General features: G+C 65.2%; 101 protein-coding genes, 1 pseudogene and 1 riboswitch (1 of these 103 only partly in view). Of the genes and pseudogenes, 61 read left to right on the top strand and 41 right to left on the bottom strand.

Translation table 11 applies throughout. From position 1 onward, the window contains the following. The first annotated feature begins 319 nt into the window (after positions 1-319). From rpmH to GOQ09_RS26020, 8 genes and pseudogenes are all read left to right on the top strand, one after another. Positions 320-454 (top strand): 50S ribosomal protein L34, encoded by a 135-nt coding sequence (rpmH, locus tag GOQ09_RS26050; RefSeq protein WP_007834827.1) that lies wholly within the window; start codon positions 320-322, stop codon positions 452-454. A gap of 86 nt (positions 455-540) precedes the next feature. Continuing rightward, positions 541-936, top strand: coding sequence for a ribonuclease P protein component (locus tag GOQ09_RS26045; protein WP_157616524.1), 396 nt, complete (start codon positions 541-543; stop codon positions 934-936). Beyond that, complete coding sequence (gene yidD / locus GOQ09_RS26040; protein ID WP_157616523.1) at positions 933-1220, top strand: membrane protein insertion efficiency factor YidD; 288 nt, start codon at positions 933-935, stop codon at positions 1218-1220. Before GOQ09_RS26045 ends, yidD begins: the two co-directional genes overlap by 4 nt. Further along, positions 1217-2902, top strand: coding sequence for a membrane protein insertase YidC (gene yidC / locus GOQ09_RS26035; protein ID WP_157616522.1), 1686 nt, complete (start codon positions 1217-1219; stop codon positions 2900-2902). The genes yidD and yidC overlap by 4 nt, the downstream gene beginning before the upstream one ends. A gap of 77 nt (positions 2903-2979) precedes the next feature. Continuing rightward, positions 2980-4398: a tRNA uridine-5-carboxymethylaminomethyl(34) synthesis GTPase MnmE gene (mnmE, locus tag GOQ09_RS26030; protein ID WP_157616521.1), complete on the top strand. Its 1419-nt coding sequence runs from the start codon at positions 2980-2982 to the stop codon at positions 4396-4398. A 90-nt stretch (positions 4399-4488) separates the two neighbouring features. Continuing rightward, positions 4489-4950 carry a Crp/Fnr family transcriptional regulator gene (locus GOQ09_RS26025; protein ID WP_126749319.1) on the top strand — a complete coding sequence of 154 codons (462 nt, stop codon included), beginning with the start codon at positions 4489-4491 and terminating at the stop codon, positions 4948-4950. A gap of 85 nt (positions 4951-5035) precedes the next feature. Further along, positions 5036-5083, top strand: a pseudogene (locus GOQ09_RS26645) (hypothetical protein); the annotation flags it as partial. 159 nt (positions 5084-5242) lie between these two features. Further along, entirely contained in the window at positions 5243-5989 is a 747-nt protein-coding gene (locus GOQ09_RS26020) for a hypothetical protein (RefSeq protein WP_242630941.1), read from the top strand. 42 nt (positions 5990-6031) lie between these two features. Here GOQ09_RS26020 and GOQ09_RS26015 read toward each other — a convergent pair whose 3' ends face one another. Continuing rightward, positions 6032-8017: a monovalent cation:proton antiporter family protein gene (locus GOQ09_RS26015; RefSeq protein WP_157616519.1), complete on the bottom strand. Its 1986-nt coding sequence runs from the start codon at positions 8015-8017 to the stop codon at positions 6032-6034. 87 nt (positions 8018-8104) lie between these two features. On the opposite strand from GOQ09_RS26015, the gene GOQ09_RS26010 reads away from it, so the two are divergent. The 4 genes from GOQ09_RS26010 to GOQ09_RS25995 are packed head-to-tail and all read left to right on the top strand — an operon-like array spanning position 8105 to position 11106. After that, positions 8105-9103 (top strand): KpsF/GutQ family sugar-phosphate isomerase, encoded by a 999-nt coding sequence (locus GOQ09_RS26010; protein WP_157616518.1) that lies wholly within the window; start codon positions 8105-8107, stop codon positions 9101-9103. Then, the gene (locus GOQ09_RS26005) at positions 9103-9651 is read left to right on the top strand and encodes a KdsC family phosphatase (RefSeq protein WP_157616517.1); all 549 of its coding nucleotides are present in this window, start codon (positions 9103-9105) and stop codon (positions 9649-9651) included. The genes GOQ09_RS26010 and GOQ09_RS26005 overlap by 1 nt, the downstream gene beginning before the upstream one ends. Continuing rightward, positions 9648-10292 carry an LPS export ABC transporter periplasmic protein LptC gene (gene lptC / locus GOQ09_RS26000; RefSeq protein ID WP_157616516.1) on the top strand — a complete coding sequence of 215 codons (645 nt, stop codon included), beginning with the start codon at positions 9648-9650 and terminating at the stop codon, positions 10290-10292. Before GOQ09_RS26005 ends, lptC begins: the two co-directional genes overlap by 4 nt. 31 nt (positions 10293-10323) lie before the next feature. Further along, a complete protein-coding gene (locus tag GOQ09_RS25995; RefSeq protein ID WP_157616515.1) occupies positions 10324-11106 on the top strand; it encodes an SDR family oxidoreductase in 783 nt (260 codons plus the stop codon). A gap of 101 nt (positions 11107-11207) precedes the next feature. Here the strand turns inward: GOQ09_RS25995 and GOQ09_RS26540 are convergent, their stop codons facing one another. Then, entirely contained in the window at positions 11208-11771 is a 564-nt protein-coding gene (locus tag GOQ09_RS26540) for an RNA recognition motif domain-containing protein (RefSeq protein ID WP_157616514.1), read from the bottom strand. 265 nt (positions 11772-12036) lie between these two features. Next, positions 12037-12220: riboswitch (yybP-ykoY riboswitch) on the top strand. Between the two features lie 9 nt (positions 12221-12229). Here GOQ09_RS26540 and GOQ09_RS25985 point away from each other — a divergent pair. The 4 genes from GOQ09_RS25985 (at position 12230) to GOQ09_RS25970 (ending at position 15315) form a co-directional block, all read left to right on the top strand. Further along, the gene (locus GOQ09_RS25985; protein ID WP_157616513.1) at positions 12230-12793 is read left to right on the top strand and encodes a TMEM165/GDT1 family protein; all 564 of its coding nucleotides are present in this window, start codon (positions 12230-12232) and stop codon (positions 12791-12793) included. 129 nt (positions 12794-12922) lie between these two features. Continuing rightward, complete coding sequence (gene metX, locus GOQ09_RS25980; RefSeq protein WP_157616512.1) at positions 12923-14101, top strand: homoserine O-succinyltransferase MetX; 1179 nt, start codon at positions 12923-12925, stop codon at positions 14099-14101. Beyond that, positions 14098-14685: a methionine biosynthesis protein MetW gene (gene metW, locus GOQ09_RS25975; protein ID WP_157616511.1), complete on the top strand. Its 588-nt coding sequence runs from the start codon at positions 14098-14100 to the stop codon at positions 14683-14685. The genes metX and metW overlap by 4 nt, the downstream gene beginning before the upstream one ends. Positions 14686-14724: 39 nt before the next feature. After that, a complete protein-coding gene (locus tag GOQ09_RS25970; RefSeq protein ID WP_157616510.1) occupies positions 14725-15315 on the top strand; it encodes an IMPACT family protein in 591 nt (196 codons plus the stop codon). Here GOQ09_RS25970 and GOQ09_RS25965 read toward each other — a convergent pair. Further along, a complete protein-coding gene (locus GOQ09_RS25965) occupies positions 15260-16198 on the bottom strand; it encodes an ion transporter (RefSeq protein WP_157616509.1) in 939 nt (312 codons plus the stop codon). The two genes, GOQ09_RS25970 and GOQ09_RS25965, sit on opposite strands and share 56 nt — an antisense overlap. A 136-nt stretch (positions 16199-16334) precedes the next feature. On the opposite strand from GOQ09_RS25965, the gene GOQ09_RS25960 reads away from it, so the two are divergent. Next, entirely contained in the window at positions 16335-16853 is a 519-nt protein-coding gene (locus GOQ09_RS25960) for a bactofilin family protein (RefSeq protein ID WP_157616508.1), read from the top strand. A 7-nt stretch (positions 16854-16860) separates the two neighbouring features. On the opposite strand, the gene GOQ09_RS25955 is transcribed toward GOQ09_RS25960, so the two are convergent. Continuing rightward, positions 16861-17658: a DUF72 domain-containing protein gene (locus GOQ09_RS25955; protein ID WP_157616507.1), complete on the bottom strand. Its 798-nt coding sequence runs from the start codon at positions 17656-17658 to the stop codon at positions 16861-16863. Positions 17659-17750: 92 nt separating this feature from the next. Here GOQ09_RS25955 and GOQ09_RS25950 point away from each other — a divergent pair, with 92 nt between their 5' ends. Together GOQ09_RS25950 and GOQ09_RS25945 are read left to right on the top strand one after the other, a co-directional pair. Further along, positions 17751-19262 (top strand): M20 family metallopeptidase, encoded by a 1512-nt coding sequence (locus tag GOQ09_RS25950; protein WP_157616506.1) that lies wholly within the window; start codon positions 17751-17753, stop codon positions 19260-19262. A 26-nt stretch (positions 19263-19288) separates the two neighbouring features. Further along, complete coding sequence (locus GOQ09_RS25945; RefSeq protein ID WP_242630940.1) at positions 19289-20107, top strand: alpha/beta hydrolase; 819 nt, start codon at positions 19289-19291, stop codon at positions 20105-20107. A gap of 7 nt (positions 20108-20114) precedes the next feature. Here GOQ09_RS25945 and GOQ09_RS25940 read toward each other — a convergent pair whose 3' ends face one another. From GOQ09_RS25940 to GOQ09_RS25920, 5 genes are all read right to left on the bottom strand, one after another. After that, positions 20115-21290 carry an MFS transporter gene (locus GOQ09_RS25940; protein WP_157616504.1) on the bottom strand — a complete coding sequence of 392 codons (1176 nt, stop codon included), beginning with the start codon at positions 21288-21290 and terminating at the stop codon, positions 20115-20117. A 118-nt stretch (positions 21291-21408) separates the two neighbouring features. After that, positions 21409-21870: a YidB family protein gene (locus tag GOQ09_RS25935; protein WP_157616503.1), complete on the bottom strand. Its 462-nt coding sequence runs from the start codon at positions 21868-21870 to the stop codon at positions 21409-21411. A 100-nt stretch (positions 21871-21970) separates the two neighbouring features. Beyond that, positions 21971-23335, bottom strand: a complete 1365-nt coding sequence (locus GOQ09_RS25930) for a M20/M25/M40 family metallo-hydrolase (protein WP_157616502.1) — start codon at positions 23333-23335, stop codon at positions 21971-21973. A gap of 78 nt (positions 23336-23413) precedes the next feature. Then, complete coding sequence (locus GOQ09_RS25925) at positions 23414-24148, bottom strand: 16S rRNA (uracil(1498)-N(3))-methyltransferase (RefSeq protein ID WP_157616501.1); 735 nt, start codon at positions 24146-24148, stop codon at positions 23414-23416. Further along, positions 24149-25243 (bottom strand): aminoglycoside phosphotransferase family protein, encoded by a 1095-nt coding sequence (locus GOQ09_RS25920; protein ID WP_157616500.1) that lies wholly within the window; start codon positions 25241-25243, stop codon positions 24149-24151. 235 nt (positions 25244-25478) lie between these two features. On the opposite strand from GOQ09_RS25920, the gene GOQ09_RS25915 reads away from it, so the two are divergent. Genes GOQ09_RS25915 through rsmA form a run of 3 tightly spaced genes read left to right on the top strand, consistent with a single transcriptional unit; the run spans position 25479 to position 30252 of the window. Further along, a complete protein-coding gene (locus GOQ09_RS25915) occupies positions 25479-28061 on the top strand; it encodes an LPS-assembly protein LptD (RefSeq protein WP_157616499.1) in 2583 nt (860 codons plus the stop codon). 17 nt (positions 28062-28078) lie between these two features. Next, positions 28079-29482 (top strand): peptidylprolyl isomerase, encoded by a 1404-nt coding sequence (locus GOQ09_RS25910; RefSeq protein WP_157616498.1) that lies wholly within the window; start codon positions 28079-28081, stop codon positions 29480-29482. Next, on the top strand, positions 29482-30252 hold the full coding sequence (rsmA, locus tag GOQ09_RS25905) for a 16S rRNA (adenine(1518)-N(6)/adenine(1519)-N(6))-dimethyltransferase RsmA (protein WP_157616497.1): 771 nt from the start codon (positions 29482-29484) through the stop codon (positions 30250-30252). The genes GOQ09_RS25910 and rsmA overlap by 1 nt, the downstream gene beginning before the upstream one ends. A 268-nt stretch (positions 30253-30520) precedes the next feature. Here the strand turns inward: rsmA and GOQ09_RS25900 are convergent, their stop codons facing one another. From GOQ09_RS25900 to GOQ09_RS25890, 3 genes are all read right to left on the bottom strand, one after another. Next, the gene (locus GOQ09_RS25900) at positions 30521-30946 is read right to left on the bottom strand and encodes a barstar family protein (RefSeq protein ID WP_086012221.1); all 426 of its coding nucleotides are present in this window, start codon (positions 30944-30946) and stop codon (positions 30521-30523) included. 50 nt (positions 30947-30996) lie between these two features. Beyond that, positions 30997-31410, bottom strand: a complete 414-nt coding sequence (locus GOQ09_RS25895; protein WP_157616496.1) for a ribonuclease domain-containing protein — start codon at positions 31408-31410, stop codon at positions 30997-30999. A gap of 184 nt (positions 31411-31594) precedes the next feature. Next, positions 31595-33937, bottom strand: a complete 2343-nt coding sequence (locus GOQ09_RS25890; protein WP_157616495.1) for an NADP-dependent malic enzyme — start codon at positions 33935-33937, stop codon at positions 31595-31597. Positions 33938-34104: 167 nt separating this feature from the next. On the opposite strand from GOQ09_RS25890, the gene GOQ09_RS25885 reads away from it, so the two are divergent. The 11 genes from GOQ09_RS25885 to GOQ09_RS25835 all read left to right on the top strand — a co-directional run bounded on the left by GOQ09_RS25885 (position 34105) and on the right by GOQ09_RS25835 (position 45034). After that, a complete protein-coding gene (locus GOQ09_RS25885) occupies positions 34105-35154 on the top strand; it encodes an SPFH domain-containing protein (RefSeq protein ID WP_157616494.1) in 1050 nt (349 codons plus the stop codon). Positions 35155-35163: 9 nt separating this feature from the next. Continuing rightward, positions 35164-36663 (top strand): DUF4178 domain-containing protein, encoded by a 1500-nt coding sequence (locus GOQ09_RS25880; RefSeq protein WP_157616493.1) that lies wholly within the window; start codon positions 35164-35166, stop codon positions 36661-36663. Positions 36664-36720: 57 nt separating this feature from the next. Beyond that, the gene (locus tag GOQ09_RS25875) at positions 36721-36939 is read left to right on the top strand and encodes a DUF350 domain-containing protein (protein WP_015868006.1); all 219 of its coding nucleotides are present in this window, start codon (positions 36721-36723) and stop codon (positions 36937-36939) included. A gap of 16 nt (positions 36940-36955) precedes the next feature. Beyond that, entirely contained in the window at positions 36956-38506 is a 1551-nt protein-coding gene (locus GOQ09_RS25870) for a polyamine aminopropyltransferase (protein WP_157616492.1), read from the top strand. Positions 38507-38513: 7 nt separating this feature from the next. After that, positions 38514-40133, top strand: coding sequence for an FAD-dependent oxidoreductase (locus tag GOQ09_RS25865; protein WP_157616491.1), 1620 nt, complete (start codon positions 38514-38516; stop codon positions 40131-40133). Then, entirely contained in the window at positions 40130-41263 is a 1134-nt protein-coding gene (locus GOQ09_RS25860; protein WP_157616490.1) for a saccharopine dehydrogenase family protein, read from the top strand. Before GOQ09_RS25865 ends, GOQ09_RS25860 begins: the two co-directional genes overlap by 4 nt. Then, positions 41244-41750: an SRPBCC family protein gene (locus tag GOQ09_RS25855; RefSeq protein WP_157616489.1), complete on the top strand. Its 507-nt coding sequence runs from the start codon at positions 41244-41246 to the stop codon at positions 41748-41750. The genes GOQ09_RS25860 and GOQ09_RS25855 overlap by 20 nt, the downstream gene beginning before the upstream one ends. Next, positions 41747-42124: a DoxX-like family protein gene (locus GOQ09_RS25850; protein ID WP_157616488.1), complete on the top strand. Its 378-nt coding sequence runs from the start codon at positions 41747-41749 to the stop codon at positions 42122-42124. Before GOQ09_RS25855 ends, GOQ09_RS25850 begins: the two co-directional genes overlap by 4 nt. After that, positions 42121-42597: a DUF2269 family protein gene (locus GOQ09_RS25845; RefSeq protein ID WP_157616487.1), complete on the top strand. Its 477-nt coding sequence runs from the start codon at positions 42121-42123 to the stop codon at positions 42595-42597. The genes GOQ09_RS25850 and GOQ09_RS25845 overlap by 4 nt, the downstream gene beginning before the upstream one ends. A 76-nt stretch (positions 42598-42673) precedes the next feature. Beyond that, positions 42674-44026, top strand: a complete 1353-nt coding sequence (locus tag GOQ09_RS25840; protein ID WP_157616486.1) for an esterase-like activity of phytase family protein — start codon at positions 42674-42676, stop codon at positions 44024-44026. A gap of 33 nt (positions 44027-44059) precedes the next feature. After that, positions 44060-45034: a LysR family transcriptional regulator gene (locus GOQ09_RS25835; protein ID WP_157616485.1), complete on the top strand. Its 975-nt coding sequence runs from the start codon at positions 44060-44062 to the stop codon at positions 45032-45034. On the opposite strand, the gene GOQ09_RS25830 is transcribed toward GOQ09_RS25835, so the two are convergent. Genes GOQ09_RS25830 through speD form a run of 3 tightly spaced genes read right to left on the bottom strand, consistent with a single transcriptional unit; the run spans position 44976 to position 47493 of the window. Beyond that, positions 44976-46370 carry an aminopeptidase P N-terminal domain-containing protein gene (locus GOQ09_RS25830; protein ID WP_157616484.1) on the bottom strand — a complete coding sequence of 465 codons (1395 nt, stop codon included), beginning with the start codon at positions 46368-46370 and terminating at the stop codon, positions 44976-44978. The genes GOQ09_RS25835 and GOQ09_RS25830 overlap by 59 nt on opposite strands. Next, complete coding sequence (locus tag GOQ09_RS25825) at positions 46367-47077, bottom strand: nucleotidyltransferase family protein (RefSeq protein WP_157616483.1); 711 nt, start codon at positions 47075-47077, stop codon at positions 46367-46369. The genes GOQ09_RS25830 and GOQ09_RS25825 overlap by 4 nt, the downstream gene beginning before the upstream one ends. A 26-nt stretch (positions 47078-47103) precedes the next feature. Next, the gene (gene speD, locus GOQ09_RS25820) at positions 47104-47493 is read right to left on the bottom strand and encodes an adenosylmethionine decarboxylase (RefSeq protein WP_157616482.1); all 390 of its coding nucleotides are present in this window, start codon (positions 47491-47493) and stop codon (positions 47104-47106) included. A 135-nt stretch (positions 47494-47628) separates the two neighbouring features. Here speD and GOQ09_RS25815 point away from each other — a divergent pair, with 135 nt between their 5' ends. The 3 genes from GOQ09_RS25815 to gap are packed head-to-tail and all read left to right on the top strand — an operon-like array spanning position 47629 to position 51313. Further along, the gene (locus GOQ09_RS25815; RefSeq protein WP_157616481.1) at positions 47629-49737 is read left to right on the top strand and encodes a transketolase family protein; all 2109 of its coding nucleotides are present in this window, start codon (positions 47629-47631) and stop codon (positions 49735-49737) included. Between the two features lie 36 nt (positions 49738-49773). Further along, complete coding sequence (locus GOQ09_RS25810) at positions 49774-50289, top strand: hypothetical protein (RefSeq protein ID WP_157616480.1); 516 nt, start codon at positions 49774-49776, stop codon at positions 50287-50289. A 22-nt stretch (positions 50290-50311) separates the two neighbouring features. After that, positions 50312-51313, top strand: a complete 1002-nt coding sequence (gene gap, locus GOQ09_RS25805; protein WP_157616479.1) for a type I glyceraldehyde-3-phosphate dehydrogenase — start codon at positions 50312-50314, stop codon at positions 51311-51313. Positions 51314-51360: 47 nt separating this feature from the next. Here the strand turns inward: gap and GOQ09_RS25800 are convergent, their stop codons facing one another. From GOQ09_RS25800 to GOQ09_RS25790, 3 genes are all read right to left on the bottom strand, one after another. Further along, the gene (locus GOQ09_RS25800; RefSeq protein WP_242630938.1) at positions 51361-51870 is read right to left on the bottom strand and encodes a hypothetical protein; all 510 of its coding nucleotides are present in this window, start codon (positions 51868-51870) and stop codon (positions 51361-51363) included. A gap of 128 nt (positions 51871-51998) precedes the next feature. After that, positions 51999-52595 (bottom strand): hypothetical protein, encoded by a 597-nt coding sequence (locus tag GOQ09_RS25795; protein ID WP_157616478.1) that lies wholly within the window; start codon positions 52593-52595, stop codon positions 51999-52001. Between the two features lie 84 nt (positions 52596-52679). Continuing rightward, a complete protein-coding gene (locus GOQ09_RS25790; RefSeq protein WP_157616477.1) occupies positions 52680-52988 on the bottom strand; it encodes a putative quinol monooxygenase in 309 nt (102 codons plus the stop codon). A 115-nt stretch (positions 52989-53103) separates the two neighbouring features. Here GOQ09_RS25790 and GOQ09_RS25785 point away from each other — a divergent pair, with 115 nt between their 5' ends. Then, positions 53104-54432: an Nramp family divalent metal transporter gene (locus GOQ09_RS25785; RefSeq protein WP_157616476.1), complete on the top strand. Its 1329-nt coding sequence runs from the start codon at positions 53104-53106 to the stop codon at positions 54430-54432. 32 nt (positions 54433-54464) lie between these two features. On the opposite strand, the gene GOQ09_RS25780 is transcribed toward GOQ09_RS25785, so the two are convergent. Both GOQ09_RS25780 and GOQ09_RS25775 read right to left on the bottom strand, forming a co-directional pair. Beyond that, positions 54465-54803, bottom strand: a complete 339-nt coding sequence (locus GOQ09_RS25780; protein ID WP_157616475.1) for a protealysin inhibitor emfourin — start codon at positions 54801-54803, stop codon at positions 54465-54467. Continuing rightward, on the bottom strand, positions 54800-55879 hold the full coding sequence (locus GOQ09_RS25775; protein WP_157616474.1) for a M4 family metallopeptidase: 1080 nt from the start codon (positions 55877-55879) through the stop codon (positions 54800-54802). The genes GOQ09_RS25780 and GOQ09_RS25775 overlap by 4 nt, the downstream gene beginning before the upstream one ends. A gap of 148 nt (positions 55880-56027) precedes the next feature. On the opposite strand from GOQ09_RS25775, the gene GOQ09_RS25770 reads away from it, so the two are divergent. Next, entirely contained in the window at positions 56028-56318 is a 291-nt protein-coding gene (locus tag GOQ09_RS25770; RefSeq protein WP_157616473.1) for a YciI family protein, read from the top strand. Between the two features lie 35 nt (positions 56319-56353). Here GOQ09_RS25770 and GOQ09_RS25765 read toward each other — a convergent pair whose 3' ends face one another. Together GOQ09_RS25765 and GOQ09_RS25760 are read right to left on the bottom strand one after the other, a co-directional pair. After that, positions 56354-57568 (bottom strand): pirin family protein, encoded by a 1215-nt coding sequence (locus GOQ09_RS25765; RefSeq protein ID WP_157616472.1) that lies wholly within the window; start codon positions 57566-57568, stop codon positions 56354-56356. Between the two features lie 25 nt (positions 57569-57593). Continuing rightward, entirely contained in the window at positions 57594-58010 is a 417-nt protein-coding gene (locus tag GOQ09_RS25760) for a VOC family protein (protein WP_157616471.1), read from the bottom strand. A 175-nt stretch (positions 58011-58185) separates the two neighbouring features. On the opposite strand from GOQ09_RS25760, the gene GOQ09_RS25755 reads away from it, so the two are divergent. Next, positions 58186-59790, top strand: a complete 1605-nt coding sequence (locus tag GOQ09_RS25755; protein WP_157616470.1) for a CYTH and CHAD domain-containing protein — start codon at positions 58186-58188, stop codon at positions 59788-59790. Here the strand turns inward: GOQ09_RS25755 and GOQ09_RS25750 are convergent. From GOQ09_RS25750 to GOQ09_RS25730, 5 genes are all read right to left on the bottom strand, one after another. Beyond that, complete coding sequence (locus GOQ09_RS25750) at positions 59787-60632, bottom strand: DUF6216 family protein (protein ID WP_157616469.1); 846 nt, start codon at positions 60630-60632, stop codon at positions 59787-59789. The genes GOQ09_RS25755 and GOQ09_RS25750 overlap by 4 nt on opposite strands. A 13-nt stretch (positions 60633-60645) precedes the next feature. Further along, a complete protein-coding gene (locus tag GOQ09_RS25745) occupies positions 60646-61122 on the bottom strand; it encodes an FKBP-type peptidyl-prolyl cis-trans isomerase (RefSeq protein WP_157616468.1) in 477 nt (158 codons plus the stop codon). A gap of 241 nt (positions 61123-61363) precedes the next feature. Beyond that, complete coding sequence (gene drt3b / locus GOQ09_RS25740) at positions 61364-63271, bottom strand: antiviral reverse transcriptase Drt3b (protein WP_157616467.1); 1908 nt, start codon at positions 63269-63271, stop codon at positions 61364-61366. Continuing rightward, positions 63264-64520, bottom strand: a complete 1257-nt coding sequence (gene drt3a / locus GOQ09_RS25735) for an antiviral reverse transcriptase Drt3a (protein WP_157616466.1) — start codon at positions 64518-64520, stop codon at positions 63264-63266. Before drt3a ends, drt3b begins: the two co-directional genes overlap by 8 nt. A 201-nt stretch (positions 64521-64721) precedes the next feature. Beyond that, positions 64722-65645: a LysR family transcriptional regulator gene (locus tag GOQ09_RS25730; protein WP_157616465.1), complete on the bottom strand. Its 924-nt coding sequence runs from the start codon at positions 65643-65645 to the stop codon at positions 64722-64724. 85 nt (positions 65646-65730) lie between these two features. On the opposite strand from GOQ09_RS25730, the gene GOQ09_RS25725 reads away from it, so the two are divergent. The 14 genes from GOQ09_RS25725 to GOQ09_RS25660 all read left to right on the top strand — a co-directional run bounded on the left by GOQ09_RS25725 (position 65731) and on the right by GOQ09_RS25660 (position 78965). Beyond that, a complete protein-coding gene (locus GOQ09_RS25725) occupies positions 65731-66123 on the top strand; it encodes a DoxX family protein (protein ID WP_157616464.1) in 393 nt (130 codons plus the stop codon). Positions 66124-66157: 34 nt separating this feature from the next. Then, positions 66158-67021, top strand: a complete 864-nt coding sequence (locus tag GOQ09_RS25720; RefSeq protein WP_157616463.1) for a pirin family protein — start codon at positions 66158-66160, stop codon at positions 67019-67021. Between the two features lie 113 nt (positions 67022-67134). After that, positions 67135-68340, top strand: a complete 1206-nt coding sequence (locus GOQ09_RS25715; RefSeq protein ID WP_157616462.1) for a M20 aminoacylase family protein — start codon at positions 67135-67137, stop codon at positions 68338-68340. Between the two features lie 39 nt (positions 68341-68379). Continuing rightward, positions 68380-69360: a tripartite tricarboxylate transporter substrate-binding protein gene (locus GOQ09_RS25710; protein WP_431769291.1), complete on the top strand. Its 981-nt coding sequence runs from the start codon at positions 68380-68382 to the stop codon at positions 69358-69360. 120 nt (positions 69361-69480) lie between these two features. Beyond that, positions 69481-69978, top strand: coding sequence for a helix-turn-helix domain-containing protein (locus tag GOQ09_RS25705; RefSeq protein ID WP_157616460.1), 498 nt, complete (start codon positions 69481-69483; stop codon positions 69976-69978). After that, a complete protein-coding gene (locus GOQ09_RS25700) occupies positions 69978-71321 on the top strand; it encodes a type II toxin-antitoxin system HipA family toxin (RefSeq protein ID WP_157616459.1) in 1344 nt (447 codons plus the stop codon). Before GOQ09_RS25705 ends, GOQ09_RS25700 begins: the two co-directional genes overlap by 1 nt. 135 nt (positions 71322-71456) lie before the next feature. Continuing rightward, the gene (locus GOQ09_RS25695) at positions 71457-72371 is read left to right on the top strand and encodes a dihydrodipicolinate synthase family protein (RefSeq protein WP_157616458.1); all 915 of its coding nucleotides are present in this window, start codon (positions 71457-71459) and stop codon (positions 72369-72371) included. Between the two features lie 39 nt (positions 72372-72410). Continuing rightward, positions 72411-73553, top strand: coding sequence for a branched-chain amino acid ABC transporter substrate-binding protein (locus tag GOQ09_RS25690; protein WP_157616457.1), 1143 nt, complete (start codon positions 72411-72413; stop codon positions 73551-73553). A gap of 13 nt (positions 73554-73566) precedes the next feature. Further along, positions 73567-74502, top strand: a complete 936-nt coding sequence (locus tag GOQ09_RS25685; RefSeq protein ID WP_157616456.1) for a 4-hydroxyproline epimerase — start codon at positions 73567-73569, stop codon at positions 74500-74502. A 113-nt stretch (positions 74503-74615) separates the two neighbouring features. After that, on the top strand, positions 74616-75725 hold the full coding sequence (locus GOQ09_RS25680) for an NAD(P)/FAD-dependent oxidoreductase (RefSeq protein ID WP_157616455.1): 1110 nt from the start codon (positions 74616-74618) through the stop codon (positions 75723-75725). Then, entirely contained in the window at positions 75722-75970 is a 249-nt protein-coding gene (locus GOQ09_RS25675) for a (2Fe-2S)-binding protein (protein ID WP_157616454.1), read from the top strand. The genes GOQ09_RS25680 and GOQ09_RS25675 overlap by 4 nt, the downstream gene beginning before the upstream one ends. Then, positions 75967-77262 carry an NAD(P)/FAD-dependent oxidoreductase gene (locus tag GOQ09_RS25670; RefSeq protein ID WP_157616453.1) on the top strand — a complete coding sequence of 432 codons (1296 nt, stop codon included), beginning with the start codon at positions 75967-75969 and terminating at the stop codon, positions 77260-77262. The genes GOQ09_RS25675 and GOQ09_RS25670 overlap by 4 nt, the downstream gene beginning before the upstream one ends. A gap of 29 nt (positions 77263-77291) precedes the next feature. Beyond that, positions 77292-77960 carry a GntR family transcriptional regulator gene (locus tag GOQ09_RS25665; RefSeq protein ID WP_157616452.1) on the top strand — a complete coding sequence of 223 codons (669 nt, stop codon included), beginning with the start codon at positions 77292-77294 and terminating at the stop codon, positions 77958-77960. Between the two features lie 72 nt (positions 77961-78032). Then, entirely contained in the window at positions 78033-78965 is a 933-nt protein-coding gene (locus GOQ09_RS25660; protein ID WP_157616451.1) for a fatty acid desaturase family protein, read from the top strand. Here GOQ09_RS25660 and GOQ09_RS25655 read toward each other — a convergent pair. The 7 genes from GOQ09_RS25655 to GOQ09_RS25630 form a co-directional block, all read right to left on the bottom strand. Then, a complete protein-coding gene (locus GOQ09_RS25655) occupies positions 78962-79849 on the bottom strand; it encodes an EamA family transporter (RefSeq protein WP_157616450.1) in 888 nt (295 codons plus the stop codon). The genes GOQ09_RS25660 and GOQ09_RS25655 overlap by 4 nt on opposite strands. 18 nt (positions 79850-79867) lie before the next feature. Further along, positions 79868-80188, bottom strand: coding sequence for a hypothetical protein (locus tag GOQ09_RS25650; RefSeq protein ID WP_157616449.1), 321 nt, complete (start codon positions 80186-80188; stop codon positions 79868-79870). Between the two features lie 104 nt (positions 80189-80292). Next, a complete protein-coding gene (locus GOQ09_RS26165) occupies positions 80293-80463 on the bottom strand; it encodes a hypothetical protein (RefSeq protein WP_165442121.1) in 171 nt (56 codons plus the stop codon). Between the two features lie 100 nt (positions 80464-80563). Beyond that, on the bottom strand, positions 80564-82006 hold the full coding sequence (gene dbpA, locus GOQ09_RS25645; protein ID WP_157616448.1) for an ATP-dependent RNA helicase DbpA: 1443 nt from the start codon (positions 82004-82006) through the stop codon (positions 80564-80566). 82 nt (positions 82007-82088) lie between these two features. Further along, on the bottom strand, positions 82089-82361 hold the full coding sequence (infA, locus tag GOQ09_RS25640) for a translation initiation factor IF-1 (RefSeq protein WP_015867950.1): 273 nt from the start codon (positions 82359-82361) through the stop codon (positions 82089-82091). Between the two features lie 58 nt (positions 82362-82419). Next, positions 82420-82686, bottom strand: coding sequence for a hypothetical protein (locus GOQ09_RS25635; protein ID WP_157616852.1), 267 nt, complete (start codon positions 82684-82686; stop codon positions 82420-82422). A gap of 377 nt (positions 82687-83063) precedes the next feature. Then, positions 83064-84119, bottom strand: a complete 1056-nt coding sequence (locus tag GOQ09_RS25630) for a sugar phosphate isomerase/epimerase family protein (RefSeq protein WP_157616447.1) — start codon at positions 84117-84119, stop codon at positions 83064-83066. Between the two features lie 128 nt (positions 84120-84247). On the opposite strand from GOQ09_RS25630, the gene GOQ09_RS25625 reads away from it, so the two are divergent. Next, entirely contained in the window at positions 84248-85141 is an 894-nt protein-coding gene (locus tag GOQ09_RS25625) for a gamma-glutamyl-gamma-aminobutyrate hydrolase family protein (RefSeq protein WP_157616446.1), read from the top strand. 27 nt (positions 85142-85168) lie between these two features. Here the strand turns inward: GOQ09_RS25625 and GOQ09_RS25620 are convergent, their stop codons facing one another. From GOQ09_RS25620 to GOQ09_RS25610, 3 genes are all read right to left on the bottom strand, one after another. Continuing rightward, complete coding sequence (locus tag GOQ09_RS25620) at positions 85169-85351, bottom strand: hypothetical protein (protein WP_157616445.1); 183 nt, start codon at positions 85349-85351, stop codon at positions 85169-85171. A gap of 110 nt (positions 85352-85461) precedes the next feature. Then, positions 85462-86340 (bottom strand): N-formylglutamate amidohydrolase, encoded by an 879-nt coding sequence (locus tag GOQ09_RS25615; RefSeq protein WP_157616444.1) that lies wholly within the window; start codon positions 86338-86340, stop codon positions 85462-85464. 104 nt (positions 86341-86444) lie between these two features. Further along, positions 86445-87410: a tripartite tricarboxylate transporter substrate binding protein BugE gene (locus GOQ09_RS25610; protein ID WP_157616443.1), complete on the bottom strand. Its 966-nt coding sequence runs from the start codon at positions 87408-87410 to the stop codon at positions 86445-86447. A 113-nt stretch (positions 87411-87523) separates the two neighbouring features. Between GOQ09_RS25610 and GOQ09_RS25605 the strand changes: the two genes are divergently transcribed. Then, positions 87524-88453, top strand: a complete 930-nt coding sequence (locus GOQ09_RS25605; RefSeq protein WP_157616442.1) for a LysR substrate-binding domain-containing protein — start codon at positions 87524-87526, stop codon at positions 88451-88453. 27 nt (positions 88454-88480) lie between these two features. On the opposite strand, the gene GOQ09_RS25600 is transcribed toward GOQ09_RS25605, so the two are convergent. After that, the gene (locus GOQ09_RS25600) at positions 88481-91423 is read right to left on the bottom strand and encodes a DNA topoisomerase III (protein ID WP_157616441.1); all 2943 of its coding nucleotides are present in this window, start codon (positions 91421-91423) and stop codon (positions 88481-88483) included. 183 nt (positions 91424-91606) lie between these two features. On the opposite strand from GOQ09_RS25600, the gene GOQ09_RS25595 reads away from it, so the two are divergent. From GOQ09_RS25595 to GOQ09_RS25585, 3 genes are read left to right on the top strand one after another with little or no spacing between them, the layout of a single operon-like run. Further along, complete coding sequence (locus GOQ09_RS25595) at positions 91607-92236, top strand: SET domain-containing protein (RefSeq protein WP_157616440.1); 630 nt, start codon at positions 91607-91609, stop codon at positions 92234-92236. Positions 92237-92238: 2 nt separating this feature from the next. Continuing rightward, positions 92239-93063 (top strand): biotin--[acetyl-CoA-carboxylase] ligase, encoded by an 825-nt coding sequence (locus GOQ09_RS25590; protein WP_157616439.1) that lies wholly within the window; start codon positions 92239-92241, stop codon positions 93061-93063. An 8-nt stretch (positions 93064-93071) separates the two neighbouring features. Further along, positions 93072-93275, top strand: coding sequence for a sporulation protein (locus tag GOQ09_RS25585; protein ID WP_157616438.1), 204 nt, complete (start codon positions 93072-93074; stop codon positions 93273-93275). A gap of 12 nt (positions 93276-93287) precedes the next feature. On the opposite strand, the gene GOQ09_RS25580 is transcribed toward GOQ09_RS25585, so the two are convergent. The 3 genes from GOQ09_RS25580 to GOQ09_RS25570 form a co-directional block, all read right to left on the bottom strand. Further along, the gene (locus tag GOQ09_RS25580) at positions 93288-94733 is read right to left on the bottom strand and encodes a sensor histidine kinase (RefSeq protein ID WP_157616437.1); all 1446 of its coding nucleotides are present in this window, start codon (positions 94731-94733) and stop codon (positions 93288-93290) included. A gap of 38 nt (positions 94734-94771) precedes the next feature. After that, on the bottom strand, positions 94772-95446 hold the full coding sequence (locus GOQ09_RS25575; RefSeq protein WP_157616436.1) for a response regulator: 675 nt from the start codon (positions 95444-95446) through the stop codon (positions 94772-94774). 67 nt (positions 95447-95513) lie between these two features. Continuing rightward, positions 95514-95999, bottom strand: a complete 486-nt coding sequence (locus GOQ09_RS25570; RefSeq protein ID WP_157616435.1) for a MarR family winged helix-turn-helix transcriptional regulator — start codon at positions 95997-95999, stop codon at positions 95514-95516. 145 nt (positions 96000-96144) lie between these two features. Between GOQ09_RS25570 and recA the strand changes: the two genes are divergently transcribed. The 3 genes from recA to GOQ09_RS25555 form a co-directional block, all read left to right on the top strand. Further along, on the top strand, positions 96145-97263 hold the full coding sequence (gene recA, locus GOQ09_RS25565; protein WP_157616434.1) for a recombinase RecA: 1119 nt from the start codon (positions 96145-96147) through the stop codon (positions 97261-97263). Positions 97264-97312: 49 nt separating this feature from the next. Further along, positions 97313-97783: a recombination regulator RecX gene (gene recX / locus GOQ09_RS25560; RefSeq protein WP_157616433.1), complete on the top strand. Its 471-nt coding sequence runs from the start codon at positions 97313-97315 to the stop codon at positions 97781-97783. Positions 97784-97905: 122 nt separating this feature from the next. Continuing rightward, positions 97906-98141: the start of a hypothetical protein gene (locus tag GOQ09_RS25555; protein ID WP_157616432.1), read on the top strand. It continues 496 nt past the right edge of the window; the window shows 236 of its 732 coding nt (coding positions 1-236); its start codon is at positions 97906-97908; its stop codon lies off the right edge, out of view.

Genomic DNA, 98141 nt, shown 5'->3' with positions numbered 1-98141 from the left:
GGGTGCTTGAAAAAGTGGTGCGTCCCTCGTCCATTTTTTGGTATATGTATTGTGGATATTCTCTGCTGCAAGGCGGCCCGCATTCTAACTTGTCAAAACCTTATCCACATCCCCCCGGGCACCATGCAAAGGCCCGCAAAGTTACTCGATGTTTGGTGTTGGGCCGAATGTTTGCGATAATTGCGGGTTTCCCTGAAAACCTCATTGCGTCTTTCGGGGGTCATCCGAAAAACGCTCCCAGCGCCCGCCTGCTCGATCTGGCCTTTCAAGGCTTCGTCGGACATCGTGGATATCGGGGGAATCAGCAGGAAATCTCATCATGAAACGCACTTACCAAGCTTCCAAAGTCCGCCGCGCCCGTACCCACGGCTTTCTGGTCCGCATGAAGACCCGTGGCGGCCGCGCCGTCATCAACGCACGCCGCGCCAAGGGCCGCAAGCGCCTGGCCGTCTGACGGCAGTTCCTCTGCCGTTGCCAGCCGCCGACCCGCCAGCGCCAGCTTTCCGAGCCAGTGTTTCTGGCGTGTCTGGCCCGGCTTCCATGCAGCGGCTCAAGACCCGCGCGCAATTCCAGGCCGTCCTCGCAGGTGCCACCGTGGCGCGCACTGCTCATTTCGCATTGCATCGCTGCGCACTCGATTCAACGTCGAGCGCGCAGCCTTTGTTCGCGTCCGACGATGTCTGGCTCGGCGCCATGGTGCCCAAGCGCTGGGCGCGCCGTGCCGTCACGCGCAACGCCATCAAGCGACAGATCTATACCGTGAGCGCCGCGCCCGACGTCGGCCTGCCTCGTGCGGCGCACGTGGTGCGGCTGCGCGCGGCGTTCGACCGCAAGGAATTCGTGAGCGCCAGCTCCGACAAGCTCAAGGCCGCCGTGCGTGCCGAGCTCCAGCAGTTGCTGGCGCGGGCCGCGCGCGCGCCAGCATCCTCGTCATGAAGCGCCTGCTGATCGGCCTCGTGAAGGGCTACCGCCTGTTGCTGAGCCCGTGGCTCGGGCAGTCGTGCCGCTTCGAGCCGACCTGCTCCGTCTATTCGATCGAGGCGCTGGAAGTCCACGGCGCTCTCAAGGGCAGCTATCTCACCCTGCACCGCATCGTGCGCTGCCAGCCCTGGTGCCAGGGCGGGCACGATCCGGTTCCACCGGCATCACAGTGTCGCACTGACAAGTCAGGCTCGCTGTTTTCGTCTCTCCTTTCCTCCGACAAGAAGTCTTCGTCATGAACGATATACGCCGCACGATCCTGTGGGTGATTTTTGGTTTCTCGCTGGTGCTGCTGTGGGACCAATGGCAGGTTTTCAACGGCAACAAGCCCACCTTCCTGCCGTCGACCAAGCCGGCTGCCGTGGCCAGCGCGCCTGCGGGCAGCACGCCGGCGGCCAGCAACGGCGTACCGAGCGCATCCACCGCCGGTGGCAGCGCGGCCGCCGTGCCCACGCAGGCCGCGCCCGCCGCGCCGCGTGAGCGCGTCAACGTGACCACCGACCTCTTCAAGGCGGTGATCGACAGCGAAGGCGCCACGGTCAACTACCTCGAGCTACTCAAGTTCGACGAAGCCGATCGCACCAAGCACGTGGTGCTGTTCGAGAACGATTCGCCCGCTACGCGCTACGTGGCACAAACCGGCCTGCTGAGCCAGACCGGAGAAGCCTTTCCCAATCACTTGACGCCGATGGCGCCGAAGGCCGGGCCGCGCGAAATGGCCGAAGGCCAGAACACGCTCGAAGTGAGCTTCGAAAGCGCCCCCGCGGGCGGCCTCAAGTACGTCAAGACCTATGTCTTCAAGCGCGGTGAATACACCATCGGCGTGCGCCACGAAGTTGTCAACGTGAGCGACCAGCCGCGCGATGCGCAGCTCTACATGCAGCTGCTGCGCCACGGCACGGTGGCGGCTGGCACGATGTTCGGCACCAACACCTTCACCGGTCCAGCCGCCTACACCAACGAGAAGAAGTTCCACAAGCTCGACTTCAAGGACATTGCCAAGGGCAAGGTCGAGCCGCCGCCGCCTGCCAACGACGGCTGGATTGCGATGGTGCAGCATTACTTCGTGTCGGCGTGGCTCCTCAAGGGCGACCCGGCGAGCGAACAGCTCCGGCGCGAATTCCGCGTGAAGGACCTGGGCGACAACCTCTTCACCGTGGCCATGGTGGCCACGCTGCCGAAGATCGCCCCGGGCCAGACCCAGGTGGTCAACAGCGCACTGTTCGCCGGGCCCGAAGAAGAAAAGAAGCTCGAAGCCATTGCACCGGGCCTCGACCTGGTCAAGGACTACGGCATCTTTGCGATCATTTCCAAGCCGCTTTACTGGCTGCTGAACCAGCTGCACGGCATTCTGGGCAACTGGGGCTGGTCCATCGTGGCGCTGGTGGTGCTGCTGAAGGCGGCCTTCTACTGGCTCAACGCCAAGGCCTACGCCAGCATGGCCAAGATGAAGGCCATCAACCCCAAGATCATGGAGATGCGCGAGCGGCTGAAGGACAAGCCGCAGGAAATGCAGCAGGAGATGATGCGCATCTACAAGACCGAGAAGGTCAATCCGATGGGCGGCTGCTTCCCGATCGTTATCCAGATCCCGGTGTTCATCGCGCTTTATTGGGTGCTGCTGTCGTCGGTCGAAATGCGCCACGCGCCATGGATCGGCTGGATCACCGACCTTTCGGCACCCGATCCCTGGTACATCCTGCCGATCGTGATGACGCTGACCTCGCTGTTCCAGACCTGGCTCAACCCGACGCCTCCGGACCCGATGCAGGCCAAGCTGATGTGGATCATGCCGCTCGCATTCAGCGTGATGTTCATCTTCTTCCCGGCCGGCCTGGTGCTGTACTGGATCACCAACAACGTGCTGTCGATTGCGCAGCAGTGGTTCATCAACAAGCGGCTGGGCGTGCTGGGCAAATAAGCCGCGGCAGCTTCCGCCCCTCCGCAAAAGGGCCGCATTCGCGGCCCTTTTGCTTTTGCTGAAAGAATCGCGCTTCCATGACATTCGCCCGCACCACCGATCCCATCGTCGCCCTTGCCACCGCCTCGGGGCGCGGGGCGGTGGGCATCGTGCGCGTTTCGGGCGCGCGGCTCGCGCCGCTGATCGACGCCCTCTGCGGCCGGCCGCTCAAGCCGCGCGAAGCCACCTACTTGCCCTTTCGCGACGCGGCCGGCGAGCCGGTCGACCATGGCCTGGCCATTCACTTTCCCTCGCCGCATTCGTTCACCGGCGAAGACGTGCTCGAGCTGCAGGCGCACGGCGGAACCGTTGTGCTCCAGCTGCTGCTGGCGCGCTGCCTCGAAGCCGCCGCCGCGCCCGATCCGGTCACCGGCCGTCCACGGCTGTCCGGCTTGCGCGTGGCCGAGCCGGGCGAGTTCAGCCAGCGCGCCTTTCTCAACGGCAAGATCGACCTGGCCCAGGCCGAGGCCATTGCAGACCTGATCGACGCCAGCACCGAAGCGGCTGCGCGCAGCGCCGGTCGCTCGCTCTCGGGCGCCTTCTCGCGCGAGATCCACACACTGCGTGACGCGCTGATCCATCTGCGCATGCTGGTCGAGGCGACGCTCGACTTTCCGGAAGAGGAAATCGACTTTCTTCAAAAGGCCGATGCGGCCGGCCAGCTGGCAACATTGCAGGCCCAATTGGCGGCGGTGCAGCAGCGCGCCAGACAGGGCGCGCTGCTGCGCGAGGGCATCAAGGTGGTGATCGCGGGTCAACCCAATGCAGGCAAAAGTTCGCTGCTCAACGCACTCGCCGGCGCCGAACTGGCCATCGTGAGCGCAGTGGCAGGCACAACGCGCGACGTGGTCTCGCAGACCATCCAGATCCACGGTGTGCCGCTGCATGTGGCCGACACCGCGGGCCTGCGCGAGAGCAGCGACGAGGTCGAGCAGATCGGCGTTGCGCGGGCGTGGGGCCAGATCGAGAGCGCCGACGCCGTGCTCTTCCTGCACGACCTGACGCGCTCTAGCCTTGCCGACTACGCCGCCGCCGACGCGGAAATTCTGCGCGGCCTGCGGCAGAAGCTGCCCGCGAGCGTGCCGGTGCTCGATGTGTGGAACAAGCAGGACGCCGCGCCGGCAGCCGCCGTACCCGCCTCGGCCCAAGGCATTGCCCTTTCCGCCAAGACCGGCCTCGGCATCGAAGCGCTACGCGAACAACTGCTCGCGATGGCGGGATGGCAGTCGGTGCCCGAGGGCGTTTACCTCGCTCGCGCGCGCCATGTGCAGGCGCTGGGCCGTGTCCAAACGCACCTGGAGTTGGCTGCAAGCCATTTGGCTGCGCAAGCCCAGTTGCTCGATCTGCTGGCCGAAGAGTTGCGTCTTGCGCAGAACGCACTGAACGAAATCACCGGCGAATTCGGCGCGGACGACCTGCTGGGGGTCATCTTTTCGCGCTTCTGCATCGGCAAATAGCGACAGCCGCAACGAAAAACGTAAAGAGTTGTAGCCGAAACCCGGGGCCTTCGCGGATACTTCGGGACAGATGCGGGGGTTGAGAAAAGCATGTCCATCCAGAACCTGAGCCGCGCCATCGCGGACAACAACAGCAACGACGCCTTTGCGTTGACGCTCAACGTACAGCAGTGGGAAACGCTGGCGGGCTACCTGCAGCCTATCGATACCGGCGTTGGCGACGTTCTCATCGAGCAAGGTACGCACGACCGCTCGGTGTATTTCCTCGAAGGCGGCGCCATCAGTGTGCATCGCGTCAGCAGCAAGGAACAGATGAAGCTGGCCGTGCTCATGCCCGGATCGGTCGTGGGCGAAGGCTCGTTCTTCTCGCGCGAGCCGCATTCGGCCAACGTGGTGGTGACCGGCGCGGGCCGCGTGTGGCGCCTCACGGCCATCCGCTTTGCGGAAATGTCGAACCGCCAACCCAACCTGGCCCTCGAAATCGCCATGGGGCTCGGCGCGGTGATTGCCAAGCGCATGGGGCATCGGTCCAAGCGCGTCGCGGTGACCTGAACATCCATCGGGTCGGTTCCGCAATTCAGGCCCAGACGGCTCTTCAAGCCAGTTTTTGAAATCGTTTTCCCAGAAGTCAGTCGTCATGGCCTTGATCTGTCCGGTGTGCAGCGCGGAGAACCGCGAGGGCGCGAATTTCTGCAGGAGTTGCGGCGGAAAGCTGGCGCCCGCAGCGCCGGCACCAATGGCGCCGCCTCCAGGCCCTGAGAGCCGGTCGGAGCGCGAATGGGCCGCCACGGCGCCCGCACAATTGCGCGCACCCACGATTCCCGGCGGGCTTTTCGATGGCAGCTTGCCGATCGCTTCTCAGACTGCCTACGCGCATGCCGGGTCGCTGGCCGATGAAAAAACCATCATCGTCGGCGCGGGCCGCTCCAAGCGGCCGCCGTCGCCGCCGCGCGAGCCTCGAGTCAAGAAAGCGTCGAGGCCGCGGACTCCGCGCCCTGCCGGCGCGGAGGTGCGCAACAAGCCGCCGCGTGTGCGCGGCATCCTGCTCTGGCTGGTGTTGCTGGCCGTCGGGCTGCTCATGATCATCGCCGGCTGGTACGGCTATGGAAAGGGCGCGCCGGCCGAAAAGGCCGAAGCGGCGTCGACTGCCGCGCCTGTTGCCGCGCCTGCCGTGGCGCCTCTTCCTGCGTCTTCGGCTCCCGAGGCGGCACCGCCGGTGCCCCCGTCCGCGGAGCCATCGGCTGCGGCAGACGCGGCACTCGCCGCTGCGGCCCCGGCCGCGCCCGCCGCTGCCACCCCGAAGCCGCCATCCGCCGCGGCCAAGTCCCGCAAGCCCGTGCCAGCGGCCCCGTCGCAGCCCGGTGTGCCCGAGGCGGCACCGGCAGTGGCCGCCGCGCCCGCGCCGCAGCCTGTGGCGGCGGCGCCCGCCGATCCGCAGTCCATTTGCGGCGACCGCAATTTCATCGCGAAGGCGCAGTGCATGGCTGCGCAGTGCCTCAAGGCCGAATTCAAGCCGCACGCGCAATGCGAGGCGGTGCGCCGTCAGCAGCGGATCGAAGAAGAAAAGCGCAATCCCACGCTGGTGAACTGAGCGGATCCCGAAGGCTGCGGCGGCTCCCGCCAGCGCATTTGCTCAGCCTTTTTGCAGCCGCTCGATGGCGACCGCCAACGCGGCAGGCTTGCCCGACAGCACCAGGGTGTCGCCGTCCGTCAGCACCGTGTCGTCGGTGGGCACCTGCGGCTGACCGTCATGCCGGCGCAGGCCGGCAACGCGCACACCCAGTGTTTCCAGCGCCATCCGCGCCAGCGTCTGGCCGACCGCGCGCGCACCCGGCGTGATCGTGAAGGTGTTGAGCCGCTCATGGTCGAGTTCGTCGGCGTTGTCGTCGTCGGCCCCGTGGAAGTAGCCGCGCAGCAGGTTGTAGCGTGCGTCGCGCTGGTCCTGCACCACGCGGATCACGCGCCGCATCGGCACGCCGACAAGCGCCAGCGCATGGCTCGCAAGCATCAGCGAACCCTCGATGGCCTCGGGCACCACCTCGGTCGCACCGGCCGCCTGCAGCTTTTCCAGGTCGTGGTCGTCCTGGGTGCGCACGATCACCGGCACCTGCGGGGCGTGGGCGCGGGTATTGGCCAGCACCTTCATGGCACCGGGTACATCGAGATAGGTGACGACCACGGCGCTGGCGCGGGCCAGGCCGGCCGCCATGAGCGCCTGCAGCCGGGCCGCATCGCCGAACACCACCGAATCGCCGGCTGCGGCGGCCTGCCGCACGCGGTCGGGGTCGAGGTCCAGCGCCATGTAGGGAATGCCTTCGCGCTCCAGGATGCGCGCCAGGTTCTGGCCGCAGCGCCCGTAGCCGCAGATGATCACGTGCTTGGCGGTGTTGATGGTCTTGCGCGCGATGGAGGTCATCTGCAGCGACTGCTGGAGCCAGTCGCTCGCCACCAGCTTGCGCACGATGGCGTTGGTGTACATCACGATGAAAGGCGTCGCCAGCATCGACAGCACCATCGACGCCAGCACCGGGTTGGCCAGCCACGGCGGCAGCAGGCTGCGCTCCTGCGCGAGCGTCAGCAGCACAAAGCCGAATTCACCCGCCTGCGCCAGGTAGAGGCCGGTGCGCAGCGACACGCCCGAGGTGGCGCCCAGCACCCGCGCCAGCACCGTCACCAGAACCAGCTTGAAGGCCAGCGGGATCAGCAGCAGCACGCCCACCAGCGCCCAGCGGTCTACCACGATGTGCCAGTCGAGCGACATGCCCACCGTGATGAAGAAGAGCCCCAGCAGCACGTCGTGGAACGGGCGGATGTCGGTTTCGACCTGGTGCTTGTACTCGGTTTCGGAAACCAGCATGCCGGCGATGAAGGCGCCCAGCGCCAAGCTCAGGCCGGCCAGTTCGGTGAGCCAGGCCAGGCCGAGCGTGATCAGCAGCACGTTCAGGATGAAAAGCTCCTCGCTGCGCCGCCGTGCCACGAGCGTGAGCCACCAGCGCATGATGCGCGGCCCGCCATAAAGCAGCACGCCGATCAGCAGGATGGCCTTCACCGTTGCGAAGCCGATCGCCTTGGCGAGCGTTTCGGGCGGCGCGCCGAGTGCGGGAATCAACACCAGCAGCGGCACCACCGCCAAGTCCTGGAACAGCAGCACGCCCATCACCCGCTTGCCGTGCTCGCTTTCGAGTTCGAGCCGCTCGGCCATCAGCTTGACCACGATGGCGGTGCTGCTCATGGTGAGCGCGCCCGAGAGGGCCAGCGCCGTCTGCCAACCGAGCCGCCAGGCCGGCGGGAGCTGCGAGGCGATCAAGAGCGCGCCGGCGGTGGCGAGGGTCATCGTCAGCAGCACCTGCAGCAGGCCGAGGCCGAACACGTGCTTGCGCATGGCGCGCAGCTTGGGCAGGCTGAACTCCAGCCCGATGACGAACATCAGGAACACCACGCCGAACTCGCCCAGGTGGCGGATGGCTTCGGAGTTCTGCGCCAATGCCAATGCATGCGGGCCGATCAGCACGCCGGCCGACAGATAGCCGAGCATCGGCGGCAGCTTCAGCGAGCGGCAGACCACGACGCCGATGACCGCGGCAAGCAAATACAACAGCGTGAGATCGAACGAAGACATGGCTGGATGCTAGAGCAATGTCCATGCCCCGCACGCACCGCTTTCACCCGATGACGGCAGATGCCGGCCGGCCCGTAAAATCCGGCGATGAGTTCAGCTCCCCTGCCCCCCGTGGTCGACGCCGACGCCATCCTCGCGCGGGCCCGTGCCACCTTCGACATCGAGTCCGATGCCGTACTCGGCCTCAAGTCGCGCGTGGGTCCGAGCTTCGTGGAGGCCGTGCGCAAGGTCCTCGAAGTGCGCGGCCGCGTGGTCGTGATGGGCATGGGCAAGAGCGGCCACGTCGGCCGCAAGATCGCCGCCACCCTGGCCTCCACCGGCACGCCGGCCATGTTCGTCCACCCGGCCGAGGCCAGCCACGGCGATCTCGGCATGATCAAGTCGGTCGACCTGGTGCTGGCCATTTCGAACAGCGGCGAGGTCGACGAGCTCACCGTGATCCTGCCCGTGGTCAAGCGCCAGGGCGTGCCCCTCATCGCCATGACCGGCCGCACCGATTCCACCCTGGCGCGGCATGCCGACATCGTGATCGATGCTGGCGTTGCCAAGGAAGCCTGCCCGCTCAACCTGGCCCCCACCGCAAGCACCACCGCCCAGATGGCGATGGGCGACGCGCTGGCGGTGGCGCTGCTCGACGCGCGCGGCTTTGGCTCCGAAGACTTCGCGCGCTCGCACCCCGGCGGTGCACTGGGCCGCAAGCTGCTCACCCATGTGAGCGACGTGATGCGCTCGGGCGACGACGTGCCGCGCGTGGCACCCACCGCAACGCTCAGCGAATTGATGCGCGAGATGAGCTCCAAGGGCTTGGGCGCCACGGCGGTGGTCGACGCCGACGGCCGGGCCATCGGCATCTTCACCGACGGCGACCTGCGCCGGCAGGTGGAGACCGGCGGCGACCTGCGCGGCCTGACCGCCGCCGATGTGATGCACCCCGGCCCCCGCACGCTGCGCGCCGAGGCGCTGGCGGTCGAGGCGGCCGAGCTGATGGAAGAACACCGCATCACCAGCGTGCTCATCGTCGACCCCGCGGGGCATTTGATCGGCGCGCTCAGCATCAACGACCTGATGCGCGCGAAGGTCATCTGATGCCGCTCGACTTCCAGGCCGAAACCTTGCTCGCCGCGCAGGATGTGCGGGTGGCCTTCTTCGACATCGACGGCGTGCTGACCGACGGCGGCGTCTACTTCACCGAGCACGGCGAAACCCTCAAGCGCTTCAGCATTCTCGACGGCTACGGGCTCAAGCTGCTTCGCTTGGCCGGCATCACGCCGGCGGTGATCACCGGGCGCGATTCCAAGCCGCTGCGCGTGCGGCTCGAGGCGCTCGGCATCCAGCATGTGCGCTATGGCACCGAAGACAAGCTGCCCGCGGCCGAAGCCATGCTCGAACAGCTGGGCTTCGGTTGGCACCAGGCCGCGGCCATCGGCGACGACTGGCCCGACCTGCCGGTGCTGGCGCGCGCCGGTTTTGCAGCGGCGCCGGCCAACGCGCACGTGGAAGTGCGCGACGCCGTCAACTACGTCACCCGCGCACGCGGCGGCGAAGGCGCGGCGCGCGAGTTCTGCGACGTGCTGCTGACGGCCTGCGGCCAGTACAGGCGCCTGCTCGACGCGGCACGAGGTCCCACGCAATGAGCCGCGCCTGGAACCTGCTGCGCAACGGCGTCGATCGCGCCACGATCTACCTGCCCATCATCCTGACGGCAGCCGTGGCGCTCGGCACCTACTGGCTGGTGCGCAACGCGCCCAAGCTGCTTGAGCCCACGGTCAAGGCGGCGCCCACCCACGAGCCCGACTATTTCATGCGCGGCTTCGTCATCAAGAACTACCTGCCCAACGGCGACTTGCGCAGCGAACTCCACGGCAAGGAAGGCCGGCACTACCCCGACACCGACACCACCGAAGTCGACGACGTGCGGGTGCGCTCCGTCTCGCCGCAGGGCTACACGACCCATGCCACGGCCAATCGGGGTCTGTCGAATTCCGACGGCAGCGAGATCCAGCTCTTCGGCAATGCCATCGTGATTCGCGATCCGGTCGTCGGCCCCAACGGCAAGGCCACGCCGCGCCTCGAGTTCCGCGGCGACTTCCTGCACGCGTTCCTCGACACCGAACGCGTGACCTCGAACAAGCCCGTCACGCTCATTCGCGGCACTGACCAGTTCACTGCCGACAACCTCGACTACGACAACCTGAGCGGGGTCGCCAACCTGACCGGGCGGGTGCGCGGCGTCCTGATTCCGTCGGGGGCCGCCTCCGGCGGCAAGCCGCGCTGAAGAAAAAATCACCCGGAAGCCGCCCGCACCCATGAGTACGTCCCCGCTGGTTTTCATCACCGGTGCATCGAGCGGCATCGGCCAGGCCCTGGCCGCCCGCTTCCACGAAGCCGGCTACCGGCTGGCCCTGGTGGCACGGCGCACGGCGGAAATCGAAACCTGGGCGAACGCCCGCAATCTCGATCCAGCCAGCTACCAGATCTATAGCGCGGATGTGGCGCAGACCGACAGCATCCTGGCCGCCGGCGCCGCCTGCATCGAGCGCCAGGGCTTGCCCGATGTGGTCATTGCCAACGCCGGCATCAGCGTGGGCATCGACACCACCGAGCGGGAAGACATCGACGTGATGGCGCGGACCTTTGCCACCAACAACGTTGGCCTGATGGCCACCTTTCATCCCTTTGTGGCGGCAATGAGGCAGCGCGGCAGCGGCCGACTGGTCGGCATTGCGAGCGTTGCGGCCATTCGCGGCTTGCCGGGGCATGGCGCCTATTGCGCCAGCAAGGCAGGCGTGGTCGCGTACTGCGAGAGCTTGCGCGGCGAGCTGCATAACAGCGGCGTCAAGGTCGTCACCCTCTGCCCCGGCTACATCGACACGCCGCTGACCCAGGGCAACCGCTACGGCATGCCCTTTCTCATGAGGGCCGAAGATTTTGCGGACCAGGCGCTGCGCGCCATCGAGGCCGGCACCAGCTACCGCGTGATTCCCTGGCAAATGGGCGTTATCGCCAAGCTCATGCGCATGCTGCCGAACGCCCTGCTCGACCGGGCCGTGCAAGGCAGGGCCCGCAAGAAGCGCAGCGGCGAAAGCTGAACCGCCCGGACTATTGCCGGGTGCGCGAGCGGATTCTTCGCGAGCACCAAAGGAAAAGGCTCCCTCGGGAGCCTTTTGTCTGTGTGCCTGGGGTGCAGGGCTTAGTAGCCGCTATTTCCGCCGCCGTAGCCGCCGCCACCACCACCGCCGGAGCGGCCACCGCCGCCGCCACGCGGACCGGCGCCGTAGGGGCTGCGGAAACCGCCATCGCCACCACCACCGCCGCCGCCACCACTGCGGCCACCGCCACCGCCGTAACCGCCGCCACCGCCGGAACGGCCACCACCGCCGCTGCGATCGCCGCCGCCACCACCGTAGCCGCCGCCACCACCGCCGCCGTAGCCGCCACCACCACCGCCGCCATAACCCCCACCGCCGCCGCCGTAGCCGCCGCCACCGCTGCGGGGAGGACGTGCTTCCATTGGGCGTGCTTCATTGACGACGACGCTGCGGCCGCCCAGGGGCTGGCCGTTCATGCCGTTGATTGCGGCTTGTGCTTCCGCGTCGCTGCCCATCTCGACGAAGCCGAAGCCCTTCGAGCGGCCCGTGTCGCGTTCCATCATGACCTTGGCGCTGGTCACCGAGCCGAATTGTCCGAAAGCCTGTTCGAGATCACCGTCGCGCACCGAGTAAGGCAGGTTGCCGACATACAGTTTGTTGCCCATCAAGGGACTCCTATAAACACATAGCAAGAAAAGCGATGGAGTCCCGAAAGCATCACTCAACCAAGAGCTGTCGAGTCGCGCGAAACTGACCGATCACCGAACTGCCGCCCCGGCAAAACGAAGAGGGAGGCTCGTGCATTATGGGTGAAATACACAAAATGCAAGCAGGAATTTGCCGCTTCCTGTAGGGCCTCCAAAAATTAAAAGAAGCTAGCGCCCGCTTACAAGAATGGCGCCGGGGAGGCCGAAAAGCCGCAGGTAGAATCCGCTCCGTCATTGGGGAGTAGCCGCCTTCCATCGCGAGAAGGGCCCGCGTCAACAGACTTGTCCTGCCCCACACGGGACATGGCGCGTGCAGTGATTCACCTGGCGAGACCTTTGACCGTGCAACTTCGGGAATATGGCCGAAGGTGTTGCACGGTCAATTGCGTCCTTCGGCCCAAGGAACCCCTGCTCTCATGGAAGCTTTTCTCGTTGCAACCGGCGTGGTCGCGCTCGCCGAAATGGGCGACAAGACCCAGTTGCTGGCCCTCCTGCTTGCCGCCCGCTTCAGAAAACCCTGGCCGATCGTGCTCGGGATCTTCGTCGCCACCGTGGTCAACCACGCTCTGGCCGGCGCCGTCGGCAACTGGATCACGCACTGGCTCGGCCCGGATGTGCTGCGCTGGATCCTGGGGGGCTCGTTCATCGCCATGGCCGCCTGGATGCTGATTCCGGACAAGCTCGACGCGGAAGACGCGCCCGCCGCCTCGCACTACGGCGTCTTCGGCACCACGCTCATCGCGTTCTTCCTGGCCGAGATGGGCGACAAGACCCAGATCGCCACCGTCATGCTCGCCGCACGGTTCACCGACGCCTACATCTGGGTGGTCACGGGCACCACGCTCGGCATGATGCTGGCCAATGCGCCCGTGGTCTGGCTGGGCGACAAGCTGGTGAAGCGGGTGCCGATCACGCTCGTGCATGGCATCTCGGCGGCGATCTTCCTCGTGCTTGGCATCGTGATGATCGTCGGCTGGTAATTCGGCGGAGCGATATACTGCCGGCTGCGCCGATTTGCTTCAGCTTGCGGGCGCTTTATAAATTCAGCTAAAGACAGTCCGTTGGCGAACAACCCGGCTCGTTTTTGGCGAGGCCGGGTTTTTTCATTGATGTCGTCAACTTCTTTGGTCGTCTCTGCGCAGTCGATGCAGTTCGCGGGCCCGCTGGCCTTGCGCAGCGGCGCCTCGCTCGGCAGCTACACGCTCGCCTACGAAACCTACGGCACCCTGAACGCCGACCGCAGCAATGCGGTGCTGGTGTGCCATGCGCTCAATGCCTCGCACCATGTCGCGGGCGTCTATGAAGGCCAGGCCAGGTCCGAAGGCTGGTGGGACAACATGGTCGGCCCAGGCAAGCCGGTCGACACCAACCGCTTCTTCGTGATCGGCGTGAACAACCTCGGCTCCTGCTTCGGCTCGACCGGCCCGATGCACACCAACCCCGCCACGGGGCGCATCTACGGCGCCGACTTTCCGGTGGTCACGGTCGAGGACTGGGTCGATGCCCAGGCCGCGCTGCTCGACGCGCTCGGCATCCGCACGCTCGCCGCCGTGATGGGCGGCAGCCTCGGCGGCATGCAGGCGCTGTCATGGACGCTGCAGTACCCCGACCGCGTGCGCCATGCCGTGGTGGTGGCCAGTGCGCCCAACCTCACGGCCGAGAACATTGCCTTCAACGAAGTCGCGCGCCGCGCCATCGTGACCGACCCCGACTTTCACGGCGGCCATTTTTACGAACACGGCGTGGTTCCCAAGCGGGGCCTGCGCATTGCGCGGATGATCGGCCACATCACCTACCTGAGCGACGACGTCATGAACGAGAAGTTCGGACGCATCCTGCGCAGCGCGGTCGAAGGCGATACGGCGGCGCTGGACTACCGCTATTCCACTCAGGAAATCGAGTTCCAGATCGAAAGCTACTTGCGCTACCAGGGCGACAAGTTCAGCGAGTACTTCGACGCCAACACCTACCTCCTGATCACGCGCGCGCTCGACTACTTCGATCCGGCACGCGCGCACGGCGGGAACCTCAGCGCTGCGCTTGCGAAGGCCACCGCCAAGTTTTTGCTCGTGAGCTTCAAGACCGACTGGCGCTTCTCGCCCGCGCGCAGCCGCGAACTGGTGAAGGCGCTGCTCGACAACCGCCGCAACGTGAGCTACGCCGAGATCGACGCGCCGCACGGGCACGACGCGTTCCTGCTCGACGATGTGCGCTACATGGGCGTGGTGCGGTCCTATTTCGAGCGCGTGGCTCTCGAGACCGAGGCCGAAGGGAGTACTGCCCAATGAGCGATCTCGAAACCCAACGCCTCATCGCCGACCTCGTGCCTGAGGGCGCGCGCGTGCTCGACCTCGGCTGCGGCGACGGCGCCCTGCTCGACCTGCTGCAGCGCGAGCGCGGCTGCACCGGCTACGGCGTGGAAATTGCCGACGGCAACGTGCTGCAGTGCATTCGCCGCGGCGTCGACGTGATCCAGCTGAACCTCGACGAAGGCCTGGCGGTGTTCGACGACGCCACCTTCGACGTGGTGCTTCAGATCGACACGCTGCAGCACCTGCGCAATGCCGAGGTCATGCTGCGAGAAACCGCGCGCGTGGGCCGCATCGGCATCGTCGCGTTTCCCAACTTTGCCCACTGGCCGAACCGCATCAGCATTGCGCGCGGCCGCATGCCGGTGACGCGCCGCCTGCCCTACCAGTGGTACGACACGCCCAACATCCGGGTCGGCACCTTCAAGGACTTTGAAGTGCTCGCGCAAAAGAACAGCCTGCGCGTGCTCGATGCCTTCGGCGTGCAGGGCGGCCGCAGCGTGCGCTGGCTGCCCAACGCGCGCGCGGGCACGGCGGTGTTCAAGTTCGAGCGGGAGCGCTGAGCGTTTTCGCGCCCCCACAAAAGCGGACACGGCGGCCCCATGAGCTTCACGCTCTCGCAACCGGCGCACAGCGACCTGCTGGTCAAGAAGAGCCGCTTCATCGGTTGCGTGCAGCCTGTGGCCGACCGCGCCGCTGCACTGGCCATCGTGGCAGCTCTGCGTAACGAACACCCCGCCGCCGCGCACGTCTGCTGGGCATTGATGGCCGGCGGCCAATCGGCGGCCAACGATGACGGGGAGCCGGGCGGCACGGCCGGCCGGCCGATGCTCGAGGTGCTGCGGCATCAGCAGCTCGAAGGCGTGCTCGCCACCGTGGTCCGCTACTTCGGCGGCATCAAGCTGGGCGCGGGCGGGCTCGTGCGGGCCTACACCGATGCGGTTGCGCAGGCTTGCGTTGGCGCAACGCTGGTGCCGCTGGTGCGCCAGCGGTTGCTGCAATGCACCGTGCCCTATGCGCTGGAAGGGCTCGTGCGGCGCGAGATTGCAGATGTGAGCGGCGCTTCGATCATGGAGGTGCGGCACGGCGACGCGGTGGAATTCGCATTCACGCTGCCCGAGCCCGACGCCGACGCCTTCATCGCCCGCCTCGACGATGCTGCGCAAGGGCGCGCCGTCTGGCCGCGGGCGTAAGCCGCCGCGCGGGCACCGCGGGCACCGCGGGGGCCGGGGGCGCCGTCATCGCCAGCACGCCGCGCGGCGCGAGCACCACGGGGGCCTCATCGTCGCCCGGGCCGCGGCGCGCCATCTCGGCGGTGACGATGCCGGTGGGCACCGCCAGCACGCCCCAGCCCACCAGCATCATCACGGATGCAATGGCGCGGCCGAGATCGGTCTTGGGCACCAGGTCGCCGAAGCCCACCGTGGCCATGGTCGAGATCGCCCAGTAGATCGCCACCGGAATACTGGTGAAGCCGTGCACCGGGCCTTCCACGACGTACATCAGCGTGCCCATCACCAGCACCACGAGCATCACGAAGCCGACGAACACCGTGATCTTCCGGCGGCTTGCGGCCACGGCGGACACCAGCGCGCGGTATTCCACGGAGTAGCGCGACAGCTTGAAGATGCGGAACACGCGCAAAAGCCGCAGCACGCGCACATCGATGAGGTAGGCGAGCTCGGGCGCGAAAGCCACCAGGTAGGTTGGCAGCAGCGCCAGGAGGTCGATCACGCCGTAGAAGCTCAGCGCGTAGCGCATCGGCTTGTTCACGCAGGCGAGCCGCGCGATGTATTCGAGCGTGAAGAGAATGGTGAAGCCCCATTCGAATGCATTGAACAGAGGCCGCCACTGGTCGCGGATCGACTGCACGCTGTCGAGAATTACAACGAGCACGCTGGTCACGATGACGGCGATCAATGCCAGATCGAAAAGCAGGCCGGCACGCGTGTCGGCCTCGAAGATCACGGTGAACAAGCGCCGCCGCCAGCCGCTCGCCGGCTTGTCGAAGCGCGCGTCGATGGTCGAGGAGATTGCCAGGGTCCGGGCAGCGGGGGCAGTGTTCGATGGAGTCATCTTGCGAACCAGGAGGTCACGGAAAGGGGCATTGTCCAGCCCGGCGGAGATTTATTCAGTTACGTTTCTTGCGCAATGAAGTGCGGCAGGCCATGGAGTGGTTCTTACGATAGCCCCTTTGTTGAGGAGCTCCCCTTTGGCTACACAGTCCCCATTTTTCGGCAAGCGTGATCGTGACACCGACTCGTTGACCTCCCGCCCCGCGCCGCTGGTGGGCTCGGGCACCAATCTCTCGGGTTCGCCCGTCAACCCTTCTTCCCTCACCGCACAGCAAGGCGGCCTGGCTCCGGCGGCCGCTCCCGCCGCCAAGGAAGGCGGCAGCAAGCTTACCGTCGGCCCCAACATCAAGCTCAAGGGCGTCGAGATCACCGATTGCGACACGCTCGTGGTCGAAGGCCTGGTTGAAGCGACCATGGACTCGCGCCTGATGCAGATCGCCGAACAGGGTGAATTCAAGGGCTCGGCCGAAATCGACATCGCCGAAATCCGTGGCGTTTTCGACGGCAGCCTCACGGTGCGCGAAAAGCTCGTGATCCATTCGACCGGCAAGGTCACCGGCAAGATCCGCTACGGCAAGATCGTGATCGAAGAAGGCGGCCAGCTCTCGGGCGAGATCAGCTTCGGCGCCAAGCAGTCGCTGCAAGCGGCCGCCTGATCCGCTCCTAGGCCGCCTCTTCGGGCGGCTTCCAACCCAGGCGCTCCAGCAAGGCACCGGCCGCGGCCGGTGCTTTTTCTTTGGCGCCGTTGATGAAGTAGACGAACACGTCCCGCTTCTTCGGCGCTTCGGCCCATTGCCGAGCGCGTTCGGCCCAGCCGTCGAGCGCTTTCGGCGCATAGCCGGTCTTGAGCTTGGCATCGGCCATCATGAGCCGCGCATAGGCAAAGTCGCCCTCGGGCTCCTCGAACGACGGAAACTTGTCGGCGTCGGTGAACACGGTCGACACCTTGTACTTCTTCGCGAGCGCCCGGTAGGCGGGGTTGATGAAGCTCTCATGCCGCACGTCCATCACGTGACGTAGTGCGCGGCTGCCTTCTTTCTTAGGCAGCAGCTCCAGAAAGGCCTCGAAGTCTTCGGCATCGAACTGTTTGGTGGGCATGAACTGCCACACGATCGGCCCGAGCTTCTCGCCTAGCTCGCTCACGCCGCTGTCGATGAAGCGCTGGATCGAGTCTCCCGCGGTGGCAAGCACCTTGCGGTTGGTCGAAAAGCGCGAGGCTTTCATGGAGAACATGAAGTCGTCGGGCACCTCGTCGTGCCACTTGCGGAAAGTCTCGGGCTTGAAGGTGCTGTAGTAGGTGCCGTTGATCTCGATGGCGCTGACCTTGCGGCTCGCATAGCGCAGCTCCTTTGCGTGCGCGAGCCCCTTGGGATAGAAGTTGTCGCGCCAGGGCTCGTAGGTCCAGCCGCCGATGCCCACCTTGATATTGGCCTGAGTCCGAGTCGATGTTGCCTTGCTCACATTGCGCTCCGGGTTGAGATCGCCGCACTCTACGCGGGGTCGCGGCGAGGCGCAAAATGCGATTTTTCGTCACCCCCGCGGAGAACCCACCGATGAACGCCCCCCTGCACCGCGAAATGCCCGCCGGAACGCTCGACGCCGAGCGCGCCCTCTCCGATGTCACCGCCCAATGGGACGGCGACATCGTCAGGCAACTCACCGACTACATCGCCATTCCCGCCAAGTCGCCGGGCTTCGACAAGGACTGGTCGGCCAACGGCTACCTGGAAACGGTGCTGCGCAACGCCGCCGCCTGGGTCGAGGCGCAGAAGGTCGAAGGCCTGAAGCTGGAAATAGTGCGGCTCGAAGGCCGTACGCCGGTGCTGTTCTTCGAAGTGCCGGCCACCGGCACCGACATGAGCGAGACCGTGCTGATGTACGGCCACCTCGACAAGCAACCCGAATTCACCGGCTGGCGCAACGACCTCGGCCCCTGGACGCCCAAGTACGAGAACGGCCTGCTCTATGGCCGCGGCGGCGCCGACGACGGCTATGCGGTCTACGCGAGCGTGGCGGCGCTTCAGGCGCTCAAGAACCAGGGCGCGGCCCATCCACGCATCGTCGGGATCATCGAGACCTGCGAGGAAAGCGGCTCCTACGACCTGCTGCCGTACGTCGATGCGCTGCGCCCGCGGCTGGGCAATGTGGAACTGGTGATCTGCCTCGACTCCGGCGCCGGCAACTACGACCAGCTGTGGCTCACCACGTCGCTGCGCGGCATGGCCAGCGGCACGCTCAAGGTGGAGGTGCTGACCGAGGGCATTCACTCCGGCGACGCGTCGGGCCTGGTGCCGTCGAGCTTCCGCATCATGCGGCAGGTGCTCGACCGGCTCGAAGACAGCGCTACCGGGCGCCTGCTGCCCGCGAGCTTCCATTGCGAAGTGCCGGCCGACCGCCTGGCGCAGGCCAAGGCCACCGCCGCGATCCTCGGCGAAGAGGTCTACAAGCGCTTTCCGTGGGCGCACTACGACTGCGGCGGCTCGACCATGTTCGCGCTGCCGACCACCACCGACCCGGTGGAGGCGCTGCTCAACCGCACCTGGAAGCCCACGCTGTCGGTCACCGGCGCCGAAGGCTTTCCGGCGCTGAAGGACGCGGGCAACGTGCTGCGCCCCTATACGGCGTTCAAGCTCTCGCTGCGCCTGCCGCCGCTGGTCGACGCGGCCGAGGCGGTGCAGAAGCTGAAGGCGCTGCTCGAGGACAACGCGCCCTACCAGGCGCGTGTCACGTTCGAAAGCGGCGGCGGCGCCACCGGCTGGAACGCGCCGACGATCACCCCCTGGTTCGAAGACGCGCTCAACAAGGCTTCGCAGGCGCACTTCGGTGCATCGTGCGGCTACATCGGCCAGGGCGGCACCATTCCGCTGATGAACATGCTGAGCGCAGGTTTTCCCAAGGCGCAGATGATGGTCTGCGGCGTGCTCGGCCCGAAGAGCAATGCGCATGGCCCCAACGAGTTCCTGCATGTGCCCTATGCCAAGAAGCTGACGGCCGCCGTGGCTGAAGTGATCGCGGCTTTGCCGGCTGCGCACCGCACCGCCGCCGCGGAGCCGGTTGCCGCTTGAGCGGACCTGCGGCGGGGCGCGTTTCATTGTCCGCGCCGGACGGCGAAACGCTGGCGCTGCGCCGTCTTCCCGCGGCCGGCGCGCCGCGTGCGGTTGTGGTCCTGGTGCACGGGCTCGGCGAGCACGCCGGGCGCTATGCCGGGCTTGCGGCGCGCCTGCATGAGTGGAACTTTGCCGTATGGGCGTACGACCATCACGGCCACGGCGAATCCTCGGGCGCTCGCGGCGGCTTGCCGAGCGAGCTGCGGCTGGTCGAAGATCTTGCGCTGGTCGTCGACGACGCTCGCCGCGAGAACGCCGGCTCGCCGCTGGTGCTGCTGGGCCACAGCCTGGGCGGGTTGGTCGCGGCCAGCCTGGTGTCGCGTGGCCTTCGGCCGGTCGATGGGCTCGTGCTGTCGTCGCCGGGGCTCGATCCCGGCCTGAACGCTTTACAGAAGGCGCTGCTCGCGGTGCTGCCGCGCATTGCGCCGAACCTGCGTGTCGGCAACGGGCTCGACGACAATTTTCTTTCGCACGACCCGGACGTCGTGCAGGCCTACCGCGCCGATCCGCTCACGCACGACCGCGTCGGCAGCCGGCTCGCGCGTTTTCTCGCGCACGAAGGCGCGGCCATCCAGCAGGCCGCCCCGCATTGGCCGGTGCCCACGCTGTTGATGTATGCGGGCGACGATCATCTCGTGAGGCCGGCCGCCAGCCGTGCCTTTGCCGCGGCGGCCGCGCCCGGTGGCATGGTCGAGGCGCATTGCTTCGAGGCCCTGTACCACGAGATATTCAACGAGCTGGATGCCGGGCCCGTGTTCGCCGCGCTGCAGCGGTGGCTTGACCGGCGCTTTCCGCCCCGCTGAGCGGCGTTCAGGCGTTCGCGGCGGCCTCGCGCCGGCGGGACTTCGCAAGCCACAGCAGCCCCGCGCCCGTGAGCACCACCGGCACCAGCGAACCGTAGTTCAACAGCTGCCAGCCCTGCGTCGTGACCAGCACGCCCGAGGCGAACGAGGTCAGTGCCACTGTCGCGAACACGCAGAAGTTGAGCGCGCCCTGCGCCCGGTCTCGTTCTTCCGCCGTGTAGGCCGTGAGCGAAAGCGTGGTGCTGCCGGTGAACAGGAAGTTCCAGCCCACGCCCAGCAGGCACAGCGCCACGAGAAAATGCTGAAGCTCCACACCCGAGAGCGCGACGGCAATGCAGCCGAAGTTGAGCGCAACCCCCACACCCATCACCGGCAGCGCGCCGAAGCGGCGGATCAGGTGGCCGGTGAAGAAGCCGGGTGCGAACATGCCGATCACGTGCCATTCGAGCACCAGTGCGGCATCGGAGAAAGGCAGGCTGCAGATCTGCATCGCAATCGGCGTGGCGGCCATCAGCAGGTTCATCACGCCAAAACCCAACGCACCCGCCGCGGCCGCCACGATGAACACCGGCTGGCGGATGAGCTGCGACAACGTCCTTCCACCCATCGCCTGCTGGCGTGTGAGCGGGGGCGGAAATTCAATGAAGCGCATGAACACCATCGACAGCAGGGCCACCGCCGCCAGCGCAATGTAGGCACCCGCAAACGGCACGGCGAACACTTCGCGCGTGGCCGTCGCGAGGTTGGGCCCCGCCACCGCGCCGATCAATCCGCCGGCCATCACGAGCGACACGGCCTTCTCGCGCCACGCCGGTGCCGCGAGTTCGGCGGCTGCAAAACGGTAGAGGCCGGCGTTGGCGTTGTAGTAGCCGGCCACCACGGTGGCAAAGCACAGCAGCCAGAAGTTCTTGGAAACCACCGCGAACGCGCACAGCAAGGCCGACCCGAGCCCGACCGCCAGGCCGATCTGGAACGACCCGCGCCGCCCGAAGCGCTGCTGCGTGCGCGCCACCAGCCCGGTAGTCAGCGCACCGCCCACCACGTAGCCCATGATCGGCAGCGTGGCCATCCAGCCGCGCGGCGCAATGCTCAGGCCCACCAAGCCGTTGATCGCAATGAACGTGACGTTGTTGGTCAGGAACAAGCCCTGGCAGATGGCAAGCAGCCAGAGGTTGCGGTTCATCGGAAGAAGGTGGAAGCAGGTTGCGGCATGAAGGCTGAGGTTCTACGTGATTCGCCCCGAATGCGCCAGCCAAAAAAAAGCGCCCTCGCGGGCGCCTTAATTCTTTGAGCAAATCGGCTTACAGCTGCTTGTTCTGCAGCAGGCTGCCGAGTGAACCCAGGAGGTCGTTCGGCGTGTCGAGGCCTTGCTCCGGCACCTTGCCTTGCGGCGTGAGCTGGTCGATGAGGGTGGGCAACATGGCCGCCAGCATGGGCAGCAGGGTTTGCGCATTGATGCCGAGCTTGGAAGCGATGTTGGCGATGGTGTCGCTGCCCAATGCGTCTTGCAGTTGGCCGCCGGAGACCGGCTGGTTTTCTCCCTTGCCGATCCAGGAGCCGATCACGTCGCCCATGCCGGCCTGTTCAAACTTGGAGACCAGGCCTCCCAGGCCGCCTTGGCCGCCGTTGTTGGCGAGCAGGCCGCCCAGCGCGCCGGCCAGGCCGCCGAGATCTCCCAAGCCGCCGATGCCGCCGCCTTGTGGGTGCTGCTGTTGGGCAGCGCCTCCCAGCACTTGGCCGAGTACCGAATCGAGCATTCCCATGACGTTTCCTTGGTGTGTGACAGAACTGCCGGCATTGTCGCCAGCGAGATGAGCTGCGAGCGCAAGGGGTTGCCCACTTTCGAACGCGCAGCGTGACAAATTACTTGGTGCGCGCCGCGCGCTTCGGCAGCAATGCGGGGCTGACCCCTTGCACACCGACCAGGCCGAGCACTGTCACCAGCGAATTCTGCGCGCCTTTCCATGCGTCTGTCACGTCGATCGATTCGCTCAAGGCATGAAAGCCGGTGGACTTGCCGCCGCCACCGATGATGATGGCCGGAATGCCGTACGACATCGGCACATTGGCGTCGGTGCTGCCGCCGCGCAGCAGCGTCTTGTGGCCGAAGGCGGTGTTCGAGCGGATGGCCGCCTCCACGATCACCGAGTCGGACGGCGTACGGCCGCCGGGCCGGTCGCCGATCAGCTTGTTGCTTGCGCTCAGCGTGGTCACGTTCCAGCGCTTGTTTTCCTCGGCCACGGCTTCGTCGATGGCCGCGAGGATCTTCTTCTCGGTTTCGAGCAGCGACGCCATGTCGTCCGAACGGATGTCGATCGCCATGCGCGCATCCGGCGCAATGGTGTTCACCGACGTGCCGCCGCCCACGGTGCCGACAGTGAAGGTGGTCTTCGGGAAGCTGGGCGTGCGCACTTCCGCGATCTTGGCAATGGCGCGGCCCATGCCGTGGATGGCGCTGGGCACCTGGCCGAAGGCAGCAAAGCTGTGGCCGCCCGGCCCCTTGAACGTGACTTCATATCGGTGGCTGGCGGTGCCGAGAATCAGCACGTTGCCGTCCGGCGAAGGCTCCAGCCCCACCATGCCGTCAATGTCGAGGTTGTCGCGGAAGATGGCCTTCATGCCGCGCAGGTTGCCGAGCTCTTCCTCGCCGACATTGGCAACGAAGAGCAGGTCGCCCACGGTCTGCACCTTGTTGTCGTTGAGCACCTTGAGCCACGACAGCAGCACCGAGAGGCCGCGCGTGTCGTCCGCGATGCCGGGCGCGTGCAGCTTGCCGTCGCGCTCCTTCACCTTCACGTCGGTGCCGGAGGGAAACACGGTGTCGAGATGGGCCGAAATGAGCAGCTTGGGGCCGTTGCCGGTGCCCTTGCGCAGGCCGATCACGTTGCCTTCGGCATCGATCTTCGCGTCGGTGAGGCCAAGCGCCTTCATGCGCGCGAGAAAAGCTTCGGCGCGCTTCTGTTCCTTGAACGGGGGCGCCTCGATCTCGGTCAGCATCTTCAGGTCTTCGATCGAGCGGTCGTGGTCGGCCTTGACTGCGTCGAGCAGCTTCTGGATCGAAGGCGCCGCCGTCAGTTGGGTAAAGACCTTGTCGACCTCGGGAGCGACTTGCGCGGGCGTGGGCGCCACGGCGGTGTTCTGAGCCTGCGCACCCTGGGCGGCGAAGAGCATGGCCAGCACAAGGGGAGCGAGGGGCGCAAATCGGAGCGCGCGTGGCGAGCGAAGCATGACGTGAAGATCCTTCTCTGGTTGTGACGAATGGGTGAAGCAAGCATTGTTCCGCAACTCGCAACCCCGCGGGCCGGCCTAGTTTCCAGCTAGCGATACCAGCGCGGCGAGTGCCGCGGTTTCGGCGCGCAGCACACGGGGTCCGAGCGTGACCGGCGCAAAGCCGCACGCGAGCGCTTCTTGCTCTTCAGCGGCGCTCAGGCCGCCTTCGGGACCGCTCAGCACCAGCACGCTTCGGTCGGCCGGAGCCGACGCGATGGCTTCGGCCAAGCGGCGCGTGCCTTCGGCCAGGCTCAGGACGAGGCGCAGCGACTCTTTGCCCGCCGCCGCATCGATCCATGTCGAGGGACTCGAGAAAGACCGCACCGGATGAATCACCGGCACGCGGTTGCGGCCGCATTGCTCGCACGCTGCAATGGCAATGGCCTCCCAGTGCGCCCTCTTCTTCTCGGCGCGTTCGCCTGAAAGGCGCAGCACGCCGTGGGCCGTTGCAAGGGGCTGAATGCTTGCAACACCCAGTTCGGTGGCTTTTTCGACCAGCCAGTCCATGCGCTCGTTGGCGGGCATGCCGACCGCGAGATGCACTGCGCGCGCAGCCTCGCGCTCCGCCGGCGTGTGGACGCCGACCGTGACGGAAACGTCGCTGCGCCCCATGCGCTCGACCGTGGCCGTGTATTCGCCGCCGGAACCGTCGAACAGCGTGAGTGCATCGCCGGGTTGCATCCGCAGCACTTGCACGTGGCGCGCGGCGCCGGGCGGCAGGGCCAGTGTGGCGCCGGCGGCCAGCGGCACCGGGCAGTGAAAACGGGGCATCTAGACCCTGCCGTAGGCAAAGCCGGTGATGGCCGAGCTGCCTTCGATTTCGTCGATCACGCGCAGCAGCGGAGTCAGCTCCATGTAGCGGCTGGCCGTGGAGCGGATGTAGGCGATGAAGCGCGGTGTGTCCGCCAGGTAGCGCGGCTTGCCGTCGCGCAGCGTCAGGCGGGCGAAGATGCCGGCGACCTTGAGGTGGCGCTGCAGGCCCATCCATTCGACGGAACGATAGAAAGCACCGAAATCCGGATCGACCGGCAGCTTGGCCTTGCGGGCGGCTTCCCAGTAGCGGATGGTGATGTCGAGCACGAATTCTTCTTCCCAGCTCAGGAAGGCGTCGCGCATCAGGCTCGCGATGTCGTAGGTGATCGGGCCGTAGACCGCGTCCTGGAAGTCGAGCACGCCAAGCGTGGGGGCCACATTGACCATCAGGTTGCGCGGCATGAAGTCGCGGTGGACGTAGACGCTGGGCGAGGCCAGGTTGCTCTCCACGATGAGCCTGAAGCTGCGATCCAGCCGCTCCTTGAGCTGGCCTTCGACCGCAATGCCGCGGTGGCGGCCGATGTACCACTCGGGGAAAAGCGCCAGCTCCCGCTCGAGCAACGCCCTGTCATACGGCGGCAGTACGCCCGGCTTGGACGCCAGTTGCCAACGGATCAGCGCGTCGATCGCCTGGTCGTAGAGCGGGCGGCTCGCGTCGGGCTTGGCCGGGTCGATCACGTCGAGCATCGTCTGGTGGCCAAGATCGTCGAGCAGCAGAAAGCCGTTGGGCCGGTCCCACTCGAGCACCCGCGGCGCCGTGACGCCGGCTTCGGCCATCAGGCGCGCGATGTGCACGAACGGTTCGCTGTTTTCCTTGTCGGGCGGCGCATCCATCACGATGCGGGTGCCGGCGGCCTCCGCAGTGTCGACGCGGAAGTAGCGCCGAAAGCTCGCATCGGCCGACGCGAGGCGAACGGTGCCGGGCAGCAGGCGGTGCGCGGCGGCAATGCCGGCCAGCCAGCCTTCGAACACCGCGGCGCGCTGCGGATCGGTCCAGAGAATGGGGTTGGCAGGGGGTGCGGGCTCGGTGGCCGGGGACGGGGGTGCTGTCATGGATAATCGATTCTACAAATCCGCCTGGCGCGGCAACTCCTGCGGTCCTCCCTGGTCGAACAGAGTTGCCGCCGGCCCCTGCAACCTGCCGGCCTGCCGCGCCGTCCTCCCGACGATTTCTTCGTTCCTGACCGATGCCTACGATCCAAAGCTCCCACGTTTGGCACCTTGTGCACTCGCAGCCCTCCCCGGGGAGACTGCGGTCCTTCTCCGGAACGATGCGGCGGGGCGCTTGATGAGCCGACGTGCTGCTGCCTTGCGGCGTTCCGGTCCGCCGCTGCCGTTGGCGTTGCTGTCGCTGGCGATGCTGCACGCGCACGGCGCCTCCGCACAGCCCGCGGGCGGCCTCGACGGCCCGCTGGTGCTCAAGCGCACGCCGCAACTGACCGAAACACTGCCCCCCGCCGAGCGGGGCCAGCTGCCGAGCCTGATCACAGGCGACCGCCTGTCGGGCCGCCAGGACCTGGAGACCGTGGTCGAAGGCAATGCCACGCTGCGGCGCGGCGAAGTCGCCATCACCGCCGACCGGCTCGAGTACTACCAGCCCGACGACCGCGCCAAGGCGCGCGGCAACGTGCGGGTGAACCAGGCCGGCAACGTGTACGAAGGCCCCGAGCTCGAGCTCAAGCTCGAGACCTTCGAAGGCTTCTTCAACAATGTGCGCTACAGCTTTCTCGCCACCGGCGGGCACGGCGAGGCGCAGCGCATCGATTTCGTCGACAGCAGCGTGTCGGTGGCCCGTAGCGCCACTTACACCACCTGCCGCCGCGAAGACTACCCGGGCTGGATGCCCGCCTGGCTGCTGACCGCGGCCACCATGACCACCGACACCGAGGAAAACGTCGGCGTGGCCACCAATGCGCGGCTGAGCTTCATGGGCATCAGCACGCCGCCGCTGCCGAGCGTGAGCTTTCCGTTGTCGAGCGAACGCAAGAGCGGCCTGCTGCCGCCCACGGTCGGCATCGACAACACCAACGGCATCGAGATTTCGCAGCCGTACTACTGGAACATCGCACCCAACCGGGATGCCACGTTCACGCCCACGCTGATGAGCAAGCGGGGGCTCAACCTGGGCTCGGAATTCCGCTATCTCGAGAAGGGTTACGACGGCAGCATTCGCCTCGACTTCATGGGCAGCGACCGCCTGGTGGGACAGCGCTACAACGAGCTGCGCGCCAGCCAGCTCCAGCAGCTCGCCAACGGAGAAATCCAGGCCAAGGACCTGACCGCAGCGCCCAACAGCAGCAAGCGCTGGGGCATCTGGGGCACCCATCACCAGGAGTTCAATGCCAAGGCGCTGGGACTGGATTCCCTGTCGGCCAACATCAACATCAACCGCGTCAGCGACGACGACTACTGGCGCGACTTCTCGCGCACGCCCACGCTGGCACAGCGCCAGCTGCCGAACGAAGCGGCACTCAACTGGGGCAAGGGCGACTGGAACGGCATTCTGCGCACCACGCGCTACCAGACGCTGCAATACACCGCGTCGCCGATCGTGCCGTCCTATGACCGCATGCCGCAGATCACCGCCAACTACCGAAAGTACGACTGGCACGGCTTCGACGTGGGGCTGAATCTCGACTACACCCGCTTCCGGGTCAACAGCATCCTGAGCGGCCAGCCCGGCTTCGACGTCAACCAGCAGTCGCAGCCCGACGGGGACCGCGCCTTTGCGCAGGCAACCATCAGCCGTCCGTTCATCACGCCGAGCTCCTTCGTCATTCCGAAGCTGCAACTGCACGCGACTTCGTACAGCTACTACCTGCCGCAAGCGGACGTTCCGAAGCTCACCGTCAACGGGATCACGTACGTCAACGGCGTGCCCTACAACCCGAATTCGCTGTACTTCTTCCCGACTTCGAGCAACCGGACGGTGCCGACCTTCAGCCTCGACAGCGGCCTGATCTTCGAGCGCGACGCAAGCTACTTCGGCCGCGCCTTCCGCCAGACGCTGGAACCGCGCGCGTACTACGTCTACACGCCGTACCGCAACCAGAGCATGCTGCCGAACTACGACTCGGCCGCCAACGACTTCAGCTTTGCGACCATCTATACCGAGAACGCGTTCTCTGGCAACGACCGCATCTCCGACACCAACACGCTCACGCTCGGCGTGACCTCCCGCCTGATCGACCCCGATACGGGCGTCGAGGCGGCGCGCTTCGGCATTGCGCAGCGGCTGCGCTTCAGCGACCAGAAGGTCACGCTGCCGGGCGGCGTGCCGGTCACCGACCGCGCGAGCGACCTGCTGGTGGGTGCCCAGATCAACTGGACGCCCAAGTGGAGCCTGGACACCGTCGTTCAGTACAACCCCGACACGCAAAGATCGACGCGCTCGGCCATCAGCGCGCGCTACAACCCCGAGCCGTACCACAACCTCAGCGCCGCCTTCCGTTACCAGGCGCCCAGCACCCCGACCGCCACCGACGGCAACAAGTCGATCGACGTGGGCTGGCAGTGGCCGCTCAACGACCTGTGGGGCGACAAGGGCAAGGACCTCGGCCCGGGCAAGGGCCAGGGCGGCGGCCGCTGGTATGCGGTGGGCCGGCTCAACTACAGCCTGCAGGACAAGAAACTCACGGACGGCGTGCTCGGCTTCGAGTACGACGGCTGCTGCTGGATCGGCCGCGTGGTGCTGCAGCGCGTGACCACCGGGCAGGTGACGGCCAACACCCGCATCATGTTCCAGCTCGAATTCGTCGGATTTTCCAGCATCGGATCGAGTCCCATGCAGGCACTGCGGCAAAACATCCAGCGCTACCAGCCCCTGCGAGAGCCCACCGAGGCGCCGAGCCGCTTCACCAATTACGACTGAGACGATTGAGCAACGCCATGAAACACATCCGTTCCATCCTTACCCTGAGCTGCCTTGCGGCGCTGGCCGCAACGTCGGGCGCGCAGGGCCTGCGTTCCGGCGGCGGCATCACGGACATCATGCGCGCGGGACCGCGCCTTGCGCCTCCGGTGCAGCGCAGTGCGCCTCCCGCTGCGGCGCCCGTGCAGCGCTCGGCCGAGTACATCGTCGCGCTGGTCAATTCCGAGCCCATCACCAACACCGAGGTGCAGACGCGCGTCACTCGCCTCGTCCGCGAAAATCCGGAGGCTGAGCGGGTGCCCCGCGCTGAACTCACGCGCCTCGTGCTCGAGCGCCTGATCTCCGAGCGCGCGCAGCTCCAGTTGGCGAAGGAAAACGGGATCAAGGTGGACGACGTGGCAATCGACCAGGCCGAACAGACGGTGGCACGCCAGAACGAACTGAGCCTCGAAGAACTGCGCCGCCGCGTCGCGGCCGAAGGCATCTCGGCGCGCCAGTTCCGCAACGACCTGCGCGACCAGTTGCTGCTCACGCGCCTGCGCGACCGCGAAGTCGAGTCGAAGATAAAGATCAGCGATGCCGAAGCCGACGAGTACCTGCGCGACCAGCGCAACTCGCCCACGAAGGACGCGGCCCTGCAGAACATCAACCTTGCTCAGCTGCTCGTCGCCGTGCCCGAGAACGCCACCGACGCGCAGGTCGCCACGCTGCAGCAGAAGGCCCAGGGTCTCGCGCAGCGCGCCCGCTCCGGCGAAGACTTCGCCAAGCTGGTGCAGGAAAACTCCGATTCGCCCGATCGCGCCAACGGCGGTGCCATCGGCATGCGCAGTGCCGACCGCTATCCGACGCTGTTCGTCGAAGCGACCCAGTCGACGCCGGTCAACGGTATTGCCGGTCCCATTCGCTCGGGTGCGGGCTTTCACGTGCTGAAGGTGCTGGCCAAGGCCCAGCTGGGTGCCATGGATGCAACCGTTACGCAAACCCAGGTGCGCCACATCCTGCTGCTCAACGATCCCAAGCGCACGACGGCGCAAGCGGTGGCGCAGCTGGCTGAATTCAAGCGCCGCGTGCAAGCGGGCTCGGCCGACTTTGCCGGCCTGGCGCGCGACAACTCGCAGGACGCCAGCGCCAAGGAAGGGGGCGATCTCGGCTGGTCGCGCCCGGGCCAATTCGTGCCCGAGTTCGAAGAAGCCATGGACCGGCTGGCACCGGGCCAGATCAGCGACCCCGTGGTGTCGCGCTTCGGCGTTCACCTGATCCAGGTGGTCGGCCGCCGCGAATCCAAGCTCACGCAGGCCGAGCAGCGCGAAGCCGCACGCGCGGTGCTGCGCGAGCAGCGGGTCGAGGAGGCCTTCACCACCTGGGTGCAGGAAGTGCGCGCGCGCGCCTACGTCGAATACCGCGAGACGCCCCAGTCCTGATGGCACATATCGCCAGGAAGCGGTTCGGGCAGCATTTCCTGTCCGACGGCGGCATCATCGATGCGATCGTGCACGAGATCGCGCCGCAGCCCGGCGATGCCATGGTCGAGATCGGTCCGGGGCTCGCGGCGCTCACGCAGCCGCTGGTCGAACGGCTCGGGCGCCTGACAGTGGTCGAGCTCGACCGCGACCTGGCCAAGCGCCTGCGGGACCATCCGCAGCTCGACGTCATCGAATCCGATGTTCTCAAGGTCGATTTCGCCGAACTGGCGGCCCGGTTCCCGACACCGCTGCGCGTGGTCGGCAACCTGCCCTACAACATCTCCACGCCCATCCTGTTCCATCTGCTGGGTTTCGCGCACCTGATTGCCGACCAGCATTTCATGCTGCAGAAGGAAGTGATCGACCGCATGGTCGCCAGGCCCGCCACTTCCGACTACAGCCGCCTGAGCGTGATGCTGCAGTGGCGCTACGAGATGGAAAACGTGCTGTTCGTGCCGCCGGAGAGTTTCGATCCGCCGCCGCGCGTCGACAGCGCCGTGGTGCGAATGATGCCGCTGGCGCAGCCGCCGGACGTCGATGCCGCCCGGCTCGGCGAGATCGTGCAGGTCGCCTTCAGCCAGCGCCGCAAGATCATGCGCCATACCCTGGGCAGGTGGCTCGAAGAGCATGGCTTTGCGGGCGAATTCGACGCCCAGCGCCGGGCCGAGGAAGTGCCCGTGGCCGAATACGTGGCCTTGGCCCAGGCCGTTCCTCCCGAGCCCAAATAAAAAAGCCCGTCGAGACGGGCTTTTTTATTGCGCCGGGGGCCGGGGCTTTAAGCCGCTGCCAGCCAGTAGCCCGCATTGAAGGGGCTGCTCATGCGCAATGCGAGCGGGGAAACGTCGACCAGTTTATCGGTCGGCATTTTTTCGCCTTCCGGCTCCGTGCCAGTTGCCGCGGCAGCTGTGCCGCCATTGATTTCGATGCCATCGAGTGCTGCGCCGTTCGGCTGAGCCTCGTTCGCCCGTTCTGCTTGGCTGGTGTGTGCAGAACGGGCTACAGAAAAGAATAGAAGCACCGGAACGGGACTTTCCGGTCTCCCCAGTAGTCGGAGGCGTCGCGGAAGATGTCGAGCAGCTGCTCGCGCGCTTCCTTGTCGAACTTGGCGTTGGCCGGAATCTGTTCGAGCACGATCACGAAGCCGGGCTGCGGGCCCGATTTATGCAACGGGTCGGTCATGCAGTCGTACAGCGCGTCGAAATTCTTGCCGAAGTGCGCCGGAAAGGTGAACTGCTGCGCGATGAGGTCGAGAACGTCCTGCTTGGTCTGGGCATTGCCCAGGTTGGCGTACAGGAAGTGCTGGCCCGCTGCATTGGCGGCTTCCTGCAGGTCGTTCACGCGGAACGCACGAATCGATTGCACGATGTTCGGGCGTACGGCACGAAGGGATAAGGTCATCTCCGCTGGTCTTTCCATAGTCATCATCATTTCTTCGGGGCGCTTCGGGGCGCCGCTCAAGTCGTTGTCATCGCTCATGGTGCAATCCGTCTGAAACTCGCGTAGTGGTCTGCCGTGTACCAGCAGGCCTCGGGTGTGGTGCGCTGTTCACCGCCGCAGACAATGCGCCGTGCACCGCGATCACGCGAGCCGGGTGTTGCCACCGTGTACTCGCGGTAGTGATCGCGCCGCGCGGGCGGCAAAAGACGCTCGCGATTGCCAAATACAGTGCCGTCCTTTTCGTATCGGAAGGGGCCGCCACTCAGGATGGCTTCGTAGGTTCGCTGGCCCTGAACCGGCAATTCGGACAGTGCAATCGATTCCTGAGCAGGCTTTCCGGTGCCGAACCACTCGCGGCGGGCCTCGGCCCCCGTCGCCAACGCCGCCAGCACAAAGCCGGTGAGCGCAAACTTAGTGACAGAGGACGTGATCGAGGCGTAAGCCGCCATGGGGCACCACAAGAAAAGAGCGGGCGGTTCCGAATTGGCAGGCAAACCTTGGGGTTAACCCGCAAATTCAAGCCCGCGAGTGTGCACCACGCTGGCGAAAATAGCAAGCGACTGCCCAAAGTTTGAGCAGTGCGAAGGGACGGAGAGTGGCTGTTTAAGTGGGCAGCCACTCTCGTCAGGTGGCTTATCGCTCCGCGTTTGCGTCAGCGACTGTCAAGGCTGTCATGTTCACGATGCGCCGAACAGTTGCGCTGGCCGTGAGAATATGCACAGGTTTGGCGGCACCGAGCAGCACCGGGCCGATGGCGATATTTCCGCCTGCCGCGGTCTTGAGCAGGTTGTAAGAAATATTGGCTGCATCGATGTTTGGGAAAACCAACAGATTGGCGTCGCCCGCGAGTGCGCTGTGCGGCATGACGACCGCGCGCTGCTTGCTGTCGAGCGCCACGTCGCCATGCATCTCGCCGTCCACTTCAAGCCAGGGCGCCTGCACGCGCAGCAGGTCGAGCGTCTTGCGCATCTTGACCGCGCTGGGCTCGTTGCTGGTGCCAAAGTTGGAATGCGACAACAGCGCGGCCTTGGGCTTGAGGCCGAAGCGCATCATTTCCTCGGCCGCCATGGTCGTGATTTCGGCCAGTTCCTCGGGCGAGGGGTCGTAGTTGACGTGGGTGTCTACCAGGAACACCTGACGGTCGGGCAGCAGCAGGCCATTCATGCAGGCGTACACCGGCACGTCCTGCGGAGTGCTTTCGCAGCCGCCTGGACGCTTGCCGATCACCTGGTCGATGTAGTGCAGGTGGATCAGCGTGGTCCCCCAGGTGCCGCAGATCATGCCGTCGACTTCGTCCTTGTGCAGCAACATGGCGCCGATCAGCGTCAGGCGGCGGCGCATCTCGATCTTGGCGGTTTGCACCGTCTGGCCCTTGCGCTCGGTCATGCGGTGGTAGGTCTGCCAGAAGTCGCGGTAGCGGTGGTCCTGCTCGACGTTGACGATGTCGTAGTCGAGCTCTTCCTTCAGGCGCAGCCCGAACTTCTCGATGCGCTGCGCAATGATGGCCGGACGGCCGATCAGTGTGGGGCGGGCAATGCCTTCGTCCACGACGATCTGCGCGGCGCGCAGGACGCGCTCTTCCTCGCCCTCGCAATACGCCACGCGCTTCTTCTGCGCCCGCTTGGCGGCGTCGAAGATGGGCTTCATGGTGGTGCCCGACGCATAGACGAAGCTCTGCAGGCGGTCGCGGTAGGCGTCCATGTCCTTGATAGGACGCGTGGCTACGCCGCTTTCCGCCGCAGCCTTGGCCACTGCCGGAGCGATCTTCATCATCAAGCGCGGATCAAACGGCTTCGGAATGAGGTATTCCGGGCCGAAAGACAGCTTTTCGCCGACATAGGCGGCAGCCACGCGCTCGCTCTGCTCGGCCTGGGCCAGGTCGGCAATGGCGTGCACCGCCGCAATTTCCATCTCGTCGGTGATGGTGGTGGCGCCCGAGTCGAGCGCGCCGCGGAAGATGTACGGGAAGCACAGGACGTTGTTGACCTGGTTCGGGTAGTCCGTGCGGCCCGTGGCCATGATCACGTCCGGGCGCACCGCGTGGGCGTCTTCGGGCGAGATTTCGGGGTTCGGGTTGGCCAGTGCAAAGATCACCGGGCGGGGCGCCATTTTGGCCACCATGGCCGGCTTGAGCACGCCGCCGGCCGACAGGCCCAGGAACACGTCGGCGCCTTCGACCACCTCGGCCAGCGTGCGTGCGGTGGTTTTCTGCATGTACTGGCGCTTGTCGTCGTCCATGAGCTCTTCGCGGCCCTCATAGACCACGCCGGCCAGGTCGGTCACGAACACGTTCTCGCGCTTCAGGCCCACCTTGAGCAGCAGGTTCAGGCAGGCCAGCGCCGCGGCGCCCGCACCGGAGGTGACCAGCTTGACCTGGGTGATGTCCTTGCCCGCCACTTTCAGGCCGTTGAGCATGGCCGCCGCCACCGTAATGGCCGTGCCGTGCTGGTCGTCGTGGAACACCGGAATCTTCATGCGCTTGCGCAGTTCGCGCTCGACGTAGAAGCAGTCGGGGGCCTTGATGTCTTCCAGGTTGATCGCGCCGAAGGTCGGCTCCAGCGCGGCGATCACCTCGACCAGCTTGGCCGGGTCCTTCTCGTCGATCTCGATGTCGAACACGTCGACGCCGGCGAACTTCTTGAAAAGCACGCCCTTGCCTTCCATCACCGGCTTGGCCGCCAGCGGGCCGATGTCGCCCAGGCCCAGCACAGCGGTGCCGTTGGTGATCACCGCCACCAGGTTGCCGCGGGCCGTGTACTTGAAGGCGTTGGCCGGGTCCTTGACGATTTCCTCGCAGGGCGCGGCCACGCCGGGCGAATAGGCCAGCGACAGGTCGCGCTGGTTCACCATCTGCTTGGTCGCGGCGATGGCAATCTTGCCCGGCACCGGAAGCTCGTGGTACTCGAGGGCTGCGCGACGCAACTCGGCGCGCTTGTCTTCGGGCGTAGGGGTCGATGAGTTCGTCGAATCGGACATGTGCCGTTGCTCCTGGTGGCGCTTCTTCTGGGGGCGCCGATTGTAGACCTCGGCCCATCGAGCCATATGCCACATGGCAAGCAACGAGGCATGCCGAAAGCAACACGGCCTGTCAAGGCGATGTGGCAATATGCGCAGTCTGTAAAAAAATTCGACGAGGAGCGGCCATGGCCCTGATGGATTTCATCAAGAAACAGTTCATCGACATCATCCAGTGGACCGAGACTGGCGATGGCACGCTGGCCTGGCGTTTCCCCATGGCCGAGATGGAAATCCAGAACGGCGCCTCCCTCACCGTTCGCGAGTCGCAGGTGGCCGTGTTCGTCAACGAAGGCCAGGTGGCCGACGTGTTCGGCCCCGGCATGTACAAGCTGACGACGCAGACGCTGCCCGTGCTCACGTACCTCAAGAACTGGGACAAGCTCTTCGAATCTCCCTTCAAGAGCGACGTGTACTTCTTCAGCACGCGCCAGCAGGTCGACCAGAAGTGGGGCACGCCGCAGCCCATCACCATCCGCGACAAGGACTTCGGTGCCGTGCGCCTGCGCGCCTTCGGCAACTACTCGTTCCGGATCGGCGACGCCAAGCTTTTTCACACCGAGATTTCCGGCACGCGCGACATCTACAGCGTGGCCGACCTCGACGGCCAGCTGCGTGGCCTGGTGCTGCAGAACATCAGCAACGCCATCGCTTCCAGCGGCGTGCCCTTTCTCGACCTTGCGGCCAACCAGATCCAGTTTGCGCAGGCGCTGGCCGCGCAGTTGGTGCCCGAGTTCGAAAAGATCGGGATCAAGCTCGAGAACATCACGGTCCAGAACGTCTCGCTCCCCGAAGAGCTGCAGAAGATCCTCGACCAGAAGATCGGCATGGGCATGGTCGGCAACGACATGGGCAAGTTCATGCAGTACCAGACCGCGCAAGCCATTCCCAAGTTTGCCGAAGGCGCGGCCAACGGCGGCGGCATTGCGGGCGATGCCATGGGTCTTGGCGCCGGCGTGGCGCTCGGACAGGTGCTGGCGCAAAACCTCGCGCAGGGCCTGAGCCCCAACGCAGCGGCGCAGGCCGCGGCGACGCAGCAGCAGCCGGCCGTGGCCGTGGTGAGCCCGAACGATGTCATGACCACGCTCGAGAAACTCGGCGAGCTCAAGACCAAGGGCATCCTCACGCAGGAAGAGTTCGACGCCAAGAAGGCGGAGCTGCTCAAGAAGCTGGTCTAAGCACCGGCAATGGCTGAGCAACCAGGCGCCCAGCGCGCCTACCGTGCGCCCTGCCCTGGCTGCGGCGCACCGGTCGAATTCCGTTCCGCGCAATCGACGCATGCGGTGTGCCCGTATTGCCAGAGCACCGTCGTGCGCCAGGGCGACACGCTCGCGCGCATCGGCAAGATGGCCGAGCTGTTCGACGACTTCAGCCCGCTGCAGCTGCTTGCCGCGGGCCGCATCCAGGACCAGCCGTTCACCATCGTCGGGCGGCTGCAATACAGCCATCCGGGCGGGCGCTGGACCGAATGGGTCGCCGCACTCGAAGACGGCCGCGCCGGCATCCTGAGCGAGGACAACGGCGCCTATGTCTTTGCGCTGCCGTTCGAACTGCAGCGCGCCGCGCCGCCGCCGACCGACCTGCGCGTGGGCGCCACCAGCGCGTTCAACGGCCAGAGCTACACCGTTTCGTCGAACGAACAGGTGGCGCTGCTTTCCGCGCAGGGCGAGCTGTCGCATCTGCCGGAACTGGGCCGCTCGTTCCCCATGGTCGAGCTGCGCAGCGGCAACGGGCTGGTGCTCAGCCTCGACTACAGCACGCAGCCTCCCGGCGCGTACCTGGGCCGCTCGGTGCAGCTTGAAGATCTGCAGCTCACCGGCCTGCGCGACGAATCCGCCAAGGAAGAAAAAGGCCGCGCCTTCAACTGCCCCAATTGCGGCGCGCCCATTACCGTCAACCTGGCCGACAGCAAGAGCATCACCTGCGGCTCTTGCAACAGCATCATCGACCTGTCGCAAGGCATCGGCGGCGAGCTGAAGCACGCGGAGCAGAACGAACCCGTTCGCCCGCTCATCGCCATCGGCAGCGTGGGCCAGCTGCAGGGCGCGCAGTGGCAGGTGGTTGGCTTCCAGCATCGCATGGGCACCGAGCCCGGCGACGACGAGCACTTCGGCTGGAGCGAATACCTGCTGTACAACAAGAAGCGCGGCTTCAGCTTCCTGGTCGACGCCGAAGACGGCTGGAGCATGGTCAAGCCGACCACCGGCGCGCCCGTCATGGCCGAGAACGGCAGCAGCGCCAGCTATCTTGGCAAGCGCTACAAGCAGCAATATGCCTACAACGCCGAGACGACCTATGTGGCGGGCGAGTTCTACTGGCAGGTCGAGCGCGGACAGAAAACCTTCAACCGCGACTTCGCCAGCGGCAATTCGCTGCTGTCGATGGAGCGCTCGGCCAACGAGCTGACCTGGTCTTCGGGCAGCAAGCTCGATAGCGGCGCGGTATCCGCCGCGTTCAAGCTCGACGACAAGAAGGACATGTTCGTGCGCGGCGACGCGCTGCCCGTCAGTGCCGCATCGGGCATGGGCTGCGGCACGATCATCCTCATCGTGATCATCGTCATCGTTGTGCTCATCGTCCTGAGCACCTGTTCGTCGCGCTGCGACCCGCGCGTGCAAAACTGTTCGAGCTCGCGCAGCACGGGCGGCTCGTACGGCGGCTACTCGAGCGGCGGCGGCCACAAATGACGGAGGAGTTTCGCGCGATGTCTTCTCTCACTACTGCTACTACGACTGGAGGTCCCCATGGGATTTGAATGGCTGAAACCGGGCGTGGTCCTCGGATCGCTCGTGTATGCGCTGCTTGGCGTGCTGATCTTCTGGCTCTGCTTCCTGATCATCGACAAGCTCACCCCCTACGACCTGTGGGGCGAGATCGTCGAGAAGCAGAACGTCGCGCTGGGGCTGGTGGTCGCGGCCATGAGCCTGGGCATCTGCGTCATCGTGGCGGCGGCCATCCATTAGCGCCTGCTTGGCTTCCGTGGACGCTCCTGCCAGTCCGGCGCGGCCGGCCAAGGGGCCGCAGCCTGTTGAAATCGCGCTGCTCGCCAGCGTGTTCGTGGTGGCCGCCTGCGGCCTGGTCTATGAACTGACCGCGGCTGCGCTGAGCTCCTACCTGCTCGGCGACTCGGTGCTGCAGTTCAGCACCATCATCGGCACCTACCTCTTTGCCATGGGCGTCGGCTCGTGGCTCTCGCGCTATTTCGAGCGCCAGCTGCCCGCGCATTTCCTTCGCATCGAGCTGCTCGTTGCGCTCATCGGCGGCGCGCTGCCGGCCATTCTGTTCCTGGCGAATGCGTACGCGCCCGGCGCGTTCCGCCTGCTGCTCTACGGCTTGGTGATGGTGGTGGGCACGCTGGTGGGGCTCGAGATACCGCTCGTGATGCGCATCCTCAAGCGCAACATCCAGCTCAAGAACCTCGTCTCGCAGGTACTCACCTTCGACTACCTCGGGGCGCTGGCGGTATCCGTCGCTTTTCCGCTCATCCTGGTGCCGCAGCTCGGCATGATCCGCACGGGGCTACTGTTCGGCTTCATGAATGCGGCCGTGGCCGTGTGGGCGCTGTGGCTGTTTCGCCATGAACTGCGCCGCATGGGTGCCCACGCGGTGGCCTGCTTTCTTGCGCTCGCGGCGCTGCTCGGCGCCTTTGTGTGGGCCGACCACATCACCACCCTGGCTGAAGACAAGTTCTATCAAGACCGCATCGTGTTCAGCGCCACTTCGCCTTACCAGCGCATCGTGGTCACGCGCGGGCAGCTTGGCCACCGCCTTTTCCTGAACGGCAACCTGCAGTTCGCAGAGCGCGACGAATACCGTTACCACGAGGCGCTCGTTCATCCCGCGATGGCCGCGCACGGCGCACCGAAGAAGGTAGCGGTGCTCGGCGGCGGCGACGGCATGGCGGTGCGCGAGATTCTCAAGTATCCCTCGGTCGAGTCGGTCACGCTGGTGGAGCTCGATCCGAATATGACGGAACTCTTCACCAGGCATGAAACGCTCGCGGCGCTCAACGGCCATGCGCTGTCTTCGCCGAAGGTGAAGGTCGTCAACACCGATGCCTTCCAGTGGCTGCAGCAGCCGGGAGACATGTTCGACGTCATCGTGGTGGACTTCCCCGATCCAACCAACTTCGCCATCGGCAAGCTCTACACCAACAGTTTCTATTCGCTGCTCGAAAAGCGTCTTTCCGCGAGCGGCTATGCGGTGATCCAGACCACCTCGCCGCTGGTGGCGCGCAAGAGCTACTGGACTGTGGCAACCACCATCGAATCGGTCGGCCTGAAGGCGACGCCCTACCACGCGCACGTGCCGAGCTTCGGCGAGTGGGGCTACATCATCGCCAGCCGCCGCCCGTACCGCATGCCGGATGCGCTGCCCTCGGGACTGCGTTTCCTGGCGCCTACGACTTTGCCGCTGATGTTCGATTTTCCGCTCGACATGGCGCGTGTGCCGGCCGAGGTCAACCGCCTGTCGAACCAGACTCTCGTCACCACTTACGAACAGGAGTGGGGCAAGGTCATGACACACTAACCCAGGCATGCAGCGGCGCGATTTTCTCGGTGCAGTGGGTGCAGTGGGTGCAGCGGGCGCCTTGGCCCTCGCGGGCTGCGAGGCGCCGCAGCCAACCATCGAAGGCGGCTTCACCGGCATCGACATGGCGCGAGGCCACGCCATGCGCGACGGCGCGCTCAAGAGCCAGGCCCCAGCAACCGTGAAGCGCACGCGCGCGGTCATCGCCGGAGGCGGCGTTGCAGGCCTTGCCGCGGCGCGGGCGTTGCGGCTTTCGGGCATTGAAGACTTCGCCCTGCTCGAACTTGAAGACACGGCCGGCGGCAACTCCCGCGCCGGCATGGTCAACGGCATTGCCTGCCCGCTGGGCGCACATTACCTGCCGGTGCCCGACGACAACGCACGCGAGGTGCAAGACCTGCTGGAAGAACTGGGCCTGCGCCGCCGCGTGGCAGGGCGCTGGGAATACGACGAGCGCAGCCTTTGCCACAGCCCGCAGGAGCGCTTGTTTTTTCGCGGCGAATGGCAAGACGGCCTCCTGCCCGTGCACGACGTCGGTGAGAGCACCCATGCGCAGTACCGCAAGTTCGCGCAAAGGATCGATGCGCTGCAGCACGCGGCGCATTTCGCCATTCCCACCCTCAAGGTGGCGGCAACCCCCGAGCTGCTCGCGCTCGACGCCCTTCCGTTCGAGCGTTGGCTCGACAGCGAAGGCTTCAGCGATCCGCAACTGCGCTGGTATCTCGACTACTGCTGCCGCGACGACTATGGCGCCGGCATCGCCCATGTTTCGGCCTGGGCCGGCATCCATTACTTTGCCAGCCGGCACGGGTTTCATGCGCCGGGTTCATCGGGCACCGGTGGCGATTCGAACCCCGAACGCGACGGCGTTCTCACCTGGCCCGAGGGCAACGGCTGGCTCACGAAGCGGCTCGCCGAGCCCCTTGGCGACCGGCTGCGTACGGGCCAGGTCGTCACGCGCATCGCCGATCTGCGCGGCGGCGTCGAGGTGGACGCATGGGACGCCAAAACAAAATCGCTGGTGCGCTGGCAGGCCGAGCGTTGCATCGTCGCCCTGCCGGTGTTCATCGCCGCGCGCATCGTCGAGAACGCGCCGGAGGTGCTGCGGAATGCCGCCGCGCACACGCGCTATGCGCCCTGGCTGCTCGCCAACGTGCACCTGAGCGGCCCGCTTGCCGACCGTCCCGGCGCAGCGCCGAGCTGGGACAACGTCGTGTACGGCACACGCGGCCTGGGGTACGTCGATGCGCGCCACCAGACGCTCGATCCCACGCCGCGCAGCACCGTCATCAGCTGGTACCGGCCGCTTGGCCCGAGCAGCTACGACACGGCCGACGGCCGCCGCCTGTTGCAGGACCGCCCCTGGACCGGATGGCGGGACGATCTGCTCGCCGAGCTCTCGGTGCCGCACCCGGACCTGCCGACGCTGGCCACGCGCGTCGAGATCACCCGCTACGGCCACGCCATGGCCATTCCAACGCCGGGCCTGTTGGCACGCACGGGTACGGCACACCGCGGCCATGTTGCCGCCGGGCGCCTCTCGTTCGCGCATGCGGACTGGTCGGGCTACTCCATCTTTGAAGAAGCCTTCACGCGTGGGCACGTTGCGGGGATTAGCGCCGCGTGAAAGTCCTGGTGCTCGGCGGCTATGGCAACTTCGGCGCGCGCATCTGCCGAGCATTGGCAAGGGATGCAGATATCGAACTGATGATCGGCGGCCGCGACCTGCAGCGCGCCACCGGTTTCGCGCAGTCGCTGGGCAATGCGGCCCGTGGCGTGCGCATCGACGTCCAGAACGGCGACCTCGTCGAAAACCTGCGCAGCCTCGACGTCGAGCTCGTCATCCACACCGCGGGCCCTTTCCAAAACCAGGACTATCGCGTGCCGCACGCCGTGGCGGCAGCCAGCGCGCACTACATCGACTTGGCCGACGGGCGGCGCTTCGTCTGCGACTTTCCCGCCGCGCTCGATGCCGCCTTTCGCAACGCGGGCCGCACCGCCGTTGCCGGCGCCAGCACCGTGCCGGCACTGTCGTCGGCGGTGGTGGACCATCTCACTGCAGGATGGCGCAGCATCCGGAGCATCGACACCTGCATTGCTCCGGCTCAGGGTGCACCGCGCGGCGAAGCAACGCTTGCGGGCGTGCTGGCCTATTGCGGCGAGCCGATCCAGGTCTGGCGCGACGGCGCGTGGACCGAAGAACCAGGATGGGTCAAACCCACGATAGTGCAGTTCGCGCGCATGCAGCCGCGCCGCGGTGCCCTCTGCGACATCCCCGATCTCGAGCTTTTTCGGGCGCGCTATGCCGGCGTGCAGTCCGTCATGTTTCGAGCGGCCCTCGAGGTCGGCCTGGCGCAGCATGCGTTCGCGTTCCTGGCATCGATGCGCCGCGTGGGCCTGCTGCCGTCACCGGCAAGACTCGCACCGTTGCTGCATTCCGGGGGCCGCGTGTTCGATCGCTTCGGTACGGCGTTGGGCGGCATGGTGGTGCGTGTCGAAGGACTGGACAGCAAAGGCGCCGTCGCGCGCCGCGCCTGGCACATTGCCGCCGACGACAACCACGGCCCCGAGATCCCCTGCATGGCCGCCATCTTGCTGGCACGGCGCCTGGCGCGCGGAGACGCGCTGCCCGTCGGCGCGCATGCCTGTAGCGGCTTGCTGGCCTTGAGCGAGTTTGAAACCGAGTTCGCGCGCTGGGGCATGGTGACAGATGTGATTGACGAAAAAGCGACGGACCATGGCGCATCAACGCTTTGAATTCGAAATGCCGGCGCCGTCCGACGTGGTCTTCGATGCTTTCCACTATCACGTCTGGCGCGCACGCTGGGATTCGTTGGTGAGTGATGCCCGTGTTGTGGGCGGCGCGCCGTGCCCGTTCGTCGGTGCCGAAACCGAAAACACGGGCGGTGGTTGGTTGCGAGGGCTTTCGATGCGCACGCGCTTCGTCGCGTTCGACCGGCCGCACGTGGCGGCGGCTTCGATGGTCGGACGCTCCTTCCCTTTCAGCCGCTGGGCCGCTTCGATGCGGCACCGAGACACGCACCCAGACCACTCGGTGCTGATCTATGCCTACACCATCGAGGCCGGGCCGCCAGCGTTGCGCTGGCTGATGGAACCGGTGGTGGCCCGGATCTTCGCGCGGCAGACGCGGCGGCGTTTCAGGCGCTTGCGCGATTTCCTGGCCGAGCACGCAGCAGAGGTCGTCGAGTGGCAAGGGGCGCAGCACGGGAACGGCGCGGCATGACAACTGCGCGCGAAGATGTTCGCCTGCTGCGCTTCAGCCTTGTCGCGGTGTGGCTGTTCACGGCGGTCGCCAGCATCGTGGAACTCGACGGCCAGAGTTCGCGGGTGCTCGCGGAGGCCGGCGTTGGTTCGCCGCTCTGGTTGGTCCGGTGCCTGATCATCGGCGGCGCGGCGGCAGACCTCCTCACCGGCCTCGGCCTGTGGTGGCGGCCGGGGCGCGCCAGCTATCTCGCGGCCTTGGTTCTGCTGCTTGTCATGACGACGGCAGCAACGCTTCTCCAGCCCAACCTGTGGCTGCACCCGCTGGGCCCGCTGCTGAAGAACCTGCCCATCGCCGCGCTGCTCTGGCACCTGTACCGACGCATCACGCCGTGAACACTTATCTCGTCATCAAGTGGCTGCACATCGTCTCGAGCGTGCTGCTGGTCGGCACCGGGCTGGGCTCGGCCTTCTACATGTTCTTTGCCAACCGCAGCGGCAGCGTCGCCGCGCAAGCCGTGGTGAGCCGCCTGGTGGTGCGGGCCGATTGGTGGTTCACCACGCCGACCGCCATCGTGCAGCCGCTGACGGGCTTCGTGCTGGCCCACATGGCGGGATGGTCGCTTTCCACCCCGTGGCTCGCACTGTCGGTAGCGCTCTACGTGCTCGCCGGCGTTTGCTGGCTGCCCGTGGTGTGGCTGCAGATCCGCATGGCCGCAATGGCCGCGCAGGCGCATCGCGACGCAATGCCGCTGCCCGCACTTTTTGCGCGCTATCAACGCTACTGGGAGCTGCTGGGATATCCGGCATTCATCGCCATGGTGGTCGTGTTCTATCTGATGGTGAACAAGCCCTCGCTCCACTTCTGAGCGTTGCATGTCATGGCCGCGTCACGCGCAATCGGCATGGTCTCGCGTTGCGACCGAAACCTTTCTTCTTGCTCTCATGACGCGTCTCGCCACCCTCTCTTTCATTGCCTTTGCCGCCGCTCTCGCCTGCGGCCATGCCGCTGCACAGACCGCTTTTCCAGCCACGCTCGCCGGCCATGCCGTGCTGCCCGCGCAAAGCTTCGTTATGGCGCCCAAGGAAGCGCCGGCCGATCTGCAGGCGAGCGGCAAGTTCACCTCGGGCAAGCGGGTGGAGGCGCTGGGCACTGTGGAAGGCCTCTCGGGCGGGCGCGGCACGGGCGTTTCGGTGCCGTTCAAGGGCCAGCCGCTGCAGGGCCATTCGGGAATCAAGAAGATGGACGACGGCTCGTTCTGGATCCTCACGGACAACGGTGCCGGCGCCAAGGCCAACTCGCCCGACTTCATGCTCTACCTGAACCACTACAAGGCGGACTTCAAGAGCGGCAAGCTCAACCGCATGAACACCGTCTTCCTGCACGACCCTGACAAGAAGGTGCCCTTCCGCGTCGTTCATGAAGGCACGAAGCAGCGCTACCTCACGGGTTCCGACTTCGACCCCGAGAGCCTGCAGTTTGCCGGCGGCGCGATGTGGATCGGCGACGAATTCGGTCCCTTCCTGATCAAGGCCGACATGAAGGGCAAGGTGCTCGCGGTGTTCGACACGCTGGTCGACGGCAAGGCCGTGCGTTCGCCGGACCATCCCTCGGTCACCGCGCCGGGTGCACCGGGTGGCGCGGTCGATTTTCAGCTCAAGCGCTCCAAGGGCTTCGAAGGCATGGCGGCGTCCAAGGATGGCAGCAAGCTCTATGCGCTGCTCGAAGGCCCGGTGTGGAACGCCGAGGCGAAGGACTACGAGAAGCAGGACGGCAAGGAAGCGCTGCGCGTGCTGGAGTTCGACGTCGCTTCTGAAAAGTGGACCGGCCGCCATTGGAAATACGTGCTCGAAGCCAACGGCCATGCCATCGGCGACTTCAACATGATCGATGGCACCACGGGCCTCATCATCGAGCGCGACAACGGTGAAGGCACGAGCGACAAAGCCTGCCCCGAGGGCCAGAAGCGCACCGACTGCTTCCACGACATCGCCAAATTCAAGCGCGTCTACAAGGTCGAGCTGAACGATGCCAACGTGGGCGGCGCGGTGCGCAAGATCGGCTACATCGATCTGCTGAACATCGCCGACCCGGCCAAGCTCGCTCGCAAGCCGCTGAACGACGGTGTGCTCAAGTTTCCATTCTTCACCATCGAGAACGTCGATGTGGTCGACGCCACGCACATCGTGGTGGGCAACGACAACAACCTGCCGTTCTCCAGCAGCCGCGAGCCGAACAAGGCGGACGACAACGAACTGGTGCTGCTCGAAGCGGGGGCGTTGCTGCAGGCCAAGTAGCTGGGGTCTGCCGGGGTCTCGATAATCGGGCGCATGTCGCCCGAACTGCTTCCTGCCATTGCCGCTTTTGCACGCGTTGCGCATCACGCCAGCTTCACGCGGGCGGCGGAAGAACTGGGCGTCTCGCCTTCGGCCCTCTCGCAGACCTTGCGCACGCTCGAGCGGCGGCTGGGGGTGCGCCTGCTCGACCGCACCACGCGCCGCGTGGGCGTGACCGAGCTGGGCCAGCAGCTGCTGAAGGGCGCGCAGCCGGCGCTTGCCGCGCTCGCGCAAACGGTCGAGGGCATCAACGAGGCGCGCGACAAGCCGGCCGGGCTGCTGCGGCTGAACGTTGCGCGCGCGTCGGCCGAGCTCCTGCTGTATCCGCACTTGGGGGACTTTGCCGAAGCGTTTCCCGACATCACGCTCGAACTGGTTTGCGACAACCGCATGGTCGACCTGATCGAAGGCGGTTTCGATGCGGGCATCCGGCTTGGCGAAAGCCTGGCGCAAGACGTGGTGGCGTTGCCGATGGGCGGGCCGCAACGCATGGTGACTGTTGCGTCGCCGCGCTACCTTGCGAAACGCCAGTTGCCGAAAACGCCCGAAGACCTGCGCGAGCACCAGTGCATGAACTACCGCCTGACCACGGGCGGCCTTTATCGGTGGGAGTACGCGCAGGACGGCCGCGTGCTCGACATTGAAGTGTCCGGGCCGCTGATCAGCAACGACGGCGACGTGCTGCTGGCCGCCGCGCGCGACGGCGCGGGCATTGCCGTGGCTTTCGAAGGCTCGGTGCGCGGCGATCTCGACAGCGGCCGGCTGGTTCCGCTGCTCGAACCCTGGTGGCCGACCTTTCCGGGCTTCTACCTCTATCACCCGAGCTCTGCGCAGATACCGCGCAAGCTGCGGGTCTTCATCGACTTCCTGCAGGCGCGGCATGCACCGCCGCCGGTGTCTCAGCGGGCGGTCAAGCTCGCATCAGTGCCTCGATCTCGTCCGCCTTCACCGGCACGCCGCGCGAAATAAGCTCGCATCCGGTGGCCGTGACGATGGCGTCGTCTTCGATGCGGATGCCGATGTTGTGGAACTGCTCGGGCACCCCCTCGGCGGGCCGCACGTAGATGCCGGGTTCCAGCGTCAGCACCATGCCCGGATGCAGGATGCGGCTTGGCCGGTTCTTGATGACCTCATTGGACAGCGGATCTTTTCGTTCGCTCACCTCGCCCACCTGCGTGGGCTCGACATAGCTGCCGCAGTCGTGCACGTCCATGCCCAGCCAGTGGCCGGTGCGGTGCATGTAGAACTGGAAGTAGGCGCGGTTGTCGATCACGTCTTCCACGCTGCCAACCTTGTTCGCGTCAAGCAGGCCCAGGTCGAGCATGCCTTGCGCAAGCACCTTCACGGCCGCATCGTGCGGGTCGTTGAAGCGGTTGCCGGCCTTGGTGGCCGCGGCCGACGCGTCCTGGCTGGCAAGCACCAGGTCGTACAGCGCGCGCTGCGGGCCGCTGAACTTGCCGTTGGCCGGAAAGGTGCGCGTGATGTCGCTGGCGTAGCCGTCGAGTTCGCAGCCTGCGTCGATGAGCACCAGCTCGCCGCTTCGCACCGGGGCCGCGTCGGCGCGGTAGTGCAGCACGCAGGCATTGGCACCCGCCGCCACGATCGAGCCGTAGGCCGGGTACTGCGAGCCGCCCAGGCGGAACTCATGCAGCAGTTCGGCGTCGAGGTGGTATTCGCGCACGTCCTTGCCCTCGCGCAGCATGCGCGCCGAAAGCTGCATCGCGCGGATGTGCGCCCTGGCGCTGATCTGCGCGGCACGCCGCATGATGTTTTGCTCGTGCGCGTCCTTGATCAGCCGCATTTCGTCGAGGGGGCCGCACAGGTCGTGCTGCTCCTGAGGGCACAGCGCACCATAGCGCACGCGCGCACGCACCGATTGCAGCCAGCCGTCGACGCGGGTCTCCAGCCCCTTGTGGGTGGCGAACGGAAACCACACGGTCGACCTGTTCTCGAGCAGCTTTGGCAGCTTGGCGTCGAGGTCGTTGACCGAAAAAGCCTCCGTCACGCCAAGCGCCTCGGGGGCCGCGTCGGGGCCCAGGCGGTAGCCGTCCCAGATCTCGCGCTCCAGGTCCTTGGGGGCGCAGAACAGCGTGCTTCGGCCGTCGCCCGCCAGCACCAGCCAGGCGTTCGGTTCGGTAAAGCCTGTCAGGTAATAGAAGTAGCTGTCGTGCCGAAACAGAAAGTCGCTGTCGCGGTTGCGCTGCTGCTCGGGCGCGGTCGGCACGATGGCGATGCCGTCCTTGCCCAGTTGCGAGGCGAGGCGCGCGCGGCGCTCGGCGTAGATCTTGTGGTCTTCTGAGGTCATCTTGGCGTGTTCAGTTGAAGAAGCCGTTCGGGCGTTCCCACATCGGTCCATGGCCCGGTGTAGAGCTCGGCGCTCACGAGTTCATTGTCCATCGCGGCGCGCAAGATGGGTGCCAGCGGGGCTTTGAGGCCCGCCGGATTGCCGGCGGCAATGCTGCAGTAAGGCGGCGAAAAGAGCGCGGCTCGGTACAGGCCGATGGTTGAGAATGTGTACTTCTCGGCCGCCGAATTGAGCGCCAGGCCTTCGGCCGAAAGACCGAAATCGCCCTTCGGGTTGTGCGCCGGGTTGGGCACCAGCCACAGGTGCGCGAGCTTGCCGCTCGCCGCGAATCGCGCCACCGAAGCTTGCGTAAACGCAAAGTCCGGCGCGAACACGTCGCCCGCCGCCACCCAGAAAACATCGCCCAGCAGCGGCAGCGCGCGCACGATGCCGCCCGCCGTTTCCAGCGCGCCGCCAAAGTCGCGGCCTTCATCGGAATATGAAATTGATAGCGCACGCTGTTCGCCAAGCTGCGGCTTTGCGCCGAAGCGGCCGGAAATCTGCTCACCCAGCCAGTCGGTGTTGACCACCAGTTCGGTGAATCCGCCGGCTGCCAGGGCTTCCATCGGCCATTGCATCAGCGGCTTGCCGCGCACTTCGAGCAGCGGCTTGGGCGTGGTGTCGGTCAGCGGCCGCATGCGCTCGCCGCGCCCGGCCGCGAGGATCATGGCTCGCACTGGGGAAGGCGCCGGCTTCAAGCGGCCACCTGGCCGACCTGGCCGCGTACGAGCTCGTTGCGTTGGCTGCGGCCCGGCTGGAACAGCGCCACGAGGCATTCCATCAGCGCATGCGCCTTGGCCGAATGGTCGGCGCCGAAGTTGCACACGTACACGTCGAGCGTGGCGCCGCGCTGCTCGGGCCAGGTGTGGATGCACAGGTGCGATTCGGCCAGCAGCACCGTGGCCGTCACGCCGCCCGGCCCCTGCGGCGTGGCCGGAAATCCGTGCACCAGCTTGCCCACCGGTTGCAGCCCCGCGGCCGTTACGGCCTTCAGGCAAACGGCGCCGAGCGCCTCCTTGTCGGTGAGCCATTGCATCGCGCATTGGCAGTCGTGGAGATCGGCGGTGAGGTGCAGCCCATGCATGGGTGGCAACTCTAGCAGTCCGGCTGTCGCCAAAGAACATCAGTCGGGTGTTCAGGCCGTATTGGAGCGGGTTGGAGCGAGCCCGGTAAAATCGCGGGTTCCCCCCAATCCACATTCCCCGAAAGTCCACCGCCCATGGCAAACCAAGCCCTGATGGCCAACGCGATTCGCGCGCTGGCCATGGATGCCGTCCAACAAGCTAACTCCGGACATCCGGGCGCACCGATGGGCATGGCCGACATGGCCGTCGCACTCTGGGGCGAACACCTGCGCTACAACCCGGCCAACCCGCACTGGTTCGACCGCGACCGCTTCGTGCTCTCGAACGGCCACGCCTCGATGCTGCTGTACGCGGTGCTGCACCTCACGGGTTACGACCTGCCCATCGGCGAGCTCAAGAACTTCCGCCAGCTGCACAGCAAGACCGCCGGCCATCCGGAAGTCGACGTGACCCCCGGCGTGGAAACCACCACCGGCCCCCTGGGCCAGGGCATCACCAACGCCGTGGGCTTCGCATTGGCCGAGAAGCTGCTCGCGGCCGAGTTCAATCGCAAGAACCACGACATCGTCGACCACCACACCTACGCTTTCCTCGGCGACGGTTGCATGATGGAAGGCATCAGCCATGAAGCCTGCGCGCTGGCCGGCGCCTGGCACCTGAACAAGCTGATTGCGCTGTACGACGACAACGGCATCAGCATCGACGGCCAGGTCAAGCCCTGGTTCATCGACAACACCGAGGAGCGCTTCAAGGCCTACGGCTGGAACGTCATCGGCCCGATCGACGGCAACGACGCCAAGGATGTGGCCAAGGCCATCGCCAAGGCCAAGAAGGAAGATTCGAAGCCCACCCTCATCATCTGCAAGACGCAGATCGGCAAGGGCAGCCCGAACCGCGCCAACACCGCCAAGGCCCACGGCGAGCCGCTGGGCGCCGACGAAATCACCCTCACCCGCGCCGCGCTGAACTGGCCCTACCCTGCCTTCGAAGTGCCGCAGGAAGCCTACGCCGACTGGGACCACAAGGCCGAGGGCGCCAAAACCGAAGCCGCCTGGAACGACAAGTTCGCCGCCTACGCCGAAGCCTTCCCAGGCCTGGCTGCCGAGTTCACCCGCCGCATGAAGGGCGAACTGCCCAAGAACTTCCACCAGGTGGCGTTCGACACCGTGGTGGCTGCGCACACCAAGGGCGAAACCGTGGCCAGCCGCAAGGCCAGCCAGCTCGCCCTGGAGGCCTTTACCGCCGCCCTGCCCGAAATGCTCGGCGGCAGCGCCGATCTCACCGGCTCCAACCTCACCAACACCAAGAGCACCGCGGCCCTGCGCTTCGACGCAAAGACCGGTGCCGTGGTCATGGGCCAGCCGCAGCAGCCCGCCCAGGGCGCCGAAGACGAGCCCAAGCCCGACAGCACCGCCGACAAGGCCGAGCCGCCCCACGGCGTGATCGGCCGCCACATCAACTACGGCGTGCGCGAGTTCGGCATGGCGGCCATCATGAACGGCGTGGCGCTGCATGGCGGCTTCATTCCCTACGGCGGCACCTTCCTCACCTTCAGCGACTACAGCCGCAATGCCATCCGCATGGCTGCGCTCATGAAGCGCCGCGTGGTGCACGTGTTCACGCACGACTCCATCGGCCTTGGCGAAGACGGCCCCACGCACCAGTCGATCGAGCACGCCGCGTCGCTGCGCCTGATTCCCAACCTCGACGTCTGGCGTCCGGGCGACACGGCCGAAACCGCCGTGGCCTGGGCCGTGGCGCTGCAGAACCAGTCGCGCCCCACCGCGCTGCTGCTCAGCCGTCAGAACATCGCCTATGCGCCCAAGGGCGACCTCGGCGACATCAGCCGCGGTGCGTATGTGCTGTCCGAGCCCGAGGCCGTCGGCCTCAAGAGCAAGAAGACCGCCGCGGTCATCATTGCAACCGGCTCCGAAGTGCAATTGGCCCTTGCCGCACAGAAACTGCTGGCCGAGAAGAAAATTGCCGTGCGCGTGGTGTCGATGCCCTCGACCACCACCTTCGACCGCCAGGACGTGGCCTACAAGAAGAGCGTGCTGCCCAAGAAGCTGCCGCGCATCGCCGTCGAAATGGGCTGCACCGGCGGCTGGTGGAAATACGGCTGCGCGGCCGTCGTGGGCATCGACAGCTACGGCGAGTCGGCACCCGCACCGGCGCTGTTCAAGCATTTCGGGTTCACCGCCGAGAACGTGGCTGCCACGGTCGAGGCGGCGCTCGATCTCTGAACGCCGGCAGCGACTGCGACGGGGCGGCAAATCACAATGAAGCTCTCGCTCAACGCACGCGACTCGCTGTACTGGCTCAGCGGGTTGCTTGTGCTTTTCGCGATCTTCGTTGCGATGGCCGGCCTCGGGAAGATGCCGCCCTCGCTCGACCGGCTGGCGATCCATGAGATCCAGCCGACGAAAGTGCTTCGAGAGTACGTGCACAACAAGAGAACCGGATATTCCACGGACGTGCGCTACATGCTCGCCGGGCTTGACGATCAAAAGAGAGAGGTCTTCTTCGGCTTTCCCAGCGAACCACAGGTGCTGGAGCGGCTGCACAAGATCACGATGGACACCACGGTACCTGTGCACGTCAAGTTGTGGGTCGAGAAAAGTGACTTCGCCACCGTGATGCAGTTGCAGCAGGGCGATCGGGTGATCTGGTCGCTTGCCGAGGCGACGGCGGACCGTTGGCAGTCCGCCAAAGAGCGCTTCCTTCAATCGGGCTTGGTGCTGCTTGCGAGTGCCGCCCTCTTCCTGTTCACACGCAAAGTGCAGGTGACAGAATAGTTTCAACCCTCTAGGAGAACCCATGGCTATCAAACTCGGTATCAACGGCTTCGGTCGCATCGGCCGCAACGTGCTGCGCGCCGCGGTGCAGAACTTCAAGAACGACATCGAGATCGTCGCCATCAACGATCTGCTCGAGCCCGACTACCTGGCCTACATGCTCCAGTACGACTCGGTGCATGGCCGCTTCAAGGGCGAAGTCACGGTTGAAGGCAACATGCTGATCGTCAACGGCAAGAAGATCCGCCTCACGCAAGAGCGCGATCCGTCGCAGCTGAAGTGGAACGAAGTCGGCGCCGACATCGTGCTCGAGTCGACCGGCCTCTTTCTCACCAAGGAAACCTGCCAGAAGCACCTCGACGCGGGCGCCAAGAAGGTGATCATGTCGGCCCCGTCGAAGGACGACACCCCCATGTTCGTCTACGGCGTGAACGACAAGAAGTACGCCGGCGAAGCCATCGTCAGCAACGCCAGCTGCACCACCAACTGCCTGGCGCCGGTCGCCAAGGTGCTGAACGACAAGTGGGGCATCAAGCGCGGCCTGATGACCACCGTGCACGCCGCCACCGCCACGCAGAAGACCGTTGACGGCCCGAGCAACAAGGACTGGCGCGGCGGCCGCGGCATCCTGGAAAACATCATTCCCTCGAGCACCGGCGCCGCCAAGGCCGTGGGCGTGGTGATCCCCGAGCTCAATAAGAAGCTCACCGGCATGAGCTTCCGCGTGCCGACCTCCGACGTGTCGGTGGTCGACCTCACAGTCGAGCTCGAGAAGGAAGCCACGTACAAGGAAATTTGCGCCGAAATGAAGTCGCAGAGCGAAGGCGCGCTCAAGGGCGTGCTGGGCTACACCGAAGACAAGGTGGTGGCCACCGACTTCCGCGGCGACCCGCGCACCTCGATCTTCGACGCCGAAGCCGGCATTGCGCTCGACGGCACCTTCGTCAAGCTCGTGAGCTGGTACGACAACGAGTGGGGCTACTCGAATAAGTGCCTCGAAATGGTGAAGGTCGTCTCGAAGTAAGGCTTCGACGCTTCAACGAAAAACGCGCCTCCTGGGCGCGTTTTTTTTTAACGCAGCTTCTCGTTCCTGCGAATCTCGCTGCTGAGCTGCGAAGTCATCTGCTTGGCCGCGCGGCGGGCGGCCAGCCCGTAGTCGCCGTTGAACTCGCCGAACTCGGCCGTGCCATTCCCCACCGCGCGCACGCGCGCCACCTCCGCGCCGGCCGCATCGCTCACCACGCAGCTCACCTCGGCGGTGAACGAGGTGGGCGGCCAGGTCACCCATGAAGACGAGCTCGAATCGGTCTTGACCTGGGGCGTGAACACCAGCGACACGCCTGCCGCTTCATTGGTCTTTGCGTCGCGGGCGGTGCGCAGCACGACCACATCGCGGTACACCGCGCGCAGCGCGTCGCGAATCGACTTTTCCAGATCGCGATAGGGGTAGTAGCTCACGCGGTCGCCGCTGCCGCCGGGGCTCGTCACCTGCTGATCGCGTTGGGCGTCGGTCATCACGTAGGCCACCTTCTTGGGGACCAGATGGGCCATCGACCGCGGCGGCGCGGTCTCGGTGATCATGGTGATCGGATGGGAGCAAGCAGCCAGCAAGGCCGCGAGCGCCGCGGCGGTGCACGCGCGTGTGGCCGAAGACAAAAGAATCGAACACAAAGGAAACGACATCATGGTGAGGCGCTCTCCGGCTGGTTCTACGGCGCAATGGCCGCGATGAATTGCGGGTCCGCATACACCTGGCGCAGAAGCGCGCGCACCAGCCTCGGGTAGGCGGCTTGCCCGGCGGGCACGGCGACGATGTTCGCGTAGCTCGAATCGAAGGCGATCTCGCCGCGGTAGGTCTTGCGCAGCCGCTGCGCGTTGGCGCGCGTCACCACCAGTTCCACGTCCATGCGGCCCGTGCCGTTGATCACGCCAAGGTCGAGCTCATTGACCAGTATTCGCGCCGCGATGCGGGTCGGAGCCTTGGGGTCATAGGCCGATATCTCGCCCAGGTCGCGCATCAGCGCGTCCTCCAGGTATTGCGCGAAGGTGCCGCTGGGCGAAAGCAGCTTCGCGCGGCGCAGGCTCAGGGCGTTGATCCTGTCGTTCGGATCGGTGGGCTGCACCTTGGCGACGGCAACCATGCCGGGGCGGGTGGCCTCGAGCCGGTCGAGCGCTTCATAGTCGGCTGCGTAAGGCGGCGCAGCGAGTTGCGCGCAACCGGCCGACAGCAAGGCCGCGGCCATTGCGCCCAGCCCCAAAGTGAAAGCGCGCACGCGCCAGCCGAGCGGTCTGAAGAAGATCGCCATGCCGTGAGTCCCTCCTCGGGATGCCTGATCCCGGCGCGAGGGTAGCAGGCATTGCGCCGCGCGCGAAGGCCCGTGCCGTGGCTGTCAGACCGGTTCGAGCACGTGGATCAGCTTGCTCTCAACGAGTGCTTTGGTCTTCTCGCCATGGGCTTTCATGTGCGGCGCGACGGCATGCGCCTGCAGGTGGGCCAGTGTTTCCCACTTTTCAATTACCACGAAGGTGTCGGGCCCGAAGCTGGCCTTCGACGACGGAACGCCCTGCGCGTCGATAGTGGCGCCGTATTCGATGCAGCCTTCTTCGGCCAGCACGGCCGCGCGGTTGGCGGCAAAGGCTTCGAGCAACTGGGCGCGCTGGCCGGGCTTGGCGGTAATGACGGCGACAACGTGGATCATTGAAACGGACTCCGGTGTTGTGAGTGATTGAATGGCGAGCGTCGAATCTAAAAGATCCGGCGCTTTGGTGTCGGTCCCGCGCGAGACCCGATGCGCCACCCCTATCATCGCCCGCATGTTCTTTCCGCTGCCCCGCACCGCCACCGCGCCGTTCTGCCCTTCCGAGGTCAAAGGCAGCGTGGCGGTCCCGCAGGACCTGCCCTTCGGCAAGAAGCTCCTGCGTTACGCGGGCCCCGGCCTGCTGGTGTCGGTCGGCTACATGGACCCGGGCAACTGGGCGACCGACATCGAGGCCGGCTCGCGCTTCGGCTACGGCCTGCTCTTCGTGGTGCTGCTTGCGAGCCTGGCCGCCATGCTGCTGCAAACGCTGTGCGTGCGGCTCGGCCTCGTGGCGCAGAAGGATCTCGCACGCGCTTGCCGCGAGCACTATTCGCCGCGCGTCAGCCGCTTTCTGTGGCTGGGCGCGGAACTCGCCATCGTGGCCTGCGACCTGGCCGAGGTGCTGGGCAGCGCGCTCGCATTGCATCTGCTGTTCGGCGTGTCGATTCCGGTCGGCATTGCAATCACTGCGTTCGACACGCTGCTCGTGCTGGGGCTGCAAGGCGCGGGCTTCCGGCGCGTCGAGGCGATCGTGCTCGGGCTGGTGGGCACCATCGCGGGTTGTTTCGTGGTGGAGCTTGCGATGTCGCAGCCCAACTGGTTCGGCGTGGCCATGGGCTTTGCGCCGAGCTTCGAGCGGCTGCAGCAGCCCGGCGCGCTGTATCTTGCCATCGGCGTTGTCGGCGCCACGGTGATGCCGCACAACCTATATCTGCACTCATCCATCGTGCAAACCCGGCTGGTGGCCGACAGCGATGCGGCGCGGCGCGAGGCGGTGCGCTTCTGCACCTTCGACGCGGTGATCTCGCTTTCGCTCGCCCTCCTGGTCAACGCTGCCATCATGGTTCTGGCGGCCAGTGCCTTCCACAGCACAGGCCATGTGGAAGTGACGGAGATCGACGATGCCTACCGGCTCATCGAACCGATCGTGGGCAGTGCGGTGGCGGCCACGCTGTTCGGCATTGCACTGCTGGCATCGGGCCAGAGCTCGACCTTCACCGGCACCATCGCGGGCCAGATCATCATGGAAGGCTTTCTCGACCTGAAGATTCCGTGCTGGCAGCGCCGCCTCATCACACGGGCCCTGGCGCTCGGGCCGGCCTTTCTGGGCGTGTGGTGGTTCGGCGACGGCGGCGTGGGCAAGATGCTGGTGCTGAGCCAGGTGGTGCTGAGCTTTCAGTTGCCGTTCGCGATGTGGCCGCTGATCCGCTTCACGAGCAGCCGCGCCATGATGGGCGGCTTTGCCAACGGCACGGTCGTCAAGCTGCTGGCATGGGGACTGTTTGGCGTGATCAGCTCGGCCAACGTATGGCTTGTGGTGTCGACGATTCGCGGCGGGCTCTGAACTGAGGCCTTGGCAAGCCTGGAGGGCGCGCCTCAGCGGTCGGCCGCGTCTTTCCAGAGGTGCACCAATGCTTCAGGGGCTTCGTTCTCGGGCACTTCGAAGCTGACCGAACCCGACTGCGTGGTGGCGCTCTCCACCACCACCTCCACGCGGTAGAAGCGCTGGTCACCGCCCTGCGAGCCGGGTTCTTCGCGCTGCCCTGCGTGCGGTGCGGCACTTTGCAAGGCCTCGCCGATCTGCTGGCGCAGTTCTTCGCTGCAATTGCCCAGTTGGTAGCTGCGCGGCCGCGAAAGGCCCGGCAGGTAGGCAACGCCGCCTTCGCGCGTTACTCGCACGACCGAAGCCTGGTCCAGAGGCGGAAGCTGAATCATGATGGTGTGACCCCCACGGTGTTCCATGCGGCGCCGATGGCCTTGTGCGCCGCGCTGTCGGCGCCGAAGCGCCTGGCTGCATTCTCCACGCTCAGTTGTGCGAAGGCCAGGAAATCGGCGTCCTGGCGCAGCCGCCTGTCGCACACGGTGTCGTACCAGACGCGGCCCGCTGTTTCCCAGGCCGGGCCCTGGATCGCCGTGGCCGCAAGATAGAAGGCGCGGTTCGGAATGCCGGAATTGATGTGCACGCCGCCATTGTCCTGCCGTGTGACGACCAGGTCTTTCATGTGGGCGGGCTGGGGGTCTTTGCCGAGCACCGGATCGTCGTAGGCCGTGCCGGGCTCGGCCATCGAGCGCAACGCGCGTGCCTCTACCTTGGCGGTGAAAAGCCCCGCACCTACGAGCCAGTCGGCCTGCTGCGCCGTCTGCTTGAGCAAGTGCTGCTTCACCAGAACACCGAACACGTCGCAGACCGATTCATTGAGCGCGCCCGACTGCCCCTGGTAGATCAAACCCGACTCGTGATCGATGACGCCGTGCGTCAGCTCGTGGCCGATGATGTCCACCGCGATGGTGAAGCGGTTCATGACCTCGCCGTCGCCGTCACCGAACACCATTTGCTTGCCGTTCCAGAACGCGTTGTCGTAGTCGTTGCCGTAGTGCACGCTGCCCGTGAGCGGCATGCCGGCGTTGTCGATGGAGTCGCGCTCGTAGATGTCGCGGTATAGCCGGTAGGTGGCGCCCAGGTAGTCGTAGGCCTCGTCGGCTGCGATGTCGGGTGTGGGTGCCTGCCCTTCGGCGCGCACCAGCCGGCCCGGCAGGCTCATGGTGTGCTCCGCGTCGTGAACGGCGCGCTGCGGCGAGTTGCGCCGCACATAAGCCGGTGGCCGGCCCGACGAGACCCCTGGCGTGCCTTGAACGGCCACCGCCTCGCGAAGGCCGCGGTGCTCGCGGTCGATCATCAGCGTTTGCGCCGCCCGTGCGCTTGCATGGGCGCTCGCACGCTCGGCCAGCCGGTCCAGCAGATACGGCGGTACGAAACCAGGCGGCAAAAGGCGCGGCGACTGAAGCGGCATTGAACGACTCCCCTGGGCAGTTGAAGCGATGAAAAAGAAGTTAGCAGAAGCTGCAAAACATAGATCACTCCGTTACTTCTCGTGTCACGGAATGCCCACGCTTCAGGCCATAGCATTGCAAGTTCCAGATCTACTTGCCGCCTCGTCCATGTTCATCGTCACTCTCACCTACATCCGTCCGCTTGAAGAGCTCGATGCGCTGATGGATGGGCACATGACATGGCTACGAAAGCACTACGCGAGCGGCCTCTTCGTGGCCTCGGGCCGGCAGGTGCCGCGCAAGGGCGGCGTGATCCTCGCGCGCTCGGGCGACCGGGCCGCGCTCGACGCGGTGCTGGCACGCGACCCCTTCGTGCAGAGCGGCGTGGCAAGCACGCACGTGATCGAGTTCGTGCCCAGCATGACGGCCCCCGCCGTCGAGCTGCTTAAAACTTTCTGATTCGCCGCAGGCTGGCCTGGCCCGCTTCTTCTTTTTCAAGGCTTCGGTTTTTCTTCGCGCCCGCCCGGATGCCGCGCAAAACGGGCCGCATCGCGGCCATGCACCGGTGCCGGGTCGCTCCACGGCCAGCCACCGAATTGTGTGCGTCGGTAATCGGCCAGGGTCTGGCTGATCTCCGCCTGCGTGTTCATCACGAAGGGCCCGTATTGCACCACCGGCTCTGCGATCGGGCGGCCTTGCAGCAGCAGGAATTCGCTGGCCTCTTCGTTGCCGTTGACCAAGTCCACAGCCGCATCGGCGCGCAGCTCGATGGCGGCCGGGCCTTCTATGCGCTGCCCCGCAACGTGTGCGACGGCGCCCTTGAAGAAGTACAGCATGCGCCGCGTGCCCTCCCCGGTTGCGGCGGGCAGCGTCCACCGCGCGCCGGGCGTCATCTTCAGCGTCCAGATCGCCACGTCGGCATCGGCCTGCGCAGCCCACGAATCGGGCGGCGGCGCAAGCGGTGCGATCGGCGCTGATGCGTTGCCATTGCCCGCGGAATCGCCGAAGCGGCCCGCAATCACAGCGACCTCGGTGCGGCCGCCGCTCGCATCGTCGGACGCAAAGCGCGGAATCGCTTCCGACCAGAACATCGTGAAGTGCGGATCGGCCATCTTGCTTCTGGCCGGCAGGTTGAGCCAGATCTGGAACAGCTCCAGCGGGTTGGGCGCGTTCGCATCGAGCAGCGGAAACATCTCCGAATGCACGATGCCCTTGCCGGCGGTGAGCCACTGCACGTCGCCGCCGCCAAAGCGCGCGGTGGCGCCCAGCGAATCGGAGTGGTCGACCAGCCCCTTGCGCACGATGGTCACGGTTTCGAAGCCGCGATGCGGATGCGATGGGAAGCCCGGCACCGTCTCGCCGTGGTACATGCTCCAGCCGTCTGTGCGGCTGAAGTCCTGGCCGATCTGCCGGCCCGCCAGCGGAGCCTCGGGCCCCATCTGCGCGTTGGCTTTGGGATAAGCGTCGTCGTGATAGACGCAGAACAAGAACGGGTCGATCGTCTGCCACGGAAAGCCGAGCGCGCTCACCTGCAGCACGGGGCTGCGGCCTTCTTCTTTGCTGTTGTTGCTGGACACCTCGATATTCCTTTCCGTTGATCGCGCCGCGGAATGCGCGGCAGCATTGTTCTTCGGAATATCGGGGCGAACGTGCTTTAAGGAAGGTGCCTTCCGTGCAACAGTGAAGAGCGCATATGGAACGATGGGCATCGTTCTTGTTCCCTTTGGCCGTGCCTTACTGCGGGGGCATTTCGGCGTTCGGGTCCATGAAGCTCAGTTCCCACAGGTGGCCGTCGATGTCCTGGAAGCCGTGGCCGTACATGAAGCCGTAGTCCTGCGGCGCGCGCGGCACCGTGCCGCCCGCGGCCACCGCCTTGGCCACCATTTCGTCCACCTCCGCGCGGCTCTCGCACGACAGGCACAGCAGCACCTCGGTGCTCTTGCTCGTGTCGGTGAGGCTCTTGTCCGTAAAGGTCTTGAAGAAGTCTTCGACCAGCAGCATGGCGTGGATGCTGCCTTCGTTGATCACCATGCAGGCGGCGTTGGCGTCGGTGAATTGCTCGTTGAAGGTATAGCCCAGCGCGGCAAAGAATGCCTTGGACTTTTCCAGGTTCTTGACGGGGAGGTTCACGAAGATTTGCTTGTTGGCCATGGTTGTCTTCCTGTGTCGATGAAGAGTGGATCGGGTGGTTTGCCGGCGTGTTGTGTACGCCGTCCACAAAAGATATCAAAGAAAATGGACGGCGTCCACATATTTTTTGAACACGGAGTTGCGAGCTTTCGCGTCCGGCCCGGGAGTGGGGCCGAGCCGAAGAAGAGAGGGCATCATGGCCCTCATGGAAATCGAGTTCAAGTTTCATATTCCCGCAGAGCGCCTGAAAGCCGTCGAGGCCGCCATGCGGCGCGGCACCGTGGTTCGCACCCGGCTGCAGGCGCGCTATTTCGACACGGCCGACCAGGCGCTGGCCGCGCAAGGCATCGTGCTGCGCCTGCGCAAAGAAGGACGGCGCTGGGTGCAGACCGTCAAGGCCACCGGCGACAACGCCTTGCACCGGCTCGAACACAACGTCGATCTTGGTGCTGCGGCGGGAGGTGCGTCGCCCACGATCGACCCGCAACGCCATCAGGGCACGCCGGTCGGCGAGCGGCTGGCCAAGGTACTGGCCGACAGCGGCGCGCCGCTGGTCGAGCGCCAATCCACGGACATCGTGCGGCTCACGCGCGACGTGCGCACCACCGGCGCCAATGCGGCCGTGGTGGAGCTGGCGCTCGACGTCGGCAAGGTCGTCGCCCACGCAGGCACGCCCGAGCAGCGCGAATCGCCGGTGTGCGAACTGGAACTCGAGCTCAAGCGGGGCGATGTGCAAGGTCTGGTGGCGCTTGCGCGCCGCTGGTCTCAGCAGCACGGCCTGTGGTTCAGCACCGTCTCCAAGGCCGAACGCGGCGCCCGCCTGCTGGCAAAGCTCGAGGTAGCGCCGGCCATCAAGGCCGAGCCGCCCCGCTTCGCCGATGAAAAAGACGACAAGCTCGACGGCCGCACCATCCAGCAAGCCGTGGTCGCGTCTTGTCTCGCCCAGATGCTGCCCAACGCCAGCGAGATTGCGGCCGGTAGCACCGACGAGGAGCAGATCCACCAGTTGCGCATCGGCATTCGGCGGCTGCGCACCGCATTGCGCGAGCTCGCGGGGCTCGATGCAAGCGCGGGTGTTCTCGACGTGGCCGCATGGGAGCCGCCCTTGGTCGAAGCCTTTCGCGCTCTTGGCGCGCTGCGCGACCGCGAGCAGATCGTGAAGCTGGCGCAGCCGCAATTGCGTAGCGCCGGCGCACCGGAGTTCGATCCGCTCGCGGGCAACCGGGCCGCGGCTGGCGCACAGTCAGCCGGCGACATCGTGCGCACGCCGGCGTTCCAGTCGGTGCTGGTCTCGCTCATCGGCTTTACCGCCACGACGACGCACGCGGAAGCGGCGAAAGCCGGAGAAGCCGCACAGCAGGAGCAACCGGCGCCGCTGGATGCCGGCGACGCCCGTCGCTTCTTGCGCAAACGCCTGCAGCGCTTGCACAAACAGGTCGTCCGAGACGGCCAGCGCTTCGAGTCCTTGCCCACCGAAGACCAGCACCGCACCCGCAAGCGGCTCAAACGCCTGCGCTATCTGGCCGAGTTCGCGGCGCCGCTGTTTGCCGACGCGGGCGATGGAAAAAGCTCAGCTGCCGAGTGTTACCTGAAGCGGCTGCGTCCGGCGCAAGACGCGCTGGGCGAGTTCAACGACGAAGCCGTGGCGATGACGCTCTACCGCGAAGCCGCTGCGCACGATGCGCGCGCATGGTTCGCGGTCGGCTGGTTCAGTGCGCGCCATGCGGCTGGCGCGAAGGCCTGCCGCGAGGCGCTGGGCAAGATCGAGAAGGGGCGGCGCTTCTGGAAGAAGCGTAGCTAGTCGTGAAGCGCGAGGTTGAGTTGGATGCCGGAGATTGCTGGGTCGATACGTCGCTTCGACAGCTTGTGAGCAGCGAATCCTGACGCCCACGAGAAAAAGCTCATCCAGGCGAGCACTGCTGAGATCAAGAGCAACTTGGCAGTTTCCCAGCGCTGATCATTTAGCGCTGTTTTCAGATAGGCAGGGGTCTCGCTTGCCTTGAGCACGCCACAGAGAATTTCGACCTCTCGCTCCGTGAAGGCGGTCCGTGCCGCGTTCGCACTGACGGGCCGCGAACACTCTACGGCTTTCAATGGCGACGGCCCAAACGGAATGGCGGATCCGAGCGTTCCCAGTCCTGACGGCGTCGCGAAGAAATGCCGCTCGGTTTCATTGATCTTCATCAACGTCCTGTCGAAGAAAAGAATTCCAACGCTGGCAACGGTGAGAAGCACACACAGCAAGAGCCGGGCGCACTTCAAGCCGAGCGCCCACTCGGATGGCAAGTCTTCTACTCGGATCTGACGGGTATCCGGGTCAAACAGGTCACCACACAGGCGCAATCTGTACATCTGTATGTCGTTCGACTTTGCCCAGTCGATGAGTTGGTGAGCTTTCTCCAAGGAAGAAACAGGGACTCCCGCCAACATACGAAACGAAAGCAGACTTGCTTCTTCCTCAACGAATGCTCGAATCTGCGGGTCAGCAATTTCTTGTTTGCCATGCACCAGTTGCCACAGCCTCCGTACGACGACTTGTCGAGAACCTGCGCGATAGATCGCCCAAGCAAATGCCGCAGCTATCAGCAGGGGCACTGCCAAGCTGAACGACTGGGCGAGATTCGAAACAGTCGTGGAATCCATCCGCGGCTAAGGATTAGTGGTGGTGCCCGTGCGCCCCGTGCACGTGCCGATGCTCTATCTCCACTGGTAATGCAGCGCGCACGTCCGTCACCTGGAGGCTGAACTTCAACGCCTTGCCCGCCCACGGATGGTTGCCGTCGAGCAGCACCACGGGGCCCTTGATCTTCATCACCGTAAAAACGTGTTCGGTGCCGTCGTCGAGCCGCCCCTGCAGCTGTCCGCCCACCTTCACGCCCGGCGGAAATTCGGACTTGGGAATGCTGCGCACCAGCGTTTCGTCGCGCAGGCCGAAGGCGTCTTCAGGCGCAAGGTTCAGCGTGGTCTGGTAGCCCTTTTCCTTGCCATCGAGCGCTTCCTCGATCTTGGGCAGCGTGTTTTCGTACCCGCCATGCAGGTAGGCCATCGGCTCGGGGCTGGCTTCGATGAGCTTGCCCTGGGCATCGGCGACCTTGTACTTGAGGGTGACGACGGCGTCTTTTTCGATTTTCATTTGGGTATCCAGTTGCAAGGGAGACTTCAGTCGAGCGATGAAGTTTTGCACCGGTGAAACTGTCGATTGGGGGCGCTTCTGCCCTTGCAGGCTTCGACCAACATAACTTGAAGAGGTGGAGCGCCAATCTCTGAGATGTGTGTGTTCTTACAGAACCCGGAAGCCATAGACCTCCGTAAACCCCATGCAACCTCGAAAGTTCGCACAGGGTGGCCTTCATATGACCAGCGCCCCGTCGCTACTATGCCATAGCGTAGACCGGGCGGAGTTCCTTTCGTCGGAGCAGATGCTCCATATTCACGGCGCCCCAGTCCACGAAGCCCACTAAAGATGCGAGTGAATCCATAGCCTTGGCGCTCATTTGCCCTCCTACCGTTTCCTCGTATATGGACCTTTTTTCTTTATTCTGTATGTCCGGCGAACTAAGCAGATCGCACAGCAGTAGAAAGCGCTCAGAGCATTGTCGATGTTCCGGTCCACTAATGAGAAACGCGCGAGCTAATTTATTTAGTTCAGCGAGATGTGCGTCAGACGACTGGTCGCCTAGAAAACAAAATTTTAAGGTGATGTATTTGAAATAGCTGAACTCGGAGTTGAGTAGCGAAGCTAAGGTCGCACGCACTGGGCCGTTCTGGGTAAATGCGGATTTCAAGAAATGAGTTCCACAAATGAGAATGTTATAGAGCTCTACATAATCCTGCCTGCCCTCCGTCTTAATGTAGGCGCTCGACTTGACTAAACTTCCCAATTCCTCTGCAATCAGGTGTTGAATTTGATCGAAATGTCCGGGTTTTAAATGATCTCGAGCATCAAATATAGCCTTGATTATTTGGCAGAGGCTGTAGGAGGTCCGTACCCGAAAATCCAGCGCGCATACATAAAACGCCAAATCTAGAGATGGACGCACCACATCCAACCAAATATCGCTGACGAGATCCGGCGTAGAAGACTTCGCCCGAAGGCCGGCTGAAGTGACTACCCGAATAAGGGCAGCAATAATCCAGCCACTAATATAGCCAAATTCAACGCCATGGCTCTTGACAACTCCGCGAACATTTCGAAGCATTGACCGGATCTTGACGGCTGAGGCTTTAGAGCTGATTGCATCATCCTTCGTAAGAGCCCTGAGTTCGTCGAGAATCTCGCTTAACTCTATTCGTGCCAAACTCAACGAGGAAATAAATGGGCGCGCTAGCGTAAGATTTTTCTTGCTGTTTAGATATAGTTTGTAAGCCCGTAAATTCTCAGAAATCACCCGTTCAATTTTGTCCAAATCCTCTGTGCTGTGAGCAAACACAGAATAGTCATCGACATAGCGCCTGATCGAATAATGAGCACCTTCGTATAGATCCTCTTTGAGGAGCTGCCTCTGTATTTTTGAGTCAACATCTTGCAGGATGATCTCTGCAAAAATCCGTGAGAATTCTGGGCCTACCACAATGCCATTTGTTTCGTTGTAGTTTGCGCATTGCATTATTTTGTCAAGGCGACCTTCAAACGAAAAGGCGTTGCTATTTTCTTTCGAGAATTGCTTTCCTTTTATTGCCCAGCTAATCGAGTGGGTGTATATGTTGTAGAAGCATTTCGATATGTCTAAGGTGCGCATAAGAGGGAATTTTTTTTCTAGTCTTATGAATTCCTTGGATTCAAAAAACTTGCTCAGCAGATTGTATTTTCCGTAAACAAAATAAGAGGTAATGTGGGAGGGATCCAATTCGTCTGCTGCGACCTCGGCGTGCACTAGGCCAACTTTTGCTGCTGAGATTCCGTTGGTTAAACGGTTTGCTGCAAATACTGAGGCAATGGCTATTGGTTTTCGAAGGGAATATTCGCTCTTTGCGCAGTACGAGAGAAGGCTTCCTTCGTAGCTTGCGTATGTTTCACATATTTCTACCTGCCAAAGCGGATGAATAATACTGAGTTCGGTCGTGCGGAGTTGGTCTTTTCGGATGCTGTAGTTGTATGGCTGCGTATATCTGTTGATCGGTAAGAATAATTTTTCTAATGCTTTAGAAACTTCTGGATCGGGGCATGTTCTAGCAAGCGCATAGTAGAAGCGATCGTTAAAAAAAATAACAGGCACCTCATACGGCAAAGTTTCCGTTAGCAGTGGGCGATATTTCCATTGCTTCTTGTTGCTCTTAGCCATTTCGCCAGACCTTCTTTATATCTCGTATCCGTTCGCTCGAAAAGCGAACCGTCATTCGATGTTCGAAGCCTTTGAAAAATGAAAATCTCCGCATCACCTGCAGTTGTGCTTTGCCGAGCGTCCCTATGAAAAGAGATCGGAATTCACTGCTTCGACCCGCCAATAGCGAGTTGTAAAATCCATCTAATGATTTTAGGTCGCTGCAATCGTGAGGTTGGCGGATACTGCCTTGGTAGACTCCGCAGAGATGATAGTTATAGTAGATCCCGGATTTTACATAGGAGGAGTCTTTTAGGGAATTGACCCCTCTTCTATAAGCGAAGTAGTTGCTGCTTATAAATTGGATACGATCTTTGAAAAGTCCGAAATCCTTGGAAGTTGAAAAGTTCTTGAAAATGCAAATGAGTTTGCTTTTTAGTTTTGAAATTTTCTTGTCCGAGATGGATACAGTTATTTTCCGAGGTTTATTGTCCCCCGCGTGATCGGAGAATTGGAATTTGTAGCCAAGATACTCAATGGCAACCTGCTTGGCTAAGGACTTTTTCTCTTGAGTGACGGATATTTCTGATGACTTCGAGGTATTAAAGGTGAGCCCAGGGGGTAAGGTTGTCGCAAGCTTCGCCGCTAGTTGCTCGGAAGATTGTGTGGAGAATATTAGAATGTCGTCGGAATATCTGAAATATTTATAGACGCCCTCCATTTCTCTAATTCTTTGGTCGTTTTTTCTCATGACTAATTCTGAGATCACAGTGCTCAGACCAATGCCTCGAGGAACTCCCACAGCGCCCGGGGAAAAGGTCTCAAAAAACTTTTTTATGTAATCTCTCATTCTTGTAGGAATGAATGCGCTATAGAGAATTTGATCTTCAGCTATTTTTATAGGAAGATTCTCATAGAAAGAGCTTATGTCCCGACGGTAAATGTGCATTGGTGTCGAGTCGCTGAGCGTCTCAATTATTTCTTTTACGATGCTGTCGCGCCCCCGGGGGTTAATTCGAAAACGACGAGAGAGAAATAGTGCTATAGCCCTTAAAACTAAAATATGGGAGTATGTCTTTATTGAGTAGCATTTTCTCTTTTTGATGGTGCTAGAGAAATGCGGAGAAAAGGTCACGTCGCCAACAGTGGCCGCAGAGACAACGGCTTCCATGACACTTTCGCGGTCGTTCTTCAAATCAACAGAGAATCGACGCGAATCGCCAGCGCGTATGACTCGACCAAATCCTGCCAAAGTAAATATTCGATGCATTGGTCGCTCGGTGTTTGTCTTAGGGAAATGTGGTTGCAGGTCGAAAATTGCCCGGAGGCATTAATGGTTCGGTGTTCAGTACACCAAAAAACGCTAAGGCTTCAATCGCATGTATCGAGATGTCTCTTTTTACGACATGCATTGATCGAAGGCATCGCGTAACTACCCTGAGTTGGCGCTCTGCCTCTACCAGACCGGACGCTAGTTCCGCAGCTTCTCCGGCAACGCCTCCTCCGCACTCAGCTTCTCCATCACCATCCCGATGAACGCCGACACCGCCAGCGGCAAGTGCTTGCGGCTCGGATACAGCACGCTCAGCCCCTGCCCCGTGCGCTGGTATTGCGGCAGCACCGGCACGAGCCGGCCCGCCTGAAGGTCGATCCGGGCCATGGTGGGCGGCAGCAGCGCAACGCCCAGGCCGGCGATTGCGGCCTTGCGCAGCGCCTGGGCGGTGTTGCCGCTGAAGCGGCCCGCGACCTGCACCTCTTCCTGTACGCCGTCAGGGCTCGTCATGCGCCAGATGGCGCGGCCGCTGGGGTGCGGCGAGGTCACGCAGTCGTGGTTCGCCGCAAGGTCTTGCAAGATGGCGGGTGCGCCGCGTGCGGCAATGTAGGCGGGGCTGGCGACCATGCCGTCGGTTCGGGCGTTCAGGAGCTTGCGGGCGATATAGCCTGAATCGAGCAGTTCGCCGCCGCGGAATGCAATGTCGATCTGCTCGGCGATCAGGTCGGCCTTCGCGTCGCTGAGCACGAAGTCGACGCGCACCAGCGGATGCGCGGCCAGAAAGTCGGCCACCCACTCCATGGGGAAAAAGTCGAAGAAATCGGCCGTTGCCGCAACGCGGATCAAACCGCTCGGCTCGCGGCTGCCGGTAATCAGCTCTTGCCCGGCCTCGACCAGCCCGTCGACAGCGCCGGCGCAGCGTTCGTGAAAAGCCTGGCCCGCGCTGGTGAGGGTGAGCTTGCGGGTGGAGCGCTGCATCAGCCGCGTGCCCAGCTGGGCCTCCAGTTGCTGGATGCGCCGGCTCACCGTGTTGGAAGGCAATCCCAGCCGGCGCGCCGCCCCGGCAAAGCTGCCGTGGCGCACCACCTGCACGAACATCGCGATGTCGTTGAGATCGAGCATGGCGGCAATTCCTTCTTTTGGTGGATGAGTGCAATCCGATTCTGCCGTCTAGTCGATCAATGGGTGCAACCCTAACCTTGTGCCCATGACTTCTTCAACTCTTTCTTCCCGCCCCGCTTCTCGGGTCCAGCGCCGCATCGTCTGGGGCATTCGCATCCTTCTGGCACTGACCTTCGGCGCGGCGGGCACCGCCAAGCTCGCCGGCGTGCCGCAGATGGTCCAGGTGTTCGACGCCATCGGTTTTGGGCAATGGTTCCGCTATGTGACGGGCTTTGTCGAGATCGGCGGCGCGGTGCTGCTGCTGGTGCCGGCAACAGGCTTTCTGGGCGGCTTGTTGCTGGCCGTGACCATGGTCTTCGGCGCGGCCACGCATCTCGTGCTGATCGGGGGCAGCCCCGTGCCGGCCATCGTGCTTGGGCTGCTCTCGGCCTTCGTCGCCTGGCGCCTGCGGCCCGTTCCGGCGGCCAGGGCGGCCTGATCTACTTTCTTCTTCCATCGGTTAAGGAGCCTCCATGACCACCGCCGTTGCCAACGCCACCAACACCGAGGCTCGCGCCATCGTCTACCGCACGTTCGGCTCGCAGCACGGGCCGATCACGCGGCTCATGAGCCCGGGCGACCTGGGCGAATTTCTGAAGCCGTTCGTGTTCCTGGACCTCTTTGGTTTCGACACCACGGGCGGCCACAGGGGCTTCGGCATGCATCCGCACTCGGGCATTGCCACGCTCACCTGGCTGATCGAAGGCGACACGCTGTACGAAGACACGACCGGCGAGAAAGGTGTGCTGCCGGCCGGCGGTGTCGAGTGGATGCGCGCCGGCAACGGCGTGTGGCACGACGGCGCGCCCGCGCCGGGCACGAAGCGCGTGCAAGGCTTCCAGCTCTGGGTGGCTTTGCCGGCTGCGGAAGAAAACGCGCCGGCCCAGAGCATCTATCTCGCGCCCTCGCAGGTGCCGACGGTAGGCCCGGCGCGCGTGCTGCTCGGCCGCTACGGCGCGGCGCAAAGCCCCATTCCGGCACCGGCGCCGATGAACTATCTGGCCGTTCAGCTGAAGGACGGCGAGCACTGGCGCTACACGCCGCCAGCAGGCCACACGGTGGGCTGGGTGGCGGTGAGCGCAGGCCGGCTCGGCGCGGGCATCGGCGGCGAACCCATCGGCACGGGCGAGCTGGCGGTTTTCGAAGAGTCCGGCGCAGCCATCGACTTTGTGGCGCGCGGCAACACGTCTTTTGTGTTGGGCTCGGCCGTGAAGCATCCGCATGAACTGGTGATGGGCCATTACTCGGTGCACACCAGCAAGGCTGCGCTCGACCTGGGCGAGGCCGAGATCCGGCGCATCGGAGCGCGGCTGCGGCAGGAAGGCTGGCTCGCCTGAGCCTGTGTGCGCGCCCGCTGGTTGTGCTTGTGTAGCGCAAACCAGCGTGCGCCCGATGGGGAGCTGCGCCAGAATCGTTCGCTTCGAACGACTCCGCTGCAGCGCCCATCCTCATGAACCTCGTCGATTCCTTCGCCGCCAACGTCTCCCGCTTCGTCGACATCCGACGCGACATTCACGCCCACCCCGAACTCGGTTTCGAAGAGCATCGCACCTCCGAAAAGGTGGCGAGCCTGCTCGCCGAATGGGGCATCGAGGTGCACCGCGGCCTTGCCGGCACGGGCCTTGTGGGCGTGCTGCGCAAGGGCACCAGCTCGCGCACCATCGGCCTGCGCGCCGACATGGATGCGCTGCCGCTCCATGAGGCCAACGAGTTCGCCCACAAGTCCACCCACGCCGGCCGCATGCATGCCTGCGGCCACGACGGCCACACCACCATGCTGCTGGCCGCGGCGTGGCACCTGTCGCAGCAGGGGCCGGATGATTTCGACGGCACGGTGCATTTCATCTTCCAGCCCGCCGAGGAGATGGGCAAGGCCGGCGCCAAGAAGATGATCCAGGACGGCCTGTTCGACCGCTTTCCATGCGACGCCGTCTTTGCGCTGCACAACTTTCCGGTGGGCGATGTGGGCCGCTTCGCGCTCAACGAAGGCGCACTGATGGCCTCGAGCAATACCTACAAGATCACCGTGCGTGGGCGTGGCACGCACGCCTCGATGCCGCACACGGGCATCGACCCGGTGGCCGCGGTGGTCACGCTCGCGCAGCAGTTGCAGACCATCGTGCCGCGCACCATTCCGAGCACTGAACGTGCCCTGCTCGCAGTCACCCAGCTGCAGGGTTCGGATGCGCCCAACGTGATTCCCGACGTGGCCACGGTCGGCGGCACCATCCGCACCTTCTCGATCGAAGCCATCGACAAAATCGAGGCGCGGCTGCGCGAGGTGGCGGCGGGTGTGGCCGCGGCGCACGGCTGCACGGCCGAGGTTTTCTTCAACCGCTCCTCGCCGCCGGTGGTCAACCATGCGGCCGAGGCGCGCTTTGCCGCCAGCGTGATGCGCGAGGTGGTGGGCGACGACATGGTCACCGACAACTTTCCAGCCGTAATGGGCGCCGAAGACTTCGCGCACATGCTGCTTGCGCGGCCCGGCTGCTACGCCTTCCTGGGCAATGGCGATGGCGACCACCGGCTCGACGGCCACGGGCCCGGCCCTTGCATCATCCACAACACCTCGTTCGACTTCAACGACGAGATCATTCCGATCGGCGCCAGCTACTTCGTGAAGCTGGTACAGCGCTGGCTGCCGTCGGGCGCCTGAAATTTTTTACTGCCAAAGATGATGAAAGCGGCCACTCAGATGACCCCGACCCTGTTCACCCGGCGTTCGCTGGCTGCCCTTGCAGCCGCCGCGACGCTCGGCGCCCTCGTGCCCGTCCATGCGCAGCAGCAGCAGCGAGTGATCCACATCGTCGTGCCCTTCGGCACCGGTGCGGTGCAAGACACCGTGGCGCGCGCCTTCAATGCTGAGCTCGGCACGGCGCTCAATGCCAGCGCAATCGTCGAGAACCGTGCGGGCGCGGGCGGCACAGTGGGCGCGGCGGCAGTGGCCAAGGCGCCGCCGGACGGCAACACGCTGGTGCTCGCCGCCGCGAGCCATAACATCGCCGGCTTTTTGTACAGCAAGCTCTCGTACGACCCGCTGAAGGACTTCGTGGGCGTGGCCAACATCGGCAACGCGGGCTATGTGCTGGCGGTGGCGAGCGGGCTCAACGTGTCGAACACGGCCGACTTCATCAAGGAGGTGAAGGCCAACCCGGGCAAGTACAACTACGCCTCGGCGGGCAACGGCAGTGCCACGCACCTTGCAATGGCGTCGTTCCTCGCCAAGGCAGGGCTGGAGATGACTCACATTCCGACCAAATCCACGGGCGAGGCGGTGAACGAAGTGCTCGCGGGTCGGGTGCAGGCGGTCATTTCCTCGAGCATCGGCGTGATGGGTTTTCAGTCGGACCCGCGCATGAAGCTGCTCGCGTCGACCGGCAAGGCGCGCAGCCCCTTCCTGCCCAGCCTGCCAACCGTGGCGGAGAGCGGCCTGCCGGGCTACGCATTCGATTCATGGATCGGCCTGCTCGCGCCTGCCGGCACACCCAAGGCCGAGGTCGAGCGCCTCAACGCGGCCACCAACAAGGTTCTGGCCGATCCGATGATCCAGGAGCGCTTCAAGCGGCTGGGCGTGGAGCCCCGCACGCAGAGCGCCGAGGAGTTTCAGAAGCTGCTGCGGGCGGATTGGGATGCGATGGGCGCGGTGGTGAAAGCATCGGGCGCCAAGATCGACTAGGCGGACGTTACAAGCTTTGTCTCGTTTTTACCTGGTATAGGCTATGACCTATATTCGGAAGAAACAAGCCAGCTCTTGTATATTGACAAAATAGGTCAGGGCCGATATCTTGCTTGCAAGATGGACTATCCCCTTCGCTTCGTCGACCAACTGCGGCCTCACCTGAAGGCCCTACGGAAAAAACGTGGCCTGACACAGGCGCAAGCCGGTGCACTCGTCGGTGTCAGCCAGGCACGCATCGCGGAAATCGAAGCGAATCCCGGAGCTGTCAGCCTCGAACAGCTGGCAAAGCTCCTGTCGACCTTGGGCGCGACCTTCTTTCTGCGGGAAGACACGCCTTCGGGCGGCGTCCTGTACGCGAGGGAGGAGCCCTCGACAACATATGAGCCGCTCCAGGACGCAGCCGTGAACCTTCCGGCGGGGCCGTGGACGACCCGGCAGATGAGTGATGGCTCCGTGCTGGTCACGCTGTCTCCCGGGGAGACTGGCGCTCCGGCGCCCCAATCGACCGCACCGGGCACATTGCTACGGCAGCTCCAAGCCCTGAACCCGGGCAGGAACGTAAAGCCGAACTCGCGCCGCAGCTTCGTCATCCGGCCAAAGACGGGCTCCTGGTAATGCAGGCGCTGAACGCGTGGATGAACGGCGAACTGGTCGGCACCTGGCTTGTCGATCGGGATTCCCACACTTTCCGCTATCACCCGCGGTGGCTCGATTCGCCGCGGCAGCGATCGCTCTCGCTGTCGATTCCGATCAACAGCACGCTCGAAGTCCGCGGCGACGTGGTCAGGAACTACTTCGACAACCTGCTGCCGGACAACATCGCAGTCCGGGTGCGTCTGGGCCGTCGCTTCAAGCTCAAGGACATCGACACCTTCGACCTGCTCGAAGCCATTGGGCGCGACTGCGTCGGCGCTGTGCAGTTGCTGCCCGAAGGAGCCGAGCCTGAGGGCTGGAGGGCCGTGAACTGCGAGCCTCTTGGCGACAACGAGGTCGCCGAGCTGCTGCGCACCGTTCCGTCCGACGCCACGCCCGAAAGCATGCGCGACGAAGACCTGTTTCGCATCTCTCTTGCCGGCGCCCAGGAGAAGACCGCCCTGACCCGCTGGAACGGCGCATGGTGCCGCCCGCATGGCGCCACGCCCACCACGCACATCATCAAGCTGCCGCTTGGGCTCATCGGCGGCTCCCGGCGCGTGGACGCATCCGACTCGGTGCAGAACGAATGGCTCTGCGCGCAGATCGTCGAGGCGCTCGGCCTGCCTGTGGCGCCTACATCCATTGCGACCTTCGAGGGCCAGACGGTCTTGGTGGTGGAGCGCTTCGATCGCGAGTGGATGGAGGGCGGCACATGGATCGCGCGCCTGCCGCAAGAAGACTTTTGCCAAGCCATGGGGCTGCCGTCGACCAGGAAGTACGAGCAAGATGAAGGCCCCGGCATGCCCAATTGCCTGCAACTCCTGCAAGGAAGCCGGAGCGCCGACGACCGCACCCGGTTTCTCCTGACCCAGCTGGCCTTTTTTCTTCTGGCGGCGACAGACGGCCACGCCAAGAACTTTTCGGTCCGCCTGTACCAAGGCGACGTTTATGACATGACGCCGCTCTACGACATCATTTCGATGTGGCCTTATTTCGGCACCGGGCCCAACCAGTTCCAGTCGCGCAAGGCGGGCCTGGCGATGGCGGTCCGTTCCAAAAACAAGCACTACGTTTTCCACACCATCCAGACCCGCCATTGGCATCAATTGGCAATGAAGAACGGCGGCATCGAGGTGTGGAACGCCATGCTCGGCATGGTGGAGTCGCTGGACGAGGCCTTGGACGAAGTAGAGGCCCTGTTGCCGACCGACTTCCCCGCACGGACGTGGGAAGCCATTTCGCGGAGCATGCGAAGCGAAGCTGAGCGCTTTCGCTCGGGGCTTGCCGACATCGGCAACGCCGGCGCGCCACGCGTCGAATAAGACCCCGACCACGCAAGACTTGAGCGAGCCGGTCTTGTGCCCATCGCCGCGGCAAAGCAGAAATGTCTTGACGATATATTGTTAATATATTTAAAGTGCACCTGATTTCCACCGCACACCTCAGGAGCACCATCCGTGACCAATCCCCGCTGGCAAGGCATCTTTCCCGCCATCACCACCAAGTTCCACGCCGACGAAAGCATCGATGCCGAGGGCACTGCGCGCCACATCGACTTCCAGATCCGCAACGGCATCCACGGCCTGGTCACCTGCGGTTCGCTAGGTGAAGCGAGCACGCTAACGCTCGAAGAAAAGCTGCAGGTCGCCAAGATCGCGCTCGAAGCCACGGACGGCCGCATTCCGGTGCTGGCGAATGTGTCCGAAACCAGCACGCGCGAAGCGCTGCGCTATGTGGACGGAGCCAACAAGCTGGGCGTGGCGGGCTTCATGGTGATGCCCTCGGTGATCTACGTGGCCGATGCGCGCGAGGCAATGCTGAATGTGCGCACCATCGCCAACGCGGCGCAAAAACCCATCATGGTCTACAACAACCCGGTGGCCTACCGGGTGGACCTGAAGCCCGAGCACATGGTGGAGCTGGCGGACTGCGAATGGATTGCGGCCATCAAGGAAAGCACGGACAACATCCGCCGCATCACGGACCTGCGCAACACGGTGGGCGACCGCTACCAGCTGTTCCTGGGGGTGGACGACCTGGCATATGAAGGGTTGGCGCTGGGCTGCGACGGCCTGCTGGCAGGCGTTGGCTGCGCATTCCCGCGCGAGACGGTGGCGCTGTACGACCTGATGAAGGCCGGCAAGTTTGCCGAAGCCCTGAAGCTCTACCAGTGGATGACGCCGATGCTGCACCTGGATGTGTCGACCAAGCTGGTGCAGAACCTGAAGCTGGTCGACGCACTGGTGGGCGTGGGCAGCGAGCACATGCGCCGCCCGCGGCTGCCGCTTATCGGCGAGGAGCGCGCGGCCGTTGAGGCAATTGTGAAGAAGGCGCTGGCAACGCGGCCTGTGCAGTACCAGTCGGTTATGTAATAACCGCTCTTTTCGTTGTTCCCCAACCTAGGAAGAAGCATGAAGACAAAAGTAGGCATGGTTCCGTTCATCGGCCTCGTGGGCTTGGCCGCCCTCACCATCGCAGGCCACGCCGGTGCGCAAGAGCAGGTCGTCAAGATCGGCCACAGCGGCCCTCTCTCCGGTCCGAATGCATTCGCGGGCAAGGACAACGAAAACGGCGTGCGCCTTGCCATCGAGGAACTCAACGCGAAGAAGATCACCGCCGGCGGCAAGACGCTGAAGTTCGAGCTGGTGTCCGAAGACGACCAGTGCGACGCCAAGACCGGCGTGAGCGTTGCGCAGAAGTTCGTGGACGACGGCGTCAAGTACGTCATGGGGCCGTACTGCTCGGGGGTGGCCATTCCGGCTTCGCGCATCTACGCTAGCGGCGGCACCATGGTTTCCACTGTGGGCACGAACCCGAAGGTCACGCAGGGCGGCTACAAGAACCTGTACCGCATCATCGCGAGCGACAACCAGATCGGTTCCAGCATGGCCGTGTACGCGGCCAAGGTGCTCAAGGTCACCAAGGTGGGCGTGATCGACGACCGCACCGCGTTCGGCCAGGGCCTTGCGGAAGAGTTCACCAAGGAGGCGAAGAAGCAGGGCCTCACCATCGTCGGCCAGGAGTTCACCACCGACAAGGCCGTGGACTTCACCGCCATCCTCACCAACATGAAGTCCAAGGCGCCCGAAGCCATTTTCTTCGGCGGCTATGCGCCGCAGGCCGCACCCATGGCGCGCCAGATGAAGCAGCTTGCCGTGCCCGGCAAGCTGCTGGGCGGCGACACGGTGTGCAGCCCGGCGACCGGCAAGCTCGGCGGTGACGCGGTCAACGATCTGGTGTTCTGCGCGCAGGGCGGCTCCATCCTTGAAAAGGCGCAGAGCGGCCCGGCGTTCAAGGCCAAGTTCAAGAAGCGCTTCAACGTCGACGCGGACGCTTACGCGGCCTCGTACTACGACCAGGTGATGTTCATCGGCGAATCGATGCAGAAGGCCAACTCCATCGACCCCGACAAGGTGGGCGCCGAGCTCTACAAGACCACCTACAAGGGCGTGGCCGCAACCTACGCATACGACGAGCAGGGCAACATGAAGCAGGCGCCGATCACGGTGTACACCTTCAAGAACGCAGCGCCCGTTCCCCTGGCCAGCTACTGATCCGAAGGAAGACATGCAGCGCATCCAGATCGTCGATTCGCACACGGGCGGCGAGCCCACGCGGCTGGTCGTTGGCGGGTTCCCCGACCTGGGTGGCGGCAGCATGGCCGAGCGCCGCGCGCTGCTGGCCGAGCGGCACGACAAGTGGCGCGCCGCCACCGTGCTGGAGCCGCGCGGCAGCGACGTGGTGGTGGGTGCGCTGCTGTGCGAACCCGTGTCCGAGGATGCAGCGGCCGGCGTGATCTTCTTCAACAACACCGGCTACCTCGGCATGTGCGGCCACGGCACCATCGGGCTGGTGGCAAGCCTCGCGCACATGGGGCGCATCGGCGTGGGCGAGCACCGCATCGAAACGCCCGTGGGCACCGTCACGACCACGCTGCATGCCGATGGTTCGGTGAGTGTGCGCAACGTGCCCGCCTACCGGCATCTGCACCAGGTGGCCGTCGAGCTGCCGGGGCATGGCACCGTGCGCGGCGATGTGGCATGGGGCGGCAACTGGTTCTTCCTGGTGAGCGATCACGGCCAGCGCGTGGCCAGTGACAACCTTGCGGCGCTGACCGGCTACACCGAGGCGCTTCGCAAAGCGCTCGCTGCGCAGGGCATCACTGGGGCGGAAGGCGCGGAGATCGATCACATCGAACTCTTTGCCGATGACGACGGTGGCGCGGACAGCCGCAATTTCGTGCTTTGCCCCGGCAACGCCTACGACCGCTCGCCATGCGGCACCGGCACCAGCGCCAAGATCGCCTGCCTTGCGGCCGACGGCAAGCTTGCGCCGGGCGAGGTGTGGACGCAAGCCAGCGTGATTGGCAGCCGCTTCGAAGCCAGCTACACGGTGGAAGACGGCAAGGTCATTCCAACCCTGCGGGGCCGGGCACACATCAGCGCCGAAGCCACGCTGCTGATCGACGACAACGATCCTTTCGGGTGGGGCATCCGGACATGAAGCTCGCCCCCGGTCTTCGCGCACTTCGTGTCGCTACGCCAACCCCCTACCGGGGGCAACACCGGCGGCCCGGCAAAGCCGGTTCCGCGGTGTTCCGCGAAGTGCAATAGGCCGTGCACGCCGATGTCATCGTCATAGGTGCCGGCATCGTCGGTGCCGCTTGCGCGAATGCGCTGGCACAAGCAGGCCGCAGCGTGTTGGTGCTCGACGCGCGCATCGGCGGGGCCACCGGCGCCGGCATGGGGCACCTGGTGGTGATGGACGACAACCCGGCCGAACTCGCACTGAGCAGCCATTCGACCGCGCACTGGCGCGCCCTGGCGCCGCGCATGAGCGAAGACTGCGCGTACAGCGCCTGCGGCACCCTGTGGATTGCCGCGAACGAAGAAGAAATGGACGAGGCCGAACGCAAGCAGCAGCGGCTGCGGGCGCACGGCATCGAAAGCCGCCTGCTCGATGGGGTCGCACTGGCGCGCGCAGAACCAGCGCTTCGCAACGGCCTTGCAGGCGCACTGGAAGTGCCCGGCGACGGTATTCTGTATGCGCCCAATGCAGCGCGCTGGCTGCTTGCGCAGGGCGGCGATTCGGTCCGTGTCGAACATGAGAGAGTCGATGCCATCGAAGAAGACGGCACGCTCCAGCTGGCTGACGGCAGCCGCCGCACTGCCTCGCAGATCGTGCTCGCCAACGGCATCGAGGCCACCGCCCTGTGCCCCGAACTGCCGATCCGCCCCAAGAAGGGCCACCTGCTGATTACCGACCGCTATCCGGGCACCGTGCATCACCAGCTCGTCGAGCTCGGCTACGTGACCAGCGCGCACCACAGCGATGGCGATTCGGTCGCCTTCAACGTGCAGCCGCGGCCGACGGGGCAACTGCTGATCGGTTCCTCGCGCCAGTTCGACACCACCGACTCGGCCGTCGAGGCGCCGATGCTCGCGCGCATGCTGCAACGAACGCTTGAGTACCTGCCCGGCCTTGCGGACCTCACTGCCGTGCGCTCCTGGACCGGCATGCGCGCTGCCACGCCCGACGGGCTGCCCCTGCTGGGCAAGCACCCGTGGCGCGAAAAGCTCTGGCTCGCGGTCGGCCACGAAGGCCTGGGCGTGACCACCGCGCCCGGCAGCGCATATCTGCTCGCGGCGCTGATGAACGGCACCGAGCCTGAATTCGATGCGGCGCCCTATGCACCGCGCAGCCTTGCCGCGGAGAAATGCGCATGAGCGGCCAGACCTCGCTGCACATCGATGGCCGCCTGGTCCGCGTGAAAGCGGGCACTTCGGTGGCCGCGGCATTGCGCGTTGCAGACAGCATGGGCGTGGCACGCACCTCCATCTCGGGCCAGCCGCGCGCGCCGTTCTGCGGCATGGGCGTGTGCCAGGAATGCCGTGTACGGGTCGACGGGCGCCGCATGCTGGCTTGCCAGACGGTCTGCGCCGAAGGCATGCAGGTGGAGACCACGGCATGACCATCTTGGCGCTGGAGCATTGCGATCTGTTGATTGTCGGCGCGGGCCCCGCGGGCATGGCCGCGGCGGTGGCGGCGGCGCCCAGCGGCGCATCCATCGTCGTCATAGACGACAACCCCGCGCCCGGCGGCCAGATCTGGCGCGACGGTCCCGGCGCCGCACTGCCGCCCGCTGCACGCAAGTGGCGCGAGGCACTGGAGCGCCACGCCAACATCCGCGTATGCAGCGGCACGCGCGTGATCGCTGCGCCTGCACACGGCGAACTGCTGCTCGAAGATGCCGTGCGCGGCTGGCGCATGCAGTGGAAGAAGCTGATTCTCTGCACCGGGGCGCGTGAGCTGCTGCTGCCTTTTCCGGGCTGGACACTGCCCGGCGTCACTGGCGCGGGCGGTTTGCAGGCACTCATCAAGGCGGGCTTGCCCGTCGAGGGCGAGCGCATCGTCGTTGCGGGCAGCGGGCCTTTGCTGCTTGCAGCCGCAGCCACAGCGCGCGCCGCGGGCGCGAAGGTCGTGCGCATCGCCGAGCAGGCTTCGCTCGCGGCGGCGGCGGGTTTTGCCGTCAAGCTGCTGCGCTGGCCGGGCAAGGCAGTTCAAGCGTTGACGCTGGGCGATACGCGGTACCGCACCTCGTCGCGCATCGTCGCCGTTCAGGGCCGTGGGCAGGTCGAATCGGTTCTGCTCCGCCAGGGCGGGCGCGAGGTGCAGATCGACTGCGATCGCGTGGCGTGCGGCTTTGGCCTCACGCCGAATACGCAACTCGGCCAGATGCTCGGCTGCGCCCTTGCCCCTGCAGACACAGGTGCGCCGCCGCTGGCGGTCGATGCCTTGCAGCGCACCAGCCTGCCCGGTGTCTATGCGGCCGGCGAGTGCACCGGCTTCGGCGGCAGCGAACGCGCGCTTGCGCAGGGCACCATTGCCGGCTACGCGGCAGTCGGCAACGAACGCGCGGCAAGGCAGCATGAACACGAACGTGCCCGCTGGAATGCCTTTGCCGCACAGTTGCATCGAAGCTTTGCACTGGCCCCCGACATCCGCCAGATGCCGCAGCCCGACACCCTGGTGTGCCGTTGCGAAGACGTGCCCTTCTCGGCGCTTGCAGGCTGCAGCGGCTGGACCGACGCCAAGCTGCATCGCCGCTGCGGCATGGGCGCTTGCCAGGGCCGCGTGTGCGGCGATGCGGCGCAGTTCCTCTTCGGCTGGACGCCGCCTTCGCCGCGGCCGCCACTCTCGCCGGCGCGCATTGCAACCCTGGCCGGCCTTGCGGTCCACGGAAACGATGTGGACCGACAATGAAACCGAAGCAGCTTCAGAAGAAAAAAACCATGGCCCAACCGAAGACCGTCTCCCGCCCCCAGCCCAAGCGACGGGCCGCCGACCTCGCCTACGACGCGATCGAGACGCTGCTTTCCACCATGCAGCTGGAGCCCGGCAGCCAGGTGGTCGAAGCCGACCTGGCCGAGCGCACCGGCCTTGGCCGCACGCCGGTGCGAGAGGCGCTGATGCGCATGGTGTCGATCGGCCTCATCGTGCAGCAGCCGCGCCGCGGCCTGCTGGTGTCGACCATCGACCTGGCTGACCACCTCGACGTGATCCAGACCCGGCGGGTGCTCGAACTGCTGATTGCGGCCTGCTCGGCGCGCCGCGCCACCGCGTTGCAGCGCAAGGAGATCGTGCGCTGCGCCGAGGTGATGGTCGAGGCCGCCCATCGCGGCGACCTGAACGACTACATGCAGGCCGACCGCGCGCTCGACCTCGTCAATCACCAGGCGAGCCACAACGATTCGGCGGTGAAGGCGGTGATCCCGCTCATCGTGCAGTGCCGGCGCTTCTGGTACGCCTACCAGCATGAAGGCGAGATCGTCGAAGGCGCCAATGCGCACCTGGAGCTGGCGCAGGGCATTGCCACCGGCAACGAGGCCGCGGCCGTTGCAGGCGCCAACCGGCTCATGGACTACCTCGAGCTTTTCGCCCGGAAAATCATCGACAAGTAGGCCGAAGGGCCGCTCGGCCAATACCGGGGAACTACGCGTGATCTGCCGCGGCCTGCGGCGCATACTGGCCCGATGGCCGTCGCACCCCGCGCCCAACCCGAAAACTTCTTCACCACCGAAGAGTGGCAGTCGCTCACCAGCCGTTCGTCATGGAAGGGCCTGTGGCTGGTTGCGCACTGCTGGGGCGTCGTCGGCGCCGCGATGCTCGTGGGCATCGTGTGGCCCTGGACCGTGCCGTTCATGGTGCCGATCGTCGGTGCGCGGCAGCTGGGGCTCTTCATCCTCATGCACGACGCGGCGCACGCGGGATTGCACCGCAACCGCAAGGTCAACGACTGGGTGGCTTACTGGCTGTGTTCGTCCACGCTGCGCGACTACCGGCCGTATCACCTGCAGCACCACCGCTTCGTGCAGCAGACCGAAGACCCGGACCTCGTGCTGTCGGCGCCCTTCCCCATCACGCGTGCCTCGATGTGGCGCAAGGTCGTGCGCGACCTGAGCGGGCAGACCTTCTACAAACAGCGCTTCGGCCATGTCGCCGAAGGCATCCGGAATCGCGCACCGGGTGAATCGGCGCTCAAGGCCTTGGGGCGTGAACTCGCGAAGGACCGACGCTTTCTAGTGGGCAACGGTCTCGGCTTTTTGGCATTTGCAATGGCGGGCTTCTGGTGGGCCTGGCTGCTGATGTGGTTGCTGCCCATGGCCACCTGGCTGCCGCTCGTGAGCCGCGTGCGCAACATCGCCGAGCATGCGCTGGTGGCGCAGAACGAGGCCGACCCGCTGCGCCAGGCGCGCACCACGCATGCCGGCTGGCTCGAACGCGCACTGGTGGCGCCCTATTGGGTCAACTATCACTGCGAACATCACATGTTCACCGGCCTGCCCTGCTGGAGCCTGCCGAAGGCGCACCGGTTGCTGCAGCGACGCGGCGCTACCGCGCGCATGGAAGTGCAGCCCGGCTACCTGAGCCTGTTGAAGCGCGCAGCCTCGGCCCAGACGGCCTAGCGCGTTGCGGGGCTTGCCAGCGACGCCGGCGACGCGCCGCGCTGCGCATGCTGGCTGAGCCAGATGCTCGCGATCACGACGACGATGCCCACGGTCTGCCACACCGACAGGCTCTGCCCCAGCAGCGCCCAGCCCAGGATCACGGCCGTGACTGGGCTCAGGAAAGTCAGCGGCGCGACCGCCGACGATTCCAGCCGGGCCACACCGCGGAACCAGACGATGTAGGTCAGCGCGGCACCCACCAGGCCGAGCCAGGCAAAGCCGATCCAGTTTGCCGTGCTGAGCGCCGGCAGCGGCGGCTCCAGCCACAGCGCCACCGGCAGCAGGAGCAGGCCGCCCGCGGTCAGCTGCCAGGCCGTGAAGGTCAACGCCGACACCGGCGGCTGCCAGCGCCGGCTCAGCACCGTGCCGAAGGCCATCGACACCGCGGCGGCAAAGGCTGCGCCGATGCCGAGCGCATCCAGCGCGGCATTCGGCGTGAGCACCAGCAGCGCCACCCCGCCGATGCCGACAATCGCCGCCGCCACTGAAAGTGCGCGCACGGCCGACCCGAGGAAGAAGCTCGCAAGAAACACCACGAAGAGCGGCTGTACCGACGTGATAGTTGCCGCCACCCCGCCGGGCAGGCGATACGCCGCGACGAACAGCATCGCCCAGAGGATCGAGAAGTTCAGCGCCCCCAGCACGAAGATGCGGCCCCACCAGGCGCGCTCGGGCAGCCGGCGGACGATGAGGAGCAGCAGCAGCCCCGCGGGCAAGGCGCGCAGCAGCGCCACCGTCAGCGGGTAGTTGGCCGGCAGGAGTTCGGTGGTGACGATGTAGGTGCTGCCCCAGATGGCGGGCGCGGTCGCGGTGAGGAGGACGTCGGCGGTTCGGCTGGTCATTCGGTTAGATGCGGCGCGCTAGCTGCCGGCCTGTTCAGGCTCCGGCCCGGCCCAGCCCAGCAGTTCGGCCAGCCGCTGCACGATCCAGCCGGCCTCGGCAGGCGACACGCCGGATTCGGGCGCGGCCAGCCCGGCGTGGATGCGCCGGAGGATCTCGCTTTCGACCGGCACCTCGGTGTGGTGCTGGATCTGCGCGTGGCCCACCAGATGGTTGGCCAGGTCTTCGCAGATCTCGTAGCGCTCGCGCACCACCCCGATGGGCTCCAGCAGGCGCTGGCGCGCATCGCTGTACACCGCGAAGAACGAGGGCGGAATGAAGATCTGGTTGTCGTCGGACATCGCGAGTGGATCCAGTGCTTAGGGCGATAGGGGCTGCCCCAATGACAAAACGCGCCCGGGGGCGCGTTCGTCGTGGCCCTTGCGAGCCGGCGGGGGCTGATGGATCAGCCGCCCTTCTTGGCGCGCTTGCCTGGGTTCTTCTTGCTGCGCGTGGCGGTGCCGCGTTCCAGGCTGACCTTTTGGCCGCCACCGGACCTGGGCACGGCGTAGCCGGGCAGGGGCGTCGGCTTCGGGGTGGCAACGCGGTCGGCTTCGGTACGAATTTTCTTGGGCATGAAAAGCTCGGGTAAAAAAAGTGATGTTCGAGGCTCAATTAGGCCACAGCGGGGATTTTGCCTGCCAGAAGCCGAAGCAACGGGCATGACAGGGTTTCTTTCAGAGTTCCAGCAGGCGCACTTTCACGCTCTTGCCCTTCACGCGGCCGCTCGAGAGCTTGCGCGCCGCTTCGGCCGCAATGCCGCGCTCCACGGCCACGTAGGTCGAGAACTCGTTGACGTTGATCTTGCCGACCTGCTCCTTGGTGTAGCCGCAGTCGCCGGTGAGCGCGCCCAGCACGTCTCCGGCTCGGATCTTTTCTTTTCGGCCGCCCACGATCTGCAGCGTGGCCATTGGCGGGCGCATCGGCTCGCCCTTGCCGGGCGTGAGCTCGGCCAGGTCGTGCCATTCGGATTCGCGGCCCTGCAGCTGCTCGATCTTGCCGACGCTGCCCATCTCGTCCATGCTGGCGAGGTTGAGCGCAAGGCCCTCGGCGCCGCCCTGCTGGCCCACGCGGCCTGTGCGGCCGACGCGGTGGATGTGAATTTCGGAATCGGGCGTCACGTCGACGTTGATCACCGCTTCGAGCTGGGCAATGTCCAGCCCGCGCGCGGCCACGTCGGTGGCCACCAGCACCGAGCAGCTGCGGTTGGCAAACTGCACCAGCACCTGGTCGCGCTCGCGCTGCTCCAGTTCGCCGAACAGCGCCAACGCGCTGAAGCCCTGGGCCTGCAGCACCTCGACCAAGTCGCGGCACTGCTGCTTGGTGTTGCAGAAGGCCAGTGTGCTCACGGGGCGGAAATGGTCGAGCAGCAGGCTCACGGCATGCAGCCGTTCGCTTTCCTTCACCTGGTACCAGCGCTGGCGGATCTTGCTGCCTTCATGCTGCGCCTGCACCGTGATCTGCTCGGGGCTCTTCATGAACTGCTGCGCGAGCTTGGCGATGCCTTCCGGGTAGGTGGCCGAGAACAGCAGCGTCTGGCGCTCCTTGGGGCATTGGCGGGCCACCTTCACGATGTCGTCGAAAAAGCCCATGTCGAGCATGCGATCGGCTTCGTCGAGCACCAGCGTGTTGAGCGCCTCGAGGTTCAGGTTCTCTCGCTCCAGGTGGTCCATGATGCGGCCCGGCGTGCCCACCACGATGTGGGCGCCGTGCTCCAGGCTGGCAATTTGCCCGCGCAGCGCAACGCCGCCGCAAAGCGTGACCACCTTGATGTTTTCTTCGGCGCGCGCCAGGCGGCGGATTTCGGTCGTGACCTGATCGGCCAACTCGCGCGTGGGGCAAAGCACCATCGCCTGGATGGCGAAGCGGCGCGGGTTCAGGTTGGAAAGCAGCGCCAGCGCAAAGGCGGCGGTCTTGCCGCTGCCCGTTTTAGCCTGTGCGATCAGGTCCTTGCCGAGCAGCGCGGGCGGTAGCGCGGCCGCCTGGATGGCCGTCATCTGCGTGTAGCCGAGCTGCGTGAGGTTGGCCAGCATCTGGGGCGAGAGCGCCAGCGTGGCAAAGCCGTGGTCGGCCTGCGCCTGGGCTGGGGAGCCGCCGGCTGTGGAATTGGTCGTGGTCATCGTTCGGCAGCCGGACCCGGAAAAACAAAGGCCTTGCCGGCACCCTTCGCAGGGTGCCGCAAGGCCCTTCGTCCGTCGCGGATCAGCGGCGAGGTGCGTTGTTGTTGCCGGAGTTCGTCGGCGGCGGGCCGCGGCGCTCCAGGTGGCGGAAGGTGATACGGCCCTTGGTCAGGTCGTAGGGCGAGAGCTCGAGCGACACCTTGTCACCCGCCAGGATGCGGATGTGGTGCTTGCGCATCTTGCCGCCGCTGTAGGCGATCAGCTGATGGCCGTTGTCGAGCGTTACGCGGTAGCGCGAGTCGGGCAGGACTTCGGTCACTGCGCCGTTCATTTCGATCAGTTCTTCCTTGGGCATGTGTGATTACCTCTGACTCGTTCGATGTGTGTTGGATATGAAGATGGGCGTAATTGTTTCAGCCTGCGCACGAAAGCGCGAGCGGGGCAACGCTGCGTGGGCTGCTGCTTTCGCGCACCCAGCAAAGGCCTTGGTCCAGCGCGTAGCGCACTGCGGCGGCGTGGCTGGCGAAGCGCGGCGTGAAACGCATCACGCGGTCGTGCATGCCGCTGCCCCGGCCGGAGCGGATCGAGACGGAAGCGGCGTACTTGCCGTCGTCCTGGTGGCGAATGAGCGGAGAAACAAGGTACTTGCCCACCGCGATACTGTGTTGAATGATGTCCATGAAGCCTTGGCACCCTGCGCGGAAAGTATGCGCAAAATGCCGAAAAATTGATTGAAAACGGGCGTGGGCCGGCCAGAACGGCGCGGCGGACGCGCTATTCGCTTCAACAAGAACGAAGGCAGTGGTGGCAATCATGGGCGCCCGGTCTGGCGCTCCAACACACTGTGAAGCCGGCTTGAAAGAAAAAGGCCTGAAAAATCCAAGGGACGGTGCAGGTCAGCCGGCGGAGTGACGAAAAGTGCTTCGTCGTGGTATCGAAACGAACCCGACATTATAGCCTGCGGGGCATGACAGTTGCTTGTCTTAAAAACAACGATTGCATGAATTAGCTGCCCGCCCCCGCCGCTCGCGCATCGAACGCTATCAAAAAAGTAGCATCAACCGATGCCGAGCATCCGCTTATTCGCCGCCACGTCGACGCCGCCGGCCGCAAAGTCGTCGAATGCGCGCTCGGCCACGCGGATGATGTGGTCGGCAATGAAAGCCGCGCCCTCCCTCGCGCCGTCTTCCGGATGCTTGATGCAGCATTCCCATTCGAGCACGGCCCAGCCCGGAAAGTCGTACTGCGCCATCTTCGAGAAGATGGCGCCGAAGTCGACCTGCCCGTCGCCCAGCGAGCGGAAGCGGCCTGCGCGGTTGATCCAGCTCTGGAAGCCGCCGTACACGCCCTGCTTGCCGGTCGGGTTGAATTCGGCATCCTTCACGTGAAAGATCTTGATGCGCTCGTGATAGTGGTCGATGTAGGCCAGGTAATCGAGCTGCTGCAGCATGAAGTGGCTCGGGTCGTACAGCAGGCACGCGCGCGGATGGTTGTTCACGCGCTCCAAAAACATCTCGTAGCTCACGCCGTCGTGCAGGTCTTCGCCCGGGTGGATTTCGTACCCCACGTCCACGCCCGCCGCGTCGAACGCGTCGAGGATCGGCCGCCAGCGGCGCGCGAGTTCGTCGAAGGCCTCCTCGATGAGTCCCGGCGGACGCGGCGGCCACGAGTAGAGGTAAGGCCAGGCCAGCGCACCCGAGAAGGTGGCGTGCGCCGTGAGGCCCAGGTTGGCCGAGGCCTTGGCCGCGAAGTGCAGCTGCTCCACCGCCCACTGCTGGCGCCGCACCGGGTCGCCGCGCACCTCGGGCGCCGCAAAGCCGTCGAAGCCCGCGTCATAGGCCGGATGCACCGCAACCAGCTGGCCTTGCAGGTGGGTCGAAAGCTCGGTGATCTCGATGCCGTGCGCGGCGAGCGTGCCCTTGACCTCGTCGCAGTAGGTCTTGCTCTCGGCGGCTTTTTTCAGGTCGAACAGGCGCGCGTCCCAGCTCGGGATCTGAACGCCCTTGTAGCCCAGGCCGGCGGCCCAGCCGGCAATGGCATCGAGCGAGTTGAACGGGGCTTCGTCTCCCGCGAACTGGGCCAGAAAAATGGCCGGGCCCTTGATCGTCTTCATGGCTTTGTCTTCCTTCTTGGTCGTGGCGGCGTTGAAAGCATACTTGGCGTGTCGTCCGACCCCGTGCGAGAGGCCAAAGCGCCAAAATGGACTTTCCTTTTCGCACTGCACCCGCTGCCAGCATCGCGATGCCACAACCCGTTTCCGCCCGGCTGAAGATCGGCCTGTCCGCCTGCTTTTCCCACGCGGACCCAGCGCGCTCGCTGTTCACCAACAAGACGCTGCAGTACGTCGAGCAGTCGATCGCGCACTGGCTCATGTCAGCCGGCGCCATGGTGGTGATGGTGCCTTGCCCCACGGGCGAAACGGCGCGCGGTGACACCAAGCTCTCGCACTACGCCGAATGGCTCGATGGCGTGGTGATGCACGGCGGCGCCGACGTGTGGCCCGGCAGCTACGGCGAGGTGCCGCTCAAGGATGCATGGGTGGGCGACCGCATCCGCGACCTGTACGACCTGGCGCTGGTCGAAGCCTTCGAGCAGGCCGGCAAGCCGATCTTCGGCGTGTGCCGCGGGCTGCAGCTGATCAACGTGGCCTTCGGCGGCACGCTGTACCAGGACATCGAGGCGCAGCACGAGCACCCCGAAACCATCCGGCACCGCGACCCGGTGACCTACGACCAGAACTTCCACCAGATCGAGATCGTGGAGGGCACGCGTCTCGCCAAGCTCTACCCCGAGGTGAAGACCGCCAAGGTCAACAGCATTCACCATCAGGGGGTAAAAGACCTTGCGCCGGGTTTCGAGATCGAGGCCTGGAGCCTGCCCGACCGCGTACCTGAGGCCATTCGGCGGCGGCCCGAGCGCGGCCGCAGCTACATCGCGGCCACACAGTGGCACCCCGAGTTCCACAAGTACGGCAGCACCGAGACGGTCGACGACACGCCCATCCTGCATGACTTCCTGTGGGCCTGCGCCACCGCAAAGGTGGCGCCCCGCACCACCACCACGCCGAATGCGGGGCCCGGCCGCATCCGCGACCGTGCGGCGCGGGTGCTGCGCCAGGCGCTGCTAAGGCGCTGACCGAAAGCCGACCGACGAAGAGGCTGGCTAGCGCCGTTCGGAACGGTTGGTGCTGCCGCTGACGCCGGCATCGATGGTGCCGAACACCGTGACGCCGCTGCCCGAAGGCGACGCGGTGCGGTCACTGCTGCCAGCTGACCCCGTGCCGGCGCAACCCGCTACCAGGGCGCCCATCGCAATGGCAAGAACAGCTGCAATGAATGGCTTCACAGAATCTCCAGGATGTTTGACTTGGCCCACTATAGGCGTGGGGCTCGTCAGGTCGCTGTAACAACACGCACCCTGCACGGAATGCACACAGGTGCCGGGCGCAGAGGTGTTCAAGCCTTGCGCGGATCGGTCGCCAGCAGCATCTCGACCAGCGACTTCAGGTGCTCCTGCAGCCGCGCCGCTCCCGCTTCGTCGAGCGCCAGCGTGGCCTCGTCCATGTAGAGCTTGCGGTTGATCTCGACCTGGATGCTGTGCCGGTTTTCCGCCGGCCGGCCATGCCGGCGAACCAGTTCCACGCCTTTGTAAGGGTGGTTGTAGTCCACGCTGTAGCCCCGCTCGCGAAGGTGCTCGCAGATCTTGTGCGAGAGCGCCGGGTCGGCCGTGCTGCCGTCGCGGTCGCCGATCACGAAGTCCGCATGCGCAAGCCCCGGAAAATCGGTGGCATGGCTGCCCGCGATGGCCGGCATCGAGTGGCAGTTGATGTGAATGCTGTAGCCGTGCCGCGCATGCGCGTCGTCGATGGCCTGGGCCACCGCGGCGTGGTACGGCCGCCAGCAGTTGTCGATGCGCCCGCGCACCTCGTCCACGCTCAGCAGCCGGTCGTAGATCGGCAGGCCTTCGTCCGTGAGCTTCCAGACCAGGCCTTTGCCGAGCCGCACCTTGGAAAGCACGCGCGGGTCGTCCGAAAGCGGCTCGGTCCAGGGGCCGTCGAGCAGGGTGGTGTCCAGCTCGGTGGTGTCGCGGTTGGCGTCCAGGTAGCTGCGTGGAAAGTGCGCCTCGATCCACGCCGCGCCCATGGCGGGCGCAAAGGCGTAGAGCTTCTCGACGTGCGTGTCCTCGGCCCGGCGCAGCGTGGCCAGGTCGCACACGGGCCGGAAGTCCTCAGGGTACACAGTGCCGCTGTGCGGCGAATCGAGCACCAGCGGCGTTTGCCCGGCAACGCTGGTCACCTGGGCGCGGGTTTGGATCAGTTTCAGGACAGGATGCATAGGCAACTCAGGCCTCCCGCCGGGCCGCCCCAAGGCAGGCCTGCGCCCCCTCGGGGGGCAGCGAATACACGAAGTGATGAGCGTGGGGGTTCATATATTTCGGGTCAGTCCAATCGGATGCGAGCGAAAGCCGCGACCTTCTTCATCTTCTCGATCTCGCTGTCGATCTGCTTCGCGAACTCGGCCGGGGTGGTGCCCGACGCATAGAGCCCCTGCAGCGCCAGCCGCTCGCGCACCGAGGCGTCCTTCAGCGCGGTGGCCACGGCCTGCTGCATGCGCAGCGCAATGTCGGCGGGCGTGCCGGCGGGCGCCACCAGCCCGAACCACGAGGGGTCGTTGTTGGCCGCATAGCCGAGTTCGCGGTACGTCGGCACCTCCGGCAGCACGTCGAGCCGGCTGCTCCAGGACACCGCCAGCGCCTTCAGTTTGCCCGCCTTCACGTGCGGCAGCGAGGAGGCCACCTGGTCGAAGTACACCGGCACTTCGCCCGCGAGCACATCGTTGATGGCCGGGCCCGCACCGCGATAGGGGATGTGCACCATCGAGGTTCCGGTGCTGCTCTTGAAGAGCTCGCCCCACATGTGGCCGATGGTGCCGTTGCCCGGCGAGGCGTACGACACCTTGCCCGGGTTCGCCTTCAGGTACTTCACCAGTTCGGCGAAGCTCTTCACCGGCAGCACCTGCGGGTTGATGACCACGACGCCCGGCGCCTTCACCAGCTCGGTCACCGCGACGAAGCCCTTGATCGGGTCGTAAGGCAGCTTCTGGTACACGGCCGGGTTCACGCCGTGGGTGGAGAGCGTGGCCACGCCGAAGGCAAGGCCGTCCGGCGCCGAGCGCGCCACCTCGGCCATGCCGATGGAGCCGCCGGCTCCGGCGCGGTTGTCGATGACGACGGGCTGCTGCAGGATCTTGGCCAGCGGCTCCGAGAGCACGCGCGCCGTGATGTCGGTGGCGCCGCCGGGCGGGAAGGGCACGATCATGCGGATCGGCTTGCCTTGTTGGGCAAAGGATATTCCTGGAGCGACAGAAACAGCGGCCAGGGCGGAAAGAAGATGACGACGTTGCATGGGGTCTATTCCAATCAGACAGGGAGTAATGAAGCAAAAGTTGCTGCTCTACCTGAAGCAAAGGATAGACCAGCTAACATTCTGATCTGGAATGTTTTAATGGGCTTCCAGCCATGTCGCTCCGCCGCCTCAATCCACCGCTGAACCTGCTGCGCGCCTTTTCCACCGTGGTGCGCTTCGGCGGCGTGTCGCGCGCCGCCGAGGCGCTGCACCTGACGCAGGGCGCGGTCAGCAAGCAGGTGCAGGAGCTGGAACGCTGGATCGGCGTGCCGCTGTTCGAGCGCAGCCGCAAGCGGTTGGCGCTCACACCCGCGGGCGAGCGCTACGAGAAGTCGGTGCGTGCCGTGCTCGCGCAGCTGGAGGGGGCCACGCTGGAGCTCATTACCAGCGGCGACGGCGGCGGCGCGCTGCACCTGTCCACGCTGCCCACTTTCGGCGCCAAGTGGCTCATTCCGCGCCTGCCCGACTTCCAGCGGCACCATCCCCAGATCACCCTGCATTTCGTGCCCTACACGCACGGCTACGACTTCGAGCGGCCCGAACTCGACTGCGCCATCCTCTTCGGCGACGGCCACTGGCCCGGGGCTCGTTCGCACTACCTGGCGGGGCAGGACGTGGCGCTGATTGCGCCGCGCGCGGGCTTGGCCGAGGTGGCCATTCGCACGCCGCAAGACGTGGCGCGCTGCACGTTGCTGCGCCACGTCACGGTGCCGCAGTCATGGCTGCAATGGAGCGAGGCGCACGGCGTGCGCGGGCTCGATCCGCTGGCCGGCCCGCAGTTCGACCAGTTCCAGACCATGATCCGCGCGGTGATGGTGGGCATGGGCGTGGCGCTGGTGCCGCGCTGCCTGGTGCAGGACGAAATCGCGTCCGGGCTGGTGGACGAGCCGCTGCCGGGCGGCGGCTACCGCGGCAACGAGGGCTACTGGTTCTGCTACCCCGAGGGCCGGGGCCAGCTGGCCACGCTCGACCATTTCCGCCGCTGGCTGCTGGCGGAGGTCGATCGCAACGCGCCGACGCCGGAAACGCCCGCCCTTTCCTGACGGGCGCTCCCAGCCTTCAGCGTGCCGTCAGGGCGCCGACAGGTGCTTGCCCACGATGCCCGCCAGTTCGAACATCGTCACCTGGTCCTTGCCGAACACCGGCTTGAGCTTGGCGTCGGCATTGATCGCACGCTTGTTGGTCGCGTCCTGCAGGCCGTTGGCCTTGATGTAGTCCCACAGCTTCTTGATGACCTCGGTGCGCGCCACCGGCTCGGCCCCGATGACCGCAGCCAGCGATTCGCTCGGCTTCAGTCCCGCGCCGGGCTTGCGTGGCGCCGCGGCCTTCTTGGCAGCGGGTGCTTTCTTGGCGGCAGGGGTCTTCTTTGCCGCCACCTTCTTGGCTGCGGCCGTCTTGCCTGCCGGTGCGGCCTTGCCGAAGGTCTTGCGCGGCGGGAACTTGCTGCCGCCTTCGCGCGGGGCGAATTCGAAGGTCACCTTGCCTTCTTCGGCCTTCCAGGTCAGGAAGGCCTTGAAGGCGCGGCGGGTGCGCATGCTCACGAACTTGTCGAGCAGGTCGGTCTTGCCGGTGGCAAGCAGCTTTTCCATCTGCGCGCGCTCCACCGGCTGCTGCAGGATGATCTTGCCGGTCTTGAAGGTGCAGCTCGGCGTCGGCTGTGCATTGGTAGGAACCGACTTCTCGCAGACGTAGTTGCTGCCGTGCTCGAACACCGGCGCGCCGCAGATGGGGCAGGGGCCCACGGTGTCCTGCTCGCTGAAATCGACGATCTCGCCGGTGTCGGCGTTCTTGTCGTCGCCGAAGTCGAACTCCAGCTTCCAGTTCTTCGCTTCGTCGTCGAACTTCAGCACGATCTCCGATGTGAAGGGCCAACCGGCCTTGGAGCGGAAGCCTTCCAGCGGGCCGATGTGCTTGTCGCGCAGCAGTGCCTCGGCCTCGGCCACTTCAAAAGTGCGGCCCGCCGGCGACTTGCCGAACGAGAAGCCGCAGGGCTCCTGCCCGGCCTTGCCGGTGCAGCTGTAGCGGCGGTAGTTTTCCTTCACCACGCCGCCGCAGTTGGGGCAGGGCGTGGCAAGCGTGGCGTAGTCGCCGGGCACGGTGTCGCGGTCGTATTCCTTGGCCTTTTTGACGATGTGCTGCGTCATTTCGGCAATCTCGCGCATGAAGGCGTCGCGGCTGAGCGCGCCCTTTTCCATTTGCGCGAGCTTGTATTCCCACTCGCCCGTGAGCTCGGCCTTGGAGAGTTCTTCCACCCCCAGGCCGCGCAGCAGCGTCATGAGCTGGAAGGCCTTGGCCGTCGGAATCAGCTCGCGACCTTCGCGCAGCATGTATTTCTCGTTGATGAGCCCTTCGATGATGGCCGCGCGCGTGGCTGGCGTGCCCAGGCCCTTTTCCTGCATGGCCTCGCGCAGTTCGTCGTCGTCGATGGTCTTGCCGGCGCCTTCCATGGCGCCCAGCAGCGTGGCTTCCGAATAGCGCGCCGGCGGCCGGGTCTTCAGCGCTTTCAGGTCGGCCGATTCGGTTTTTACCGTTTCGCCAGGCTTCACCACCACCAGGTTCTTGCCGTCCTTCTCGTCATCGTCGTTGATGGCTTCCTTGCCCCAGATGGCGAGCCAGCCCGGCTTGACCAGCACCTTTCCGTCGCTGCGGAACGGGTACTTCTTGCCGCCGGTTTCCACGGTGCTGATGCGGGTGGTCACCTGGAATTCGGCGCTCGGGAAGAACACCGACATGAAGCGGCGCACGACGAAGTCGTACAGCTTCTGCTCGGCGTCCGAAAGGCCGCTCGGCGCCTGCAGGGTCGGAATGATGGCGAAGTGATCCGACACCTTGGCGTTGTCGAAGATGCGCTTGTTCGGCTTCACGTAGCTGCCGTCGACCGCCTGCTGCGCAAAGGGCGCCAGATGCTTCATGCCGCTGGTGGCAAGCATCTTCATCGTGTCCTTCACCACCGGCAGGTAGTCCTCGGGCAGCGCGCGCGAGTCGGTACGCGGGTAGGTGAGGGCCTTGTGGCGTTCGTACAGGCTCTGCGCCAGCGCCAGCGTGGTCTTGGCCGAGAAGCCGAAGCGGCCGTTGGCCTCGCGCTGCAGCGAAGTCAGGTCGAACAGCATCGGCGAAGCCTGGGTGGTCGGCTTGCTTTCTTCCGTCACGGTGGCGGGTTTGCCGCGCGCCGCATCGGCGATCTCGCGGGCTTCGCGCTCGCTCCACACGCGGTCGGCGCGAATTTCGGCATCGGTCGCACCGTCTGGGCCCGGCGGCGGCTTCTTGAAGCTGGCGTCGAACCACTTGCCGGGGTACTGGCCGGCCTCGGCCTGGAACACGCCGTGGATTTCCCAGTAGTCGCGGCTCACGAACTTGCGGATCTTTTCCTCGCGCTCGACCACCACCGAGAGCGTGGGCGTCTGCACGCGGCCCACGGTCGTCAGGAAGAAGCCGCCGTCGCGCGAATTGAAGGCCGTCATGGCCCGCGTGCCGTTGATGCCCACCAGCCAGTCGGCCTCGGAGCGCGAACGCGCGGCGTCGGCCAGGCCCTGCATCTGCTTTTCGGTGCGCAGCGCGTCGAAGCCGTCGCGTATGGCCTGCGGCGTCATCGACTGCAGCCACAGGCGCTTCACCGGCTTGTTCAGGCCGGTCTTGCCGCCCGCGTACTGCTCGATGAGCCGGAAGATCAGCTCGCCCTCGCGGCCCGCGTCACAGGCATTGATGAGTTGCGTCACGTCCTTGCGCTTGGCCTGCTTGACCACGGCGTTCAGGCGCGTCTTTGTCTTGTCGACCGGCTTCAGGTCGAAGTGGGGCGGAATCACCGGCAGGTTCGCGAAGCTCCACTTGCCCCGCTTGACGTCGAACTCCTCGGGCGCCTGGATTTCGACCAGGTGGCCGACAGCGCTGGTCACGACATAGCTTTCGTTCTCGAAATGCTCGTCATGTTTGTCGAACTTGCCGGCCACCGGCGTGAGGGCGCGGACGATGTCCTGTGCCACCGACGGCTTTTCTGCAATTACCAAAGTCTTCATCAACATTCCTAAAAGAGTTCCCACGCCGGCGCCGAGCCACCTCAGGGCGGCCTGCGGCCCCCTTCGGGGGGCAGCGACGACACGCCGTGCGAGAGCGTGGGGGCCACATACAATCTGCGGCTTCCCGCGTGTGCGCACGCGCACACGCGCATGTGTGCATATTCAACCTAACAGACTTCGGCGATGCCTTCCAAATCCCCACAATTCGCCGGCCGCCGCATTCAGATGCGGCGTTCGGATGTCCACGGCAATGGCGTGTTCGCCGTGGACGACCTGGCAGAAGGCGAGACGCTGATCGAATACAAGGGCGAAGTCATCAGCTGGAAAGAGGCGCTGCGCCGCCACCCGCACGACCCCTCCCAGCCCAACCACACCTTCTACTTCCACATCGACGACGGCCGCGTGATCGACGGCAACGTGAACGGCAATGCCGCACGCTGGATCAATCATTCGTGCGAGCCGAATTGCGAGGCCGACGAGGTCAACGGGCGCGTTTATATCAAGGCGCTGCGAAACATCGTTGCAGGAGAAGAGCTCAACTACGACTACGGCCTGATCATCGACGAGCCCTACACGCCGAAGCTGCTGGCCGAGTTTCCGTGCTGGTGCGGCTCCGAGAATTGCCGCGGCACGCTGCTGACGCCCAAGGACGAAGACGAAGAAAAGAAAAAGAAGAAAAAAGCCAAGAAGAAGGCCGAGAAGAAAAAGGCCGAGAAAAAAGAAGCGAAAAAGGCAGACAAGAAAGCCGAGAAAAAGGCTGAAAAGAAGTCGGAAAAAAAGAAAGCCAAAAAGGACGAGGCCGACAAGGGCTGAGCATGAGCACCATGGCCGACTGGTTCGAAGACCGGATTGCCGCGGCGGTGGCCCCGCTCTTGCCCGGCTTCGCGGTCGAGGCCGTGGCCGAGATCGACTCGACCAACACCGAGCTCATGCGCCGCGCGCGCGCCGGCCGCGCCGAGCCGGTGCTGCTGGTGGCCGAGCGCCAGACCGCCGGGCGCGGCCGTCTTGGCCGGCCCTGGCAAAGCGCGCAGCAGGGCGAGCAACAAAACGCCGCCTCGCTCACTTTTTCGCTGGGCCTGCCGCTCGCGCCGCGCGACTGGTCGGGTCTCTCGCTGGCCGTGGGTGTCAGCGTGGCGGAAAGCCTCGACCCGTCGGGCGATGCGAAGGTGGCGCTCAAATGGCCCAACGACCTGTGGGTGAACGACCGCAAGCTGGCCGGCATCCTGATCGAAACCGCCATGCCGCATGCGGGCCGCGCCGAAGCGGCGGCGACGCCGCGCTACCTGGTGATCGGCATCGGCATCAACATCGGCCCGCGCGAAGCCGAGGGCATGCGCACGCCGCCCGCGTGGCTGCGCCAATGGCGCCCTGACGCCACGGGGCCCGACGTGCTTGCCGAACTTGCCGCGCCGCTGGTGCGCAGCGTGCAGGCTTTCGAGGCGCAGGGCTTCGCGCCCTTTGCCGAGCGCTTTGCCGCGCGCGACGCATTGCGCGGACGCGAGGTTCAGCTCAGCGACGGCACCTTTGGCACATGCGAAGGCGTGGGCTGGGGCGGCGAACTGCAGGTGCGCACGGCCGGCGGCTTGCAGATGGTCTCGAGCGACGAGGTCAGCGTGCGTCCTCGCGGCATGGCTTTTTGAGATCCACCATGAAGTTGCGCCTTGTATTGATCGTTCTCGTCCTGGCCAATGTCGGCTACTGGCTGTGGGCCCGCGGCGACCTTGCCGGATTCGGATTGATGCCGGCAGGCATCACCGAGCGCGAGCCGCAGCGCCTCTCGCGCCAGGTTCATCCCGAGTGGCTGCAGATCCGCAAGGACGGCAAGACCGGCAACACTGCCGCCGCGCCCTGAACGCGCCGCAGCTCAAGGCGCCAGTTCTTCGCCCTCGAACCGCACCGTGAAGCGCGCGCCCGGCGGTTGCCGGCCCGGGTGCGCGTCTTCGAGCTTGACCTGCGCATGGTGCTGGTTGGCAATCTCCCGCACGATCGGCAAGCCCAGCCCCGAACCATCGGCCTCGTTGCCGAGCACGCGGTAGAAGGGCTCGAACACCAGTTCGCGATCGGATTCCGCAATGCCCGGGCCGTTGTCTTCCACCTGCAGCAGCACCACGTGCCCGAACGGGTCGGCCAGCACGCGCGCGGTGATCACGCCCGGCCGCTCGGGGATGGAGGGCGTGTAGTTGATGGCGTTGTCGACCAGGTTGCGCACCAGTTCCTTCAGCAGGGTCGGGTTGCCTTCGAGCACCACGCCGGGCGCGCCGGCTTCTGCGCCGTCGTAACCGAGGTCGATGCGCTTTTCGATGGCGCGCGGCACGGCTTCGCGCACCACTTCAATGGTGAGCCGGGCCAAGTCGCAGGGTTGGCGGCCTGTGCCCGCGCCGGTGCTTTCGGCGCGCGCGAGCGAGAGCAGCTGGTTCACGGTGTGCGTGGCGCGCACGCTGGCGCGGCCGATCTGCTTGAGCGACTGCTTGAGCTCGTCGGCATTGGCACCTTCGCGCTGCGCCAGGTCGGCCTGCATGCGCAGGCCCGCGAGCGGCGTCTTGAGTTGGTGCGCCGCGTCGGCGAGAAAGCGCTTTTGGGTGTGGATCGAGTCGTTGAGCTTGTCGAGCAGCTCGTTGACCGAAGACACCAGCGGCACCACTTCGAGCGGCACCGACGATTCGTCGAGCGGGCTCAAGTCACCCGGGCGGCGCTCGCGGATACGCGCCTCCACCACCGACAGCGGCTTGATGCCGCGCACCAGCGCCAGCCAGATCAGCAGCACCGCGAGCGGCAGGATCGCGAACTGCGGCAGCAGCACGCCCTTGATGATTTCGGTGGCCAGCACCGACTGCTTCTCGCGCGTCTCGGCCACCTGCAGCAGCGCGGGCGCCGAGTCGTCGTCGTCATTGGACAACCAGAGCGAGGCCACCCGCACCGGCTTGCCGCGCATTTCGCCGTTGCGCAACGTGACCACGCCCGGTACCGGGGGCTCGTCCATGTTGGGATGCGGCACGTCGGACTCGCCGCTCAGCAGCTTGCCGTGGCTGTCGAGCAGCTGGTAGTACACGCGGTCGGCGTCGTCGGCCCGCAAGATTTCGCGCGCCGGCTGCGGAAGCACGAACTCCGTCTGGCCCTGCTGCACGGTGACGAGCCGCGCCAGCGTCTGCACGTTGTATTCGAGCGCTCGGTCGAAGGGCGCATTGGCAATGCCCTGCGCCACCAGCCACGTGACGCCGATGCTCACCGGCACCAGCAGCAGCAGCGGCGTGAGCATCCAGTCGAGGATCTCGCCGAACAGGGAGCGCTGCGCGCGCTGGAACAGTTTCAAGGCTTACGGCCTCCGAAGCCGCGGGGCAAGCCCGCGTGTCATTGCTGGATTTTTTCGAGGCAGTAGCCGAGGCCGCGAACCGTGGCAATGCGCACCGGCCCCTTCTCGATCTTCTTGCGCAGGCGGTGGATGTAGACCTCGATCGCGTTCAGGCTCACTTCCTCGCCCCATTCGCACAGGCGCTCCACCAGCTGGTCCTTGCTGACCAGGCGGCCCGCGCGCTGCAGCAGTACCTCGAGCAGTCCGAGCTCGCGCGCCGAGAGCTCGACCATCTTGCCGTCGATGGTTGCCACGCGGCCGGCCTGGTCGTACACCAGCGGGCCGTGCCGAATGGTGTTGCTGGTGGCGCCCATGCCGCGCCGCGTGAGCGCCCGCACGCGGGCTTCGAGCTCCTGCAGGCTGAAGGGCTTGGCCATGTAGTCGTCGGCGCCGTGGTCCAGGCCCTTGACGCGTTCTTCCACGCTGTCGGCCGCGGTGAGCACCAGCACGGGCAGCTGCGAACCGCGCGCGCGCAGGCGCTTGAGAATCTCGATGCCGTGCAGGTTGGGCAGCCCGAGGTCGAGGATCAGCAGGTCGAACTCGCTGTGCGTCATGAGCGCGGTGTCGGCCTGCGAACCGTTCGCGACGTGGTCGACCGCCGCGCCCGAGGTGCGCAGGCTGCGCAGCAGGGCATCGGCCAGCACCTGGTCGTCTTCGGCAATCAGAATCCGCATGAGCCACCTCCGGCCGGTTCAGGCGCCGCGCTGGCGCCGTTCACATTTGTCTCTCTCCCAGCCGAGTCTAGCCCGCTGTGTACGCTTCCAGACCGATGGTTACCACGGTGGCGACGTCGTTGCCGACACTGGCGCGGAATTCGCGCTCGGCCTGCGTGACCGCGCCGCGAAAGGCGTCGAGCCATGCCAATCCGTCGGCGGTGAAAAGAACGCGCCGCGCTCGCGCATCGAGCGGGTCGGGCCCGCGTGTGACCAGGCCCCAGGCTTCGCACTGGTCCACCAGCGCGCCCATCGCCTGCTTGGTCATGCCGGCGCGTTCGGCCAGCTCGGTCAGGCGCGAGCCCTCGCGCGCCAGGTGCCGCGTGATGTGAATGTGCGCGGCACTCACCTGGGCGCGGGCGGCCAGGTTCGACAGCGTCAGCGGCACCTCGACGTCGTGCGCCATGAGTTCGAGCACGCGCTCGTCGAAGCGGCGCATCGCATGGCCCAAGAGGCGGCCCAGGTGGGTTTGCCGCCAGGCGTCGGGATCGGTCGGAAAAGCATTTTCGGCCATTGCCCAAATGGTAAAGCAAACTGACTAAAAAATGGGTTTACTGAAACCCATGAGCCCCTACACTACTGTTCAAGCATCCAGCCTGTAATTAAAAGCAGATGGATGGCAGTCACACACAAACCGTTGATTTTCAAGGAGATTCCACATGGACGCAGTCGTCAAGGGCGCAAGTATCTCGGTCGCCAACAGTGAAAAGGCCAAGGCCCTGCAAGCCGCGCTGGCGCAAATCGAAAAGCAGTTCGGCAAAGGCACGATCATGCGGCTCGGCGAAGGCGAGGCGCTCGAAGACATCCAGGTGGTCTCCACCGGCTCGCTCGGCCTGGACATCGCGCTGGGCGTCGGCGGCCTGCCGCGCGGCCGCGTCATCGAAATCTACGGCCCTGAATCGTCGGGCAAGACCACGCTCACGCTGCAGGTCATCGCCGCCATGCAAAAGCAGGCCGGCACCTGCGCCTTCGTCGACGCCGAGCATGCGCTCGACGTGCAATACGCCCAGAAGCTCGGCGTGAACCTGTCCGACCTGCTGATCAGCCAGCCCGACACCGGCGAGCAGGCGCTCGAAATCGTCGATTCACTGGTGCGCTCGGGCGCTGTCGACCTGATCGTGGTCGACTCGGTGGCCGCGCTCACCCCCAAGGCCGAAATCGAAGGCGAAATGGGCGACTCGCTGCCGGGCCTGCAGGCCCGCCTGATGAGCCAGGCGCTGCGCAAGCTCACCGCCACCATCAAGAAGACCAACTGCATGGTCATCTTCATCAACCAGATCCGCATGAAGATCGGCGTGATGTTCGGCTCGCCCGAAACCACCACCGGCGGCAATGCGCTGAAGTTCTACGCCTCGGTGCGCCTGGACATCCGCCGCATCGGCACCATCAAGAAGGGCGACGAGGCCATCGGCAACGAAACCAAGGTGAAGGTGGTGAAGAACAAGGTGTCGCCCCCGTTCAAGACGGCCGAGTTCGACATCCTGTTCGGCGAAGGCATCAGCCGCGAAGGCGAAATCATCGACATGGGCGTGAACGCCAAGATCCTCGACAAGTCGGGCGCCTGGTACGCCTACAACGGCGAAAAAATCGGCCAGGGCCGCGACAACGCACGCGAGTTCCTGCGCGAGAACCCCGAGCTGTCGCGCGAAATCGAGAACAAGGTGCGCGAGTCGCTGGGTATTCCGTTGCTGGCGGCCGATGCCGACGCCCCGGCCGCCGAAAAGGCCGAGAAGCCTGCGAAGGCAGCCAAGGCCGAGAAGGCCGACAAGGGCGAGTAAGCAAGGTACGGCGCGGCCTCTCGCGGGGCCGCGCGAGCGACCACCAGGCATGGCATTCGGTGCCCCCTCCCTCAAAGGCCGCGCGTTGCGGCTCCTGAGCCAGCGCGAGCATTCGCGCGCGGAGCTGGAGCGCAAGCTGGCCAAGCATGAAGAAGAGCCCGGCACGCTGGCCCGCGCGCTCGACGAACTGGCCGCCAAGGACTTCATCAGCGAGCCGCGCGTGGTGGCCTCGGTGCTGAACCAGCGCGCCGCCCGTTCGGGCGCATTGCGGGTGCGCCAGGAGCTGCAGGCCAAGGGCATTGCGCCCGAAGCCATCGCAGAGGCTGTGGCCAGCCTGCAAGACACCGAAGTAGAGCGCGCTACCGCGTTGTGGCGCCGCCGTTTCGACGCACCGCCCGCCGATGCGAAGGAGCGCGCCAAGCAAATGCGCTTTCTGATGGCGCGCGGCTTTGCGGGCGCGGTGGTGTCCAAGGTGCTCCGGAGCGATTTCGACGGCGACAGCGACAGCGGCGGCGAATGAAGCGGTGGCGCCGGTCGTGTCGCCGCGCCGGTGATGCTGAAGATGCCGCCGATGGCATGATCGGCGCGGGCCGGTCCCGCGCGAGGACCGCCTTCATAAAAAACTTCGGAGGAGGAACTCTCATGTCTTCAGGACCTGCAGGCCAGCCGTCGCTCGTGCGCACGGGCGCCAAAGCTGGCGCCGCATTCATCGGATCGGTGGTCAAGGGCGGCTTGCTCTCGCTCATCCTCGGCGGCGGCGCCTTCTTCTACTACCTGAGCCAGCTGCAGGGCCCCGGAAATACGGCGGCGCGTGCGGGCGGCGCCGGTGCGGTGCTTGCGCTGGTCACCTCGCCTCCGCTGCTGGTCGCGGTGCTGCT

It is taken from the genome of Variovorax paradoxus (assembly GCF_009755665.1).
In the GTDB taxonomy this organism is placed as follows: domain Bacteria; phylum Pseudomonadota; class Gammaproteobacteria; order Burkholderiales; family Burkholderiaceae_C; genus Variovorax; species Variovorax paradoxus_G.
This window is presented reverse-complemented; position numbering and strand designations above follow the sequence as displayed.

Excerpts from the sequence above, each read along its gene's own strand:
- GOQ09_RS25840 (WP_157616486.1), top strand. The coding sequence starts at position 42,674 with ATGACGCGTCTCGCCACCCTCTCTTTCATTGCCTTTGCCGCCGCTCTC.
- GOQ09_RS25855 (WP_157616489.1), top strand. The coding sequence starts at position 41,244 with ATGGCGCATCAACGCTTTGAATTCGAAATGCCGGCGCCGTCCGACGTG.
- GOQ09_RS25570 (WP_157616435.1), bottom strand. The coding sequence starts at position 95,999 with ATGGCCGAAAATGCTTTTCCGACCGATCCCGACGCCTGGCGGCAAACC.
- GOQ09_RS25655 (WP_157616450.1), bottom strand. The coding sequence starts at position 79,849 with ATGACCAGCCGAACCGCCGACGTCCTCCTCACCGCGACCGCGCCCGCC.
- speD (WP_157616482.1), bottom strand. The coding sequence starts at position 47,493 with ATGCATGGGCTGCACCTCACCGCCGATCTCCACGACTGCCAATGCGCG.
- GOQ09_RS25815 (WP_157616481.1), top strand. The coding sequence starts at position 47,629 with ATGGCAAACCAAGCCCTGATGGCCAACGCGATTCGCGCGCTGGCCATG.
- GOQ09_RS25605 (WP_157616442.1), top strand. The coding sequence starts at position 87,524 with ATGTCGCTCCGCCGCCTCAATCCACCGCTGAACCTGCTGCGCGCCTTT.
- GOQ09_RS25705 (WP_157616460.1), top strand. The coding sequence starts at position 69,481 with ATGGACTATCCCCTTCGCTTCGTCGACCAACTGCGGCCTCACCTGAAG.
- drt3b (WP_157616467.1), bottom strand. The coding sequence starts at position 63,271 with ATGGCTAAGAGCAACAAGAAGCAATGGAAATATCGCCCACTGCTAACG.
- GOQ09_RS25610 (WP_157616443.1), bottom strand. The coding sequence starts at position 87,410 with ATGCAACGTCGTCATCTTCTTTCCGCCCTGGCCGCTGTTTCTGTCGCT.
- GOQ09_RS25600 (WP_157616441.1), bottom strand. The coding sequence starts at position 91,423 with ATGAAGACTTTGGTAATTGCAGAAAAGCCGTCGGTGGCACAGGACATC.
- GOQ09_RS25985 (WP_157616513.1), top strand. The coding sequence starts at position 12,230 with ATGGAAGCTTTTCTCGTTGCAACCGGCGTGGTCGCGCTCGCCGAAATG.
- GOQ09_RS25770 (WP_157616473.1), top strand. The coding sequence starts at position 56,028 with ATGTTCATCGTCACTCTCACCTACATCCGTCCGCTTGAAGAGCTCGAT.
- GOQ09_RS25745 (WP_157616468.1), bottom strand. The coding sequence starts at position 61,122 with ATGAAAATCGAAAAAGACGCCGTCGTCACCCTCAAGTACAAGGTCGCC.
- GOQ09_RS25630 (WP_157616447.1), bottom strand. The coding sequence starts at position 84,119 with ATGAAGACGATCAAGGGCCCGGCCATTTTTCTGGCCCAGTTCGCGGGA.
- GOQ09_RS25670 (WP_157616453.1), top strand. The coding sequence starts at position 75,967 with ATGACCATCTTGGCGCTGGAGCATTGCGATCTGTTGATTGTCGGCGCG.
- GOQ09_RS25765 (WP_157616472.1), bottom strand. The coding sequence starts at position 57,568 with ATGCCCATCGTTCCATATGCGCTCTTCACTGTTGCACGGAAGGCACCT.
- metW (WP_157616511.1), top strand. The coding sequence starts at position 14,098 with ATGAGCGATCTCGAAACCCAACGCCTCATCGCCGACCTCGTGCCTGAG.
- GOQ09_RS25965 (WP_157616509.1), bottom strand. The coding sequence starts at position 16,198 with ATGACTCCATCGAACACTGCCCCCGCTGCCCGGACCCTGGCAATCTCC.
- GOQ09_RS25575 (WP_157616436.1), bottom strand. The coding sequence starts at position 95,446 with ATGCGGATTCTGATTGCCGAAGACGACCAGGTGCTGGCCGATGCCCTG.
- GOQ09_RS26540 (WP_157616514.1), bottom strand. The coding sequence starts at position 11,771 with ATGGGCAACAAACTGTATGTCGGCAACCTGCCTTACTCGGTGCGCGAC.
- GOQ09_RS25595 (WP_157616440.1), top strand. The coding sequence starts at position 91,607 with ATGCCTTCCAAATCCCCACAATTCGCCGGCCGCCGCATTCAGATGCGG.
- GOQ09_RS25895 (WP_157616496.1), bottom strand. The coding sequence starts at position 31,410 with ATGGCGGCTTACGCCTCGATCACGTCCTCTGTCACTAAGTTTGCGCTC.
- GOQ09_RS25850 (WP_157616488.1), top strand. The coding sequence starts at position 41,747 with ATGACAACTGCGCGCGAAGATGTTCGCCTGCTGCGCTTCAGCCTTGTC.
- metX (WP_157616512.1), top strand. The coding sequence starts at position 12,923 with ATGTCGTCAACTTCTTTGGTCGTCTCTGCGCAGTCGATGCAGTTCGCG.
- GOQ09_RS25920 (WP_157616500.1), bottom strand. The coding sequence starts at position 25,243 with ATGACAGCACCCCCGTCCCCGGCCACCGAGCCCGCACCCCCTGCCAAC.
- GOQ09_RS25880 (WP_157616493.1), top strand. The coding sequence starts at position 35,164 with ATGGCTGAGCAACCAGGCGCCCAGCGCGCCTACCGTGCGCCCTGCCCT.
- GOQ09_RS25970 (WP_157616510.1), top strand. The coding sequence starts at position 14,725 with ATGAGCTTCACGCTCTCGCAACCGGCGCACAGCGACCTGCTGGTCAAG.
- GOQ09_RS25675 (WP_157616454.1), top strand. The coding sequence starts at position 75,722 with ATGAGCGGCCAGACCTCGCTGCACATCGATGGCCGCCTGGTCCGCGTG.
- GOQ09_RS25725 (WP_157616464.1), top strand. The coding sequence starts at position 65,731 with ATGACTTCTTCAACTCTTTCTTCCCGCCCCGCTTCTCGGGTCCAGCGC.
- GOQ09_RS25925 (WP_157616501.1), bottom strand. The coding sequence starts at position 24,148 with ATGCCCCGTTTTCACTGCCCGGTGCCGCTGGCCGCCGGCGCCACACTG.
- GOQ09_RS25720 (WP_157616463.1), top strand. The coding sequence starts at position 66,158 with ATGACCACCGCCGTTGCCAACGCCACCAACACCGAGGCTCGCGCCATC.
- GOQ09_RS25785 (WP_157616476.1), top strand. The coding sequence starts at position 53,104 with ATGTTCTTTCCGCTGCCCCGCACCGCCACCGCGCCGTTCTGCCCTTCC.
- GOQ09_RS25950 (WP_157616506.1), top strand. The coding sequence starts at position 17,751 with ATGAACGCCCCCCTGCACCGCGAAATGCCCGCCGGAACGCTCGACGCC.
- GOQ09_RS25755 (WP_157616470.1), top strand. The coding sequence starts at position 58,186 with ATGGCCCTCATGGAAATCGAGTTCAAGTTTCATATTCCCGCAGAGCGC.
- GOQ09_RS25635 (WP_157616852.1), bottom strand. The coding sequence starts at position 82,686 with ATGGACATCATTCAACACAGTATCGCGGTGGGCAAGTACCTTGTTTCT.
- GOQ09_RS25790 (WP_157616477.1), bottom strand. The coding sequence starts at position 52,988 with ATGATCCACGTTGTCGCCGTCATTACCGCCAAGCCCGGCCAGCGCGCC.
- GOQ09_RS25715 (WP_157616462.1), top strand. The coding sequence starts at position 67,135 with ATGAACCTCGTCGATTCCTTCGCCGCCAACGTCTCCCGCTTCGTCGAC.
- GOQ09_RS25825 (WP_157616483.1), bottom strand. The coding sequence starts at position 47,077 with ATGATCCTCGCGGCCGGGCGCGGCGAGCGCATGCGGCCGCTGACCGAC.
- gap (WP_157616479.1), top strand. The coding sequence starts at position 50,312 with ATGGCTATCAAACTCGGTATCAACGGCTTCGGTCGCATCGGCCGCAAC.
- GOQ09_RS26025 (WP_126749319.1), top strand. The coding sequence starts at position 4,489 with ATGTCCATCCAGAACCTGAGCCGCGCCATCGCGGACAACAACAGCAAC.
- GOQ09_RS25900 (WP_086012221.1), bottom strand. The coding sequence starts at position 30,946 with ATGACTATGGAAAGACCAGCGGAGATGACCTTATCCCTTCGTGCCGTA.
- GOQ09_RS25910 (WP_157616498.1), top strand. The coding sequence starts at position 28,079 with ATGAAACACATCCGTTCCATCCTTACCCTGAGCTGCCTTGCGGCGCTG.
- GOQ09_RS25660 (WP_157616451.1), top strand. The coding sequence starts at position 78,033 with ATGGCCGTCGCACCCCGCGCCCAACCCGAAAACTTCTTCACCACCGAA.
- rsmA (WP_157616497.1), top strand. The coding sequence starts at position 29,482 with ATGGCACATATCGCCAGGAAGCGGTTCGGGCAGCATTTCCTGTCCGAC.
- GOQ09_RS25615 (WP_157616444.1), bottom strand. The coding sequence starts at position 86,340 with ATGCATCCTGTCCTGAAACTGATCCAAACCCGCGCCCAGGTGACCAGC.
- GOQ09_RS25700 (WP_157616459.1), top strand. The coding sequence starts at position 69,978 with ATGCAGGCGCTGAACGCGTGGATGAACGGCGAACTGGTCGGCACCTGG.
- recX (WP_157616433.1), top strand. The coding sequence starts at position 97,313 with ATGGCATTCGGTGCCCCCTCCCTCAAAGGCCGCGCGTTGCGGCTCCTG.
- GOQ09_RS25800 (WP_242630938.1), bottom strand. The coding sequence starts at position 51,870 with ATGATCACCGAGACCGCGCCGCCGCGGTCGATGGCCCATCTGGTCCCC.
- GOQ09_RS25590 (WP_157616439.1), top strand. The coding sequence starts at position 92,239 with ATGAGCACCATGGCCGACTGGTTCGAAGACCGGATTGCCGCGGCGGTG.
- GOQ09_RS25750 (WP_157616469.1), bottom strand. The coding sequence starts at position 60,632 with ATGGATTCCACGACTGTTTCGAATCTCGCCCAGTCGTTCAGCTTGGCA.
- GOQ09_RS25795 (WP_157616478.1), bottom strand. The coding sequence starts at position 52,595 with ATGGCGATCTTCTTCAGACCGCTCGGCTGGCGCGTGCGCGCTTTCACT.
- GOQ09_RS25885 (WP_157616494.1), top strand. The coding sequence starts at position 34,105 with ATGGCCCTGATGGATTTCATCAAGAAACAGTTCATCGACATCATCCAG.
- GOQ09_RS25650 (WP_157616449.1), bottom strand. The coding sequence starts at position 80,188 with ATGTCCGACGACAACCAGATCTTCATTCCGCCCTCGTTCTTCGCGGTG.
- GOQ09_RS25810 (WP_157616480.1), top strand. The coding sequence starts at position 49,774 with ATGAAGCTCTCGCTCAACGCACGCGACTCGCTGTACTGGCTCAGCGGG.
- GOQ09_RS25865 (WP_157616491.1), top strand. The coding sequence starts at position 38,514 with ATGCAGCGGCGCGATTTTCTCGGTGCAGTGGGTGCAGTGGGTGCAGCG.
- infA (WP_015867950.1), bottom strand. The coding sequence starts at position 82,361 with ATGCCCAAGGAAGAACTGATCGAAATGAACGGCGCAGTGACCGAAGTC.
- rpmH (WP_007834827.1), top strand. The coding sequence starts at position 320 with ATGAAACGCACTTACCAAGCTTCCAAAGTCCGCCGCGCCCGTACCCAC.
- GOQ09_RS25665 (WP_157616452.1), top strand. The coding sequence starts at position 77,292 with ATGGCCCAACCGAAGACCGTCTCCCGCCCCCAGCCCAAGCGACGGGCC.
- GOQ09_RS25625 (WP_157616446.1), top strand. The coding sequence starts at position 84,248 with ATGCCACAACCCGTTTCCGCCCGGCTGAAGATCGGCCTGTCCGCCTGC.
- GOQ09_RS25710 (WP_431769291.1), top strand. The coding sequence starts at position 68,380 with ATGACCCCGACCCTGTTCACCCGGCGTTCGCTGGCTGCCCTTGCAGCC.
- GOQ09_RS25730 (WP_157616465.1), bottom strand. The coding sequence starts at position 65,645 with ATGCTCGATCTCAACGACATCGCGATGTTCGTGCAGGTGGTGCGCCAC.
- GOQ09_RS26045 (WP_157616524.1), top strand. The coding sequence starts at position 541 with ATGCAGCGGCTCAAGACCCGCGCGCAATTCCAGGCCGTCCTCGCAGGT.
- GOQ09_RS25690 (WP_157616457.1), top strand. The coding sequence starts at position 72,411 with ATGAAGACAAAAGTAGGCATGGTTCCGTTCATCGGCCTCGTGGGCTTG.
- GOQ09_RS25890 (WP_157616495.1), bottom strand. The coding sequence starts at position 33,937 with ATGTCCGATTCGACGAACTCATCGACCCCTACGCCCGAAGACAAGCGC.
- yidD (WP_157616523.1), top strand. The coding sequence starts at position 933 with ATGAAGCGCCTGCTGATCGGCCTCGTGAAGGGCTACCGCCTGTTGCTG.
- GOQ09_RS26005 (WP_157616517.1), top strand. The coding sequence starts at position 9,103 with ATGCCGCTCGACTTCCAGGCCGAAACCTTGCTCGCCGCGCAGGATGTG.
- drt3a (WP_157616466.1), bottom strand. The coding sequence starts at position 64,520 with ATGCATCGAATATTTACTTTGGCAGGATTTGGTCGAGTCATACGCGCT.
- GOQ09_RS26010 (WP_157616518.1), top strand. The coding sequence starts at position 8,105 with ATGAGTTCAGCTCCCCTGCCCCCCGTGGTCGACGCCGACGCCATCCTC.
- recA (WP_157616434.1), top strand. The coding sequence starts at position 96,145 with ATGGACGCAGTCGTCAAGGGCGCAAGTATCTCGGTCGCCAACAGTGAA.
- GOQ09_RS26165 (WP_165442121.1), bottom strand. The coding sequence starts at position 80,463 with ATGCCCAAGAAAATTCGTACCGAAGCCGACCGCGTTGCCACCCCGAAG.
- GOQ09_RS25685 (WP_157616456.1), top strand. The coding sequence starts at position 73,567 with ATGCAGCGCATCCAGATCGTCGATTCGCACACGGGCGGCGAGCCCACG.
- GOQ09_RS25830 (WP_157616484.1), bottom strand. The coding sequence starts at position 46,370 with ATGACCTCAGAAGACCACAAGATCTACGCCGAGCGCCGCGCGCGCCTC.
- GOQ09_RS25835 (WP_157616485.1), top strand. The coding sequence starts at position 44,060 with ATGTCGCCCGAACTGCTTCCTGCCATTGCCGCTTTTGCACGCGTTGCG.
- GOQ09_RS25995 (WP_157616515.1), top strand. The coding sequence starts at position 10,324 with ATGAGTACGTCCCCGCTGGTTTTCATCACCGGTGCATCGAGCGGCATC.
- GOQ09_RS25775 (WP_157616474.1), bottom strand. The coding sequence starts at position 55,879 with ATGCCGCTTCAGTCGCCGCGCCTTTTGCCGCCTGGTTTCGTACCGCCG.
- GOQ09_RS25930 (WP_157616502.1), bottom strand. The coding sequence starts at position 23,335 with ATGCTTCGCTCGCCACGCGCGCTCCGATTTGCGCCCCTCGCTCCCCTT.
- GOQ09_RS26015 (WP_157616519.1), bottom strand. The coding sequence starts at position 8,017 with ATGTCTTCGTTCGATCTCACGCTGTTGTATTTGCTTGCCGCGGTCATC.
- lptC (WP_157616516.1), top strand. The coding sequence starts at position 9,648 with ATGAGCCGCGCCTGGAACCTGCTGCGCAACGGCGTCGATCGCGCCACG.
- GOQ09_RS25940 (WP_157616504.1), bottom strand. The coding sequence starts at position 21,290 with ATGAACCGCAACCTCTGGCTGCTTGCCATCTGCCAGGGCTTGTTCCTG.
- dbpA (WP_157616448.1), bottom strand. The coding sequence starts at position 82,006 with ATGACCACGACCAATTCCACAGCCGGCGGCTCCCCAGCCCAGGCGCAG.
- GOQ09_RS25585 (WP_157616438.1), top strand. The coding sequence starts at position 93,072 with ATGAAGTTGCGCCTTGTATTGATCGTTCTCGTCCTGGCCAATGTCGGC.
- mnmE (WP_157616521.1), top strand. The coding sequence starts at position 2,980 with ATGACATTCGCCCGCACCACCGATCCCATCGTCGCCCTTGCCACCGCC.
- yidC (WP_157616522.1), top strand. The coding sequence starts at position 1,217 with ATGAACGATATACGCCGCACGATCCTGTGGGTGATTTTTGGTTTCTCG.
- GOQ09_RS25760 (WP_157616471.1), bottom strand. The coding sequence starts at position 58,010 with ATGGCCAACAAGCAAATCTTCGTGAACCTCCCCGTCAAGAACCTGGAA.
- GOQ09_RS25780 (WP_157616475.1), bottom strand. The coding sequence starts at position 54,803 with ATGATTCAGCTTCCGCCTCTGGACCAGGCTTCGGTCGTGCGAGTAACG.
- GOQ09_RS25875 (WP_015868006.1), top strand. The coding sequence starts at position 36,721 with ATGGGATTTGAATGGCTGAAACCGGGCGTGGTCCTCGGATCGCTCGTG.
- GOQ09_RS25935 (WP_157616503.1), bottom strand. The coding sequence starts at position 21,870 with ATGGGAATGCTCGATTCGGTACTCGGCCAAGTGCTGGGAGGCGCTGCC.
- GOQ09_RS25915 (WP_157616499.1), top strand. The coding sequence starts at position 25,479 with ATGAGCCGACGTGCTGCTGCCTTGCGGCGTTCCGGTCCGCCGCTGCCG.